This window comes from Ruegeria sp. AM2 (assembly GCF_056540685.1).
Map to the genome: position 1 here is coordinate 1 of NZ_JBQFXE010000012.1, position 103584 is coordinate 103584.

General features: G+C 58.5%; 103 protein-coding genes and 3 tRNA genes. 53 read left to right on the top strand and 53 right to left on the bottom strand.

Annotated elements, in window-relative coordinates:
* The 5 genes from ACR0CR_RS17375 to ACR0CR_RS17395 form a co-directional block, all read left to right on the top strand.
* The coding region (locus ACR0CR_RS17375; RefSeq protein WP_480601544.1) for a hypothetical protein at positions 1-196 on the top strand (196 nt) is incomplete at its 5' end.
* A gap of 262 nt (positions 197-458) precedes the next feature.
* Positions 459-1205 carry a 5-oxoprolinase subunit B family protein gene (locus tag ACR0CR_RS17380; RefSeq protein ID WP_480601546.1) on the top strand — a complete coding sequence of 249 codons (747 nt, stop codon included), beginning with the start codon at positions 459-461 and terminating at the stop codon, positions 1203-1205.
* Positions 1202-2200 carry a 5-oxoprolinase subunit C family protein gene (locus tag ACR0CR_RS17385; protein ID WP_480601548.1) on the top strand — a complete coding sequence of 333 codons (999 nt, stop codon included), beginning with the start codon at positions 1202-1204 and terminating at the stop codon, positions 2198-2200. The genes ACR0CR_RS17380 and ACR0CR_RS17385 overlap by 4 nt, the downstream gene beginning before the upstream one ends.
* Before the next feature lie 12 nt (positions 2201-2212).
* Complete coding sequence (locus ACR0CR_RS17390) at positions 2213-2974, top strand: LamB/YcsF family protein (RefSeq protein ID WP_480601550.1); 762 nt, start codon at positions 2213-2215, stop codon at positions 2972-2974.
* Between the two features lie 146 nt (positions 2975-3120).
* Positions 3121-4368, top strand: a complete 1248-nt coding sequence (locus ACR0CR_RS17395; protein ID WP_480601552.1) for a hypothetical protein — start codon at positions 3121-3123, stop codon at positions 4366-4368.
* Positions 4369-4425: 57 nt separating this feature from the next.
* Here ACR0CR_RS17395 and ACR0CR_RS17400 read toward each other — a convergent pair whose 3' ends face one another.
* Together ACR0CR_RS17400 and ACR0CR_RS17405 are read right to left on the bottom strand one after the other, a co-directional pair.
* Positions 4426-5811, bottom strand: coding sequence for a D-alanyl-D-alanine carboxypeptidase family protein (locus ACR0CR_RS17400; protein ID WP_480601554.1), 1386 nt, complete (start codon positions 5809-5811; stop codon positions 4426-4428).
* 280 nt (positions 5812-6091) lie between these two features.
* Positions 6092-6793 carry an HAD family hydrolase gene (locus ACR0CR_RS17405; RefSeq protein ID WP_480601753.1) on the bottom strand — a complete coding sequence of 234 codons (702 nt, stop codon included), beginning with the start codon at positions 6791-6793 and terminating at the stop codon, positions 6092-6094.
* 83 nt (positions 6794-6876) lie between these two features.
* On the opposite strand from ACR0CR_RS17405, the gene clpS reads away from it, so the two are divergent.
* Genes clpS through hemF form a run of 4 tightly spaced genes read left to right on the top strand, consistent with a single transcriptional unit; the run spans position 6877 to position 9945 of the window.
* Positions 6877-7227, top strand: a complete 351-nt coding sequence (gene clpS / locus ACR0CR_RS17410) for an ATP-dependent Clp protease adapter ClpS (protein ID WP_480601556.1) — start codon at positions 6877-6879, stop codon at positions 7225-7227.
* Between the two features lie 24 nt (positions 7228-7251).
* The gene (locus ACR0CR_RS17415; RefSeq protein ID WP_480601559.1) at positions 7252-8217 is read left to right on the top strand and encodes a class I SAM-dependent methyltransferase; all 966 of its coding nucleotides are present in this window, start codon (positions 7252-7254) and stop codon (positions 8215-8217) included.
* Positions 8218-8254: 37 nt separating this feature from the next.
* Complete coding sequence (locus ACR0CR_RS17420; RefSeq protein ID WP_480601561.1) at positions 8255-9055, top strand: SDR family NAD(P)-dependent oxidoreductase; 801 nt, start codon at positions 8255-8257, stop codon at positions 9053-9055.
* Between the two features lie 5 nt (positions 9056-9060).
* The gene (gene hemF / locus ACR0CR_RS17425) at positions 9061-9945 is read left to right on the top strand and encodes an oxygen-dependent coproporphyrinogen oxidase (RefSeq protein WP_480601563.1); all 885 of its coding nucleotides are present in this window, start codon (positions 9061-9063) and stop codon (positions 9943-9945) included.
* A 60-nt stretch (positions 9946-10005) separates the two neighbouring features.
* On the opposite strand, the gene ACR0CR_RS17430 is transcribed toward hemF, so the two are convergent.
* The 4 genes from ACR0CR_RS17430 to modA form a co-directional block, all read right to left on the bottom strand.
* Positions 10006-10308 carry a hypothetical protein gene (locus tag ACR0CR_RS17430; RefSeq protein ID WP_480601565.1) on the bottom strand — a complete coding sequence of 101 codons (303 nt, stop codon included), beginning with the start codon at positions 10306-10308 and terminating at the stop codon, positions 10006-10008.
* Between the two features lie 208 nt (positions 10309-10516).
* Positions 10517-11614: a molybdenum ABC transporter ATP-binding protein gene (modC, locus tag ACR0CR_RS17435; protein ID WP_480601567.1), complete on the bottom strand. Its 1098-nt coding sequence runs from the start codon at positions 11612-11614 to the stop codon at positions 10517-10519.
* Positions 11611-12303, bottom strand: a complete 693-nt coding sequence (gene modB, locus ACR0CR_RS17440; protein ID WP_480601569.1) for a molybdate ABC transporter permease subunit — start codon at positions 12301-12303, stop codon at positions 11611-11613. The genes modC and modB overlap by 4 nt, the downstream gene beginning before the upstream one ends.
* Positions 12304-12307: 4 nt before the next feature.
* A complete protein-coding gene (modA, locus tag ACR0CR_RS17445; protein ID WP_480601571.1) occupies positions 12308-13078 on the bottom strand; it encodes a molybdate ABC transporter substrate-binding protein in 771 nt (256 codons plus the stop codon).
* A gap of 180 nt (positions 13079-13258) precedes the next feature.
* On the opposite strand from modA, the gene ACR0CR_RS17450 reads away from it, so the two are divergent.
* Together ACR0CR_RS17450 and ACR0CR_RS17455 are read left to right on the top strand one after the other, a co-directional pair.
* Positions 13259-14512 (top strand): aminotransferase class V-fold PLP-dependent enzyme, encoded by a 1254-nt coding sequence (locus tag ACR0CR_RS17450; protein WP_480601573.1) that lies wholly within the window; start codon positions 13259-13261, stop codon positions 14510-14512.
* A gap of 82 nt (positions 14513-14594) precedes the next feature.
* Positions 14595-14670, top strand: a tRNA-Val gene (locus ACR0CR_RS17455).
* Between the two features lie 24 nt (positions 14671-14694).
* On the opposite strand, the gene ACR0CR_RS17460 is transcribed toward ACR0CR_RS17455, so the two are convergent.
* From ACR0CR_RS17460 to ACR0CR_RS17485, 6 genes are all read right to left on the bottom strand, one after another.
* Entirely contained in the window at positions 14695-15141 is a 447-nt protein-coding gene (locus ACR0CR_RS17460) for an excalibur calcium-binding domain-containing protein (protein WP_480601575.1), read from the bottom strand.
* 104 nt (positions 15142-15245) lie between these two features.
* Positions 15246-15653 carry a universal stress protein gene (locus ACR0CR_RS17465; protein ID WP_480601577.1) on the bottom strand — a complete coding sequence of 136 codons (408 nt, stop codon included), beginning with the start codon at positions 15651-15653 and terminating at the stop codon, positions 15246-15248.
* Between the two features lie 65 nt (positions 15654-15718).
* A complete protein-coding gene (locus ACR0CR_RS17470; protein WP_480601579.1) occupies positions 15719-16045 on the bottom strand; it encodes an antibiotic biosynthesis monooxygenase family protein in 327 nt (108 codons plus the stop codon).
* A gap of 131 nt (positions 16046-16176) precedes the next feature.
* Positions 16177-18462, bottom strand: a complete 2286-nt coding sequence (locus ACR0CR_RS17475; RefSeq protein ID WP_480601582.1) for a glycosyl hydrolase family 28-related protein — start codon at positions 18460-18462, stop codon at positions 16177-16179.
* A gap of 137 nt (positions 18463-18599) precedes the next feature.
* Positions 18600-19001, bottom strand: coding sequence for a DUF4864 domain-containing protein (locus tag ACR0CR_RS17480; RefSeq protein ID WP_480601585.1), 402 nt, complete (start codon positions 18999-19001; stop codon positions 18600-18602).
* A gap of 48 nt (positions 19002-19049) precedes the next feature.
* The gene (locus ACR0CR_RS17485; protein WP_480601588.1) at positions 19050-20624 is read right to left on the bottom strand and encodes a lysine--tRNA ligase; all 1575 of its coding nucleotides are present in this window, start codon (positions 20622-20624) and stop codon (positions 19050-19052) included.
* Between the two features lie 216 nt (positions 20625-20840).
* Here ACR0CR_RS17485 and ACR0CR_RS17490 point away from each other — a divergent pair, with 216 nt between their 5' ends.
* The gene (locus tag ACR0CR_RS17490; protein ID WP_480601590.1) at positions 20841-21263 is read left to right on the top strand and encodes a tellurite resistance TerB family protein; all 423 of its coding nucleotides are present in this window, start codon (positions 20841-20843) and stop codon (positions 21261-21263) included.
* A gap of 2 nt (positions 21264-21265) precedes the next feature.
* Here ACR0CR_RS17490 and dacB read toward each other — a convergent pair whose 3' ends face one another.
* From dacB to ACR0CR_RS17505, 3 genes are all read right to left on the bottom strand, one after another.
* A complete protein-coding gene (gene dacB / locus ACR0CR_RS17495; RefSeq protein ID WP_480601592.1) occupies positions 21266-22744 on the bottom strand; it encodes a D-alanyl-D-alanine carboxypeptidase/D-alanyl-D-alanine endopeptidase in 1479 nt (492 codons plus the stop codon).
* A 66-nt stretch (positions 22745-22810) separates the two neighbouring features.
* Positions 22811-23431: a nicotinate-nucleotide adenylyltransferase gene (locus tag ACR0CR_RS17500; protein ID WP_480601594.1), complete on the bottom strand. Its 621-nt coding sequence runs from the start codon at positions 23429-23431 to the stop codon at positions 22811-22813.
* Between the two features lie 32 nt (positions 23432-23463).
* The gene (locus ACR0CR_RS17505; protein ID WP_480601597.1) at positions 23464-23934 is read right to left on the bottom strand and encodes an MOSC domain-containing protein; all 471 of its coding nucleotides are present in this window, start codon (positions 23932-23934) and stop codon (positions 23464-23466) included.
* A 137-nt stretch (positions 23935-24071) separates the two neighbouring features.
* Between ACR0CR_RS17505 and ettA the strand changes: the two genes are divergently transcribed.
* A complete protein-coding gene (gene ettA, locus ACR0CR_RS17510; protein ID WP_480601600.1) occupies positions 24072-25739 on the top strand; it encodes an energy-dependent translational throttle protein EttA in 1668 nt (555 codons plus the stop codon).
* 163 nt (positions 25740-25902) lie between these two features.
* Here ettA and ACR0CR_RS17515 read toward each other — a convergent pair whose 3' ends face one another.
* The 4 genes from ACR0CR_RS17515 to ACR0CR_RS17530 form a co-directional block, all read right to left on the bottom strand.
* A complete protein-coding gene (locus ACR0CR_RS17515) occupies positions 25903-26376 on the bottom strand; it encodes a hypothetical protein (RefSeq protein WP_480601602.1) in 474 nt (157 codons plus the stop codon).
* A 321-nt stretch (positions 26377-26697) separates the two neighbouring features.
* Positions 26698-27519, bottom strand: a complete 822-nt coding sequence (locus tag ACR0CR_RS17520; protein ID WP_480601605.1) for a lysophospholipid acyltransferase family protein — start codon at positions 27517-27519, stop codon at positions 26698-26700.
* A 568-nt stretch (positions 27520-28087) separates the two neighbouring features.
* Positions 28088-28163 (bottom strand) — tRNA-Ala (locus ACR0CR_RS17525).
* A 142-nt stretch (positions 28164-28305) separates the two neighbouring features.
* The gene (locus ACR0CR_RS17530) at positions 28306-28629 is read right to left on the bottom strand and encodes a TIGR02300 family protein (protein WP_480601608.1); all 324 of its coding nucleotides are present in this window, start codon (positions 28627-28629) and stop codon (positions 28306-28308) included.
* Positions 28630-28663: 34 nt separating this feature from the next.
* Here ACR0CR_RS17530 and ACR0CR_RS17535 point away from each other — a divergent pair, with 34 nt between their 5' ends.
* The 3 genes from ACR0CR_RS17535 (at position 28664) to ACR0CR_RS17545 (ending at position 31330) form a co-directional block, all read left to right on the top strand.
* On the top strand, positions 28664-29419 hold the full coding sequence (locus tag ACR0CR_RS17535; protein WP_480601611.1) for a M48 family metallopeptidase: 756 nt from the start codon (positions 28664-28666) through the stop codon (positions 29417-29419).
* 20 nt (positions 29420-29439) lie between these two features.
* The gene (locus ACR0CR_RS17540) at positions 29440-30087 is read left to right on the top strand and encodes a GntR family transcriptional regulator (RefSeq protein ID WP_480601613.1); all 648 of its coding nucleotides are present in this window, start codon (positions 29440-29442) and stop codon (positions 30085-30087) included.
* A 112-nt stretch (positions 30088-30199) separates the two neighbouring features.
* A complete protein-coding gene (locus tag ACR0CR_RS17545) occupies positions 30200-31330 on the top strand; it encodes a lytic murein transglycosylase (RefSeq protein ID WP_480601754.1) in 1131 nt (376 codons plus the stop codon).
* 4 nt (positions 31331-31334) lie between these two features.
* Here the strand turns inward: ACR0CR_RS17545 and ACR0CR_RS17550 are convergent, their stop codons facing one another.
* On the bottom strand, positions 31335-32297 hold the full coding sequence (locus tag ACR0CR_RS17550) for an acetyl-CoA carboxylase carboxyltransferase subunit alpha (protein WP_480601615.1): 963 nt from the start codon (positions 32295-32297) through the stop codon (positions 31335-31337).
* Positions 32298-32418: 121 nt separating this feature from the next.
* Between ACR0CR_RS17550 and ACR0CR_RS17555 the strand changes: the two genes are divergently transcribed.
* Positions 32419-33252, top strand: a complete 834-nt coding sequence (locus tag ACR0CR_RS17555) for an AraC family transcriptional regulator (protein ID WP_480601618.1) — start codon at positions 32419-32421, stop codon at positions 33250-33252.
* Between the two features lies 1 nt (position 33253).
* Here the strand turns inward: ACR0CR_RS17555 and ACR0CR_RS17560 are convergent, their stop codons facing one another.
* On the bottom strand, positions 33254-33850 hold the full coding sequence (locus ACR0CR_RS17560) for a LysE family translocator (protein WP_480601621.1): 597 nt from the start codon (positions 33848-33850) through the stop codon (positions 33254-33256).
* A 73-nt stretch (positions 33851-33923) separates the two neighbouring features.
* Here ACR0CR_RS17560 and ACR0CR_RS17565 point away from each other — a divergent pair, with 73 nt between their 5' ends.
* Both ACR0CR_RS17565 and ACR0CR_RS17570 read left to right on the top strand, forming a co-directional pair.
* On the top strand, positions 33924-34376 hold the full coding sequence (locus ACR0CR_RS17565) for an Lrp/AsnC family transcriptional regulator (RefSeq protein WP_480601624.1): 453 nt from the start codon (positions 33924-33926) through the stop codon (positions 34374-34376).
* A gap of 118 nt (positions 34377-34494) precedes the next feature.
* On the top strand, positions 34495-35073 hold the full coding sequence (locus ACR0CR_RS17570; protein WP_480601627.1) for a PA14 domain-containing protein: 579 nt from the start codon (positions 34495-34497) through the stop codon (positions 35071-35073).
* A 29-nt stretch (positions 35074-35102) separates the two neighbouring features.
* Here ACR0CR_RS17570 and ACR0CR_RS17575 read toward each other — a convergent pair whose 3' ends face one another.
* The gene (locus tag ACR0CR_RS17575; protein WP_480601629.1) at positions 35103-36065 is read right to left on the bottom strand and encodes an L-malyl-CoA/beta-methylmalyl-CoA lyase; all 963 of its coding nucleotides are present in this window, start codon (positions 36063-36065) and stop codon (positions 35103-35105) included.
* 295 nt (positions 36066-36360) lie between these two features.
* Here ACR0CR_RS17575 and dgcN point away from each other — a divergent pair, with 295 nt between their 5' ends.
* From dgcN to ACR0CR_RS17590, 3 genes are all read left to right on the top strand, one after another.
* The gene (dgcN, locus tag ACR0CR_RS17580) at positions 36361-37362 is read left to right on the top strand and encodes an N-acetyltransferase DgcN (RefSeq protein WP_480601631.1); all 1002 of its coding nucleotides are present in this window, start codon (positions 36361-36363) and stop codon (positions 37360-37362) included.
* A 72-nt stretch (positions 37363-37434) separates the two neighbouring features.
* Positions 37435-38400 (top strand): N-acetyl-D-Glu racemase DgcA, encoded by a 966-nt coding sequence (dgcA, locus tag ACR0CR_RS17585; protein WP_480601635.1) that lies wholly within the window; start codon positions 37435-37437, stop codon positions 38398-38400.
* A 10-nt stretch (positions 38401-38410) separates the two neighbouring features.
* The gene (locus ACR0CR_RS17590) at positions 38411-39271 is read left to right on the top strand and encodes a D-amino-acid transaminase (RefSeq protein ID WP_480601637.1); all 861 of its coding nucleotides are present in this window, start codon (positions 38411-38413) and stop codon (positions 39269-39271) included.
* Between the two features lie 36 nt (positions 39272-39307).
* Here the strand turns inward: ACR0CR_RS17590 and ACR0CR_RS17595 are convergent, their stop codons facing one another.
* A complete protein-coding gene (locus ACR0CR_RS17595; RefSeq protein WP_480601639.1) occupies positions 39308-39622 on the bottom strand; it encodes a DUF1244 domain-containing protein in 315 nt (104 codons plus the stop codon).
* Between the two features lie 70 nt (positions 39623-39692).
* Positions 39693-40430 (bottom strand): N-formylglutamate amidohydrolase, encoded by a 738-nt coding sequence (locus ACR0CR_RS17600; RefSeq protein WP_480601641.1) that lies wholly within the window; start codon positions 40428-40430, stop codon positions 39693-39695.
* 131 nt (positions 40431-40561) lie between these two features.
* Here ACR0CR_RS17600 and pyk point away from each other — a divergent pair, with 131 nt between their 5' ends.
* The 5 genes from pyk (at position 40562) to rplT (ending at position 45010) form a co-directional block, all read left to right on the top strand.
* Positions 40562-42007, top strand: a complete 1446-nt coding sequence (gene pyk / locus ACR0CR_RS17605; protein WP_480601643.1) for a pyruvate kinase — start codon at positions 40562-40564, stop codon at positions 42005-42007.
* Between the two features lie 238 nt (positions 42008-42245).
* Positions 42246-42683, top strand: coding sequence for a universal stress protein (locus ACR0CR_RS17610; protein WP_480601646.1), 438 nt, complete (start codon positions 42246-42248; stop codon positions 42681-42683).
* 14 nt (positions 42684-42697) lie between these two features.
* Positions 42698-44248, top strand: a complete 1551-nt coding sequence (locus ACR0CR_RS17615) for an alanine/glycine:cation symporter family protein (RefSeq protein ID WP_480601648.1) — start codon at positions 42698-42700, stop codon at positions 44246-44248.
* A 181-nt stretch (positions 44249-44429) separates the two neighbouring features.
* A complete protein-coding gene (gene rpmI, locus ACR0CR_RS17620) occupies positions 44430-44630 on the top strand; it encodes a 50S ribosomal protein L35 (protein ID WP_010443552.1) in 201 nt (66 codons plus the stop codon).
* A gap of 14 nt (positions 44631-44644) precedes the next feature.
* On the top strand, positions 44645-45010 hold the full coding sequence (gene rplT / locus ACR0CR_RS17625; RefSeq protein WP_170658380.1) for a 50S ribosomal protein L20: 366 nt from the start codon (positions 44645-44647) through the stop codon (positions 45008-45010).
* A 92-nt stretch (positions 45011-45102) separates the two neighbouring features.
* Here the strand turns inward: rplT and ACR0CR_RS17630 are convergent, their stop codons facing one another.
* From ACR0CR_RS17630 to ACR0CR_RS17650, 5 genes are all read right to left on the bottom strand, one after another.
* Positions 45103-45915 carry a DUF2189 domain-containing protein gene (locus tag ACR0CR_RS17630; protein WP_480601651.1) on the bottom strand — a complete coding sequence of 271 codons (813 nt, stop codon included), beginning with the start codon at positions 45913-45915 and terminating at the stop codon, positions 45103-45105.
* A 212-nt stretch (positions 45916-46127) separates the two neighbouring features.
* Positions 46128-46589 (bottom strand): hypothetical protein, encoded by a 462-nt coding sequence (locus ACR0CR_RS17635; RefSeq protein WP_480601654.1) that lies wholly within the window; start codon positions 46587-46589, stop codon positions 46128-46130.
* Between the two features lie 79 nt (positions 46590-46668).
* Positions 46669-47052 carry a carboxymuconolactone decarboxylase family protein gene (locus ACR0CR_RS17640; RefSeq protein ID WP_480601656.1) on the bottom strand — a complete coding sequence of 128 codons (384 nt, stop codon included), beginning with the start codon at positions 47050-47052 and terminating at the stop codon, positions 46669-46671.
* A 12-nt stretch (positions 47053-47064) separates the two neighbouring features.
* Complete coding sequence (locus ACR0CR_RS17645) at positions 47065-48153, bottom strand: aromatic ring-hydroxylating oxygenase subunit alpha (protein WP_480601659.1); 1089 nt, start codon at positions 48151-48153, stop codon at positions 47065-47067.
* Entirely contained in the window at positions 48150-49037 is an 888-nt protein-coding gene (locus ACR0CR_RS17650; RefSeq protein WP_480601661.1) for a MurR/RpiR family transcriptional regulator, read from the bottom strand. Before ACR0CR_RS17650 ends, ACR0CR_RS17645 begins: the two co-directional genes overlap by 4 nt.
* A 65-nt stretch (positions 49038-49102) precedes the next feature.
* Here ACR0CR_RS17650 and ACR0CR_RS17655 point away from each other — a divergent pair, with 65 nt between their 5' ends.
* The 8 genes from ACR0CR_RS17655 to ACR0CR_RS17690 all read left to right on the top strand — a co-directional run bounded on the left by ACR0CR_RS17655 (position 49103) and on the right by ACR0CR_RS17690 (position 59005).
* A complete protein-coding gene (locus tag ACR0CR_RS17655; protein WP_480601663.1) occupies positions 49103-51562 on the top strand; it encodes an FAD-dependent oxidoreductase in 2460 nt (819 codons plus the stop codon).
* Positions 51559-52641, top strand: coding sequence for an alcohol dehydrogenase family protein (locus tag ACR0CR_RS17660; protein WP_480601666.1), 1083 nt, complete (start codon positions 51559-51561; stop codon positions 52639-52641). The genes ACR0CR_RS17655 and ACR0CR_RS17660 overlap by 4 nt, the downstream gene beginning before the upstream one ends.
* Positions 52638-53216 carry a dimethylsulfonioproprionate lyase family protein gene (locus ACR0CR_RS17665; RefSeq protein WP_480601668.1) on the top strand — a complete coding sequence of 193 codons (579 nt, stop codon included), beginning with the start codon at positions 52638-52640 and terminating at the stop codon, positions 53214-53216. The genes ACR0CR_RS17660 and ACR0CR_RS17665 overlap by 4 nt, the downstream gene beginning before the upstream one ends.
* Entirely contained in the window at positions 53213-54319 is a 1107-nt protein-coding gene (locus ACR0CR_RS17670; protein WP_480601670.1) for a mandelate racemase/muconate lactonizing enzyme family protein, read from the top strand. Before ACR0CR_RS17665 ends, ACR0CR_RS17670 begins: the two co-directional genes overlap by 4 nt.
* Positions 54316-55422 carry a mandelate racemase/muconate lactonizing enzyme family protein gene (locus ACR0CR_RS17675; protein ID WP_480601673.1) on the top strand — a complete coding sequence of 369 codons (1107 nt, stop codon included), beginning with the start codon at positions 54316-54318 and terminating at the stop codon, positions 55420-55422. The genes ACR0CR_RS17670 and ACR0CR_RS17675 overlap by 4 nt, the downstream gene beginning before the upstream one ends.
* On the top strand, positions 55419-56522 hold the full coding sequence (locus ACR0CR_RS17680) for a mandelate racemase/muconate lactonizing enzyme family protein (protein ID WP_480601675.1): 1104 nt from the start codon (positions 55419-55421) through the stop codon (positions 56520-56522). The genes ACR0CR_RS17675 and ACR0CR_RS17680 overlap by 4 nt, the downstream gene beginning before the upstream one ends.
* Positions 56523-56525: 3 nt before the next feature.
* Complete coding sequence (locus ACR0CR_RS17685) at positions 56526-57803, top strand: aspartate aminotransferase family protein (RefSeq protein WP_480601677.1); 1278 nt, start codon at positions 56526-56528, stop codon at positions 57801-57803.
* A gap of 83 nt (positions 57804-57886) precedes the next feature.
* Positions 57887-59005: an aminotransferase gene (locus tag ACR0CR_RS17690; protein WP_480601679.1), complete on the top strand. Its 1119-nt coding sequence runs from the start codon at positions 57887-57889 to the stop codon at positions 59003-59005.
* Positions 59006-59010: 5 nt separating this feature from the next.
* Here ACR0CR_RS17690 and ACR0CR_RS17695 read toward each other — a convergent pair whose 3' ends face one another.
* The 5 genes from ACR0CR_RS17695 to ACR0CR_RS17715 all read right to left on the bottom strand — a co-directional run bounded on the left by ACR0CR_RS17695 (position 59011) and on the right by ACR0CR_RS17715 (position 65258).
* The gene (locus tag ACR0CR_RS17695) at positions 59011-60093 is read right to left on the bottom strand and encodes an ABC transporter ATP-binding protein (protein WP_480601681.1); all 1083 of its coding nucleotides are present in this window, start codon (positions 60091-60093) and stop codon (positions 59011-59013) included.
* A gap of 3 nt (positions 60094-60096) precedes the next feature.
* The gene (locus ACR0CR_RS17700) at positions 60097-61752 is read right to left on the bottom strand and encodes an alpha-amylase family glycosyl hydrolase (protein WP_480601682.1); all 1656 of its coding nucleotides are present in this window, start codon (positions 61750-61752) and stop codon (positions 60097-60099) included.
* A 9-nt stretch (positions 61753-61761) separates the two neighbouring features.
* A complete protein-coding gene (locus ACR0CR_RS17705) occupies positions 61762-62910 on the bottom strand; it encodes a carbohydrate ABC transporter permease (RefSeq protein ID WP_480601685.1) in 1149 nt (382 codons plus the stop codon).
* Positions 62911-62914: 4 nt separating this feature from the next.
* Positions 62915-63922, bottom strand: coding sequence for a carbohydrate ABC transporter permease (locus ACR0CR_RS17710; protein WP_480601688.1), 1008 nt, complete (start codon positions 63920-63922; stop codon positions 62915-62917).
* Positions 63923-63989: 67 nt separating this feature from the next.
* Complete coding sequence (locus ACR0CR_RS17715; protein ID WP_480601691.1) at positions 63990-65258, bottom strand: ABC transporter substrate-binding protein; 1269 nt, start codon at positions 65256-65258, stop codon at positions 63990-63992.
* Positions 65259-65473: 215 nt separating this feature from the next.
* On the opposite strand from ACR0CR_RS17715, the gene ACR0CR_RS17720 reads away from it, so the two are divergent.
* Complete coding sequence (locus ACR0CR_RS17720; protein ID WP_480601694.1) at positions 65474-66505, top strand: LacI family DNA-binding transcriptional regulator; 1032 nt, start codon at positions 65474-65476, stop codon at positions 66503-66505.
* Between the two features lies 1 nt (position 66506).
* Complete coding sequence (locus ACR0CR_RS17725) at positions 66507-67814, top strand: GH1 family beta-glucosidase (protein WP_480601756.1); 1308 nt, start codon at positions 66507-66509, stop codon at positions 67812-67814.
* 1 nt (position 67815) lies between these two features.
* Here the strand turns inward: ACR0CR_RS17725 and ureG are convergent, their stop codons facing one another.
* From ureG to ACR0CR_RS17770, 9 genes are all read right to left on the bottom strand, one after another.
* Positions 67816-68463, bottom strand: a complete 648-nt coding sequence (ureG, locus tag ACR0CR_RS17730; RefSeq protein WP_480601696.1) for an urease accessory protein UreG — start codon at positions 68461-68463, stop codon at positions 67816-67818.
* On the bottom strand, positions 68460-69131 hold the full coding sequence (locus ACR0CR_RS17735) for an urease accessory protein UreF (protein WP_480601699.1): 672 nt from the start codon (positions 69129-69131) through the stop codon (positions 68460-68462). The genes ureG and ACR0CR_RS17735 overlap by 4 nt, the downstream gene beginning before the upstream one ends.
* The gene (locus tag ACR0CR_RS17740; protein ID WP_480601700.1) at positions 69097-69549 is read right to left on the bottom strand and encodes an urease accessory protein UreE; all 453 of its coding nucleotides are present in this window, start codon (positions 69547-69549) and stop codon (positions 69097-69099) included. The genes ACR0CR_RS17735 and ACR0CR_RS17740 overlap by 35 nt, the downstream gene beginning before the upstream one ends.
* 28 nt (positions 69550-69577) lie before the next feature.
* On the bottom strand, positions 69578-69802 hold the full coding sequence (locus ACR0CR_RS17745; protein WP_480601701.1) for a hypothetical protein: 225 nt from the start codon (positions 69800-69802) through the stop codon (positions 69578-69580).
* A 121-nt stretch (positions 69803-69923) separates the two neighbouring features.
* Entirely contained in the window at positions 69924-71633 is a 1710-nt protein-coding gene (ureC, locus tag ACR0CR_RS17750; protein ID WP_480601702.1) for an urease subunit alpha, read from the bottom strand.
* Positions 71633-71938: an urease subunit beta gene (locus tag ACR0CR_RS17755; RefSeq protein WP_480601705.1), complete on the bottom strand. Its 306-nt coding sequence runs from the start codon at positions 71936-71938 to the stop codon at positions 71633-71635. The genes ureC and ACR0CR_RS17755 overlap by 1 nt, the downstream gene beginning before the upstream one ends.
* Complete coding sequence (locus ACR0CR_RS17760; protein WP_480601708.1) at positions 71935-72096, bottom strand: peptidase M23; 162 nt, start codon at positions 72094-72096, stop codon at positions 71935-71937. Before ACR0CR_RS17760 ends, ACR0CR_RS17755 begins: the two co-directional genes overlap by 4 nt.
* Positions 72097-72111: 15 nt before the next feature.
* On the bottom strand, positions 72112-72414 hold the full coding sequence (locus tag ACR0CR_RS17765; RefSeq protein WP_152460019.1) for an urease subunit gamma: 303 nt from the start codon (positions 72412-72414) through the stop codon (positions 72112-72114).
* Between the two features lies 1 nt (position 72415).
* Positions 72416-73270 (bottom strand): urease accessory protein UreD, encoded by an 855-nt coding sequence (locus tag ACR0CR_RS17770; RefSeq protein WP_480601709.1) that lies wholly within the window; start codon positions 73268-73270, stop codon positions 72416-72418.
* Between the two features lie 361 nt (positions 73271-73631).
* Between ACR0CR_RS17770 and urtA the strand changes: the two genes are divergently transcribed.
* The 5 genes from urtA (at position 73632) to urtE (ending at position 79595) form a co-directional block, all read left to right on the top strand.
* Complete coding sequence (gene urtA, locus ACR0CR_RS17775) at positions 73632-74912, top strand: urea ABC transporter substrate-binding protein (protein WP_480601710.1); 1281 nt, start codon at positions 73632-73634, stop codon at positions 74910-74912.
* Between the two features lie 61 nt (positions 74913-74973).
* Positions 74974-76926 (top strand): urea ABC transporter permease subunit UrtB, encoded by a 1953-nt coding sequence (gene urtB, locus ACR0CR_RS17780; RefSeq protein ID WP_480601712.1) that lies wholly within the window; start codon positions 74974-74976, stop codon positions 76924-76926.
* A gap of 3 nt (positions 76927-76929) precedes the next feature.
* Positions 76930-78159, top strand: coding sequence for an urea ABC transporter permease subunit UrtC (urtC, locus tag ACR0CR_RS17785; protein ID WP_480601713.1), 1230 nt, complete (start codon positions 76930-76932; stop codon positions 78157-78159).
* Entirely contained in the window at positions 78156-78896 is a 741-nt protein-coding gene (gene urtD / locus ACR0CR_RS17790) for an urea ABC transporter ATP-binding protein UrtD (RefSeq protein WP_480601716.1), read from the top strand. The genes urtC and urtD overlap by 4 nt, the downstream gene beginning before the upstream one ends.
* Positions 78897-78899: 3 nt before the next feature.
* Positions 78900-79595 (top strand): urea ABC transporter ATP-binding subunit UrtE, encoded by a 696-nt coding sequence (urtE, locus tag ACR0CR_RS17795; RefSeq protein WP_480601718.1) that lies wholly within the window; start codon positions 78900-78902, stop codon positions 79593-79595.
* Positions 79596-79651: 56 nt separating this feature from the next.
* Here the strand turns inward: urtE and ACR0CR_RS17800 are convergent, their stop codons facing one another.
* The 5 genes from ACR0CR_RS17800 to ACR0CR_RS17820 all read right to left on the bottom strand — a co-directional run bounded on the left by ACR0CR_RS17800 (position 79652) and on the right by ACR0CR_RS17820 (position 88527).
* Positions 79652-81022, bottom strand: a complete 1371-nt coding sequence (locus ACR0CR_RS17800; RefSeq protein ID WP_480601720.1) for an HlyD family type I secretion periplasmic adaptor subunit — start codon at positions 81020-81022, stop codon at positions 79652-79654.
* Positions 81019-82764, bottom strand: coding sequence for a type I secretion system permease/ATPase (locus ACR0CR_RS17805; protein WP_480601722.1), 1746 nt, complete (start codon positions 82762-82764; stop codon positions 81019-81021). The genes ACR0CR_RS17800 and ACR0CR_RS17805 overlap by 4 nt, the downstream gene beginning before the upstream one ends.
* 64 nt (positions 82765-82828) lie before the next feature.
* Positions 82829-86452, bottom strand: coding sequence for a beta strand repeat-containing protein (locus ACR0CR_RS17810; protein ID WP_480601724.1), 3624 nt, complete (start codon positions 86450-86452; stop codon positions 82829-82831).
* A 313-nt stretch (positions 86453-86765) separates the two neighbouring features.
* A complete protein-coding gene (locus tag ACR0CR_RS17815; RefSeq protein ID WP_480601727.1) occupies positions 86766-87740 on the bottom strand; it encodes a LysR family transcriptional regulator in 975 nt (324 codons plus the stop codon).
* 244 nt (positions 87741-87984) lie between these two features.
* Complete coding sequence (locus ACR0CR_RS17820) at positions 87985-88527, bottom strand: ZrgA family zinc uptake protein (protein ID WP_480601729.1); 543 nt, start codon at positions 88525-88527, stop codon at positions 87985-87987.
* 230 nt (positions 88528-88757) lie between these two features.
* Between ACR0CR_RS17820 and ACR0CR_RS17825 the strand changes: the two genes are divergently transcribed.
* From ACR0CR_RS17825 to speB, 10 genes are all read left to right on the top strand, one after another.
* Positions 88758-90026: an imelysin family protein gene (locus ACR0CR_RS17825; RefSeq protein WP_480601730.1), complete on the top strand. Its 1269-nt coding sequence runs from the start codon at positions 88758-88760 to the stop codon at positions 90024-90026.
* 140 nt (positions 90027-90166) lie between these two features.
* Positions 90167-90460 carry a (2Fe-2S)-binding protein gene (locus ACR0CR_RS17830; protein ID WP_480601733.1) on the top strand — a complete coding sequence of 98 codons (294 nt, stop codon included), beginning with the start codon at positions 90167-90169 and terminating at the stop codon, positions 90458-90460.
* Positions 90408-90893 (top strand): bacterioferritin, encoded by a 486-nt coding sequence (gene bfr / locus ACR0CR_RS17835; RefSeq protein ID WP_480601734.1) that lies wholly within the window; start codon positions 90408-90410, stop codon positions 90891-90893. The genes ACR0CR_RS17830 and bfr overlap by 53 nt, the downstream gene beginning before the upstream one ends.
* Before the next feature lie 16 nt (positions 90894-90909).
* Positions 90910-92400, top strand: a complete 1491-nt coding sequence (locus tag ACR0CR_RS17840; protein ID WP_480601758.1) for a di-heme oxidoreductase family protein — start codon at positions 90910-90912, stop codon at positions 92398-92400.
* 2 nt (positions 92401-92402) lie between these two features.
* The gene (locus ACR0CR_RS17845) at positions 92403-93413 is read left to right on the top strand and encodes an imelysin family protein (protein ID WP_480601736.1); all 1011 of its coding nucleotides are present in this window, start codon (positions 92403-92405) and stop codon (positions 93411-93413) included.
* A gap of 3 nt (positions 93414-93416) precedes the next feature.
* A complete protein-coding gene (locus ACR0CR_RS17850) occupies positions 93417-94502 on the top strand; it encodes a DUF1513 domain-containing protein (RefSeq protein ID WP_480601738.1) in 1086 nt (361 codons plus the stop codon).
* A 100-nt stretch (positions 94503-94602) separates the two neighbouring features.
* Positions 94603-96492: a biosynthetic arginine decarboxylase gene (gene speA, locus ACR0CR_RS17855; protein ID WP_480601740.1), complete on the top strand. Its 1890-nt coding sequence runs from the start codon at positions 94603-94605 to the stop codon at positions 96490-96492.
* A 23-nt stretch (positions 96493-96515) separates the two neighbouring features.
* Positions 96516-97739, top strand: a complete 1224-nt coding sequence (locus ACR0CR_RS17860) for a saccharopine dehydrogenase family protein (RefSeq protein WP_480601741.1) — start codon at positions 96516-96518, stop codon at positions 97737-97739.
* Between the two features lie 82 nt (positions 97740-97821).
* Entirely contained in the window at positions 97822-98991 is a 1170-nt protein-coding gene (gene nspC / locus ACR0CR_RS17865; protein WP_480601743.1) for a carboxynorspermidine decarboxylase, read from the top strand.
* Entirely contained in the window at positions 98988-99830 is an 843-nt protein-coding gene (gene speB / locus ACR0CR_RS17870) for an agmatinase (RefSeq protein ID WP_480601744.1), read from the top strand. Before nspC ends, speB begins: the two co-directional genes overlap by 4 nt.
* Here speB and ACR0CR_RS17875 read toward each other — a convergent pair.
* The 3 genes from ACR0CR_RS17875 to ACR0CR_RS17885 form a co-directional block, all read right to left on the bottom strand.
* The gene (locus ACR0CR_RS17875; protein ID WP_480601745.1) at positions 99827-100417 is read right to left on the bottom strand and encodes an HD domain-containing protein; all 591 of its coding nucleotides are present in this window, start codon (positions 100415-100417) and stop codon (positions 99827-99829) included. The genes speB and ACR0CR_RS17875 overlap by 4 nt on opposite strands.
* A 92-nt stretch (positions 100418-100509) precedes the next feature.
* Positions 100510-101640 carry an LPS export ABC transporter permease LptF gene (gene lptF / locus ACR0CR_RS17880; protein WP_480601747.1) on the bottom strand — a complete coding sequence of 377 codons (1131 nt, stop codon included), beginning with the start codon at positions 101638-101640 and terminating at the stop codon, positions 100510-100512.
* 142 nt (positions 101641-101782) lie between these two features.
* Positions 101783-101858: transfer RNA gene (locus ACR0CR_RS17885), tRNA-Trp, on the bottom strand.
* 143 nt (positions 101859-102001) lie between these two features.
* On the opposite strand from ACR0CR_RS17885, the gene ACR0CR_RS17890 reads away from it, so the two are divergent.
* Positions 102002-102706, top strand: a complete 705-nt coding sequence (locus ACR0CR_RS17890) for a lysophospholipid acyltransferase family protein (RefSeq protein WP_480601748.1) — start codon at positions 102002-102004, stop codon at positions 102704-102706.
* Between the two features lie 19 nt (positions 102707-102725).
* Here ACR0CR_RS17890 and ACR0CR_RS17895 read toward each other — a convergent pair whose 3' ends face one another.
* Both ACR0CR_RS17895 and ACR0CR_RS17900 read right to left on the bottom strand, forming a co-directional pair.
* The gene (locus ACR0CR_RS17895; RefSeq protein WP_480601751.1) at positions 102726-102902 is read right to left on the bottom strand and encodes a hypothetical protein; all 177 of its coding nucleotides are present in this window, start codon (positions 102900-102902) and stop codon (positions 102726-102728) included.
* A 218-nt stretch (positions 102903-103120) separates the two neighbouring features.
* On the bottom strand, positions 103121-103584 hold a 464-nt coding region (locus ACR0CR_RS17900; protein WP_480601752.1), incomplete at its 5' end, for an EF-Tu C-terminal domain-related protein.

Sequence of the window (103584 nt, forward strand, 5' to 3'; positions counted from 1 at the left end):
TCCCGAGCGTCCCACCGTCTCTCCGATGCGTCCGCGCCGTTCCCAGCGCCCCAACAACAACCTCAGCTGCGCCGGTGAAGGGCGTTCTAAGCGCTACGAACACAGGCTGCAAGCAGAAAATTACATACTGCGAACTTTTTTTGCGATTTTCATTTTTTTTGTTACTTTCCAAGTATTTAAACAAAGCAACGACTGACCAAACAACACGAGACGAGCCAAAACGCAGGAATCAATATAGGACCTGGACCATGCTCGGATCTGTAAGGACGCTATATATTGCGGAGTCACGTGTTCAAACTACAAGACTCGATGGCACGGGCATCAATGATCCGACTCGATTCCGTCGCCAATTCCATTGGGAGACCTCGAAAACTGGATAACAATGGATAGCCAACCCTTGCGCTCTTGCGTGGGATGCGGTCAGGTCGCCGATTAGGAATGCCCGAGTTCACCGCACCATGATCGACAACCCTTTTCCGCGTATCAATACAGTTGGCTTTGACGGCTTTCTGATTTCCTTTTCCAGCGAAATGGCCGAACCGTCGAACCGCGCGGCCTTGGCCTTTCAGAGTGCTGTTGAGTCCGCGCACTGGGACGGGGTAATCGAGACATCGGCGTCTCTTGCATCGACATATATCCGATTTGATCCCGAACAGACGCCCCACACAGAAATTTCAGACCGGGTCCGGCAACTGCTGTCACAGCAGGACTGGTACAAGGCCCCCTTGCCCACCGGCCGTCGGTTGTGGCGCGTTCCGACAGTCTACGGCGGCAGCTTGGCACCGCAATTGGACGAAGCCGCCGAGGCCGCAGGACTGACCACGGCTGAGGCGATCCGGCGGCTCAGTGCAACTCGGGTCCGCGTTCTGACAATCGGTTTTGCGCCGGGGCAGCCCTATCTCGGGCCATTGGGGCCCGAGTTCAACATTCCTCGCCTCAAGGAACTGACACCTATGGTGCCTGAAGGCGCGTTGGTTTTGGCTATCTCGCAATTTGTACTGTTCTCGGGCCCTACACCGACCGGGTGGCGACATATCGGTCAGACGGCATTTCGCTGCTTTCGCCCGGATGCAGAGCAGAGCTTTGCCCTTAGGCCCGGAGACGAGATGCAATTTCTACCGGTCTCGCGTGATGAGTTGGAAACCATCCTCGCCGATAATGCAGATGGGACAGGTGGGGCCGTGTGTCAGGAGATCACCGTATGAGCCTGATGGTCCACCGCATTGCTCCGGCCTGTACGGTACAGGATCTGGGACGAGCCGGATATCTGGATCAGGGTCTGTCCCGTTCGGGTGCTGCAGACACGCTGGCGCTGCACGAGGGCGCTGCTTTGCTAGGCCAAAACCCATCTCTAGCCGCTCTGGAAATGGGAGGTATGGGCGGAGAGTTCGAAGCGACACAGCCTGTTCACATCGCGCTTACTGGTGCGCCCATGCAAGCAAGCGTTGATGGCAACCCCGTGGTCTGGAACGCCGCACACCTGTTGGAGGCCGGGCAGCGTCTGGTCATTGGTGCCACCGCAAAAGGAAGCTATGGGTATCTGCATCTGGGCGGCGGAATAGATGCCCCAGTATTTCTGGGCTCGCGCGCGACCCATCTGACAGCGACGATCGGACGAACAATTCAAGCCGGCGACGTGTTGCATGCGGGATCGGGGTCAGGTCGATCGGGGTGGAAACTGCAAGTGGACGACCGGTTCTCGGGCGGTGTTTTGCGCGTGGTGGCCAGTTTTCAGACCTCTTTGTTCGATCAAGGAACGCTGGATCGCTTTTCCCGGACCGAGTTCCGCCGAGGCGCTCGGGCCAATCGGATGGGTATGCAATTGGAGAGCCCTGGCGAAGGCTTCGCCGCCAAAGATCAGTTGAATATTTTGTCTGAGGTGATCACTCCCGGCGATATTCAAATGACGGGCACCGGAAACCCTTTTATCCTTTTGCCCGAATGCCAAACGACCGGCGGCTATCCCCGCATCGCAACTGTACTGCTTTGCGACATGCCGCGCGCCGCACAAACGGCGGCGGGAGCCTCCGTCCGCTTTGAATTTGTGTCGTTGGAAGAGGCGGTCGCACTGAATCGCGCGCACATGGCCGAACTGGCGCGTCTGTCAGATCGGGTCGAACCTTTGGTGCGGGACCCGCATGACATCCCCGACCTTCTGTCCTACCAATTGATCAGCGGAATGATCTCCGCCACCGAATAAGGAGTTGCACCGATGCCAAGCGTCGATCTGAATGCAGATATGGGGGAAAGCTTTGGCCCATGGAAAATGGGTGATGATGAAAGCCTGCTCAAGATCATTACCTCGGCCAATATCGCTTGCGGCTTTCACGCAGGTGATCCAGACGTTATGGCGAAAACGATGGCTCTGGCTGCCGAAAACGGCGTGGGGATCGGCGCACATCCCGGCTTTCCCGATTTGCAGGGCTTTGGGCGCCGCAATATGAAAGTGCCCCACGACAGCTTGCGCAATCTGGTGCGCTATCAACTGGGGTCGGCGATGGGCATGGCCAAGGCGGTAGGCACCACCGTTCGGCACCTGAAATTGCACGGGGCGCTGGCCAATATGTGCTCGGTCGACATTGACATGGCGCGGGCTTGCTATCAGGGGGCGCTGGACGTTGACCCCGACATCATAATCATGGTCCTGGCTGCAACCAAACAGGAAGACGCCGTGCGCGAGCTGAGGTGCAAATGGGTCGGCGAGATTTTTGCCGATCGCGCCTATAACGACGATGGAACTCTGGTTGATCGCAGCCTGCCTGGCGCTGTGATCCACGATCCGGACATCGCGGGGCCGCGCATTGTGAATATGGTCCGCGAGGGCGCAATCATCACCGAATCCGGGAAACGGCTTGAGGCATCCATCGACACGATCTGCCTGCATGGCGATGGCCCAACTGCGGTCCAGATCGCCCGGTCCGTGCGGGAAAACCTGATCGCGAGCGGGGTTGAGGTGACAAAGTTCATCCGCTGATCATATTGGCGTAAGACCATCTGCCTATATTCAGACTGTTGCCCGCAGCGGTCGCAGACCCTAGCATACACGCAAGTATATGTTCTGAATATTACAAATCCGGATGGACACATGTGCCAGCGGCGCATGAGCGAGGAGGATCGTCAATGTCATTGGACCTGATGTCATACCAACCCCGGGGTGACAAAACGAACTCGGAGTTTTTTCACGAATATCTGCCAATGATCTATGAACGACGCGCCAGCTCCGGTGTGGCGGATCAAGTCGGACCGATGCGGGCCATCGTCATTCAGGTCGAGCCGGACGCATTGTTCGACACTCTGGTCGAACTTTATGTGATGACGCCTTACCGCCACACATCCAGTTATCTGGGGCCGACACACAAATTCTCGGTGATGCATTCGCACCCGGACTATCCGGCACTGATTTTGATGGCCCCGCTCAGCCCGTCTTTCGAGGACTTCATTCCACGCATCAACCGCATGTATCCACTGGCGCGCGGGACGCCGCAGACGCGCTATGTGGGCGAGGTTTTTGCCGCCTCGGACCTTACCGCACTGAGCAAAACGCTTGAGGATCAGAATATCCGTTTCGAATATTCTGGAGACACCGAAAACCCTTTCTACACGCTCAACGGGTTCCGGTTTACCACGCCATCGGACTTCACCTGCAACCGCGTCGGATATTCGACGCTGGATTTCAACGATCCCGATAGTCTGGGCCTCGGCGACCGCGTATTGCTGAGCGATGCGGAACAGGCAAAACTGGATCAAGCCGCCGCATTCGGATCAGACAGCAAGATCGCACCGCTGATGCTGGGTATCGACCACCTCGCAACCCGCGTTCTGGCCGGTGAGCGAGAGGACGCGATCCTCGAATTTCTGACAATGGTGCCCTACTACTTTTGGGGGGCGTACAACATCTTCGACATGAACTCGTCGACCAACGTCAATCGGAACGCCAATGTGGACGATGACAAGAAGTCCCCGGCCAAGGTGTTCACGGCCAACAATACGCCATCCTTCGTCAACTCTTTCGCCAAACTGCCCATGCCGACCGAGGATTTTGTGCGCAATTTTGGCCGCCGCCTGCATCATATGGCAGTCGAAATTCAAGATGGCGATCATGGCGCGGGTGAAAAGAACGTCGATTTCGTGGTGAACACGCTCAAAGACAAGGGCGTGCCGTTTCTGGCCCATGTGGTGGGCGAGTGCAAAGACGATCCAAACCTGAAACAGATCTTCTCAAAGCACTCGAAACACACGCTGCTGATCACCGAGTATATTGAGCGTTGCCACCATTACGACGGGTTCTTCACCAAGGACAACGTGGCCGCCCTGACCGCTGCTGCCGGGCAGGATGAGCAATACGAGCACGGGCACGTTTTTGATTGAAAAAAGGGCTGCGAGTCCCCTCACAGCCCAGACCCATCCAGGAGAGTATGTCGGATCTTATGACGGCCCGATCATGAAACAGGTGACGTTGCGGGCTTGAAGCCTGCGACAAGCCAGATCGGCTTGTTCGCGTGTCATGCCCTGAAATGTCGCGTCAAAGCCCCTTGAGCTTTTGTTTACCTTGCGCAGCGTGCCTTCCAGCGTCGTCATTTCTGAAAGTGCTGTCTTCAGCAAGATTTTCTCGGCTTCGTACCGGGTGGTGTATCGACCGACATTGACGCCCCAAAGGTGACCGCCTGAAGTCGACAAACGTGTGACGACCTCGGGTTCTGGTTCGGGCAGAACCGCGGGATCAGTCGACGCCAACACCAAATCATCCGGGCGTTGCGCGGGGCGCGGTGCGCCGTTTGCATCCGTGGGCTGGATATCAGCAGCGGCGATGGCCGCAGCGATTCCGTCCTGGATACGCGCGCCGTTCTTGGCCGCCGTTGCCGCCACATTTCCAGCGACCTGAACCGCGGCACCAGCGCCTGGTCTCAACACCGGACGCAGGCTGGTGGTCGGCGCCGCAACCAGACGGGCGACCTTGGCGTTCAGACCCGCATTCCCTGCATAGACAGGTCGCGCAGGTTTACGGATCGGTGCTCGCGAGGGTGCGCGGCGGAATCCCATGTCGAGCAGCTCTGCTACTTTGGCATTGCGCGATGCACCCGACTTGCCCCCGAACACGGTCGCAATGATGCGCTCGTCCTTACGTTTGGCCGAGGCCACAAGGTTGAACCCTGCCGCGCGGGTGTATCCGGTTTTGATCCCGTCTGCGCCTTTATAGGCGGCCAGCAACCGGCGGTTGGTGTTTGGAACTGTCTTGATGCCTGCATGGGTCGATTGGCGCGAAAACAGATTGTAATACTGCGGATAGTCATACAGCAGATGACGGCCAAGCGTGGTCATGTCCCGTGCGGTGGACAAGTGCCCCGATTCCGTCAGGCCATGGGCGTTCTTGAAGGTCGTGCGGCTCATCCCCATTGCCTTGGCAGTGCGCGTCATGCGGCGCGCAAAAGCAGCTTCGGAGCCGCTGATCGCAATCCCGATGGCTGTGGCGGCATCATTGGCCGATTTCACCGCTGCCGCGCGGATCAGGTACCGAAATGCAATTCTTTGACCTGTGCGCAAACCCAGCTTGGACGGAGGCTCTGCCGCCGCCTTCTTGGTGATGCGCACTTGGGTGTCCAGTTCGATCTCGCCATTTCTGACAGCCTCGAACGCAATATAGAGCGTCATCATTTTGGTCAGCGACGCCGGATGCAACCGTGTGTCTGCGTTCCGCGAATGCAGAACTTCCCCGGTTCGGGCGTCGATGACCATCGCCGCATATGGGGCGGCGAGCGCTTGCACAGATGCAAAAGCCAGCATCCACAATGCCGCGATAAGGAATAAGCCCATTCGGGCCGGAGCTGTCCGCCGAATCTGCACGATCTTTGCCTCTGTCTGCCTCGGTCCGCCGGATTTTCCCGGTCGGTTGATTTTATTTTGATAATCTCAAGGCTAACACAGAGGTGCCTTCAAAGAAACCGAAAGCTCAGTTTTGCGGCTTCACAATTTCATTTAGTTCGACACCATATATTGTAGCACCCCGCCTGAAATGCACTACACAGGCGAAAGTGTCAGAATTCCGGCCACTGGCGACGCGGAAAATTCTGAACTGAGACCAATCGGCAACAGGTCAGGGCATCGACTGCACAAGGGATGATAACTCGCCCAAATCTGACAGCTCCCGGAATCGCGGGTTGTCAGTGGGGGCTTCGGCTTGCTCGACCTCCCAAACCAACCCATGCGGGACATACACGCCCCAGCATCCGGCCTGAATCGGGGCCACCACGTCCGAGCGCATCGAATTGCCAATCATCATCGCAGCCTCAGGTCCATCTCCATGTTGAGAGAAGATTGATTGGTAAGTGTGGGCCGTCTTTTCAGACACGATTTCGACCTCGTCAAACAGTTCACCCAGTCCCGACTGTGCCAGCTTCCGCTCTTGATCGATCAGGTCGCCTTTGGTGATCAGTATGACACGCCGCGAACGGGCCGCCTCTTCGACAGCTTCTTTGGCATGGGGCAACAACTCAATCGGATAGGCCAACATCTCTTGCCCCGCTTCGATCAGCTGCCGGATGACCCGAGCGGGCACTCGGTCGTTGGTGACTTCGATCGCCGTTTCAATCATTGAAAGCGTAAAGCCTTTGACGCCATACCCATAATGTCGAATGTTGCGTTTCTCCGCGGCCAGCAAACGGCCCATCAGATGATCGCGCTCTGCGTGGTCGGCCAGAAGATCCGCGAAATAGTCCTGCGTGATCTGGAAAAACCTCTCGTTATGCCATAGGGTGTCGTCTGCGTCGAAACCGATTGTTGTCAGTTTTTCACCCATTCCCAATACGTCCACTTACTCTTTTCTCCGGCGTATTCGACGTTATATAAACGCACAGATAAATCGAAGCCTGAATCAAACGAATGCACGCGACACTGGAAAACCAATGGACGATGTCCGATAACCCGGATGACGACGGTGACGCGTCTGTCCTGGTGCAAACGCGTCCGAAAACAAAACGCCCGCCGCTGTACAAGGTGCTACTGCTGAACGACGACTACACCCCGATGGAGTTTGTAGTGCATGTGCTCGAACGGTTCTTTGGCATGACACATGCTCAGGCGTTCGAGATTATGCTGACCGTTCACAAGAAGGGCGTTGCCGTCGTTGGTGTGTTCAGCCATGAGATCGCCGAGACCAAGGTGGGACAGGTGATGGATTTCGCGCGCAGGCATCAACACCCTCTTCAATGCACAATGGAACGCGAAGAGTAAGGCGCGCTCTGTCCGGATTTGCCCATGTCCCCTCGTTTAGACCTGGCCCTGCAAAGTGGCCTTAACCTGTCGTCTCCGCTTAGCGTTTTGGGGCCTAATCCTGAACATGATCTGTCGGCCTTGCCGCGCGATGCCCAGATCGTTCAGGCGTTCAAACCGTTTCACGATCATTTTCAAAACCTGGGGTTTGACGCGGTTCCGATCTCGGACGTGTCTTGCCAGGATGCAATCGTGTTCCTGCCCCGCGCCAAGGCGCTGGCGCGCGCGATGGTCCATCGTGCCTGCACCCGCGCCAATGGCACAATTGTCGTGGACGGGGCCAAAACTGATGGCGTTGACAGTATACTGAAAGACATTCGCAAACGGGTTGCGATTGAAGGACCCATCTCAAAAGCGCACGGCAAGATTTTCTGGTTCACATCCGATCCCCACGCGTTCTCGGACTGGGCAGAGCCGGATCAACAGGTGGTCGATGGCTTCAAAACCGCGCCGGGTGTTTTCTCCGCCGACGGTCCTGATCCGGCATCAAAACTGTTGTTGACCTCGTTGCCCACAAGCCTGGGTGCCCGTGTTGCAGATTTAGGGGCTGGCTGGGGGTATCTGTCGGCCCATTTGTTGAACGCCCAGGGACTTGAACAACTGCATCTGGTTGAAGCCGATCACATCGCTCTCGACTGTGCCAGATCCAACGTCCAGGACCCACGCGCGCAGCTTCACTGGGCCGACGCCGTCACATGGAAAGCGGCTGAGCCCTTGGACAGCGTCGTCATGAACCCGCCGTTTCACACATCTCGCAGCGCCGATCCGGCGTTGGGACAAGGGTTCATTGCCTCTGCCGCGCGCAACATGACCCGCAGCGGGAACCTATGGATGGTTGCGAACCGCCACCTGCCCTATGAGGCGACATTGGCCGAAGTTTTCGTAAAGGTCGCAGAGGTGGCCGGCGACAACCGGTTCAAGGTTTTTCACGCCTCTCGCCCTAAGCGATAAGGGCCGCTAACCTGCACCACAACTCAGGAGGATTCGCATGTCGTTTTCCATAGCGGGCAAAACCGCGATCGTTACCGGTGGAGCAAATGGCATCGGGTTGGCCATTGGTCGCCACTTCGCGGATGCAGGTGCGAATGTTGTGTTTGCGGACATGGATGAAAAGCGCTTGCTTGATGAATTGGGCGAGCAGAGGGACGACAGTAATATCCGCTATTTCGCAGGCGATTTGCGCGAAAGGCTGACGATTGCGAACCTGCTTTCGGCAACGCTGGATGCGTTCGATCAGGTTGATATTCTGATCAATGGCTCACGACAGGTCATCCCGTCCGACCCGCTGGACCCGGATGACGACTCGGTCCGAACTTTGCTGAATCAGAATCTGATGCCCGCATTGCGACTGAGCCAGCTGGTCTCGAAACGCATGATCAAACAGGCAAGTAACAACAACGACAACCCGGCAGGGTCGATCATTAACCTATCCTCCATCGCAGCCCGCCGAACGCATCCCGATCTGATGGCCTATTCAGTCTCAACCGCAGCGCTGGATCAGATGACGCGTTCCTTGGCCGTCGCACTTGCCCCGAATCGCATCCGCGTGAACTCGATCGCGCTGGGGTCGGTCATGAGCGCTTCGCTGCAATCGACCCTCAAGGAAAATCGCGATTTTCGAAATGACATCGAAAAGCATACGCCACTGGCGCGCATCGCCGCGCCGACAGAGCTGACCGAAACGGCCCAGTTTCTGGCCTCGGATGCGGCGGGGTTCATGACCGGGCAAATCCTGACGATCGATGGCGGTCGCACTCTGCTTGACCCCGTTGCTGCGCCAGCCCACTAAGCACCATGTTTGACACTGAAAAATCCACCGCCTCAGCCTGGTTCCGCCAACTGCGCGACGGCATTGTCGCCGCGTTCGAAGCACTGGAAGACAGTCACGACATCGGACCGTTTTCCGATGACCGGCCGGGCCGGTTCAAGGTCAAGGAAACCAAACGGCAGTCAGACGACGGAACAGATGCAGGCGGTGGCCTGATGTCAGTCATGCGTGGTGGCCGGGTTTTTGAGAAGGTCGGCGTAAACGTATCGACCGTCTATGGGACATTAGGCGCGCGCGCGCAGGCGGCGATGGCGGCGCGAAAAGGTATTCCCGGCATGACTGAAGACCCGCGTTTTTGGGCTTCGGGCATCAGCCTCGTGGCCCATATGCAAAACCCGCATGTCCCGGCGGTTCACATGAACACGCGGATGTTCTGGACACCGCATGCCTGGTGGTTCGGAGGTGGTTCAGATCTGAACCCATGCATCGAGTATGGCGAGGATACCGAGCACTTTCACACCACGCAAAAGGCGCACCTGGACCCACACGGACCCGCGCATTACCCCCGCCTCAAAGACTGGGCGGATAAGTATTTCTACATCCCACACCGCAAGCGCGCCCGGGGTGTTGGCGGCATCTTCATGGATGATTTTTGCACCGGCAACTGGTCTTCGGATTTTGCCCTGACACAGGACATAGGTCGCGCTTTCCTACCCGCGTTTTTGCCTTTGGTCGAAAGGCGCAGGGTTCAGGATTTCTCAGAGGCCGACAAAGAAACCCAACTGATCCATCGCGGTCTCTATGCGGAATACAATCTGGTTTATGACCGCGGGACAAAATTTGGGCTGGAGACCGGGCATGATCCCGATGCCGTTCTGATGAGCCTGCCGCCTCTGGCCAAATGGGTCTGATAGTTTGACCACGATTTGATGTGGCCGCTGTTTGCAGCGATCACCAGGTGAAGCCGTCCATCAAAAGCCGAAGTCCAGGAAATTGTCATAGCAGTAGCCTTGCGCCGTTGCTGCGGTCATGTTCTCTCCTACACGCTTCACACCGACCGAGTAGCTGGGTGAGGTATCGGCCCCTTCAGGCGGTGTCAGTGAAAACTGTACCGTCCTGACGCCGCGCTCATAGGCTTTCGAGATGTAAATCCGCTGGTTCGCCTGGGTTCTGAGCGTGCGGATGGCATAATCACCAATCCCGCACCAATAGGCCACCGGTGCCGATGTACCGGATGCCGCGACCTCATAATTGCCGTTGCTCAGGGGTGTCACTGTTGTCCGAAATGCCGGATACGAACCGACCCCAACCCCAACGGCCGGCGCCACACCTGGTGCCAAGACTGTGACCGCCAATACGGCGGTTCTGACTATGCGCATGATCACCTACCCAAATGCGAAATCACTCAACTGCATTTTCTATTGCCAGAAAACAGACAGAACCCCTGATTTTCAAGGAAATTATGTGTCCGGTTTCTTCTGGTTAGTTTGAATGAACGCGTCCGCCCACATCTTGAGGCGACAGCGCGACGGTCTTGATGACCGCGTGGCACGCGCGGCCCGGTTCAAGCCTAAGCGCGGCGACGGACCGGCGAGTCACACGGGCCAAGACCACCCCTGCTGGCGTTTTGACCGCCACAATGGCCCCAGGGCCGTCACCGGCGCGGATGGCCTCGACATGTCCGGACAGCACATTCAGGGCAGACAAACCTTCCGGAGGTTTGCTCGACAGGATAACTTCCTGTGCGGGGATACGGATGCGCAAAGCTTCTCCGACCCGGTGCGGTATGCGTGGCAGGAACAGGCGCGCGCCTCCGGCGTCCAACTCCGATAACCCATCCTGGTGATGCGCGGCCACACGAACCTGCAGCACCGCGCCCACAGCTCGCACACCAGCCGGGGCGACCGATGGGTCTGACAGAACATCCGATGCCGGGCCGTGGCGGATCACCTTGCCATCTTGCAAGGCCACAACTGACGTGGCCAATCGGGCGACCTCGGCGGCAGAGTGTGTCACGTAGAGGATCGGAACCGAGACCTCATCTCGCAGACGCTCAAAATACGGCAGGATTTCAGATTTGCGCGCATCATCCAAGGCGGCCAGAGGTTCATCCGCAAGGATCAGTCTCGGGCTGGCAAGCAAGGCACGCCCGATGGCGACGCGTTGTTTCTCGCCCCCTGACAGCATCGCCGGACGGCGGTTCAACAAGTGCCCGACGCCCAACATCTCGACCACATGATCCAGGTTTTCCCGCCTTGCATCACGCGGTGCGAACCACCGGCCATAGGCGAGGTTCTGCTTCACCGTCATATGCGGGAACAGACGCCCTTCCTGAAAAATGTAACCCAGGCGCCGCCGATGCGGCGGTAGCCAATTACCCTGATCGGTGTCAAACAGAACCCAATCATCGATCGCGACCCGACCGGCACCCGGTCGCAGCAAACCTGCAACGGCGTTCACGATCGTTGTCTTGCCCGAGCCTGAACGACCGAACAAAACGGTCACACCAGAGGGCGCATCAAAATCCAGGTCCAGCGCAATACCAGGCAACGCGTGCTTTATCCTGACGGACAGGCTCATGATCCGGCCACCCGTTGGGCCACCCGGCGGCCCACATATTCCGACAACAGCAGCGCGCCCATGGCAATCGCGACAGAAACGATCACCAACCGCATCGCCGCGCTTTCGCCTCCGGGGACCTGCAAAAAAGCATAGACGGCAGAGGGCAAGGTTTGCGTCTGACCGGGGATGTTGGACACAAAGGTAATCGTTGCGCCGAACTCTCCCATGGCTTTGGCGAAGGCCAGAATTGCGCCTGCAATGACACCCGGCAAGATCATCGGCAGGGTTACTGTTGCGAAGACAAAAACGCGCGAAGCACCCAAGGTTGCACCCGCCTGTTCCAGCTTTGGATCAACGGCTTCGATCGACAACCGAATCGCGCGCACCATCAGCGGAAACGCCATAATTCCGGCTGCCAGTGCAGCACCCGTCCAGCGAAAGGCAAAAACAATGCCCAGTTCGGCCAGCAGCTTGCCGAGCGGCCCCTGCAACCCAAACGTCAACAACAACAAGTACCCTGTTACCACCGGAGGAAGGATCAGTGGTAGATGCACCAACCCGTTCAGCACCTGTCGCCCAGGAAACCGCCAACGGGCCAGCGCGTATGCGATGAATATCCCAAATGGCAGAGTGATCAGCGTGGCCCAGAAGGACACGCGCAAGGACAGCCTCAGCGCCTCAAGCTCTGCCGGTCCGAGCCATCCCATCGGCTTACCCGCTCGGCAGGGTAAATCCCTGCCTCAAGAAAACGGCCTCGGCTGCCTTTGATTGCAGAAAGTCCAGAAAACCCGCGGCGCCCTGCCGTGCGTTTGACGTCAAAGCCGCGGGATAAATGATCTGCGGATGCAGATGGGATGGAAACTCAGCCACAACCCGCACACGATCATCAGCCACCGCATCAGAGATGTAGACAATACCCAAAGGGGCTGCACCGGTCGCAACCAACGCCAGAGCCGCCCGGACGTTGTCGGTCTGTGCAACCCGGTCCTCAACGCCCGCCCATTGCCCCAGACCCTGCAAGGCGGCCTTGCCGTAAATACCGGCGGGAACAGCCTCGACCAGTGCCATCGCCAGGTGGCGACCTTTCAATTGCTTGCGAAGATCAAGATCGTTTGGAATCGAAAGTGACGGGCTGTCAGGCGTCCCAATCAGCACCAACCGGTTGCTCAGCAAATCGACCCGTGAGGCGGTATCGATCAGCCCTTGCTGTTGCAACACGTCCATCCAGTCTGCATTGGCCGAGACAAAGATATCAGCAGGAGCCCCCAGTTGAATCTGCCGGGCCAAAACCGATGACGCCGCATAAGAAATCACAACGTCCTGTTCGGTATTCTTCGCGAATTCTTTTGAGATCTCATCCAGAGCGGTCTTGAGACTCGCCGCAGCAAAAACCAAAACTTCGTCGGACACGGCCTTAGTCGGCACCAAAAGGGCGGCACAAATGGCTGACATAGCAAACAGGTTACGCCACGCGCCGATCATCTTGTGCCTCCGGTTCAAAGGGTTGCGACTCCTTTGGGCATATCCGAGGGGACAAGCCACAAGCAAGGCCCATTGCCGGGGGCTTCGCATGTTCCAAGGGCGGCAAGTCACGTCGCAAAAGGGATTGATCTCAGCGTGAGAAACGGCTGACTGTGAGATTGAACCAGACAGGACCCAAAGATGCTGCAGCAAATCCCCGGCCTGATCGACGCGATCCGTGCAAAGTTCGCCCATGTCGAGGCGTGCCCGTTTCAGGGTCCCCGTGTTTTCTTTGAGAATGCAGGCGGCGCGTTAACGTTGAACTCGGTGGTCGAAACCTCGGCCAAATTCGCGGCAATCCCCGACAATCAGGGGCGCGACAATGTTGCCAGCCATGCGCTGGTCGACATCATCAATCAGACCAAGGCGGATTTGTCCGTGTTCATGAATGCCTCTGGCGGTCAGTTCTTTGTGGGCGAGAGCGGGACTGAACTGCTGTTTCGCATGATCCGTACGGCCTGCGTCAATGCGCCAAAAGGTGGAAAGGTTATCGGCAGTTCCATCGAACACCCCGCCAGCCGCAGCGCCGCGCGCCGTTGGGCCGGGATCGCCGGTCTGGACTATGTCAACGTCCCGCATAACGATGCGACCGGCCTTGTTACAGCCAAGGATTATCGCACCTACATGACACCGGATGTCGCGGTTGCGACGATCCTGCATGCGTCACCAGTGACGGGCATGGGAATGGATGTCGCCGCCATTTCTAAAGTAATCCGCGAGGTGGCCCCGGAGTGCTTCATCATCGTCGATGGCATCCAACATGCCGCCCACGGTCAGATGGATTTGGACAGTTATGACATCGATGGCTACGCCATCTCACCCTACAAGGTGTTTTCGCGCCACGGCTACGGCATCGCCTGGATATCAGACCGCCTGACCGCGCTGCCCCATGACCAACTTATCGACGCGCCCGCAGAAGGTTGGGAGTTCGGGACACGTGATACCGGTGCCTACGCCACAATGTCCGATGTCGTCAGCTATTTTGACTGGCTCGGCGCACAAGTATCTGATGCAAACGACCGACGCAGCCGGATCGAAGCCGCCGGTCAGGCCGTTCACGCCTATGAAACCCACCTGACAAACGCCATGATCAACGGGAGCGGAAACCTACCCGGATTGCGCGACATGGACCATATCTCAATCCTTGCCGGTGACGACAATCCGGCTCGCGAAGCCCTCGTGTCGATCACAGTGCGTGGCATTGCTTCACCCGAAGTGGTGACGCGTCTGAACGACCAAGGCATCCGGACGCACACCCGTAAAGCCGACCATTACAGCGGTAACGTCCTGACGCCTTTAGGCCTGACAGATTGCATCCGCATCTCACTGTGCCATTACAACACGGAACAAGAGGTGGCCCAGCTTCTCACCGCGCTCAACGAAATGCGGTCCTGAATAGATTTCCGCTTGGGAGAAGTAAGAATTTCTTCTAGACCCTCTTGCACCTCCGCGCGGGCTTGGCTACATGAGCCCTCACGGGTGATTAGCTCAGTTGGTAGAGCGCTTCGTTTACACCGAAGATGTCGGGAGTTCGAGTCTCTCATCACCCACCATTCCCACCTTATTATCGAGCGCATTTAGGGCTTCAGAAATTTGGCTGTTCCAAGGGTGCGTTGTTTCGGCGATGCATTTTGCGGCGGTGCTTCGATTGACGTAGATGCTTGGCCACTCAAGCCAGCTTCCGCAAACCCCGGCGGTTCGCAAGTGACGCCGTTGTTGTCCGGATCGTACCGCGTGTGGTAGCCCGGTCCACCGGAATAGAACGGTCCAATTCCCATCTTCCAAGCCACGTCGCAACCGGCCATTGCGATCAAATGAATCACGGCACCTTCGCGGTCAAATGCGCTGACTCGCACAAACACCCCGATCGAAACTAGCGCGACGCTGAGCGGCAATGCCAAAATCATCAAGAGAATACGCCACGGCGACAAAGCCTTGCGGCGCAGAACTTCGGCGCGCTGTTGACGCTTTTTCGCTCTGCGTGACTGCTTGCCATCTTGGACTGGGTCTGATTGTGCCTGCATGCGGCAAACTATGTTCCAGCTATGTGGCAATCCCGTGACCATAGCAGGACACCGCCCGCGAAAAAAACCTTTCCGCACAGCAAAGCGGATCGAGTCAGAAGTGGCTACCTTACAACATGCACGGCGCAAGCGGCGTGACGCACCACATGCGCTGCGGTTGAGCCCAAAAGAAGGTCCTGCATGCCGGGCCTGTGCGACGCCATGATGATCAGATCGGGAGCGTTCTCTTCGGCCCAATCCAGGATCGTTCGCCCCGAGTGACCCTCGATCACCAGCCCGCGTGCATTTGGCAATCCTGCCGCCAACTCGTCCAGCTCGGTCTGGATGGCCTTGCGTGCCTCTGAGAGATACTCGGTCGGCATGTACGAGATCGCATAATCCGGAATATGCTCAACCACATGAAGAAGAACGATCTCGGCGCCGGGTGTTGCCAGAAGTTGCGACAGTTTCAGCGGGCCTGAAATATCACGCTCGGCATCGAAGGAAATGGGAACAAGGATTTTGTGATACATGACATGCGCCTCCGTTAATCCGTGATCACCCTGACGGGTGTTTGCGACGGCGGCTTTGATCCATGTCAGGATTCTCCAAATGTTTCAGCCACATCGTACATGACGGGCTCGAAGCTCTTGCATAATTCATTGATGCTGCGGTTGCGGTCGCGCATCTCGGGGTCGCGCAGCATGGCCAAAAAGTCTTCGCGGCGCTCCCACTGCGAGTAGTTGGCGATCCGTGTCTGAGCATCGTTCACATGCAAACCTGCGGCGATGAAACCGGGCTGTTTTGAGATAAAGTTCGCATAGGCGTCTGTCAGCGCCTCAAGCAGATCCTGACACGTCCCAGGGGTCATTTCGAAGGTGGTGATGACGGTCTGAGTGGTGTTGTTTTTGGATATCGTTGGCATCGGGAATCTCCTATGGCTGGCCCGAGCCTAGCACAGCTTTGGAAAACGCCATCGGATTCTGCGAAAGTTTGCGGTTGATGTCCCAACGGAAAAACTGGCCGCTTGGATGAAGCGACCAGTTGCAGTTCAGATCAGCTTTCGATCCGCATAATCACCGAAGCCGCACCTCGTACCGCTTCGGACCAGCGCAACCTGACGCCGCTTTGATCAGAACCCTGATTCAGTTCGACATAGGGCGTCAAAAAACGTGTCTGGTTCAAAGCGGTTCGCAGCGGCCCCAGCACCACAACGGCGTCACAGCTGCGCGCTTTTCCACCAAAGGGCAGCCGGTCCTGAGAATCGGCGAACCAGGCCGAGGAGGCCGAATTCTGCGTAAGGCGCAGCCTCAGAGGATTCGAGCTTTTGGCCGCAATCCCGTGAAACGTGTTGTCTTCGAAATTCACGTTCAGATGCCGGTCGGAATTGAGGTCGGCAAAACTGGTGTCCACCCGCTCGGCCCTGTCGATGCTGACATTGTTCACCCGGAACTTGTTACCGGTCACGGTCAGGCCGTTGAGAAAATGACCACTGCCATAAGGACGGATCACGAAATAGCTGAACCAAGGCGCAACATCGCTGGAATAGAATATGTTGTCCGTCACGCTGAGCGCACTAAAGGAAAAACCTGTCGTATAGTCCGGATTGGCATCCCGTTCATTTGTCCACTCAATGGAACAATTGTCGACATAGTTCTCGGCAATGGATGAGCTGTTGTAGCCGCCGATCAGAACCAGACCGGCATTGCGGATACCGTTGGGAACGCTGTCGCCCTGGAAGAAATGGTTTCCGAGGACAAGGTTATTGTCGCCGCCCAGAACCGCGAAATGGTGGAACCGTGTGGCCCTGTTATGGCGCAGCTTCACGTCATTGGCGTTGCTGTTTAATGCGATCGAACTGCGGTCCGCCACGTCCAGGCTTTCTTCGGTGGACAGGAATTGGCACCCATCGATCAGCATGCCCTGACACCCAAGACCGATTGACGTGATCCCGCGATCCTTGGGGCGGCTGATGAAACAGTCCTTCAGCACAAAGGTATTGCCGCCGGGGGACAATCGAACCGCGCTGGACCGGCCATTGCACTGAAATTCGATGCCTTCCATGTTGAACTTCTGCAGCGCGCTGAAGCCGCTGAAATCCAACGCATATTTGAAAGCAGAAAACGTAAAGGTCTGCGTCCCTGCCGCATCATAAATCGGGGCATTCAAAGTTATTTCACCTGCACCCGCATCCTTGGACCGCACATAGATTTCACGCCCCACACCGCTGCCTTCTACCAAGCAACCGACCGGAATATTGGCTATGTTGGCCACGTTGGACAGTTTATAAGGATCGTTCGGCGTGTAGGTCGCGACCGAGGTGAAACTTTCGGTGTCCCAGGAACTACTGCTTTTGACATCAAACTGACCATTGCGGATGACGCGCCGTGTGGCATAGCCCGCCCGGTTCGGCACCGCGGCAGCCATGTCGATCGGGGCGCTCACTTCGATCTTTCTGCCGCCCAGGTCCAGAGACTCGTGATCCGAACCGTTCAGCAATGCCTGAAAGGCTTTTTTGAACGCCAAGGTCTCGTCCCCGAAGGCCGAGATATAGGCAGGCAGGTCAAAGTTCTTGGTCAGAAGCAGCATCTGATCGTCGGGCATTGTCACGGTGCCATCAAAGACGACCTCAGACGCCAAATTGGTGGTCTGAGCCAGATGGTAAGTGCCTCGGGGCACATAGATTTGCCTTCCGTTCGCAGCCTGATCTGCGGCTTCGAACGCCGCCGAGTCGTCTGCGACGCCATCGCCAACCGCCCCGAAATCGCGCACATCGACAATGCCGATCATGTCGCGCAGGAAAACGCTGGTTACGTCGGATATCTGAAGGTCATCGACCCGCACAACGGCCCCGTTGGCGCCTTCGATATCCAGGCCAAAATGGCCGTATAGCGCGGCTGCGCCCCAGGACATGTCCACACCCGACCGCAGGCCCGTGCCAACAATGGCGGTGATCTCGTGGACCGTCCCGTACCCCGTTAGCTGTGTGGCCGGCCCCTGCTCGACCAAGCCGGCAATATGGGCATCTCCAGCTCCGCCCGCCCATCCCGCAATGCGCACTGATGGCAGCGGTCCGCTGATGGCCTTGACCCGCGCCTTGATCTGCAAATAGCAGCCCGGCAGAAGCTGGGTCTGGCCCATATACCGCAATTGCTGCGTGGCGGCTGTCTTGTAAACCTCAAGACAGCCTGCAAAATCAGCGTCTGCCGGAACGAACACGCCGGACCCAGACCCCTCGTATGTGGGTGAGCCGGGCGTGCCATCGCCGCTGGACCATACACCCAACCCGTCGGCAAAGGCGGGAGGCATGAAAACGATTCCGTCGGTGACTGCCTTATTCATAGAGATCCCTTTCCCAAATGCGCCGTAAAAAATTTGCGGACGCCAAAACCCTCGGTCCGGGTCAGTCCCGAACGCGAAGCTCTGAGTATCGAAAAGGGATTAACCGGCGGTCTTGCGACCGTGACGGTGGTGTTGCGTCAGGCCGACGGGTCCGAGTTGCCCAGCAGTTGGACGCCATTGATTTTCCAGCCGTTTTCCAGCTGAATCATCTGATAGTCCAGGATGTGAACACGACCGTCACCGTCCACGACCATGACTTTCTGCCAAAGATTTCCTGCGATTTCGCGCAGTTCCAAAAATCGCACATCGGCAGGGCGCCAGACCATGGGATACCCGTTGCGAACCATGGCTCCGAAATTCTCGGGGGTCTGAAACAGGCGCTGGATGTTGGGGCTGGCAAAGGTAAAGGCGGTTCCAAAATCGTCCGCTCGGAACGCCTGAATCTGCGCCGCTATGTTGGCCTCGATCTCAGCGCTTTGAGCAAACGCAGTTGAGGACAGCCCGAAAATCAGGGTTACGGCAAGCAATAGACGACGCATGGGACTACCTCCTGATCCAAGAGTAGCCCCATGTTGTGTCAGGTCAAATCAGGCCAGTTCTCCTGCAAGCGCCTTGTCGATCAGAGCAACGGTTTCTGGCACCCCATAGAGCGCAATGAACCCACCAAACCGAGGTCCCTGTGAGGCCCCCAGCAGCACCTCATAGAGCGCGGTGAACCACCCTCGCAGCGGATCAAAACGATCGCGACCGACGGCGTAGACAACAGATTGCAGCGCTTCATCCTCAACCGGCCCGTCATAGGCCTGCAATGCGGTTTTCAGGGCTTCCAGAGCTTCACGTTCCTGATCCGTCGGTGCGCGGTGTTGACGCGTCGGTTTGACGAAGTCGTTGAAATAGCGAACCGCAAACCCAGCCGCTTGATCCAGATCGGGATGCGTTTGCGCGGTTGCCTCAGGGGCATAACGGCGAATAAAGCCCCACAAAGCCTCTTTGTCCTCTGCACCGGACACCGAGGCCAGGTTCAACAGCATCGCAAAGGGCACCATCAGCGTCGATGCGGGCACATCTCCACCGTGGATATGCCAAACAGGATTGTTCAACTGAGCTTTCAGGTCCTGCCCCGGATAGGCACGCAACTGCTGGTGATATTCGTCATAAGCCTTCGGAATGACGTCGAAATGCATCCGCTTTGCGGTTTTCGGCTTTTGATACATGAAATAGGCCAGCGACTCGGTCGGCGCATAGGTCAGCCACTCATCAATCGACACGCCGTTGCCCGAGGACTTGGAAATCTTCTGACCATTCTCATCCAGAAACAGCTCATACGAGAAATGTTCTGGCGCACGGCCACCCAGACCCCGGCAGATGGCGTCATAAATCTTCTCGTTTGTGGCATGTTCCTTGCCATACATTTCGAAATCAACGCCCAACGCGGCCCAGCGCGCACCAAAGTCCGGCTTCCACTGCAACTTCACATTGCCGCCGGTTACGGGCACGGTCCATTCCTTGCCGTCCTCGTCATCGAATGTAACCGTATAGGTCTCGGCGCAGACCTTTTTCATCGGCACATACAGAACGCGGCCCGTTTCGGGGTGGATCGGCAAGAAAATCGAATAGGTTTGCTGACGCTCTTCGCGCAGGCTTTTCAGCATGATCGCCATGATGTCGTCATAGCGTTCCACCGCCCGCTTCAAAATCTCATCGAATTGCCCCGAGCGATAAAAATCCCGTGCAGAATAGAATTCATACTCGAACCCAAAAGTGTCGAGGAATCGCCGCAGCATTGCATTGTTATGCGCGCCAAAGCTGTCGTATTCGCCAAACGGGTCCGGGACCGAAGTCAACGGGCATTGCAGGTACTCCTGCAAAGCTTCGGGGTTCGGCACGTTACTGGGCACTTTGCGCATACCGTCCAGATCGTCCGAAAAGCAGATCAACTTGGTCGGAATATCGGACAGCGCTTCGAACGCGCGTTTGACCATCGTTGTCCGGGCCACCTCGCCAAACGTACCGATATGCGGCAGGCCTGAAGGGCCATAGCCCGTCTCGAACAACACATACCCCTTTTCCGGAGCGCCCTGTCTGTAGCGTTTGAGCAACCGGCGCGCCTCTTCAAAAGGCCAGGCCTTTGACGTCATGGCGGTTTCACGCAGTTCAGACATGTGTTTTGATCTCCATCCGGGACACGCACCGACCGCCCAGTGCGACCAGCCCGCCTCTCCTATTGTGCCGTTGCAGCATGAGTCAACAAAGCCCGCGCAATTTCCTGCTCCTGCCGCCTGTTCCACTGGCCGGACCCGTTCGACAAACAAGGTGTTGAACCTGAGCGCGGCGGCTCATATCGTGCGCGATCAAAGGGCCCTTATCAGGACAGGTACATGACCGATCAAAACCCTCACCCGATGTCTCCGCAGGATTGCCTTGTGGCGATCATGGTCGCGGTCTCTGCATCTGACGAAACCATCCGGACGGCGGAACTGGTCAAGATCGAAGGTGCGGTGAATATGCTGCCGGTTTTTGCCGGTTACGATATCGACCGTACTCGCCGGGTTTCGCAAATCGTGTTCGATCTGTTTGAGCAGGAAGATGGCCTGGACGCCCTGTTTGGTCTGATCCGAGACAACCTTCCAGAACGGCTGAACGAGACCGCCTACGCGCTGGCCTGCGATGTGGCCGCAGCAGACGGATCGCTTGCGGAAACCGAGCTGCGGCTTTTGGAAGAAATTCGTTATGAGCTGAGTATTGACCGTCTTCACGCCGCCGGGATTGAGCGCGGAGCCAGGGCCCGTCACACCGTCTGACGTCAGCTGCCGTACAGCGCGCCCCATCTTTCGATCAACGCGCGCTGTAATTTACGCGACCTGCGGTTCCAACTGCGCGCGCCTTCAGGTCGCTCGCGCAAAGCTCTTGGAATCGTCGCGCGGTGTTCGACATCGGCAGTGAATATCGCAAAGGCAAGGTCCGACCCGTCCGCCGTTGTCAGAAACCCACCCAAACCAGAAACAAAATTCAGCGTACCAGTCTTGGCGTCCACCTTTATCGGGTGGTTCTTGACCGTCCGTCCCTGACTGTCCGTCAGCGCGAAAGGTTTCAGCAGCGGGCGCAATTCTTCCGAGTTTTGCGCGGCCACGAGTACGCCAACCATGTCGCCGGGTGCCACGCGGGACGCATCAGACAGACCTGAATGATCCGCCATGGCAATTCCACGCACACCGTAGGTCTCGGCCGCCCAACGGTTCATTTCAGCCGCAGAATCCGACAGGGAGCGTATCGCAGCACCCCGGTGCTTTGATGCGGCCATACCGACCATTTCCGCCGTCACATTGGTCGAATACTTCAGCATTCCACGCAAAATGGAATTCAGCGGATCGCTCTTGTGCGACACCAAAACCGTGCCTTTAGGTGCTTCACTCGTGATCTGCACCCGTCCAAGCAAAATCCCGTTGGCCCGCGCGAGGGTTCGAAAAACATCGCCTGCATAAAGCGCGGGTTTACGAACCGGCAGCCATCGCGCACCGCCATTGCCAAGCGCACCCTTGGCTACGGTCCAGCGATCCTGACGGGCACTGGGTTCGTAAGTGTAGATCGGCAAGCTCCGCGCTTCGACATCCATCGAGGCCATATCAACTGCAGGCGTGTACTTCGTGCTTCGCGCATCCATCGAGATTTCGTAGTTCGCCCCGGCCCGTTTCCACTCGAAATGCACTCGGTTGAAGTTCAGCGAGATACCACTGATCGCCGGGCTGTAACCCAGATGGTCCGGCTGTCCGGGGTCGATGGAGAACACATAAGGTAGCGCCCCGTCATAGACTTTGAACGCACCGCGAACCTCTGTGATCCCGGCTTTGCGAAGGTTGGCGGCCATCGTCGCCAAAGCATCCGTGTCCAGCAAAGGATCTCCGCCACCCACAAGGATCAGATCACCGTTGAGAATGCCGTTCTCAATCGTCCCATCAGCCACCAAGGTCGTTTCAAAGCGGAAATCCGGCCCTAGTACGTCGAGCGCGTACATCGCCGTCAGCGCCTTGCCGACGCTGGCCGGAGGCAAACCCTGATCCGCATCAAAGCCCTCAAGGAAGGTACCAGTTTTAACATCAGCAACAGCAAAAACAACTTCACCCTTCAAACCGGCCGAGCGAATGAGACGCTCTGCCCCGCTTGGCATTTTTCCACGCAGTTGGGGCCGCAGCGACGTCAGCGGGGCGTCAGCAATCCCCGCAACAGGGAGCATCGTGGCCCCTAAACCGGTAAGGAAAATACGTCGTGAAATACGATTAACCATGGCTCAAATAAAATCCCAGACATCGCGGGCAAACAACAGGTGATTGAAACTATGCGCCTGCAGGAGCTATTCGGGCAACACCTGATTGGCCCAATCGCCGCGGGTGCGAATGTCGGTCGAACTGACATCGACCATCGGAACATTGACAAAACACCACGCCGGGGCTTGCGCTCGGCCTAGCAGATGCCGTGCCTGACCATCGATACGGTATTTGGCATACAGCCGCGCCGCGGGCGACATCCTTGCAGAAATCCGATCTCCCGGTCGCGCAACAACTCCGACTGGTACGCCATCCATTATCCGACGCCAGTCTTTCCATTTGTGGAACTGTGCCAGATTGTCCGCACCCATCAGCCAAACGAATTTGACGTCCGGGTACAGCCGCCGCAACGCAGCCAAGGTGTCTGCCGTCGCCCGCGTCCCGGTCAGCGCTTCGATATCCGTCACGTCAACATGCGGATGTCGCATCATAGCCCGCGCGGCCGCGACGCGTTGCGCCAGAGGCGCAGGGCCCCGTTCTTTCAGCGGATTGCCCGGAGACACCAGCCACCACACCCGGTCCAGCCCAAAGGCTTTCATCGCCTCACGGGTGATGTGCACATGGCCTTTGTGCGGGGGATCAAACGATCCACCCAAAAGACCCACAACCTGTCCCGGTCGGGCAAACGGAATGCAGTTTCGCTCCATTATTCGCTGTTGCCCAAATCTAAGCCCAATTGTCAATCAACAGGTTGCACCTTGTCACCCAACCTGACCCGACCTGCCCGTACGACCTCGGCACACCAGCCCCCATGGCCGCGCACCGCCGAATAGCCACCTATTCCAAACGCTTCCTCCATCCGGCTGCACGGCGCGCAGATCACGGTAAAGCGTAAAATCGCCTCGCCCACCTGCACTTCACGCCCCTTGAGCGCCGCAAGGTTGATCCCTGATACAACCAGATTGCGCCGCAGTTGGTCAGGCCCAATCGGGGCTTTTCCCAAATACGAGCCGATCGCCGCCAGATGTTCCTGCTGGATCAAGGTCACTGCCCGCTTTCCCGCACGCGCACGGTCGCCGTCGAGCCCAGTCCCGGCAATAGACACTTCACCCAGCGCAACCATCTCAGCACGTCGCTCAGGCCTGACACCTATCCAGTCGACGCGCCCAGGCTGCGCCCAACCGGCAATCAGCTTGGACAGTTCCGGCATATCAACTCCTTCCCTTAGTTTCATAAAACGACCCAGGGCCGGTTCGAATGGAATTCACAAAACCACCAGCTTGCCCCGCCCGCCCGGCTCGGATATCCAGCGTTTCAACCCAATTTCCCCGACCCAGAGGACGCGACATGGCCGCCTATCAATATGTCTACCACATGCAGGGTGTCTCAAAGACCTATCCCGGTGGCAAGAAGTGCTTTGAAAACATCCACCTGAGCTTTCTGCCCGGTGTGAAAATCGGTGTTGTTGGCGTCAACGGCGCGGGTAAATCGACGCTGATGAAGATCATGGCGGGCCTCGATGCCGATTTCACCGGTGAGGCTTGGGCCGCCGAGGGCGCCAAGGTCGGCTATCTGCCGCAGGAACCGCAGTTGGATGAATCGCTGACGGTCCGCGAAAACGTCATGCTGGGCGTCGCCGCGAAAAAGGCCAAGGTCGACCGGTTCAACGAGATCGCCATGGAGATCGCCGAGAATTACTCGGACGAGCTGATGGAGGAGATGACAACCCTGCAGGACGCGATCGATGCCGAGAACCTCTGGGACCTCGACAGCCAGATCGACGTTTCGATGGAGGCGCTGCGCTGCCCGCCCGACGACGCCAACATCGCCAACCTCTCGGGCGGTGAGAAACGCCGCGTGGCGCTCTGCAAGCTGCTGCTCGAAGCGCCTGATATGCTGCTGCTTGATGAGCCGACCAACCACCTGGACGCCGAGACCATCGCATGGCTGCAACAGCACCTGATCGACTACAAGGGCACCATCCTGATCGTCACCCACGACCGTTACTTCCTGGATGACATCACCGGCTGGATCCTCGAACTCGACCGCGGCCGCGGCATTCCGTACGAGGGCAACTACTCCGCATGGCTGGAACAAAAGGCCAAACGTCTGGAGCAGGAAGCCCGCGAGGACAAGTCCAAGCAAAAGACCCTCCAGCGCGAATTGGAATGGATGCGTCAGGGCCAGAAGGCCCGTCAGGCCAAATCCAAGGCCCGGATCAACGCCTATAACGAATTGGCCGAACAGTCCGAACGCGAAAAGCTGACCCGCGCTCAGATCGTCATCCCCAACGGCCAGCGCCTTGGCGGCAAGGTGATCGAGGTCGAGGGCCTGTCAAAACACATGGGCGACAAGCAACTGATCGAAGGGCTGGATTTTGCCCTGCCCCCCGGCGGCATCGTCGGCGTCATCGGCCCCAACGGGGCTGGTAAATCGACGCTGTTCAAGATGCTGACCGGTCAGGAACAGCCCGACAGCGGCACCATCACGCTGGGCGACACGGTCGAGCTGTCTTATGTCGACCAATCCCGCGACGACCTGAAAGACAACGAAACCGTGTGGGAGGCGATCACCGGCGGTGCCGAGATCATCCAGCTGGGCGACGCGCAGGTCAATTCCCGCGCCTATTGCTCATCGTTCAACTTCAAAGGCGGCGACCAGCAGAAAAAAGTCTCGCTGCTATCCGGTGGTGAGCGCAACCGCGTCCACATGGCCCGCCTGTTGAAAGAGGGCGGCAACGTCCTGCTGCTCGACGAACCCACCAACGACCTCGACGTCGAAACCCTGCGCGCGCTGGAAGACGCACTGGTCGATTTCGCCGGCTGCGCCGTGGTCATCTCACACGACCGCTTCTTCCTCGACCGGATTTGCACGCATATTCTGGCTTTTGAGGGTGATGCGCATGTGGAATGGTTCGAAGGCAACTTCGAGGCCTATGAAGAGGACAAAAAACGCCGCCTGGGTCCGGACGCGCTAGAACCCAAGCGGTTGAAGCACAAGAAGTTCGCGCGCTAATTCGCGAAAAGCGTGAGGCTCCGCTAGTGGGCAAAAGCCTTCGTCCAGCCGTCAGAAATAAATCCGCCGGGCGACGTCAACTTCGCCCGGCGAAATAAATGTCTTTGAAAAACAACACGCCCATGCGCGCCGCCCAGAAAATTTTGCGTGGCCCGAAAAGCACCTATGCTGTTCGGGCCTCCCTGCTGTAAGCAAACCCAAAAAGTCCAGCCAGAACACCGATCAACAGAAATCCGCTTGGTGGGAGAGGGACAGCTGACACTTCAGGTTGACCGTCTGACTCTTTCCCCTTGCCCTCGTTGCACCACAACTCACAGTAGTCAACTACCGGTTTCGAGCCATTTTTTTCGATCAGACCCTTTTCTTTAAATTCCCGCGATATTCTAGAACGCCGATTTTCTTGTTCACGCTGATCGGACTGCCAGGCGGCCCCGGCACGTTCCCGATCACGTATATTGCGATCGCGTCTGTTTTCGTTCCTGTTTAGTGCATTCTCGCGACGATCAAAAAACAAACGCAGGCTGCCTGAGCCGCGCTCGGACGCAACCGCAAGCCCGCCATAAGCGTCAAAAGTCGTGGTCAAAGCGCTTGCAGCGCCAGCCACAGTCAGAAATGCGATGGTGAGTACGATTTTCATCCAAGCCCCCACAGCGTCAATCGACTTGCAATAGTCTACACGTTTGGACCATTTTGCGCAACTAATGGGTGAATCGAGCTCTTGATGATGAGCAAGGCAGGCTCGCAGCGACTGACTGCAAATCACGGTTAGGGGCCACCGGAAACACTAGATGCCGTGTCCGGACAGTCAGAGATACGCATGCGGCTTCATTTTGTGTCACACTGCTCTTGGCTCAGGATTTATAGCCAATAGAAGACCAAATCGGCGAGAGTAATTGCTGAGAGGAAGGCTTTAGGACACGTATCGATCTACTGGCATCACAAAAGGTCTCTTGGATGATTAAAGACGCATCCCATCTTCGAAAACGGCCATCATAGCATTTCTCAATCGAGACACATCCTCATCTACTGAATCGGACAGGTCGCATTCGAATGACGGCAGTACCTCGACCCGGATCGTCCCACTTTTAGGGAGGTGTTTGCCGCGTGGCAGCAGGCGGTCAGAATCGTGGATGACGATGGGCCGGATTGTCCGCCCCGTATTGCGCGCGGCCAATACCGCACCCGCCTTGAACGCGCCAAGGCTTTCGGAGCGGGTGCGCGTGCCTTCAGGAAACAGCACGACAGAGCAGCGTGCGGGCATTGCATGGATAGCAGCGGTAAGTGTTTCAAGCGCTACACTGCCGCTCTTGCGGTCGACTTCAACAAGCCCGGCGCCCTTGAACCCACGGCGTAAAAGGACCGCGTCGCAGAGTTCCTTCTTAGCGGCAAAAGTGATCCACTTGGCGTCCGGCAAAGCATCCATCAGGGCGAAGCCATCCAGGTGGCTGCGGTGGTTGATCACGATGATGCTGCCAGTGTCGGCGGCCAACGTTGCTACTTCTGCTTGTGTCATCTCCGTCCGGATGCTCAGAAACCACAAAAGCCGGGAACAAGCGCGTTTGACCAGCCGCCAGTACCAGCCGCGAAAGCCTCGCCGTTTGCTGCAGAGTAAGGGCACAAACGCAACGTAGAGGAAATAAAAAGGGCCAAGCGGAAACAACACTGCGCGCTTTATGATGCGCAAGCCAGTTGAGTCTATGGCCGAAGGCACGGCTCGTTTGTTCGGAGGTTGGAGTGACATGGATTCCGTTGCAAGTGTTGCTTTTCGTGTGATGGTCACAAGGGTCCTACGTTTGGCTTTCTTTGCCTGCCCTCTGGGCGCGTGGCCTGACAAGCACCCAGCGCTCTGCCTCTATGGGGCAATGGCGATGGCACATCAACAAAAAGTCGCGTATTGATGAATGGCTTGAATGGTTGGTTCGGACCTAACAAATCGGTTCCTTCGCCGCGCGCGAATGGCCAGGAGGCGCAGTTTGCGACAGTGCAACCCTGGAACGTGGACGGCGGCAAAAACCTATTTGCCGCCTTCTGATCGATTGTTCACTACGCTGCGCCGCCGCACGTCCGGTTCGAGCCCAAAATAATCGAGACTGTCCAAGCAAAGAATGTCGGCTATTTCGGCACCGCCTGACAGAGAACCCTCTCCAGCAGATTGCACAACACGTTGTCTTCGGCTTCTCTGATTGGGTTGGTCTAGCCTGCGGATCTTATTGCGTGTCGGGTATTGGCCAACGAAAGTAGTAGGTGTCGTGCCGGGACAGAGAGAGATACGCATGCAGCTTCATTTTGTGTCACATCTGTGTGTCACACCGCTCTAATGCTTGCTATCTAGTTGTGTTGTTAGGTTTTGGTGGAGCCTAGGGGAGTCGAACCCCTGACCTCTTGCATGCCATGCAAGCGCTCTCCCAACTGAGCTAAGGCCCCATACAGGTACCGCCTTGGCGGTGGACGGACGTTTATGAGACGCGGCATCCGAGTGCAAGTCCAAAAACGCAAACCGCGAAATTCTTTCCGGGCCCTAAACACCCGGGAAAGGTTGAGGCGGCTTAGGCCGCCTCTGGCCAGATCAGGACTCGTCTTCTGACGACATGTCCTTGATATCATCCAGCGAGACGTTGTCGCTGTCGTCTTCGTCGTCCAGCAGATCATCGTCCAGTTCGACGTCAACGTTATCGTCATCGTCCAGCACGATGTCCTCGTCCGAGGACGCCTCGCGCGCTTTGACCGATGCAGCATCTTCCGCGTCGGCGGCAATCATCCGGCTCTTGCCGGTTTCAAGCTCAACGATCTCGCCGGTATAGGGGCTGACGATCGGGTCTTTGTTCAGGTCGTAAAACCGCTTGCCGGTTGTCGGGCAGACACGCTTTACGCCCCATTCTTCCTTGGGCATATCAAATCCCCTTGATATCAGGTGAATCTCAATAATGATTCAGGTCACCTGCCACATGCGGCAGGCACTGTCAAAGCCTTTGCGCAAGGGAGATCGCACGATGGGGCGACATGCATTGCCCGGCACGCCTCCGGTGCCGCTCACGCTACGCAAATCGGCGCGGGCGCGGCGGATCAGCTTGCGGATTTCTCAACTGGATGGGCGGGTTACGCTGACCTACCCGCAAGGTGTTGCCGAAACCGAAGCCTTGCGTTTTGCGCATCAGAAGGAAGGGTGGATCAGACAGCATCTGGACGACCGACCAGATCCGACATCAGCGCAAATCAACCAGGTCATTCCCGTTGAGGGGCGGCCAAGGCGAATCGTTGCAGCCTCAGGCCGCAGGGTCGTTCTGAGTGCGGATGACATTGGCGTTCCCAAAGGGTCCGAAGGGCGCAGGCTGGCGCGATTTCTAAAGGAACTGGCCCGCGACCGGCTGACCGGGGCGTGCGATGATTATGCCGCCATGCTGGGTCGCCAATACTCCACCCTCACCTTGCGGGATACACGGTCGCGTTGGGGCTCGTGCAGCTCTGCGGGCGGGTTGATGTTTTCCTGGCGGCTGATCATGGCCCCGCCCGACGTTCTGCACTATGTGGCCGCACATGAGGTTGCGCATCTGGCCGAGATGAATCACTCCGCCGCATTCTGGGCCGAGGTCGAGAAAATCTATGGGCCCTACAAAGAACCACGCCGTTGGTTGCGCGACAATGGGGCCGAATTGCACCGGTATCGGTTTGACGCCGCCTGATTTTGTGATCACATAAGACCATGTTGAATCCACGACCAGCCGAGTCTCAGGCCCCGACCCATGATCAGGTTTACCGAACCCTGCGATCGCGCATCATGCATGGCGAGATCGCGCCTGGTCAGGCCTTAACGCTACGCGGGATCGGCAAGGAGTTTGGCGTCTCAATGACCCCCGCCCGCGAAGCGGTGCGCAGGTTGGCGGCTGAAGGGGCATTGTTTCTGTCTACCTCCGGGCGGGTTTCGACACCTGAACTGACCGCTGATCGGATCGAGGAACTGGCCGCCCTGCGCGCCTTGCTGGAGGTTGAACTGGCCAGCCGCGCCCTGCCCCGCGCGCACATGGCCCTGATCGACCGGCTGCAAAGCATCAATATGACCGTGGCCGAAATGGTCACAAAACGCGATGCCGTTGGGTATATCCGCGCCAATCTGGACTTTCACCGCACGCTGTACCTGCGGGCTCAGGCCCCGGCAATGTTGGCCATCGCCGAGACCGTTTGGTTGCAGTTGGGTCCAACCATGCGGGCGCTCTATGGCCGTTTGCGTCGCACCGAACCGCCGCATTACCACCGCCTGATCATCGCCGCGCTCAAAGCTGGCGATGAGCCCGGGCTACGTCTTGCGGTGCGCTCGGACGTCACGCAAGGACTGCGTCTGCTGGTCAGCTAGGCGGCTCTTTGCTCAGCACCACGGAATGCGCATTTCAGCGCAGGCAGTTCTGGCCCGGACGGCCTGTTCGCGCTATTCTGAATCCAATCAAAAACAAGAGCAGATTTCAGACATGATTACCCGACGCACGTTTTCCTTATGTCTTGGCTCCAGCCTGCTGGCGGCCTGTTCCGGCGGTGGCGCACCAACCAACGCTCCCGCTTCGCGCATGCGCGCGGTGCCGAACGCCGGTTGGGACGCCTGGGTTGCCAGTTTCAAATCCCGCGCGGCGTCTCAGGGCATTTCGCAGGCCACCTTGAACCAGGCTTTTCAGGGCGCGGGCTATCTGCCCGACGTCATCGAAAGGGACCGCAATCAGGTCGAATTCAAACGCTCGCTTGAGGATTACCTGGCCATCGCCGCCTCGGACGAGCGGATTGAGACCGGCCAGCAGATGATGGTGCGCCACGCCGGCACCCTATCGCAGATCGAGGCCAAGTATGGGGTCGACAAAGAAGTGGTCGTCGCCGTCTGGGGGTTGGAAAGCCGTTATGGCGCGCGGCGGGGCGACGTTCCGGTGATCTCGGCAACGTCCACGCTGGCCTATGACGGGCGGCGCGGTGCGTTCTTTGAAAAGCAGTTGGTCGCCGCGCTTCGCATTATCCAAGAGGGCGACACCTCACCCGCAAACATGACCGGCAGTTGGGCCGGAGCCATGGGGCACACGCAGTTCATTCCGACCTCTTACCTGGCCTATGCAGTTGACTTCACGGGCGATGGTCGACGCGATATCTGGTCCGAAGACCCAGCGGACTCGCTGGCGTCGACGGCCGCCTATCTGGCGCGCGCCGGTTGGGTTCGTGGTCAGCCCTGGGGCGGCGAAGCCGGTACGGTTTCGGGCACGCCGGTGGCTGTTCTACAGCCGCAGAAACCCGGGCCGAGCATCGCAGTTTTGCGCAATTTTCAGGTGATCAAACGCTACAACAACTCGGACAGCTATGCGATCGGCGTCGGTCATTTGTCTGACCGGATCGCCGGCGGCGCGCCATTTCAGGCGTCGTTCGGACCGGACGCCACAGGTTTGACGTTAGAAGATCGTAAAGACCTGCAACGCCGTCTGACGTCGTACGGTTACGATACACAAGGCGCGGACGGCGTGATCGGAAAGAACACGCAATCGGCCATCAGCGCGTATCAACGTGCCAATGGATTGACGGTGACCGGTGAGCCTTCGGTGGATTTGTTGCGCAGGCTGGGCGGCTAAAGGATCAGGCCGCCAACCCTTTGGAGCCGATATCCAGGAACTTTTGGCGCCGGTCTTTGATCAGCGCCGCCCCGTCCTTGCCTTCAAGATCGTTCAGCATCCCGCCAATGGCTGCACGGACCGACTCGAATGTAGCCGAGCGATCACGATGCGCGCCGCCCTTGGGTTCAGTGATGATCCGGTCGCAAATACCCAGCTTGTACAGGTCCTGGGCGGTCAGGCGCAGCGCCTCGGCGGCTTCGCGCATCTTCTCGGAATCCTTCCACAGGATCGAGGCGCAACCCTCGGGTGAGATCACCGAATAGACCGAATGCTCCAGCATCGCCACGCGGTTCGCCGTGGCAAAGGCCACCGCCCCGCCCGAGCCGCCTTCGCCGATGATAACTGACACAAGCGGCACGCCGATTTTCAGGCACATCTCGGTCGATCGGGCAATGGCCTCGGACTGGCCGCGTTCCTCGGCCCCTTTGCCGGGATAGGCGCCTGCGGTGTCGATCAGGGTGATCACCGGCAGACCAAAACGCCCCGCCATCTCCATCAGGCGCACGGCCTTGCGATAGCCTTCTGGTCGGGCCATGCCAAAATTCCGTTCGATCCGCGATTTGGTATCGCTGCCCTTTTCGTGGCCGATCACCATAACAGGCTGATCATTGAACCGCGCCAGACCACCGATCACAGCCAGATCATCGGCAAAGTTCCGGTCACCCGCCAATGGAGTGAACTCTGTAAACAGCTCTTTGACATAGTCCTGACAATGGGGTCGTTCAGGATGACGAGCCACCTGGCATTTCCGCCAAGGTGTCAGATCGGCATAAAGTTCATCCAGCAGTTTGGCAGCCTTGGCATCAAGCGCGGCAGCCTCATCGGTCACGTCCATCTCTTCGTTGGCGCGCGCCAGTGCGCGCAGCTCTTCAGCCTTGCCTTCAATCTCGGCCAGGGGTTTTTCGAAATCCAGATACTGGGTCATGACGCCTCTTCACGCGGATAATCTCTGCTATATGACCTGTGGTCGCGCCGGATGCAACTCAGCAAGATTTGTGGTCATCGAAAATGCCAGGTTGATCTGGCAAAGGAAAGGTAGGGGGCCGATGGCAACCAGCTACGAAAACCGCGTTCTACGTGTTCTGGCCTATATCCACGACCACCCCGCAGGCGATTTGTCGCTGGATGCGCTGGCGGACGTCGCTGCCATGTCCCGGTTTCACTGGCACCGCGTTTTTCGCGCCATCACTGGTGAGACATGCGCCCAGGCAGTGCGCCGGATCAGGCTGCACCGGGCGGCAAGCTGGCTGGTGCAAACTGACAGGTCTGTTGACCGTATCGCGGCTGATATCGGCTATCCCAACCTGAAATCCTTTGCGCGGGCCTTTTCCGAGGCCTACGGCAGCAGCCCTGCCACCTTTCGCAAGGCCGGGCAATTTCTGCCGGCAAATCCACATTTCAAAACCGGAGAATATCCCATGCATCCTGTCACAACCCGAACTGAACCCGCACGCCGGATTGTCGCCGTGCCCCACAAGGGCAACTACGCCGAGATTGGCAAAAGCTTTGAGACCTTTGGCGCGCTCTGCGAGTCGCGGCAGCTCTGGCCGCATCTCGGGCCAGTTCTGGGCGTCTATCTCGACAGCCCGGACGAGGTGCCACAAGATCAACTGCGCAGCTTCGCCGGGGCCGAATATTGCGGAAGCGAAACACCCGAAGGCATGGAAGTTTTGACCATCCGGGGCGGCAAAACCGCCGTATTGACCTACAAAGGACCTTACGCGGGCATCCACGCCGCCTATCACAGCCTGTTCGGCAACTGGTTGCCGGCGTCAGGTGAAGAACCAGCAGATCAGCCTTGCTATGAGGTATACCTCAACAACCCTCGCGACACAGCGCCAGAGGATCTTCTGACCGAAATCTGCCTGCCGTTGAAATAACTCAGGCAGGCCAAAGAACGGGATAGAGCGAGGTCACCAACAACAACGCCATCGTCCAGTTGAACACCAGCAATCGGCGCGGGTTTGTCAGAATCCGCGCCATTTGCTGTCCGAGTATCGTCCAGATGCTGACGGACGGCAGGTTGATCGCACCAAACACCAAGGCAACAAGAACAATCGCACCCAAAGTCTGGTTCGGCGTGTAGGCGGTGGTCACAGTCAGGGCCATGGCCCAAGCCTTTGGATTGACCCACTGAAACGCTGCCGCCTGCAGGAATGTCATTGGCTCTCCGGTGGCTGCGCCACCATTTGCGGGCGCGGCATGTGCGATCTTCCAGGCGAGAAACAGAAGATAGGCAACGGATGCGGCCTTCAACACCAAATAGCTGACCGGATAGCGATCAAAGATCTGGACCAGACCAGCCCCGACCAGAAGTACCATGAAGGTAAATCCTAGCCCGATCCCCAGCATATGCGGAACGCTACGCCGAAACCCGAAATTTGCGCCTGATGCCATCAGCATCAGATTGTTTGGCCCTGGCGTGATGGACGAGACAAAAGCGAACGCGATCAGCGCCAGAAGAATGTCGTAACTCATGACACGTATAATTGCAGTAAAAAAGGGAAAGGAAATTGCGTTTTCGTGCGCTTGATGTCAAATATCACAACAAATGATCAAACTGGACGCCACAAACCGTCATATATTGCGCGAACTGTCCCGCGATGGACGGATCAGTAATCTGGAATTGGCCGACAGGGTCGGCTTGTCTCCGTCCGCCTGCCTGCGCCGCGTGCAGGATCTGGAACGCGTTGGAGTCATTGCCGGTTACCGGGCGGTTCTGAACCCAACTGCAATGGGTGTCGGCTTTGTCGCTTATATCGGCGTTGGTCTGGGCGAACACACCAAGGCTGCCCAGGAAGGGTTCGAACGCGCCCTGCAACATGCGCCGGAAGTGGTCGAATGCCACAACATCACCGGCACCATCGAATTTCTGCTGCGCGTTGAATGCGCCGACCTGCCGACCTACAAAACCTTCCACACCGATGTGCTGGGCACCCTACCGCATGTGACCTCCATCACGACCTATGTGGTGATGGATTCCCCCAAGGATCTGCGGGCCTGACAGCGCATTTGTGAAGTTTAACCGTCTTGCAGGGCAAAAATTCACGTCCTACTGTCATCTCAATCACTCGGCCAGAACAAGGGGAAAACCCAGACATGCCGCATTCAGGGAGAACAACATGACAATTTTTAGGACAGGTGCCCTTGCCACAGCCTTTGCGTTGATCGCCAGTGTGGGCGTTTCGGCGCCGCTGAAATTGCAACCAGCCAGCCCTCAGCCCAGCCCCAAGGCCGGGCTGGATGTAAAATACGCGTGGGAGGGAAACCCGCCCCGGAAAATCCAGAACCTGTCAAAGGTGGATTTCTTGCTCAAGAAAGCCAAGCCTGGCCAACCACTGCGCGGGTTGGATTACCGCGACACCTCTGAAGGCGATCCGGTTCTGACCTATAACGAGGGCTTTAACGTCGCCGCCGACATCTCCGGCTATATCCGTTTCGATTCACCCGGCGTTTATGAGCTGGAAACCTGGTCTAACGACGGTATCGACGCCTGGGTCGGTGGTCAGCAGATCGGGTATTTCAACGGACGTCAGGGGTGCGAGGCAAACCAACGGACCGAGGTCGAGGTGCCGCAGGCCGGGTGGTATCCATTGAAGATCAAGTATTTTCAGAAATACGGCACGTCCTGCCTGATGATGAAATGGGGCAAACAGGGTGAGCGGTTTACCTGGACGCCAAACGACGTCTTCGGGCGGTAATTGAGGCGCCGTTGCGGCGCCTCTTTCAATTAGTCATTCGCCGCAATAAGTTCGGCTTGCGCCACGATCACTTCAGCCTGTTTGATCGATGCGATATCAACCAAACGTCCCTTGTAGACGGTCGCGCCTTCTCCGTTGGCCTTGGCCTGCTCCATCGCGGCAAGGATTTCGCGCGCTTCTGACACTGCTTCATCCGACGGGGTAAAGACCTGATTGGCCAGCGCGATTTGTTTGGGATGGATCGCCCATTTGCCAACCATACCCAGCGTGGCCGACCGTTTTGCCTGAGCGATGTAGCCTTCGTCGTCTGAGAAATCGCCAAACGGCCCATCGACCGGCAACACGCCATGTGTCCGGCACGCCGCAACGATGGCAGCCTGCGCCCAGTGCCACGGGTCAGACCAGTGCTTTTCACCCTCGCGCAGCATATAATAGTTTTCTTGCGTGCCACCGATGCCCGTGGTCTGCATCCCCATCGAGGCCGCAAAATCCGCCGCACCCAGGCTCATCGCCTGCATACGCGACGACGAGGCTGCGATTTCTTCAACATGCGCGATACCCGCCGCAGATTCGATGATGACTTCAAAGCTTACCGGCTTGGCGCGGCCCTTGGCGCGCTCAATCGCGGTGACCAAGGCGTCAACGGCATAGACGTCAGCCGCACATCCCACTTTCGGGATCATGATCTGATCCAGACGGCCACCGGCCTGTTCCATCAGATCGACCACATCGCGATACCAATACGGCGTGTCCAACCCGTTGATGCGCACGGACATGTATTTGCTGCCCCAATCAATGGTGTTCAGCGCTTCGATCACGTTCGCGCGCGCGACATCTTTATCGGAAGGCGCGACCGAGTCCTCAAGGTCCAGATTGATGACATCCGCTGCCGACGCGGCCATTTTCGGAAATAGCTTTGTGTTCGACCCCGGCCCGAACAGTTGGCAGCGATTGGGGCGCGCGGGGGCGGCGGGTTGAATGCGAAAGCTCATCGGGACCTCATGCAAGAAAGGAAATTGCGATTTTCTTGCCTCATGGGGTATTAAATTGCGCAATGCTTCGCAAGCACCTTTGTGCAACTGCGGCAATGCAATCGCAGCATTCACCGCAATACGTCACGTCTCGGGCGGTTAAAGTTTAATCGCTTTGCAAACTTGGAAGGTTTTTGCGTGAAACTAGGAAAACGTGCAAGAATCTCCCGACCTGCACCACCCGCTTGAGTGAAATCGAGAAACTCTCGTCAGGCTGGTCCTCTAGCCTGCGTCAGAATCAAAGGAGCGCACCGCAATGATCGAAACACCGTATCTGCTGTTTTTGGGCGATGCCCCCGACCAACTGGCCGCCAAGGTTGCCATCGGCATCCGGGATTGGCGTCCGGAAAACGCCGTGGGTCAGTACCGAATGGAAGGGTGCAAGGCCGATCTGGGCATGACCGACATGACGCTGGCCGAAGCCCAGGCCGCCGGAGCAAGGACGCTGGTCATTGGCGTGGCCAACCGGGGCGGCATAATCAGCGCCGCCTGGAAAGAGGTTCTGATCGAGGCGCTTGAGATGGGCTATGATCTGGCCTCGGGTCTGCACAACTTGCTGCGCGACGAGGGTGATCTGGTCGCCGCAGCGCAAACCCATGGCGGAACCCTGCACGACGTGCGAGTCCCAACGGTAGGCTACCCGATCGCCAACGGTCGCAAACGCAGCGGCAAGCGATGCCTGGCGGTCGGTACGGACTGCTCGGCGGGCAAGATGTACACCGCAATGTCGATGGATGCGGAAATGCGAAATCGCGGGATGAAATCCACCTTCCGCGCAACCGGGCAAACCGGGATATTGATCACGGGTCAAGGCGTTCCTTTGGACGCGGTGGTTGCAGATTTCATGGCTGGCGCAGTTGAATATCTGACGCCTGAAAATGACGCGGACCACTGGGATCACATCGAGGGTCAGGGGTCGTTGTACCACGTCTCGTACTCCGGTGTGACCATGGCCCTGATCCATGGTGGTCAGCCGGATGCGCTGATCCTGTGTCATGAGCCCACGCGTACTCATATGCGCGGCTTGCCCGAGTATTCTCTGCCGACGCTGTCTGAACTGCGCGATACCGCCCTGCCAATGGCCCGGATTGCAAATCCGGCCTGTCAAGTGGCTGGTGTTTCGATCAACACGCAGCATCTGAGCGAGGATGAGGCCAAGGCTTACATCGCTAAAGTCGAAGCCGAAATGGGCCTGCCAGCCACCGACCCGTATCGTTTTGGCGCGGGGAAACTGGTTGATGCTCTGGCGGCACTGTAAGCGATACGATCTCCGCCAAGCGAGATTTTTCGTCGAAAAATCTTGGCCGCACGGATTGGCAATGGTGAACAAATGCAGATTGAAGTCTCTCGTGATGTTTTCCGCCTAGCTCAGGTATTTACCATTTCGCGTGGTTCCCGAACCGAAGCCAAGGTGCTGACAGTCCGGGTGTCGGATGGTCAGTATCATGGATGGGGCGAATGTGTACCATATGCGCGGTATGATGAGACGTTGGAGTCCGTTGAGGCCGAAATTGCCGGTCTTCCCGAAACGTTTGATCGCGCGCGGCTGATGGACCTGCTACCCGCTGGCGCTGCGCGCAACGCGGTCGATTGCGCCCTTTGGGATCTGGAATGCAAACGTGCCGGAAAACGGGCCTGGGATCTGGCGGGACTGCCCGTTCCAGGGCCTGAGATCACCGCCTATACCCTGTCGCTGGACACGCCAGAAGCTATGGAGGCACAGGCTGCGGCAAATGCGCATCGGCCTTTGTTAAAGATCAAATTGGGTACCCCGGATGACATGCCGCGGCTTGAGGCGGTTCGCGCCGGCGCTCCCACAGCAAAAATCATCGTCGATGCCAACGAGGGTTGGTCGGCGGACGTCTATGCCGATCTTGCCCCGCATCTGGTGCGCTTGGGCGTGGCGCTGGTCGAACAGCCCTTGCCTGCGGGTGAGGATGACGCCCTGATCGGGATGGACCGCCCGGTGCCCGTTTGCGCCGACGAATCCTGCCATGATCGCGCCAGCCTGCCCAAGCTGAAGGGCAAGTATGATGTGGTGAACATCAAACTGGACAAAACCGGCGGGCTGACCGAAGCGCTGGCCCTGCGTGAACAGGCAATGGCCGAAGGGTACGACATCATGGTCGGCTGTATGGTCGGCAGCTCGCTTGCAATGGCACCGGCGACACTGTTGGCGCAGGGTGCGATGGTAACGGACCTTGACGGGCCGCTTCTTCTGGCCGAAGACCGCGACAACCCGCTGATTTTTGATGATGCCGGAGTGCACCCCCCTTCAAGCGCGCTCTGGGGCTGAGGAGAACGACATGACCCGCACCGTTTACGTGAACGGAGAGTACCTGCCCGAGACCGAGGCCAAAGTCTCGATCTTTGACCGCGGCTTCCTGATGGCCGATGCCGTCTACGAAGTGACCAGCGTGCTGGACGGCAAGCTGATCGACTTTGAGGGCCACGCGGTGCGCCTGAAACGGTCGCTGGACGAACTGCAGATGGCCGAGCCTTGCAGCAAAGACGAATTGCTGGAAATCCACCGCAAGTTGGTCGAGTTGAATGGGATCGAAGAAGGCTTGGTCTATCTGCAGGTTTCGCGCGGCAGCGACGGCGACCGGGATTTTGTTTTCCCATCCGCAGACACCCAGCCGACGCTGGTGCTGTTCACTCAGAACAAGCCGGGACTGGCCAACAGCCCTGCGGCCCAGAAGGGTGCCAAGATTATCTCGATCGACGACATCCGCTGGGGTCGCCGCGACATCAAGACCACGCAATTGCTCTATCCCTCGATGGGCAAGATGATGGCCAAGGCTGCTGGCTGCGATGATGCGTGGATGGTCGAAGATGGCTATGTCACTGAAGGCACCAGCAACAACGCCTACTTTGTCAAGAACGGCAAGATCGTCACCCGCCCACTGTCCAACGATATCCTGCACGGCATTACCCGCAAGGCCGTTTTGCGCATGGCAGCCGAGGCTCAGATGGTCGTCGAAGAACGCCTGTTCACCATCGATGAAGCGAAAGAGGCGGATGAGGCCTTTACCACCTCGGCCAGTGCCTTCGTCATGCCTGTGGTTGAGATTGACGGAGAGGCTCTGGGCGACGGCACGCCCGGTCCGATCGCCAAGCGGTTGCGCGAGATTTATCTGGACGAAAGCCGCAAAGCCGCAATCTGATCGAAACGGCCCGCCGCATTGGCGGGCCAATTTTCGTCAGTCTGTCTTTCCGACGTTTTCTTCAAAAGCGACCTCGAAAGCAGCCTGTTTCGCGGGGCTTGCCTCTGTCTGATAATTGGCTTTCCAGTCATCCATGGTCATGCCGTAGAAGATCTGACGGGCCTCGTCCTTGCCCATCTCGATGCCCTTTTCATTGGCCGCTTCCTGATACCAGCGCGACAGGCAGTTGCGACAGAACCCGGCCAGATTCATCATGTCGATATTCTGAACGTCGGTCCGGTCTTCCATCAGGTGCTTTTGCAGCCGACGGAACGCGGCGGCCTGAAGTTCAATCTCGGTTTGCTTGTCCATGGTCTGGCTCCGGGAAAATGGCGGGTCGATCCTTGAGGTAGCAATCCGGCGGCCTTGTTTCAATGAAGCTTTAGATTTCGCTGATGTCCAATGCATCCTCAAGGATCGCCGCCAGACGCTCCGCCCAGGCCCTCTGGCCCGCGTGATCAGCAATCAGGTCGTTGCGCAGTTCGATCAGTGCGTTGGGGCGACCATAGGCGGTACAGTGCTGGTCAATCGCATCGCCCGGCAGCACGCCGGTATAGGGTTCGTTCACGCCAACACAAAGATCGCCTTCGGCCCGAAGGCGTTCAATTAAGGGCCGTGAAAACCGCTCATCCGGCGTGTGCAGAACGCCGATGTGCCAAGGGCGCGGGTCACGACCGCGCAGCTGACGCGTAAAGGAATGGATCGACACGATCACAGCGTGCGGCAATGCTGCCATACGCTCAAGCGCGTCGTGATACGGGCGATAATAGGCATTCAGCCGTCGTTCCCGTTCGGCTTCGTCTGCATGTCGATTGGCGGGAATGATGGTCCCATCATAAAGCTTCATCAGCAGGGTCGGATCGTCCTCACCCCGGTTCGGGTCGATCACAAGGCGCGAGAAATTGGCGGCGATCACCGGCGCGTTCAGAACCTCTCCCAGATGCTTGGACACCTCATAGGCGCCGACGTCATAGGCGATGTGACGCTCCATATCCTCGCGCGGCAGGCCGAGGTCCCCACCGTTCACGTCTGGTGGCACAATGTTGGTCGCGTGGTCACATGTGATCAGCCAGCGGGAAGGGCGATCCGCGCCGTGGATAAAAAACGGGGAATACGTCATAAGCCTGTCATCTAGTTTGTCGCAGGTGTAGGGCAGTTGCTTTGAAAAGGGAATTGCGCAATAAGCAGCCTGACCAATGTTTGCGGTAACATTTTTACCTGCTGAAAGCCGACGTGAAGGGAGCACCACCAATGCGACGCCTGAGAAATGTGAAAATCGTGGCGACGCTGGGACCGGCGTCGAATGACTATGACACCATCCGCGCGCTGCACGAGGCAGGCGCAGATGTGTTCCGTCTGAACATGAGCCACGGCAGCCACGATGAGATTCGCGAACGCCACCGGATCATCCGGCAAGTTGAAAAGGATCTGGACAGCCCGATCGCCATTCTGGCCGACCTTCAGGGGCCGAAACTGCGTGTGGGTGTCTTTGCCAATGACGCCGAAGAACTGGAAGAAGGCGCGGCGTTTCGGCTGGACCTCGACCCCGAGGCCGGAGACATCAACCGCGTTTGCCTGCCGCATCCCGAGATTTTTGCAGCGCTCGAACCCGGGGCGCGTCTGCTGGTCAACGACGGTAAGATTCGTCTGATCGTTCAGGACTGCGGCCAGGATTTTGCGAACTGCACCGTTGAGGTCGGGGGAACGATCTCGAATCGCAAGGGTGTCAATGTGCCGGACGTCGTGCTGCCTCTGGCGGCTTTGTCCGCGAAAGATCGCGACGATCTGGAGTTTGTTTGCCAATTGGGCGTCGATTGGCTGGCCCTGAGTTTCGTTCAACGGGCCAAGGACGTGTTCGAGGCCCGGTCGCTGGCCGATGGCCGCGCTTCGATCCTGTCGAAAATTGAAAAGCCCGCCGCGGTCGAGGCGTTTGACGATATTCTCGACGCCTCCGACGGTATCATGGTTGCCCGTGGTGATCTTGGCGTTGAACTGCCGGTATCCGCTGTGCCGCCGATTCAGAAGCGTCTGGTTCGGAAGTGCCGGACGGCGGCCAAGCCGGTCATCGTGGCAACACAGATGCTGGAAAGCATGATCGAAAGCCCTATGCCAACACGCGCCGAAGTCTCGGACGTGGCTACGGCCATCTATGAAGGCACGGATGCCATCATGCTCAGCGCGGAATCGGCGGCAGGCTCGTACCCCATCGAAGCGGTTGAGACGATGAACAAGGTCGCAATCGAAGTCGAGGCGGATCCGACCTACACGCAAATCATTGCCGCATCTCGGACAGCCAAAGGAACCACAATTGCAGATGGTATCGTCGCCGCCGCCCGTGAAATTGCTGAAAAAACAGACATTAAGGCCATTTGCTGCTTTACGCAGAGCGGTACAACGGCATTGTTGACGGCCCGCGAGCGTCCCGGCGTGCCGATTATTGCCATGACCCCCGCCTCAGGTACTGCGCGACGCCTGTGCCTTAGCTGGGGATGTAACTGCGTTATGACCCCTGAACAGGAACGCTTCAAAGGGGCCGTCGTCAGCGCAGCCCGCGCTGCACGTTCCGGTGGCTTCGCCTCCGAAGCGGATCAGATTGTGGTGACCGCCGGTGTTCCGTTCAACGTGCCCGGCACCACCAACATTCTGCGCATTGCGCCTTGTGACGAGCGTTTGATCTATAACACCGACCCGGGCTAAGTCCGGGTTTTTCAAGAAACGACTGGCTAAATGTTGGGCTAATTCTTGCCAGAAAGGCGTGTATTTCCCTTTGTTTTCAAAGGGAAACCCGTTTTGCTTGAAAATTGTGCAAATAATTCTCCAAATCTCTGCAGTTTTTTCAGATACTTACCTTAGGGCAGTCATTTTTCAGTTCCAGGTTCCGGCTGCCCAGCCGGGGGCACGGGCCCCGGTACAATCACAATAATGGAGGAACATCATGACAACGAAAATTGTCATAGGGCTGGACGGGACAGAAACCGGAGAGCGCGCGATTGCTTTTGCCAAGGATTTGGCCGAGCGTATCGGAACATGCGAGTTGCTGGTGGTCTATGTCATCGAATGGTCCCCTTTCACTTTCCAGACACCGGAAGAAAACGCCTTGCGCCACAAACGGCGCGAAGAGGAAGTCGCCTTGGCGACCCAGCGGGTTGTGACGCCGGCGGTAGAGGCCTTGAGCGCCGCCGGGTTCACCGCGCACGGCATCGTGCGCCACGGCGACGTGGCCGAGACGCTGAACGCGATTACGGTCGAAAACGGCGGCACACAGATCATCGTCGGGCGCGCCTCGGCTGATGGGTTCAAGAAACGGCTCTTTGGCAGCTCGACCCAGAATCTGGTCATGCATGCCGATGTTCCGGTCACCGTAGTGAATTGAAGGGGAGCGAGAAAATGAATATCCTTCAAAAATCAGGTCTCGCCACAGCGGCTGCCCTGATCGCAAACCCAGTCGCCGCGCAAGAGGCAATGGGTTTGGACGAAAAGATCAACCAAGCCTTTGCAGATTTCACGGGTCCTTTCGTCAGCTTCATCTTTGCGCCGTTCCCGGGAACCGGGTTCCCATGGATCGTGGGTTGGCTGGTGATCGCGGCTACGGTCTTCACGCTCTACTTTGCGTTCGTACAGCTGCGGTTCTTCAGCCATGCGATCAGCCTAGTCAAAGGCGACTATTCCGACCCCAACGATGCGGGTGAGGTTAGTCACTTTCAGGCGCTGGCAACGGCACTTTCTGGCACGGTGGGCCTTGGCAACATCGCCGGTGTGGCCGTGGCCGTCGGCATCGGCGGACCGGGTGCGACTTTCTGGATGATCGTTGCGGGCCTGTTGGGCATGGCGTCGAAATTCACCGAATGTACGCTGGGCGTGAAATACCGCAATGAATACGAGGACGGGACGGTTTCCGGTGGTCCGATGTATTACATGTCCAAAGGGTTCAACGAACTTGGCCTGCCGGGCGGTAAGATACTCGCGGTTCTGTTCTCGATTTTCTGTATTCTCGGCGCGTTGGGCGGGGGCAATATGTTCCAGGCCAATCAGGCGCATCAGCAGATTGCAGGCATCACCGGCGATTACCCTGGCTGGATCACTGGTCTGGTCTTTGCAGGCATCGTCTTTGCTGTGATCGTGGGCGGCCTGAAATCCATCGCACGCGTGACCGAGAAAGTCGTGCCCTTCATGGGTGTCATGTATGTGCTGGCCGCGCTGGTCATCATCATCATGCACGCAGATCAGATCGGTTGGGCCTTTGGCCAGATCTTCGCAGGGGCCTTCACGGGTCTGGGCGTAGCTGGCGGCATGGTCGGTGCGCTGATCCAGGGCTTCCGTCGTGCGGCGTTCTCGAACGAAGCGGGCGTGGGTTCTGCGGCGATTGCACACTCGGCGGTTCGGACCAAAGAGCCGATCACCGAAGGGTTCGTCTCGTTGCTTGAGCCGTTCATCGACACGGTCGTGATCTGTACGATGACGGCGCTGGTGATCATCATCACCCAGCAGCTGATCATCGACCCGGATACCGGCAACTACCTGCTGAACGAAGCAGGCAATGCGATTGCGACCGTAGACGGCAACTCGGGCGTCAGCCTGACCTCCGCCGCCTTTGCAAGCGCCTTTGGCTGGTTCCCCTATGTGCTGGCGATTGCCGTGGTCTTGTTCGCGTTCTCAACCATGATCAGCTGGTCCTACTACGGCCTCAAGGCCTGGACCTACCTGTTCGGCGAGGGTCAGACCAAAGAACTGGTGTTCAAGGTCATCTTCTGCATCTTCGTGGTGATCGGTGCGGCGGCCAACCTTGGCCCGGTCATCGACTTCTCGGATGCGGCGATCTTTGCCATGGCGGTTGTGAACGTCTTTGCGCTCTACTTCCTGATGAAAGTGGTGCGGCAAGAGCTGGCCTCCTACGCCGAGCGGCTGAAGAGCGGTGAGATCCGCAAATTCGGCCACTAAACCAATTCTCCGGGGCGGCCTTATGCTGCCCCGGTGCCTGACCGTTGCGAATTCCGCAGATTCTGGTCCAAACCCCCTTGCCAGTATGACCGAACTTGCGTAAACGGCGCATCTGTTGCGTGACCGGCCGAGATGGCATGCCGAGTCGCGTCTGAAACCGAACCCGGAAAAGGAGACGGAAATGCCTAAGATGAAGACCAAGTCGAGCGCCAAGAAGCGCTTTAAGGTGACTGCGACCGGTAAGGTCCTTGCTGGCCAGGCCGGCAAACGTCACGGCATGATCAAGCGGACCAAGAAATTCATCCGCGATGCCCGTGGCAACACCACCCTGTCCGCCCCCGACGCCAAGATCGTCAAGGGCTACATGCCCTACGACCGCTAAGAGGAGATACCGATATGTCCCGCGTTAAAGGTGGAACCGTAACTCACGCCCGTCACAAGAAGATCATCAAAGCCGCCAAAGGCTATTATGGTCGTCGCAAGAGCAACTTCAAAGTTGCCACCCAGGCCGTTGACAAGGCCAACCAGTACGCAACCCGTGACCGTAAGAACCGCAAGCGCAACTTCCGCGCCCTGTGGATCCAGCGCATCAACGCGGCTGTGCGCAGCCATGACGAGGCTCTGACCTATTCCCGCTTTATCAACGGCCTGAACCTGGCCGGTATTGAAGTGGACCGCAAAGTTCTGGCCGACCTGGCCGTGCACGAACCGGAAGCGTTCGGCGCGATCGTCGCCAAAGCTCAGGCTGCTCTGACCGCCTGATCCTCTGAAAGAGAGACAGTGAATTTAGGCCGTCCTGTTTGGGGCGGCCTTTTTCTTGTTGGACGAGCTCATTCAACGCGATGATCGAGCGATCAGTTGTCCACCGGCGGCACCGCCCGCCGATAAAGATGCCAGGTCGTATGGCCGAGGATCGGCAAGGTGAAGATCAGGCCCAGAAATGCCGGAACCAGCGATAGCAGCATTGTAACTGAGATGATCGCCGCCCAGCCCAGCATGACCACCGGGCTTTCGGCCACGACCCGCAGAGACGTCAGCATGGCGGATACGAAATTTGTTTCCCGATCCAGTAACATTGGCATGGCAACGACGGTCACCGAGAACAAAACGGCAGATAGGAACGCGCCAATGCAGGTGCCGACGGCCAGAAAGGTCCAGCCCTGCGGAGTGAAGAACACCGTGTTCAGGAACCCGTCAAAATCCGAGAAGGATGCTTTCTGCAGGATAATCGCCAGCCAAAGCCGAACCTGGTAAACCCAGACCCAGAAAATGAACAGGGTGACAAAGGCCATCCATCCCATCTCTCGCTTACGTTGGTTCGCCATGACGGTGAAGATGTCCGTCCAGCCGAAGCTTTCGCCCTTCTGCAACCGGCGCGACATTTCGTAAAGTCCGGCGGCGGCAAAAGGTGCGACCAGCGGGAAGCCCACGATGGCAGGAATGATCATCCAAATCTTGCCCAGCCCGACCAAAAGCCAAACCATCAGGATTCCGAAGACCGCGTAGAACAGGCCGAAAAAACCGCTCAGGAACGGGCGCGACAGAAAGTCAGAAAACCCGGCCTTCAGCGAAGCAGTGATGTCGTCAGACGTCACCGTGTTGACTGTAGGTATGGCTTGCGGCGTTAGATTCTCTGGCGGCGTGGGACCTGCGGCTTTGGATGTCATCACTATTCCTCCCAATCGACCGCTTTGGCACGATTTCCATCGAACCTGCGGTGAAACGCGCATCTCCTTGTGGTTCAAGTTTGCATCGCGCACGGCTTCCGGGCAAGCCGTGGATAGCGCGGCTGTATACGTGCGCTAAGCCGTTCTTATGTTTCGCCTACTTCGCGGGTTTGGGGCTGGCGCTTCCGACACGAGCCGACTCGCATGACGGCCTAGTCGCCTTTGTCTTTCTTCACCAACTGAGCCGCAAAGGCCACGCCGGTGCCCGGCCCCGCGTAAGTCACCATCAGCACGTCATCCAAGTAAACGCCATTGAATATCCCTGACGACACGTCATCGCCTGATATCCCGGCTTCAGCCAAAACAAAGCGGGTCGGGTCGTCAAGCGCGAAGGTTCCCATCGCCTCTTCGACGATCCACTCAGTCTCACCAATCCGCCGCCAGCGGTTGGTCGCCGTAATCAGGTTGCCGTCGAGCTTGGTGATCTCAAGCTCCATTTCGGTTTTCAGGAGACCCTTTTGATGGTTCGGATTCGATTTGGCGAAAGCCACAAGGTAGGTGCCGTGCCACGTTCCCACGATCTGCGGGAAGCCACCGCCTTCGTCCGCATAGGCGGCGGGCGCAATAGCCAAGGCCAGAATGACGGCAAAACGTTGGATAAGTGCGGCAAGCATGACTGGGACTCCGATAGGGGATGCAATACACCCACGCTATCAAGGCACTGGCAATTGGCAAGCGTTTCGCGTTGCGGGATCAGCCCTGTTCTTCGATCACTTTCCGCGCCACACGGAAGCACTCCAGCGCCTGGGGCACGCCGCAATAGATGCCGACAACATGGATAATCGCGCGGATTTCTTCGGTGCTTACCCCATTGTTGATCGCCCCTCGGCAATGGATTTCCCATTCGTGCATCTTGCCCAGCGCACCGATCATTGCGAGGTTCATCATCGAGCGCGTCTTGGCGTCGATCACATCATCGCCCCAGCCAAAACCCCAGCACCAGGCCGTCATCGCCTCCTGAAACGGACGTGTAAAATCATCCGCCGCAGCAAGGTTTTTGTCGACATATTCCGCGCCCAGCGTCGCTTTGCGTTGTTCCAAACCCCGCAAGAACAGGTCTTCGTCAAATGCGCTCATCTTCAAATCCTTCTACTGGTGCTGACCATCAACAGCCTCGCGCATCCATCGTTGCAGATGCATGACCGGATGCTCGGAGTTCACGCCGCCCTTGGGGTCGATCACCAGCGGTCCCGGCCTGTAGCCGCGAGATTGCAGCCCGCGCTGCACGGACTCAACCAACCGAATATCCTCTTCAACCGTCGTGGCACGGTCTTGCGCTGCCAGTTGCCGAATTTTCTCATCATCCACGCCATCAACCGAATACCACCCACGCCAGACCACAACGTGGTCCGCGTCAACGGCGCGCCAGTGATAGGTGTTCAGCACGTTCCCCGGATAGACCTGAAACGAAAACATCGGCCACAGGAACCAGCTTGAATATTCGTCGAAATGCTGGAACCCCGAGTTTATGTCGTAGGTCATGTTCTCAAGGCTCTGACATTCGGTCGTGTGACGCAGGCACATGCCCTGCGGTTGAATGTCATAGGTTTCAGGCCGCACTACGCCATTCGCAAAGGTCGGATGGTTCAGCGAGCAGTGGTAGCATTCCGAGTAATTCTCGACCGAGACCTTCCAATTGCAGTTCTCGGGAATCTCCACCCATTCCAGGGGTCGCAATTCGGCCCAGTTGGGCACCCAGTCTTCCAATTCGGCACGGGCGTTTGGGAACCAGTCATCCATCGGCGCGGCATCCGGGTCCAGGTTGACGAACACAAAGCCCAGGAATTCTTCGGCGCGCACTTCGTTAAGGCAAACGCTGGATTTGTCGAACCCTTCAATGGCCTTCAGGTTGGGCCCGGCCCGCAGCTCTCCGGTCAGTTCATACGTCCAGGCGTGGTAAGGGCAGACAACAACGCGGGTTGTACCGGTGCCGCTGACCAGTTGATGTGCACGGTGCTGGCAGACGTTGTAAAAGACGCGGATTTTGGAATCCCGACCACGGATGGCAAACAAATCCTGCCCCGCGATTTCAAAAGCCACGTAGGAACCGGGCTCACCCAGCTCGGACGCGTGACAGCCAAATTGCCACGTTCGCGCCAACAGGCCTTCGGACTCGGCCCGGAACACAGCTGCGTCCGTGTAGTACCGTGCAGCAAGGGATTGGATGGGTGCAGTCACATATCCTCCGCATGATAAAGGCCAAGCTGATGGCGACGTTTGTGGAAAGTCTCGACCCGTTCGACGATCTCATCGCTGGCAACGGCGATCACGAAAGACAGCAGCGTTTCCAGCAAGGCAACCGTGCTGACCGAAGACGGGAAAAACTGAGGCGTGTCTGCCGAGATGACAAAGCCATGGTCAGCCGCGCGCAGGATCGGGCTGGCCGGGCTGTCGGACAGGCCGACGATCTTCAAACCCTGCTCGCGCGCGACCTGCACCGCCTCGACCACTTCGTTGCGGTAAGGCTTGCAGGTCATGGCGATCAGAACGTCACGCTTGTCCGCCCAAGCCAGATCGTCGATCGGGTTTGAACCGGGGCGCGGGATCGCGTGAAATTGCACCATCCCGGTCGAGGCCAGATAGACAAAATTCCGCGCATTCGAGTTATTCACGCCCACGCCCAGCACGAAGACGTTGCGCGAGTTCCAGATGTCTTCGGCAGCCGCTTTCAATTGCTCGGACGAGATATTGGCAAAGGTTTCCTCGACATTGCGCAGGGCGTCCTGAACCATATCGGCGTAAAGCCCGCCCATGTTGCCGGACTTGCGAATGTCCTGCAGCCAACGGGCACGATCCGGAAAGTCGGCCTGCCCGCGCCGGATCGCCTCACGGAAGGGAACCCGGAAATCCTCGTAGCCTTCAAACCCCACCTGCCGCGCCATGCGGACAATGGTGTTGGGCTTCACATTTGCCGCCTCGGCAATTTCTCGCACTGTCGAAACCCCCACATCGCGCGGGTTTTCCAGCACATAAGTGGCGGCCTTGCGCGCCTCCGGCGTCAGCTCGGATAACTCATCCGCCAACCGTTCGAGAATCGTATTTGATACATTTGTCCCATTCATGATTGACGATGGTACTTTTGTTTGCTTACGCTGTCGAGACAAAATCGACTCAGAGGAGTGATCCGATGGCATCTGATTTCCCGACCCACGCACGCGTGGTTATTGTGGGTGGCGGGGTGATGGGCGTGGGCCTTGCTTACCACCTTGGGCACGAAGGATGGGGCGCAGATACCGTGCTGCTGGAAAAGGCCGAACTGACCAGCGGCAGCACATGGCACGCGGCGGGGCAGATCACCCATTCGACCTCAAGCTTTGGTCTGGGCAAATGCGTCGATTACAATATCGGTCTGTATTCCGGCGCATTGGAAGCCGAGACCGGGCAGGCCGTAACGTGGCATGGCTGCGGCTCGTTCCGGCTGGCCTATACCGAGGACGAGATGGACTGGCTGCGCCACACCCTGTCTGTTGGCCGGTCGCTGGGTTTCAACATAGACCTGGTCGGCCCGGATCGGGTGGCCGAGTTGCATCCGTTCTACAATCTGGATGGCGTTTTGGGCGCGTTGCATACGCCGGATGACGGCCATGTGGACCCAACGAACGTGACCATGGCCATGGCGGCAGGCGCGCGTCAGAAAGGCGTTCGGATCATCCGGTATTGCCAAGCGACCAACATCATGCAGGCCGACAACGGAGAATGGGCGGTCGAGACGCCAAAGGGCACGATCACCTGCGAACACGTAGTTAACGCGGGCGGCACCTATGCCCGGCAGATGGGCGAATGGTCCGGCCTGCAACTGCCGATGACTTCAATGACGCACCATTACTTCGTGACCGAACCGGTGCCCGAGTTCGAAGCATTGGAAAAAGAGTTGCCGGTGATCCGTGACGACAAGAAGGTGTCGGGCTATATCCGGATGGAGCAAAAACGCGGACTGATCGGGATTTACGAGAAAGAGAACCCCAATTCCGTCTGGCACGATCATTGCCCGTGGGACTATGAGAACTGGCTGTTCGATGCGGATTACGACCGGGTGATGCCGTGGCTTGAGGAAAGCCTGAACCGCATGCCGATCTTTGCGGAACTGGGCATTCAGCGCGAGGTGCACGGCGCAATCAGCCATCCTCCGGATGGCAACCCGCTGATCGGTCCTGCGCCGGGCGTGCGAAACTACTGGTGTTGCTGCGGCACGCAGATCGGGATCGGATGGGGGCCGGGCCTGACGCGCGAACTGGCGCGGTGGATGGTGCACGGGGCTGCGGATATCTCGATGCGCGAGTATGATCCGCGCCGCTTTGGCAGCTACGCCGCCAAGGATTGGCAGGTCATCAAGGCCGAGGAAGATTATTGCCTACGCCACGAAATCCCCTTCCCTCATTTCAATCGGTTGGCGGGTCGTCCGATCAAACCGTCACCGCTGCATGAGGTGCTGAAATCGAAGGGCGCGGTACATGAGGAGGTCTACGGCTTCGAACGCCCCCGCTGGTTTGCACGCGGCGATGTCGAACAACGCGATCACTATTCGTTCCGTCGAACGGTCGCCGACGACATGGTTGCACACGAAGTCAAAGCCGTGCGCGAGCGGGTCGGCATCATGGATGTCACCGCCTTTACAAAGGTCGAGGTCTCGGGACCGGATGCTTATGCCCTTCTGGACCGGCTGACCGCGAACCGGATGCCGCAAAAGGATGGCTCGATCACCCTGACCCATATGCTGAACAGGCGCGGTCGGATCGAACTGGAAACAACCATCGTGCGCATGGCCGAGGATCGTTTTTACCTCGTTTGTGCCGCGTTCTTTGAACAGCGGTTGCTCGATCATTTGCACGGCGCAAGAATTTTCGACGAAAATTCTGTCAACATCGTCAGCCGGTCTGCAGATTGGTCCGCCTTGTCACTCAACGGTCCGCGCGCCCGCGACGTGCTGGGCGCGTGTACGTCCGCTGACCTAAGCAATGCGGGTTTCCGTTGGCTCTCTGCCCAGCAGATCAAGATCGCGGGCCATGAGGTGTGGGCCTTCCGGATGTCCTATGCAGGTGAGCTGGGATGGGAACTCCATATGCCCAATGCGGCCTGCCTCGATGTGTACTCCGCCCTTTGGACCGCTGGTGAGCGCTTTGGCATCGTCGACTATGGCAGCTTCGCGATGAACGTCATGCGGATGGAGAAAGGCTTTAAAGGCGCAGGAGAATTGACCAACGAAGTCACGCTAGCAGAAGCAGACGTGCTGCGTTTTGCGCGCAACGACAAGGACTATCTGGGCAAGGACAAAACCCTGAACACCGATCTGCCATGGGTTTGCACCTATCTTGAAATCGAACCGGATGGAGAATTCGACGGACATGGCGGCGAAGCCGTTTTGCACAACGACCGCGTTGTCGGCTCTACTGCGTCGGTTGCCTATGGCCACACCGTCGGAAAGATTTTGGCCTTTGCCTATATCAAGCCCGAAGCCGCCGCATCCGGCACGGACCTGCAGGTGGTCATCCACGGCACACCAAGACCAGCGCGCGTTCTGGGAGAACCGGCCTATGACCCGCAAAGCCTTTTGCCGCGTACCGACGTGCATTTGGAGTTGGCCGAATGACCCAACCCGCAACCATGAAAGCGATGGTCACCATGGGCCATGGCGATCTGGATCAGATGGTCTGGCACGAAGATTGGCCCTGCCCAACGCCGGCAGCCGATGAGGTCCTGATCCGCGTCGGCGCGTGCGGGTTAAACAATACGGATGTGAACACGCGCTCGGGCTGGTACTCAAAAACGGTTAGCGATGCGACCACCGGCGGTGCCTTTGAAGCGGTTGGAGAAGACGACCCGACCTGGGGCGGCGCGCCTTTGTCCTTCCCGCGCATTCAAGGTGCCGATGTCTGCGGTGAAATCGTTGCAGTCGGCACGGATGTGAACCCCGCGCGTATCGGAGAGAGGGTCATTACCGATTGCTGGCTGCGCGATCCAAAGGATCCGCACAACAAGGATAAAACGGGGTATTTCGGGTCCGAGCGTGACGGCGGTTTTGCTCAATACACAACGATCCCCGCCCGGAACGCGATTGCGATTCAATCCTCATTGTCTGACGCGGAGTTGGCCACGTTTTCCTGCTCCTATTCCACGGCTGAGGGCATGCTGACCCGCGCCAATGTCAGCGGCAAAGACACGGTTCTGGTCCCCGGTGCGTCGGGCGGCGTTGGTGGCGCGCTGGTTCAACTCGCCAAACGCCGCGGCGCGCGCGTCATTGCAATGGCGTCGGAGGCCAAACATGCGGATGTGGCCGCGTTGGGACCAGATCGTATGTTGCCACGCGGTCCCGAGGACTTGAAAGCCGCCTTGGGCGACGAAAAGATAACCGTGGTCGCTGACATTGTCGGCGGCCCTTACTGGCCGAAGCTCATCGATATCCTTGAGCGGGGAGGACGTTACACGTGCTCGGGTGCGATCGCCGGCCCCATTGTCGAATTCGACTTGCGCACCTTCTACCTGCGGGATCTGACCTTCACAGGCTCGACCGTCATTGACCCCGAAGTCATACAGAACCTTGTCTGCTACATCGAGGCCGGAGAGGTCAAACCCGCATTGGCCGCGACCTATCCGCTGCACGAACTGCGCGACGCTCAGGCCGCATTCATTGCGAAAAAGCACACCGGCAACATCGTGGTGATCCCATGAAGATGACCGATGTTCTAAAGGCAGCACGACAGGTGCACGCGACGCACTCGGATTTATCCGAATTCGGCGCATGGCCGAATGATCTGATCGAGGCGCGCGTAAGGCCGCAAAACCTCCCGGCGACTGCGCAGGTGCGCGACCTTGAAATGCTCGGCACGTCCAAAACGCAAGAATTGGTTTCGGCCATATCGGCGACGGCACATCTGGCCCATTGGAAACACACGTATAGTGCAGACGAAGTCGGCGCGGATTTCCTTGCGAGCTACTGTTATTATGAGCTTTTTGGTCCAACAGGGCACTTTCGCTCGACCCAGTTGCGCGGATATGTCGGCTATTGGGGGGCTGGCCTGAACTACGACTGGCACAGGCATCAGGCCGAGGAAATCTATCTGACATTGGCCGGAGGAGCCGTCTTCAGAACCGAGGGCCAAGAATCTTTCGTAGGTCCCGGGCAGACTCAAAAGCACCAGAGCTGGCAAAGCCACGCCATGACGACCACCGCAACGCCGATCCTGACTTTTGTCCTATGGCGCGGCGAAGGCATGGATGGTTTGCCCAAGATGGATGCGGCATGAAGATCACTGGCGTCCGAGTTTTCCAAACCCAGCTGCCCTATGTAGGTGGCGCCTATGTTTGGGGCGCAGGGAACGCCATTGATACGGCCATCGCCTCGGTCGTGGTCATCGACACAGACGCCGGTCTTCAAGGATGCGGAGAGTTCACGCCCTGCGGTGAAAACTACATGGTCGCGCATTCTCAGGGCGTTCCTGCGTTGGCAAAACTTGTTGCACCTGCGCTGCTGGGTGAAGACCCAAGGCAGGTTGGAAGGATCGAACAGCTCATGGATCATCTCGTGCAAGGGCATGGATACGCCAAGGCTCCGTTCGATGCGGCGTGTTGGGACATTCTGGGACAAGCCTGCGATCAACCTGTCTGGATGCTGCTTGGCGGCAAACTGACCGATGGTGCCCCGATGTATCGTGTCGCACCGCAAAAAACGACTGAGCAAACCGTGGCTGAAATGAACAGATACCGCGACCAGGGGTATCGCCAGTTTCAGATCAAGGTTGGTGGCGACTGGTCTTCCGATATCGACCGAATTCGCGCGACGGTTCCTTTGTTGAAGCCAGGTGAAACAGCGATGGCCGACGCCAATCAGGGATGGCGCGTAGACAATGCAATCCGGGTGGCGCGCGCAACCAACGATCTGGATTTCATACTCGAACAACCCTGCCGCACCTATGAGGAATGCCAGCAAGTGCGGCGTGTCGCCGATCAGCCGATGAAACTGGACGAATGTCTGACCGGCATGCACATGGCGCAGCGGATCGTCGCAGATCGCGGCGCCGAGATTTGCTGCCTGAAAATCTCGAATCTCGGCGGGCTCAGCAAAGCGCGACGTGTCCGCGACTACCTGATCGAGAACCGTATTCCGGTCGTCAGCGAGGACACATGGGGCGGCGAGATTGCCACGTCAGCCGTTGCACATTTTGCGACCTCAACGCCCGCGGATTACCTGCAGAACACCACCGACCTGATGAACTACAACACCCGTTCCACCGGAATCGGCGGACCTGTGGCGCGCGACGGGAAGTTGTTTGCGCCAGATACGCCGGGCCTGGGTGTCGTTCCTGACTTAGAAAGCCTCGGTGAGCCGGTGGCAGAGTACCGGCTATGAAGATCAGGACCATCACCGTTTATCATGTCGACCTCCCATTGGAGCACCCATACTGGCTGTCCGGCGGACGGCTGAATTTTGAGACGCTGGACGCCACGCTGGTGAAACTCGAAACCGACGCGGGGCTGATCGGATGGGGTGAGGGCACGCCTTGGGGTCACACCTACGTCCCCGCCCACGGTCCGGGCATTCGTTCCGGGATCGAGACAATGGCACCGTTTGTACTGGGCCTTGATCCTCGCCGTGTAATGGATGTCGAACGGGCGATGGACCTTGCGTTGCCGGGGCATCTTTATGCCAAAAGCCCGATCGATATGGCGTGCTGGGATATTGCCGGTCAGGCTGCTGGGATGCCGATCGCTGATCTGATGGGAATCGGTTCGCGGACACCCCGCCCCATCGCCTCGTCCGTCGGAGCCAAGAACGTGGAAGAAACACGCGAGGTCATCGACCGGTATCGTCAGCGCGGCTACATCGCACATTCGGTCAAGATCGGCGGGGATGTCGAACGGGATATCGCCCGAATTCGCGACGTCGAAGCCCTGCGCGTTCCCGGCGACATAATGCTATTTGACGTGAATCGCGGCTGGACCCGGCAGCAGGCTTTGCGGGTCATGAGCGCGGTCGAAGACCTGAACGTCATGATCGAACAACCCTGTGAAACGCTGGACGATATCGCCGCGATTTCGGGCAAGCACGCCACGCCGGTTTCGGTCGACGAGAGCCTTGTGACCCTACGGGACGCGACGCGTATTGCCAGGGATGGAATCGCCGAGGTTTTTGGGATCAAGCTCAACCGTGTTGGTGGCCTGACGAAAGCTGCGCGCATGCGAGACGTCGCTCTGGCGCATGGGATCGACATGTTCGTGATGGCCACGGGTGGCACGGTTCTGGCCGATACCGAAGCTCTGCATCTGGCTGCGACGGTCCCGGCTGCGAACTGCCATGCGGTTTGGGCCTGTCAGGACATGATCACTGTCGATATCGCGGGCGGTCGAGGTCCACGCAACGTTGACGGCCATCTGCACCTGCCTGAAACGCCGGGCCTCGGCGTTCACCCGGATGAGGACGCACTGGGCGATGCCGTGGCGGTCTACGCATGAAAATCAACCGCATAACGCTTTGGTCCGTGCCACTGACCAGCCACGAGACCTATTATATGGCCGAAGGCAAGACCTGTGCCACGGTCGAAAGCCATGTGCTGTGCCTGGAAACAGATACCGGCCTGAAAGGCTGGGGTGAGGTCTGCCCCATTCCCCAATACCTGCCCGCCTTTGCCAAAGGCGTGCCCAGCGCGGTTGCGGAAATGGCACCTGGCATACTGGGAACAACCCCCGTTGGGATCGACGCACAGATGCGCGATCTGGATGCGCTGCTCATGGGTCATGAATACGCCAAGTCTATTGTCGATATGGCGCTGTGGGACCTCTATGGGCGTGCCACCGGCTTGCCGCTTTACACCCTGCTGGGCGGACGGACTCGAAAGGACATGCCGCTCTATCATTCGATCACGTGTATCGCACCTGATGACATGGCACGGATCGCGCGCGAGGCTTACGCCACGGGAATCCGCCAGTTCCAAGTCAAGCTTGGAACCGATGCCTGCTGGCAGACCGATGCCGAACGGTTGATAAAGGTCCGCGAGGCCATCGGCGCTGGCCCTCTGGTATACGGGGACTGGAACTGCGGCGCATCGCGCCTGCACGCGACGCGGACGGGGCGGGCTGTGGCCCATCTGGACATCATGTTGGAACAGCCCTGCAAGACGCTCGAAGACTGCGCCGCCGTGCGGCAGGCGACCGGATTGCCCATGAAAATCGATGAATGCGCCTATGATGCGGCCTCGCTTTTGCGCGCGTCCGAACTTGGTTGTCTGGACGCGGTTGCGTTGAAACTGTCCAAGTTCGGAGGTCTGTCCGCCATGCGCCGAGCCCGCGATCTGACCGTGCATCTGGGCGCCGAGATTTGCGCCGAATGCACCTGGGGGTCGGATATCGTGACCGCCGCCTCGCTGCATTTCGCGGCTTCGACACCGCGCGGGTCTTTGCTGAACACCTGCGATCTGGCGTCTTACGTCTCACCGCGCCTCTGCCCGGACGCCCCGAACCGCGAGAATGGCAGGATCGCCCCGCCCGAAGGTCCGGGGTTGGGTGTCTCACCGGACCTCGATATTCTTGGATCTCCTGTTTTGGAAATGGCCTGACACATGCTGAAAACCCACACCCAAGACGAATGGATCGCCCGCGCGCAAGAGGTTCTGCCTGCCGGAGGGTTCGGCAATTTCGATCCTGGCATCATTATTGCGCGCGGCGAAGGTAGCCATGTCTGGGATGAAGATGGCAAGGAATACATCGATTATTTGATCGGGTCGGGCCCAATGCTTTTGGGTCACGGCCATCCCGAAGTCATGGAGGCCGTGCTGGAGCAATTGCCTCTTGGCATGACTTTCTTTGCCAATAACAGCAAAGGGATCGAACTGGCCGAGGCCATCATCGAAGCGGTGCCTTGCTGCGAGCAGGTGCGTTTCGTTGCTTCGGGCGGTGAGGCGGATATGTACGCCATCCGTCTGGCTCGCGCCTATACCGGACGGGACAAGATTCTGAAATTCGAAGGCGGCTATCACGGGATGAGCGCCGAGGCCCAGATGAGCCTTGCGCCCTCCAAACGGGTCAACTTCCCGCAAGCTGTTCCTGACAGCGCCGGTATTCCGCAAGGGGTAGCCGACCAGATGTTGATCGCACCGTTTAATGACCTTGAGGCTGTGGCTGCATTGTTGGATGAGCATGAAGATATCGCAGCGATCATGGTCGAACCGCTTCAGCGGATCATCCCGCCCGAACCCGGCTACCTGCAAGGGCTACGCAATCTCTGCGATAAGCACGATGTTCTTTTGATCTTCGACGAGATCGTCACCGGGTTCCGGCTGGCCTATGGCGGTGCGCAGGAACGATACGGCGTAGTGCCGGACATTTGCACTCTGGGCAAAATCATTGGCGGCGGGTTTCCCCTTGCCGCGACCGGCGCAAGCGCTGAGATCATGAAGCATTTCGACAAGGAGAAGGTCGGGGCGGACAAGTGGCTGATGCAGCTTGGAACGCTTTCGGGCAATCCGGTTGCGGCAGCGGCGGGTTTGAAGACGATGGAGGTGCTGGCGCGCGACGGTACCTATGACCGCTTGCGTGACATTGGCCGCAGCCTGCAGGACATGCAGTCGCAGGCGCTGAACGCCGCAGGGATTGCGCATCAAATCTGCGGGGATGAGACCCTGTTCGACATCTATTTCACGTCGAGCAGCTGCCGTGATTATCGCAGCGCAAATCACGACGACCCGTCAATGAATGCCCAATACAATGCCAGCCTGCGCGGCAATGGCATTTTCAAAGCGCCGGGTAAGCTTTACCCTTCTCTGGCAATCACGCAGGCCGATCTGGATTGGACACACACGGCCGTTCTGGACGCCGTCGAAGTGCTGCAAGCCAGCTAGCAGCTTGTTGGTTGACCTTGTGCGCAACGCGTGGGATCGATGAACCCGAGCCGCTTTGGCGTTTCAGCAAATGGGATAGTGCGATGAAGATCGAGCCGTTCGGTGTCGAAATCTGGATGAACGAGTGGGAAACCAAATGCGCGTTCAATCTGGCCGAAACCTGCGTCGAAAGCCTGACCATCGCCGAATTGTTGCAGATCACCGGGCGGAATTCGGAGGATTTGTCCGAGTTGCTTGGCATGAAGATGACGTATGGGGCCATCGAAGGCTCGGACCGGCTGCGGGATGCGATCTGCGGCCTGTACGAAAAGCAGAAGCGCGAGAACGTCGTCGTCACCCATGGAACCATCGGTGCCAATATGTTGGTGCACAAAACGCTGGTCGAAAGTGGCGATCATGTGGTGGCCGTTGTGCCAACTTACCAGCAGCACTATTCGATTCCTGCCAGCATTGGTGCGGAGGTCACGCAGGTCCATCTGCGGGTCGAGAACGGGTATCTGCCCGATCTGGACGAGCTGCGCGCCGCTGCAAAACCCGGCACCAAGCTGATTGCCATCAATAATCCGAATAATCCCACAGGCTCGGTGATGGACCGGGATTTTCTGCTCCAGATCGTTGAGATCGCGCGTGAGGCCGGTGCCTGGCTTCTTTGCGATGAGGTCTATCGCGGCACGGCGCAAGAAGGTTCGGGCATGACCGACGCGATTGCCGACCTTTATGAAAAAGGCGTCTCAACGGCAGGTATGTCCAAGGCGTTTTCTCTGGCCGGACTCCGGTTGGGCTGGATTGCGGGGCCTGCCCAGCTGATCGAAGCCGTCTCAATCCACCGCGACTACGATACAATTTCGGTGGGCATGATCGACGACCATTTCGCGGCCCTCGCGCTGGAAAACAACGAGAAAATTCTGGCTCGCAGCCATGCGATCACACGCGGAAACCTGGAGATGCTGGCAGATTGGGTCGAGAATGAGCCGCGCATTTCATGGGTCAAACCCAAGGCCGGCACCACAGCTTTGTTGCACTATGATCTTCCGATCCCGTCCCGTGAGTTTTGTGTGCGTTTGCTGCAGGACACCGGTGTGATGTTCACGCCCGGCTCGGCCTTGGGTCTGGAAGGATGCGTGCGCATCGGCTATGCGAACACGCCATCCATTCTTCGTGAGGGGCTGGCGAAGGTGTCGGACTTCCTGGCTCGCCATTAACCGTTTTACTTTCGTAAAGATTTCCCCTCGTGGAACAAATGCACCTTTTCGGGCGCAGCGGTTACGGCCACGGTTTGCCCGCGCATATTGCGCTGAACACCCGGCAGTTTTGCGATTACAGCGTCCGCGCCTTCGGGTGCCGCGAAGTAGAGCAACGTGACCTCGCCCAGCGCTTCGGTGAAATCCACGACGCCTGAATAGATCGGAGTGTCTTCGGTCACGACGCAATCCTCGGGCCTGACGCCGACATTCACCTTCTTGCCTTCGTCAGAAGCATCGGTCGGAATGGACGATATGGCGACGCCGCCGTCATCCAGCGTCACCGTTGTCGTCTCGCCCGTTCCGGTGATCGTGCCCGGCAACAGGTTCATCGCCGGTGAGCCGATGAACTGCGCAACGAACTCATTGTCCGGCGTCTCATACAACTCCAGCGGAGTACCGACTTGCGCGATCCCTTTGTTGGCCAGAACCACGATCCGGCTGGCAAGTGTCATCGCCTCGACCTGATCGTGGGTCACGTAGATCATCGTGCTGTCGGGCATCGCCTCTTTCAGGCGCGCAATCTCGATCCGGGTCGCGACACGCAGCGCAGCGTCGAGGTTCGAAAGCGGTTCGTCAAACAAATAGACCTTTGGGTCGCGCACAATGGCCCGTCCGATGGCAACGCGCTGACGCTGCCCACCGGACAACGCTTTAGGCAAGCGGTCCAAAAACGGCTCCAGCTGCAAAATCTTGGCTGCGCGTTCGACGGACGCATCGACTTCAGAAGCGGGCATCTTGGCGATCTTAAGCGCAAAGGCCATGTTTTCGCGCACGGTCATGTGCGGGTATAACGCGTAGCTCTGGAACACCATGGCGATGCCACGTTGTGCCGGGGGCACGTCGTTCATTACCTGCCCTTCGATCTCAAGCGTCCCGCCCGAGATTTTCTCCAAACCAGCGATCATCCGCAGCAAGGTGGACTTGCCGCAGCCTGACGGGCCGACAAAGACGATCAATTCGCCTGTCTCGATGTCCAGATTGATGTTCTTCAAAACATCGATGCTGCCATAGGTTTTGGCCACATCCGTGAGATTGAGTTCCGACATGGCTTATCCCTTCTCTCTGGCCATCAAACAGAATTGGGCAGCATCCAGAGACACGGTCCCCGTCCCCATGACGCTGCCCAACCCCTCCCCGATCATGTGCCAGTTGCCGCTCGGCAAACTGACGTCAGACGTTTCTGTGCCCAGGTTGAAGGCGCAGAATACCTGTTCGCGATCATCCTCGCGTAGGAATGTCAAAACTGACTCGGTCTGGGTCATATCCGTTTGCGCACCCGCCATCAGTGCGGAGTGCGCATGGCGCAAAGCGATGGCGGCACGATAATGGTGGAGCATGGAATTGGGGTCCTGCTCTAACCGGTCCACGGCGCGCTCGGCCTGAGGCGAGCTGACCGGCAACCAGGGCCGCCCGGTGCTGAATCCCGATTGTTCATCCTGTGCTGCCCAAACCATCGGCGTGCGGCATCCATCGCGGCCCTTGAATTCGGGCCAGAATTCGATGCCATACGGGTCCTGCAGGTCTTCGAATGCGACATCGGCTTCGGGCAGGCCAAGTTCTTCACCTTGATACAGGCAAGCCGAACCGCGCAGACACATCATCAGTACGGCAAGCTGTCGGACGGCTGCATCGTCCAAGCCCCAACGCGAGGCGTGCCGCTGCACGTCGTGGTTCGAGAACGCCCAACACGGCCAAGCATCGCCCGCTTTGGCCTCAAGCTGATCAAACACCTGTTTTGCATAGGCGGCTGTCAGGGGGCGTTTTTCCAAGAACTCGAAAGCGTAGCACATATGCATCCGCTTATCGCCGGTCGTATACTCGCCCATGATCTCGAGCCCGCGCTGCGCATCGCCGACCTCCCCCAGGCAGGCGCGACCTTCGTATTCGTCGGTCAGGGCGCGTAGGCGTTCGAGGAAGGCGATATTCTCAGGCTGACTTTTGGAATAGAGGTGATCCTGATGGTTATAGGGGTTCACCATTGGCGCGATCGAGGCGTTGCGCGCCTCCATCGGCAGGGCGGGATTGTCGCGCAGTTGCGCGTCGTGGAAGTAGAAGTTGATCGTGTCCAGACGGAACCCATCAACACCCAGTTCCAGCCAGAACCGGGCCACATCCAACAAGGCATCCTGAACGTCCACACAATGGAAATTCAGGTCCGGCTGCGATGTCAGGAAGTTGTGCAGATAGTACTGCAAACGTCGTGAGTCCCACTGCCAGGCCGAGCCGCCGAAGATCGACAACCAATTGTTGGGCGGTGTTCCGTCGGGTTTGGGGTCGGCCCAGACATACCAATCCGACTTTGGATTATCCCGGCTGGCACGGCTTTCCGTGAACCACGGGTGCTGGTCCGATGTGTGCGATAACACCAGGTCGATCATCACTTTCAGTCCAAGACCATGGGCTTGGTCCAGCAGGTCCTTGAAATCCTCCATCGTGCCGAACATCGGATCGACGTCGCGATAGTCACTGACATCATACCCAAAATCTTTCATCGGAGATTTGAAGAACGGCGAAATCCAGATTGCGTCGACACCCAGCGAGGCTATGTAGCCCAGCCTCTGCGTGATTCCCTTCAGATCGCCAATTCCGTCGCCAGTGCTGTCCTGAAAGCTGCGCGGATAGATCTGATAGATCACCCCACCGCGCCACCAGTCAGCGGTCGCCTTGGTTGCTTTGGAGAGTTCCATTGTGTTCTGCACGTTCATCAGACGCCTCTACTTGACGGACCCGGCCAACAGACCGCGGACCAGGTATTTTTGCATTGCGAAGAAGACAGCCAGCGGCACGGCAATCGAAACGAAGGCCGCCGTGGCAAGGATTTCCCAATTGCCGCCGCGTGTGCCCAATAGCTCGACAATCCGGTTGGTCATGACGGTGGTCTGACCGGACGCGTCGATCAGGAACACTTTGGCGACCAGCAGGTCGTTCCATGTCCAAAGGAACTGGAAGATCGCGAAGGACGCCAGCGCAGGAAAGCTGAGCGGTAGGATCAGTTTGGTGAAGATCTGGAACTCGGTCGCGCCATCGACCCGCGCGTTCTCGATCAGGTCCCGGGGCAATCCAGCCATGTAGTTCCGCAGCAGGTAAATCGCCAGCGGCATCCCGAACCCGGTATGGGCCATCCAGACGCCCAGATACCCTTTGCCGATCCCGATGTTCAGGTGGAATTTCAGCAGCGGTATCAGTGCCAGTTGCAGCGGTACGACCAGAAGGCCGACGACCGCAGCGATTAAAAGGGCACGTCCAGGGAAGTCCATCCACGCCAGCGCATAAGCCGCAAACGCCGCAACCAAAATGGGGATAATCGTCGCCGGGATAGTCACCGTCAGCGTGTTGAAAAACGCCCGCCCCATACTGTCGGTGCTGTCCTCGGCCAGCAGGACTTTGTGGTAATTGTCCAACGTGAATTCGGGCGGCAGTTCAGCCGTCACAAAAACTCGCGCTCCGCGGCTGCCGGTGAATTCTTCGGAATTCTCCATCCGGTAATTGCCCTGCGCATCGACAGTAATCGTGCCTCCCCGACGCAGTTCTGCCGTGTCACCCGGCACATACTCATCCACGGCACGCGAACTGACGCCCCATTGCGAAATCGTGGCCTGGGTGCCCGCGTCAAAGAGGTTACCCTCAATCACGTACATCCCGTTTTCCTGCACCTGAGTGTCAGGCGCTGCGGACCGCAAGGTCAGGTTCTGCTCGGACGGGAACAAAGACTTCCACCACCCGCTCGTGGCGATCTGATCGGCCGTCCGGAAAGAAGAGATCAAAAGCCCCAATGTCGGGACAACCCACAACACCACCAGGAAGAGGACCGAGGCATGCACGACCCAGCGTAGGGCCGGTTTGGTTCCTGCAATATCGCTCATGGCCTCACTCCATCTCTTTGCGCGCGTTGCGCACGTTCCAGACCAGAATTGGCGTAACCAGCAACATGATCACCATGGCCGAGGCGGACCCCACGCCCCAGTCATTGGCGCGGAACAGTTTGTCGTACATGTAGTTGGCCAGAACCTGCGTCTCCCACTGGCCGTTGGTCATGGCGAAGACGATGTCAAAGACCTTGAGCACGGTGATGGTGATCGTGGTCCAGACAACCAGAATGGTGGTTTTGATTTGCGGCACCTTGATGCGGAAGAAAATCTGGAATGGGTTGGCGCCGTCCAGAATGGCTGCCTCGATGGTTTCCTCGGGGATGCCGCGTAACGCGGCGGACAGGATCACCATGGCGAACCCGGTCTGAATCCAGATCAGGACGACCATCAGGAAGAAACTGTTCCAGAACGGGATGGTCAGCCATGTCTGTGCGTCCGTCCCGCCAAAGAAGATATACAGCGCGTTCAGCATGCCGATCTGATCCTGCTCGGCAGGGCGGGTGTCATAGACCAATTTCCAGATCACCGAGGCACCCACAAAGGAAATCGCCATCGGCATGAAGATCAGGGACTTGGCGACATTGCCCCAGCGGATGCGATCGGTCAGTTGCGCCACCAGCAACCCCAGAGCGGTGGACATCGCAGGTACAATGATCAGCCAGAACATGTTGTTGCGCATGGCTTCCCAGAACTTGGGCTCGTTGGCCATCTGGATGTAGTTCTCCAGTCCGGCCCATTCATAACCACCGCCCGGAATGCGGTTCGTCAGCGACAGGCGCAGCGTTTCAACGACCGGATAGGCCAGATACAGACCCAGGGCGGCCAGCGCTGGAAACAGGAACAGCCAAGGCCGGATCATATTGGCGCGGTTGATATTGCGTCCAGCGTTCGGGCCCTTTGCCGGGAACAGGACGCGGTCCAGAAACTGGTTGGAAAGGTAGAAATAGCCCACACAACCTGACACGCCGATGGCGATGGTCAGCAGGCCCTGCAATGCCGGATGCATGCCGCGTCTCCCTTGCGACGATGGGGTGGGGCAACCCGGCTTTGCGGGTTGCCCGGGTCAGGGGCGCTTAGTCCAGCGCGTCCCAGGAGGATTGGATTTCGTCGGCAACTTCTTCAGCCGAAGTTCCTCCGGTATAGTCGACCATTCCGGTCCAGAACGTACCTGCTCCGACACCACCCGGCATCAGGTCAGACCCGTCAAACCGGAACGTGGTCGCGCCCAGAAGAATGTCGTTCATCTTCTTCAAGGTCGGGTCAGAGAACAGCGAGGTATCTACGCCCTTATGCGGGGTCAGGAAGCCGGTCAGCTGCATCCAGGTCTCATGCGCCTCGGGCGTTTGAAGATACTCGATCAGAGCATGCGCGCCGGGGCTGTCATTGGTGATCGCCCAGAGCGTTCCTGCACCCAGCACCGGGCTACCCAGATCCTTGCTTTCATATGCCGGGAAGTAGAAAAAATCTGCGTCTTCACCAACGACAGTGCCTTCCGGGAAGAAAGCCGGAATGAACGAGGCTTGACGGTGCAGATAGCACTGCGGTGGTGAGCTGAACATGCCCTTGGGGCTATCGCGGAAATCGGTTGTGGCGACCGCGCCCGCGCCACCGGCAACGTAGTCATCATTGCGGGCGAACGCTCCGAATTCTTCGATGGCCGCAATGACTTTGGGGTCGTTGAACTTCATCTCATTGGCGACCCATGCATCATAATCCTCGGGCGATTGCGTGCGCAGCATCATGTCTTCGACCCAGTCGGTCGCGGGCCAGCCAGTTGCGCCACCGGAACCCAGACCGATGCACCATGGCGTTTCGCCATCCGCCACGATCTGATCTGTCAGCGCCTTGAGTTCTTCCATGGTGGTTGGCACTTCGTAACCGGCATCCTCGAAGTTTTCCGGCACATACCAAACCAGCGACTTCACATCGACTTTGTAGAAAAATCCATAAAGGTGATCTGCACCGTCCGCGCCGGGGTACGTCCCCAGATCGACCCATGACTGACCGGCAGCATAGTTGTCCCGAATCCAATCCGCTGTGCCATCCCCCAAAGGCGTCAGGAACCCGGACTTGGCCATGTCAGCGGCCAGACCTGGCTGTGGGAAGACCGCAACGTTCGGAGCCGAGCCCGCCTCGGCGTCGATGCGGATCTGTTGTTCGAAACTGTCCGAGCCGACATAGGCGTACTCATGTCCGGTTGCGGCAGCAAAGCCATCCAGCACCTTTTCGACATTTTCCTGATCCGGCCCCAGCCACGGACCGAACACGGTGACCTTGTCGGCCTGCGCCGCGCCCGCCATCAGGGCGAACGTGGCCGCACCTGCGTAAAGCGAGTGTTTCATGAAGTATCCTCCCAAAGTTTTCACGCGCATGAGACTCAATTTTCAAAGCGCTTTGAATGACCGACTTTATCCGCTAACATTCAAGTTCTGTCAATAAAGAGTTTCCAAACCCCAATATTATTAATATACCAGCAGTAAGCGCCCATGAAATTTACGGAGACGAAATATGCCCTCATTCCTTAGCAAGGTGAATTTTTGAAGGCGCTTTGAAAGACATGAATCTCAAGCAACTCTCAGAAATTCTTGGGCTCTCGCAGACCACGGTCAGCCGTGCGCTGAACGGGTATCCCGAGGTGAATGAGAAGACGCGGCTACGGGTTCAGGCGGCCGCGGATCAGCACGGCTACCGCCCCAACAGCCGCGCCAAAGGGCTGGCCACAGGGCGCTCGATGGTCATCGGACATGTGATTCCCAGCTCATCGACTCATGAGATGGTGAATCCGATCTTTGGGGATTTCGTTGCCGGCGCGGTGCAGAAGTACGGCGAGAACAATTATGACATGATGTTCACCCATGCCGCCGATACATCCATCGAAGAGGCGTATCGCAGCCTGTTCAGTCGCGGCGCCGTAGACGGAGTCGTCCTGCAGGGTCCTAAGGTTAATGAACCTCGAATTTCGGTCCTTTCGCGTATGGGCGTTCCCTTTATCGTTCATGGCCGCTCAACGGGCGTCGAGGAGCCCTATGACTGGATCGACGTCAACAATCAGCGGTCCTTTGAACGTGCCACGCAGTTCCTGATTGATCTCGGCCACCGCCGCATTGCACTGATCAACGGGCTGGAAGACATGGATTTCGCCCAGCGCCGCCGCAACGGGTATGTCACCGCGCTGGAGCAAGCGGGACTGCCGGTTGATCCTCAGCTGCTGCGCAGCGCGGAAATGACCGAGATATACGGCCACCGGACCACCAGTGAAATGCTTGATCTGGATGATCCCCCCACGGCTATTCTGGCGTCGTCCATCATCGCGGCTGTCGGTGTGCGGCGCGCGATTGACGAGCGCGGTCTGCGGATGGGGCGCGATGTTTCGGTTATCGCCCACGACGATGAGCTGTCTTATATGCGCAACGGCATGGATGTGCCGATTTTCACCGCCACGCGATCCTCGGTCAGACATGCCGGAGAGCTGGCTGCGGAAATGCTGATTGAGCGGATCAATAACCCCAATGACCCGCCCAAAACCCTCCTTCTCGAAGCTGAACTGGTCGTCGGAAGTTCCACCGGCCCTGCCCCACAAAGGTCCTGACATGAAATACAAACGCAGTGATTTTCCAGACGGTTTTCTGTTCGGCGTCGCAACCTCGGCCTATCAAATCGAAGGACATGCGCAGGGTGGCGCGGGGCGGACTCATTGGGACAGTTTCGCCGCCACTCCGGGCAATGTGGTCAATGCCGAAAATGGTGATCTGGCCTGCGACCACTATCACCGGTTCGAACAGGATTTTGACCTGATCCGGGATGCTGGGCTGGATTGCTACCGCTTTTCAACAAGTTGGGCGCGGATACTGCCTGAGGGGCGCGGTGCCGTCAATCAGGACGGTCTGGACTATTACGACCGGCTGACTGACGCGCTGTTGGAGCGCGGCATCAAGCCCTGCGCGACGCTTTACCATTGGGAATTGCCGTCGCCGCTGGCCGATCTGGGGGGCTGGCGCAATCGCGACATCGCTGGATGGTTTGCGGATTTCACCGAAGTGATCATGGGGCGCATCGGCGACCGCATGTACAGCGTCGCCCCGATCAACGAGCCGTGGTGTGTCAGTTGGCTGAGCCATTTCGACGGCCACCACGCCCCCGGCCTGCGCGACATTCGCGCCACCGCGCGGGCGATGCATCACGTTCTGCTGGCCCATGGCCGAGCGATCGAAACCATGCGCGGGTTGGGGATGGGCAACCTTGGCGCGGTGTTCAATCTGGAATGGGCCGAACCCGCCGATGACAGCGACGAGGCGCAGAGAACGGCGGCGCTGTATGACGGCGTCTACAACCGCTTTTTCCTGGGCGGTGTGTTCAACAAAGCCTATCCAGCGAATGTGTTGGAGGGGTTGGAGCCCCATCTTCCAACCGGCTGGCAGGGCGATTTTGACACCATTGGAACTCCGGTCGACTGGTGCGGCCTGAACTATTACACCCGCAAACTTATTGCGCCCGCTGATACGCCGTGGCCCAGCTACAAAGAGGTCCCCGGCCCGCTGCCAAAAACCCAGATGGGGTGGGAGATCGAACCCGCCGCACTGTCTCGATTTCTAATCCGTGCCAAGCAGGAATACACCGGAGACTTGCCGATCTTTGTCACGGAAAACGGCATGGCCAGCCCCGAGCGGCAGCAGGATGATGACCGCATCGATTACCTCAACCAGCACCTGACCGAGGTCCAGCACGCGCTGGATCAGGGCGTGCCAGTCAAAGGCTATTTCATCTGGTCGCTGCTCGACAATTACGAGTGGGCGTTGGGGTATGAAAAACGGTTTGGCCTGGTGGACGTGGATTTCGACACCCTGGAGCGGACCCCCAAAGCGTCGTACCACGCCCTGAAATCAGCATTGGCGTCCTGATTTATTCACCCGCCAGCGCTGCCGGGTCCGGCGCGACGTTCAATCCGCCAATCTGAGCCAACAGGTCTACGATCTCGGCCACACCCTGCCGATGACGTAGCGAGGTGAACACAAACGGGCGTCCACTTCGCATTTTGGTGGCGTCACGCTGCATAACTTCAAGCGACGCGCCGACATGCGGGGCCAGATCGGTTTTGTTGATGATCAGCACGTCCGATTTGGTGATGGCCGGGCCACCCTTGCGCGGGATTTCCTCTCCGGCCGCGACGTCGATCACATAGAGCGTCACATCCGCCAGTTCCGGGCTGAACGTGGCCGACAGGTTATCGCCACCGCTTTCGATCAGCACCACATCCAGATCGGGATGACGCGCCTGCATCTCGGCCACCGCAGCCAGGTTGATCGAGGCGTCCTCGCGGATCGCTGTGTGTGGGCAACCCCCTGTTTCCACGCCAATAATCCGATCCTGCGGCAGAATCTGCATCCGCATCAAGGCCTCGGCGTCTTCGCGCGTGTAGATATCGTTGGTGATCACGCCGACCGAAACCTTGTCACGCAGAGCTTCGGACAATGCTGCGGTCAGTGTGGTTTTACCTGCGCCAACGGGGCCGCCAATGCCCACGCGCAGAGGGCCGTTCATGCTGCTCATGTTCGGAACATCCTTGAATATTGAGTTTCATGTTTCATCGACGCGATGTCGGACAGAAACGCGGTCGATCCTAGGTCATTCAAGTCTTCGCCCAGCGCCTCGGACGCCACGCGTTGGCACCGAGACGTCATGTCTCGGATCAGCCGCTGACCTTCCGTCTGGCCCAAAGGCACCAGGCGGGTCGCGCAGGCGACTAGGTTGGACATAAACGCCTGCAGGAACATCTGCGCCGTAAGGGGCAAAGGCAAGCCGCGCAGTTTCGCGGCATAGCCCACTGCGACCGGGTAAGTCAGGGTTTGATTGTCCAATGCCCAGACTTCGGCGGTCACGCCACTGAACGCCTCGCCCAGCAGCCGTGTTTCCATCAGCCGCTCGGAAGACGCGCAGAACGCGCGCGCGGTTTGATCTATTGCGAACAGCCTTTCGGGGGTTTCGGCCGCATACGCCGCAGCCAGAAAGATACAATCATTGCGCCCCGAGCCGTGCGCGACAACATCCGCAATCCACTCACCTGTCTGCACCGCATTTGTGACACCGCCGCTTTCAATCGCCCATTCCAAACCGTGCGAATACGCGAACCCACCCACCGGGTAAGCGGGCGAAAACCACTGCGTAAGTGTCAGAATATCTGTGTCAGTGGGCGTGACCATGGGTCCTGCCGTGGCCATAGGCTCCGCCTTCTGGCGTGAATGGCTCGCATACGTCCCGAACCGTCGCACCGAGCTTCAGCAACATGTCGCGGATGACGTGATCGATTTGGATCAGCAGGCGGTCAGCTTCGACCTGACACGGCGTATGGCGATTTCCGATATGCCAGGCGATGCGTGTCAGATCCGGGGCGGTGACTTCCAGCAGAGCCTCAGGCGCGGCCTGAATAACGACTTCGCGCCCATCATCCAGCACCAGCGCCCCGCCATGATCAAGCGAAGTTGTCTGTGTCAGATCGACCAGAATCTGTTCACCGCTGTCACAGGTCAGGACTTTGCGGCGCAAGAACCGATCTTCGTAGGTCAACGACAGTTGATCTGCGGGATCACCATGTGTGTGGTCTGAATACTGACGTGCTGTCGACAAGAGGACGGTCATTGGCCTGCCCTCTTTGTGCGAGATGGCGTCAGAGCCAGATGGAATCCGCGAAGACGCGATGCACGATGCGGTCGCGCGTCAATCCGCGTTTTTGCAGTTCTTCGTCGCTGAGCGCGTGCAGATATTCGACCTGCTGAACCCGCGATTGTGCCTCGGCCATTTTGATCAGGAACGCATAGATCGACGACCCGATGGATGAGATCAAGCCGGGCAGCGAAAAGCCCGCTTGTGCGTGATGTACTGAATGTGCCATTTGGACCCTCGTGAACGTTGGTCCTCCCATGGCAATCATATGGTGTCATATCATCCTCACTGAGTAGTGGGTTTTTGGTCATGGCCGCGTTGCATATGCCGCAACGCAGCGCAAATTTTGGTCAGAACATAAAGTACCGCTGCGCCATCGGCAGAACCTCGGCCGGTTGACAGGTCAGCAATTCACCATCGGCGCGCACTTCATAGGTTTCGGGGTCAACTTCGACCTCGGGTGTAGCGTTGTTGAGCAGCAAGTCCCGCTTGCCGATATTGCGGGTGTTCTGCACCGCAACTGTTTGTTTCGCCAGCCCCAGTGAATCACCAATCCCTGCAGCCTGCGCCGCGCCCGAGACAAAGGTGATCGCCGAGTGTTCCACTGACCGCCCATAAGCCCCGAACATCGGTCGGCTATAGACCGGCTGCGGTGTCGGGATCGAGGCATTGGGGTCGCCCATCTGCGCACATGCAATGGTGCCGCCCAGCAGAACCATCTCGGGCTTCACCCCAAAGAACGCCGGATTCCACAGAACAAGGTCAGCGCGTTTGCCTTCCTCGATACTGCCAATCTGATGGCTCAGGCCATGCGCAATCGCCGGGTTGATCGTGTATTTTGCGATATAGCGGCGCACGCGCATATTGTCGTTCTCGCCGGTTTCCTCGGGCAGGCGGCCGCGTTGTTTCTTCATCTTGTCGGCGGTTTGCCAGGTGCGGATCAGAACCTCTCCGACCCGGCCCATGGCCTGACTGTCCGAGGCGATGATCGAGAATGCGCCCATATCATGCAGGATGTCTTCTGCCGCGATGGTTTCGCGCCGGATACGGCTTTCGGCAAAGGCCACGTCCTCGGGAATGGATTTGTCGAGGTGGTGGCACACCATCAGCATATCCAGATGCTCTTCGACCGTGTTCACGGTGAAGGGGCGCGTGGGGTTGGTCGAAGACGGCAGAACGTGGTTTTCACCACAGATCTTGATGATGTCCGGGGCATGGCCGCCGCCCGCGCCTTCGGTATGGAAAGCGTGGATGGTGCGGCCTTTCATGGAAGCAACGGTGTTTTCCACAAAGCCGGATTCGTTCAACGTGTCGGTGTGGATCATGACCTGCACATCCATCGCATCGGCCACCGAGAGGCAGCAGTCGATGGCGGCGGGGGTCGTCCCCCAATCCTCGTGCAGTTTCAGGGCGCAGGCCCCCGCGTTGACCTGTTCTTCCAGCGCGGCGGGCAGCGAGGCGTTGCCCTTACCCGCAAATGCCAGATTCATCGGGAACGCATCCGCTGCCTGCAACATCCGCCCGATATGCCAAGGCCCGGGCGTGCAGGTGGTGGCCAGAGTGCCATGCGCAGGGCCCGTCCCGCCGCCCAACATGGTGGTCAGGCCGGAATGCAAAGCATCCTCGATCTGTTGCGGGCAGATAAAGTGGATATGGCTGTCGAAGCCTCCTGCGGTAAGGATGCGCCCCTCGCCCGCGATGGCCTCAGTGCCGGGGCCGATGATGATATCGACGCCGGGTTGGGTATCGGGGTTCCCGGCCTTGCCGATCTTGGCGATGCGTCCGTCTTTCAGACCGACATCGGCCTTGTAGATGCCCGAGTGATCCACGATCAGCGCATTGGTTATGACCGTATCCACGGCCCCCTCGGCCCGCGTGGCCTGAGACTGCCCCATCCCGTCACGGATCACCTTGCCGCCGCCGAATTTGACCTCTTCACCATAGGTGGTCAGGTCACGTTCAACCTCGATGACCAGATCGGTATCGGCCAGCCGCAGCTTGTCGCCCTTGGTGGGACCGAACATGGCGGCATAGTCAGAACGTTTGATTGTTGCTGGCATCAGAGCGACCCCATGACCTTTTGATTGAACCCATAAACCTTGCGCGCGCCTCCGATCGGGATCAGCAAGACCTCACGCGCCTGACCGGGTTCGAACCGAACGGCAGTGCCCGGCGCGATGTCCAGACGCAGCCCGTGCGCGGCGGCGCGGTCGAAATCCAGCGCCGGGTTGGTTTCGGCAAAATGATAGTGCGAGCCGACCTGAACCGGGCGGTCGCCGGTATTGGCGACCATCAGGGTGATCGCCTCGGCACTTGCGTTCAGGGTGATCTTGCCCTCGGCGGGGAACAGCTCGCCGGGGATCATTTGTTCAGCTTTACCATCAATGCGATGGCGGCCAGTGCGACAACGGCAAGACCAACCCCCAAAGTGGCATAATCCGAGCCATGCGCGTGGATATGGGTGCCGTTGTGGGCCGCTGCGGGACCGGCGAGGATCAGGGCGGGGAAAAGCATACGGGTCATCTCAGTGTTCCTTTGTTAGCGAATAGGATTGTGGACGGTCACCAGCTTGGTGCCATCGGGGAAGGTGGCTTCGACCTGAACCTCGTGGATCATCTCGGGCACGCCCTCCATGCATTGGGCGCGGGTGATCACCTCGGCCCCGGCTTGCATCATGTCAGCCACCGAGCGGCCGTCGCGCGCGCCTTCGACCACGGCGTCGGTGATCAGCGCGATCGCCTCGGGGTGGTTCAGCTTGACGCCGCGCGCCAGCCGCTTGCGGGCAACCTCGGCGGCCATGGCGACCAGCAGTTTGTCTTTTTCTCGGGGGGTCAGGTTCATGTCAGATCATCCAGCATCGGGGAAGCGTGTCATTGTTCAGCCGCTGCAGCACCGGCATCAGCGTGCGGCGGAGGGTATAGCTGTTCTCGGCCAGCACCCGGATCACCAGCAGATCGTCCTGGATCAGCGAGGCTGCGGCGGTTATGGGCAACATATCGCGGACAGGGCCAAGCTGGCCTTCGGCAGTGGGCGAGACAAAAGCGACCAGCGCCATCGCCCCTGCACCGCCTGCAATATGCGGATTGGCGAGATGGGCATGCAGATCACCGGTGAACTGCATCGCATCGAGAAACAAAGGGATACCATCGCGGACAATCTCAATCCGGTCGCGCAGGCGGATATCGGTCAGGGTCTCGCCCATCGCCATGCGGCCAAAAACCAACGGTTCAACCATCAGCGCAGTGGCATCCGGGGCGAGGTCGATTTGCAACCGGCGATCCAGCGCGCTGCCATCGAACAGAATGGTTTCCTGCGGCAGCCAGTTCAGCCGCGCGCCCGGCGCGACGCTCAGATGGTTCACGATATGACCCGAGGGGCCGGGCTTGGCCTTGTACGCGCGCTCACAGGCCTGGGTGGTCAGCGTCAGGGTGGTGTCTTCGCCCGCGTGGCCGGCAAGGCGGAAACTATCGCCTCCGGTGATCCCACCTGCAGTGTTCAATAGCACCGCGTCCAGCGCGTTGCCATCGGTGCGCGGGAACAGGCACTTGAACGAGCCCGACTGCCGAAACCCATCCAGAACCGAGGCTTTGCCCAATCGTTTGGCACTCAGCCGAATCGCACCCTGTGCGCGCGGCGGTGTCGCGGCCTGCGTGGGCAATATCGAGGCATGATGTGTAATGGCGCACCTGCGGATCACTTGGTTGTGCCGCCTGTTTCACCGTTTGGGGGTCGGAACTCTATTCTTCGGCATCCGATTTGGGTGGCTTTCCGGTGGATTGGATTAATTTTTAAGCGAATGCGTTAACGACTGCCTGAAAATTAAACAAATCACACCAATCGTAGGAAATGATCTGCCAACCAATTGCCAAATTCTCTGCGATGCAGAAACCGTGTGGATGCCCGCCACGGGGACGACCCCCGAGGGTGTGTGACGGCTGCGCGAATTGGACCTCGGACACAACCGCCACACGATAACGCAACAACAGTTGCGGGGATCAGGTAGAAGGAGACGGCGTTGCAACGCAAGACTTCTGTGCCGACCTCGCCAGGAGGATTACATGAAATCTCTCAAGTCCACGCTCGCAGGTTCTGCGGTCTTCGCAGCCATGGCCACGGCTGCTCTGTCAGCCGAAGACACCATCAAGGTCGGCGTCCTGCACTCGCTGTCCGGCACCATGGCGATCTCGGAAACCACACTGAAAGACACCATGCTGATGCTGATCGACCAGCAAAACGCCAAGGGCGGCCTACTGGGCAAGCAGCTTGAGGCGGTTGTGGTCGACCCCGCATCCGACTGGCCGCTGTTTGCGGAAAAAGCGCGCGAGCTGCTGACCGTGCACGAGGTGGATGTGATCTTCGGCAACTGGACGTCCGTAAGCCGTAAATCGGTTCTGCCAGTCATCGAAGAACTGAACGGGCTGCTGTTCTATCCGGTTCAATACGAAGGTGAAGAATCCTCGAAGAACGTGTTCTACACCGGCGCCGCGCCGAACCAGCAAGCAATCCCTGCGACTGACTATTTCCTTGATGAACTCGGCGTCGAAAAGTTCGCTCTGCTCGGTACTGACTATGTCTACCCGCGGACCACCAACAACATTCTGGAAAGCTACCTGAAGGGCAAAGGTATCTCGGACGAGGATATCTTCGTCAACTACACCCCCTTTGGTCATTCCGACTGGTCCAAGATCGTGGCCGACGTGGTTGCGCTGGGTGCGGATGGCAAGAAGGTCGGCGTGATCTCGACCATCAACGGTGACGCCAACATTGGCTTCTACAAGGAACTGGCCGCTGCTGGCGTTTCGGCAGACGACATTCCGGTCGTGGCCTTCTCGGTCGGAGAAGAAGAGCTGTCGGGTCTGGACACCGCGAACCTCGTGGGTCATCTGGCCGCGTGGAACTATTTCCAGTCGGCAGATACCGATGCGAATGCTGAATTCGTCGAAACATGGAAAGCCACCATGGGCGACGAGCGCGTGACCAATGACCCGATGGAGGCGCATTACATCGGCTTCAACATGTGGGTGAACGCCGCAACCGAGGCGGGCTCGACCGAAGTCGACGATGTGCGCGCGGCGATGTACGGGCAGGAATTCCCGAACCTGACCGGTGGCACTGCCGTGATGCTGCCGAACCACCACCTGGCCAAACCGGTTCTGATTGGTGAGATTCAGGAAGACGGCCAGTTCGATATCATCAGCGAAACCGAGGTTGTGCCGGGCGACGCCTGGACCGATTTCCTGCCGGAATCGGCGGTTCTGATCTCGGATTGGAAAGAACTGGGCTGCGGTATGTACAACACCGAGACCAAGACCTGCGTTCAGACGCTGTCGAATTACTAAACGACACGCAAGGCGGGTGTGATCGCCCGCCTTGCCCTCAAAGACACTCGGGTTTCACCACATGTTACGACTATTCCTTGCGGGCCTCGCAATTCTGTGCGCCTGCCTGACCGCCAACGCGCAAGAGGCCGGTCTGCAGCCGATCCTGCAAGAGCATCAGGAGATCATCGCCAAAAGCTCGCGCAAGACGATCGGGCCTGCGATTGACGCGATTGCCAGCAGCGGGTTGCCGCAGGCGCAGGTGATGCTTGAGACTTGGGCCGCCAAAAACGTGTGGATGCGCAAGTCCGACGGCCTGTTCTTCGCCGGCAAGAAGGGCGAAGGGCGGTCCTATGAGTTGACCGATTTCGATACCGGAGAGGTGGTCGGCACATTTGAGAAGTCCGACCTGAAGCAACTGAAACCCAATAGCGGCATCCGTGCAATGATCGGCACGGCGCTGGTGCAATTCCAGTTGTCTGACCCGGATCGTGCAAAACGTCTGGCCGCGTTGCAGTCTATCGAACGCGATCCCGAAGGCGCTCTGCTTGAGCCGCTGCGCGCGTCGATCGAAGACGAACCCGACGCGGATTTGAAGGCGCAGAAACAGCGGTTGGAACGGTTGCTGACCATTGGCTATGACACCGATACCGCCGCGCGCGTGGCCGCGATTGAGGAAATGTCTGATGATCTGGGGGTGGACGTCCGCGCGGCACTGAACCCTCTGGTCGTGACCAAGCTGCAGACGGCGACAGACCTGCCTTCGGATGTGAATATCGCCGGTGTTCTGCAACCGGGCTCGGATGACCTGTCGCGTGACGCAGCCTATGACCTGCTGGTTGCCAGCGATCTGGCCGCGCCGCGTGTTTCACCCGATGATATCCGCGCGGCATTGGCCGCCAATATCGACGGAGGCCGCGTGGGTGGTGTTCCGGTCGCGCAATTGAACTCCGACGCTGCTCGCGCGCAGGCTTATGCGGCGCTGGCCGAGACCGGAGCCGTCCCGGCCTTGAACACGCAGGCTGACATCGACGCGGCGCTGGGTTCACATGTGTTCTTTGAAACCTATGCCGAGCTTTCGCCCGAAGTGACCACTGCTGCCGCAAAAGCACTGGATCAGATCGAGTTGAAGGTCGGCCTGAACCAAACGCTCGATCTAACGTTGGACGCGATCTCACTGGCCTCGATCTATTTCCTCGCCGCAATCGGTCTGGCGATCACCTTTGGTGTGATGGGCGTGATCAACATGGCCCATGGCGAATTCATCATGATGGGGGCCTATACCGGCTATGTGGTGCAGCAGTTCATCCCCGACCATACGCTGTCGATCATCGTCGCCATCCCGATGGCCTTTGCGGTCACCTTCGCCATGGGCGTCGCGATGGAGCGGTTAGTGATCCGTTGGCTGTATGCGCGTCCGTTGGAGACTCTGTTGGCGACGTTCGGCATCTCGATTGCGCTCCAACAGCTGGCCAAGAACATCTTCGGCACGCAGGCCCGCCCGCTAACCGCACCCGGCTGGCTGGACGGAGCATGGGTGCTGAACGATGTGGTCTCGATCAGCTATATCCGCATCGCGATCTTCGCGCTGGCGATGGTCTTTCTTGGGCTGTTTCTTTACATCATGAAACGCACGCGGTTGGGGCTTGAGATGCGCGCGGTGACGCAGAACCCGCGCATGGCCGGGTCGATGGGCATCAATCCGGGGCGTGTGAACATGCTGACCTTTGGGCTGGGCTCTGGCATTGCGGGGATCGCCGGGGTTGCGATTGGTCTGTTCGCCAAGGTGACGTCCGATCTGGGCAGCGACTATATCGTGCAAAGCTTCATGACCGTGGTTGTCGGCGGTGTCGGCAATATCTGGGGCGCGCTGGCAGGGGCAGGCATGATCGGCTTTCTGCAAAAGGGGATCGAGTGGATGAACCCGTCGAACACCCTCGCGGCGCAGACCTACATGATCATCTTCATCATTATCTTCATCCAGTTCCGGCCAAGGGGCATTATCGCCCTCAAAGGCCGCGCGGCGGGGGATTGAACCATGGAACGCAGCTTTGTTGCCAAAAACCCATCGGTGCTGGTTTTTCTGGCCATCCTGTCCCTGTTCACACTGGGTGTGACCGTCCTGTCCGAAGGGTTCGGAATTGGCGTGATCTCAACCAGTTTCGTCAAGACGTTGGGCAAGACCCTGTGCCTGTGCCTGATCGCGGTGGCGATGGATCTGGTCTGGGGCTTCACCGGCATCCTTTCGCTGGGGCATTTCGCCTTCTTCGGGCTGGGCGGCTACATGATCGGCATGTGGTTGATGTACGAACGCACCCGCCTGATCGTGGTCGAGTCACTGTCGCAAGCCGATGTCCCGCCAACCCCGTCCGAGGTCGTGGACGCCATCGGAACACAGATCTTCGGCGTGGTCGGATCATCGGACTTCCCGCCGATCTGGGCCTTTTCCCATAGCCTGACCTTGCAACTGATACTGGTCGTTTTGGTGCCCGGACTTCTGGCGCTGATCTTCGGGTGGCTGGCCTTCCGCAGCCGGGTCACGGGCGTCTACCTGTCGATCCTGACCCAAGCCATGACCTTGGCGCTGGCTTTGTACCTGTTCCAGAACGACAGCGGTTTGCGCGGCAACAATGGCCTGTCGGGATTGCAGAACCTGCCCGGCGTCACCGCCTCACAGGACGTAGTGTCGATCTGGTTCCTTTGGGCCTCGGCGCTGGCACTTGGCTTGGGATACATGCTGGCGGCGTGGGTGGTGTCAGGCAAATTCGGCTCGGTCATCCGCGGCATCCGCGATAACGAGGCGCGGGTGCGGTTCCTTGGTTACTCGGTTGAGGTTTACAAGCTGGCCGTTTTCACCCTTACCGCCTGTATCGCAGCCATCGCGGGCGCGCTGTATTACCCGCAGGCGGGCATCATCAACCCCGAGGAGATGGCCCCGATCGCTTCGATCTATCTGGCCGTCTGGGTCGCCATCGGCGGGCGCGGCCGCCTTTACGGAGCGGTCATCGGCGCGGCGTTCGTCAGTCTGCTGAGCACATGGTTCACCGGCGGGCAAGCCCCGGATATCCCGCTTGGGTTTTACACAATCAAATGGGTCGACTGGTGGCAGGTGCTGCTGGGCGTGTCCTTCGTGTTGGTCACACTGTTCGCTCCGCAAGGGATCGGCGGGCTGTTCGACCTCTGGTCCAACCGCCGCGCGCCACAGCGCCACGGCGCGGCCCTCGGGCCCGATGAAAGCGCGTTGCGGGAAAAGGAAGCCACGGAATGAGCACTCTGCTAGAGGTCAGCGGCGTTTCGGTCACCTTCGACGGGTTCCGCGCCATCAACAACCTGTCCTTCCAGATCGGCAATGCGGAATTGCGTGCAGTGATCGGGCCGAACGGGGCGGGCAAGACCACTTTCATGGATATCGTCACCGGCAAGACTCGACCCGACGAAGGGCGCGTGATCTGGGGTGAAAAATCCATATCCCTGCTGCGCATGAGCGAGGCCAAGATCGCGCAGGCCGGCATCGGGCGGAAGTTCCAGAAACCCACCGTGTTCGAGGACCAGACCGTGCAGGAAAACCTGCTGATGGCGCTGAAGAACAAACGGGGCTGGCTGGGTGTCCTGTTCTATCGCCCTTCAAAGGGTGATCTGGAGAAAGTCGAAGACCTGGCCGCCGAGATCGGCCTCAAGGACGAGTTGACCCGAAAGTCGGGAGAACTCAGCCATGGGCAAAAGCAATGGCTTGAGATCGGTATGTTGCTGGCGCAGGAACCGCGCCTTTTGCTGGTCGATGAACCCGCCGCCGGGATGACGCCGCAGGAACGCGAACACACCACCGATCTGCTGGTGCAGGCCGCCAAGACCCGCGCCGTGGTGGTGGTGGAACACGATATGGAGTTCGTTCGCCGCCTGAACTGCAAGGTCACGGTGCTGCACGAAGGTTCGGTTCTGGCCGAGGGAACTCTGGACCATGTGACATCAAATCAGGACGTCATCGACGTCTATCTGGGGCGCTAGTCGATGCTGAAACTGAACGATCTGACCCTGCATTACGGGCATTCGCAAATCCTCTATGGTATCTCGATGGAGGCGGCGCAGGGCGAGGTGACCTGTGTCATGGGCACCAACGGCGTCGGGAAAACCAGCCTGATCAAGGCAATCTCGGGCACGCATCCCCGGTCGGGCGGCGAGGTGCAACTGAACGGCGAAGATCTGCCTCCGCTGCCCGCTCACAAGATGGCGTGGAAGGGCGTGGCTTATGTTCCGCAAGGGCGTGAGATTTTTCCGCTGCTGACCGTGCGCGAAAACCTTGAGACGGGGTTCGCTTGCCTGCCTGCCAGCGAACACTTCATCCCCGACGAGATATTCGAACTTTTCCCGGTGCTCAAGCAAATGCAGAACCGACGCGGAGGCGACCTGTCCGGTGGCCAGCAACAGCAATTGGCCATTGCCCGCGCGCTGATCACCAAGCCCCGGCTGTTGTTGTTGGACGAACCCACCGAGGGCATACAGCCCAACATCATCCAGCAGATCGGAGAGGTTATTCGTCATCTCAGAACCAAGGGTAAAATGGCGATTGTGCTGGTCGAGCAGTACTTCGACTTTGCCTATGATCTGGCCGATCAATTTGTTGTGCTACGACGCGGCGAGATTCTGATGCAGGGCACCAAATCTGACCTGTCCCGCGATCAGGTACTGCAAGGCGTTACCGTGTAACGCGAAAGGACCGCCGGTTCGCAGCACCGACGGTCCTTCCTGCTCGACCGCAGCGTTCACTCGATGAACGTGCGCGCCAAACGGTCCCGCAAGGGCTGCGCCAGATAGCTAAGCGCGGTGCGTTCACCGGTGTTGACGAACAGATCGGCGGGCATGCCGGGTACCAGTTCCAACGAAGCGACTTGTTGAGGTTGGGCCTGATCCAACCGAACCTGCGCCAGATAATAGGGCTGGCCGGTGCGGGCGTCCTCAAGACTGTCGGCCGAGATATCGGTGATCTTGCCGGTCGCTTCGGGCACCTCGCCCTGATCGAAGGCGGACAGGCGCACGCGGGTCGACTGACCGACATAGAGCTTTTCGATATCCGCCGTGTTCACCTTGGCCTCTACGATCAGCGGTTGGTCGGCCGGCACGATGTCAAGAATGGCCTCACCGGGGCGCACAACGCCGCCTGCGGTGAACACCGTCATCCCAACGACACGACCGCTGACCGGAGCCGTCACGGCCACCCGCTTGCGGCGCTCGGCAGCACCGACATATTGCGGCTCAAGCGTGGCCAAGAGCGCCTCGACCTGCGCCAGTTCGGTTGACGCAGCCTGAGCGCGGCGCGTCTCTTCACCGATGCTGGCCAGCTTCAACTCGCTGATTTGGTTGCGGGCCTGCGCCTCTTGCGTGGTCAGTGAAGCATCGACACCAATCAGACGTTCGATCTCAACCCGGCGGCCGTTGACACGGTTAGCAGCAACCAGCCCCTTGTCCTGTAAGGTTTCAAGATTGCGCAGTTCTTCGCGCGTGATATCCATCTGACGCGCGTTGGCCTGACGCTGGGATGCCAGCCCAGTCAACTGGTCCTGTAGGTTGGCGATTTGCTGATCCAAAAGATTCTTTTCAGCAGCCCGCGTGCGAATTTCCGCATCAAACAACAGCTTTTGGGTCAGGAACGCGTCAACCCAATCCTGGCTGTCCATGCGCACACGCATCATGTCCGCGACATCGACCCTTTCAAAACGGTCCTCGCCACGAATTTGCGAGACCAGCCGCGCACGACGCACAGTCAGCTCTCCCAACTGGCTTTTGATCACATCCAGGTTTACGTCCAGATCGGTGCTGTCGAGTTCAACCAGCGTCTGCCCGGCCTCAACCAGATCACCATCGGCGACCATGATCGTGCGCACGATGCCGCCGTCCAGATGCTCAACCGTTTTGCGGTTTCCTTCGACCACAAACGAAGCAGGGGCGACCACGGCTCCATCCAGTTTGGAGGACGCGGCCCAGTAGACAGTACCGCCCAAGAAACCGGCGACGACCAACAGGCCAAGGATCACGAAGCCTTTGATGCCCGAACCGGACGCCAACTCATCAGCCCGGTCGAGATCTTCCAGGCGCATAACGCTGTTGGCGGGCTTGTTGTAAACTGCGGGTGTCATTGGGCTGCTCCTTTCTGTGCGGGTTGTTGCGCATTTTGCGCGCCGATCTGAGGCTGTTTCTGCGGCGGCAATCCGGTCTGGCGCGGGCGCAAGATGTCCTCTTTGGTGCCGAACCCGGTCTGCATGCCTTTGCTCAGAGTCAGAACCTTGTTCACAGCCTCCAGCGTGCTGGGGCGATGGGTCATGACAAAGGTGATGGCCCCCCGCGCGCTGGCCGCACGGATCGCATTGCGCAGCGCCAGTTCACCCTGGGCGTCGAGGTCCGAGTTCGGCTCGTCCAGCACCAGTATGAACGGATCGTCATACAGCGCCCTAGCCAGTGCGATGCGCTGTCGTTGCCCACCGGACAGGTGGAATCCGTTCCCCATCTGGGTGTCATAGCCGTCAGGCAGGTTGCTGATCAGGCCGTGCACATCAGCAGCCACCGCGGCCTCAAACACCTTGGCGTCATCGACCGAGGTTGAGAACCGCGCGATGTTTTCGCGGATGGTGCCGTCGAACAGCTGTACGTCCTGCGGCAGGTAACCAACCATCCGGCCAAGATCCTGCGGGTCCCATTTGGCCATCGGTGTGCCGTCCAGCCGGATCGCACCACGCTGAGGCATCCAGATTCCGGCCAGCATTTTGGCCAGCGTCGTCTTGCCCGATCCGCTGTGCCCGATCACCGCGACAACGTCGCCCGCCGTCACCGCAAACTCGATATTCCCGATGGTCGCATTTTGCGCCAGCGGTGGACCGGCTTGGGCGATCACGGTGTTGATCGAAAACTGCGGACGCGGCAGCGCCAGACGCTTGGGTTGCGCCGGGAAAGCCTCGTCCAAAGCGCGCAGGTTCTTGTAAGACCCGCGGGCCGCCAAAAAGCTGCGCCACTGGCCAATCAACTGATCGATCGGGGCCAGCGCACGGGCCAGCACGATGGTGGCGGCGATCATCACACCTGCCGTGGCTTGCCCGGTAATGGCCAGCGCGGCACCCAGACCCAGCATGCCCGACTGCAGCGCCATGCGGATCGTCTTGGACAGAACCGAGAAACTGGCAATGCGATCGGCCACGCGGGTCTTGAGCGCATGGGCATCCAGTTGCAGAGCTGTCCAGCGACGGGCGAGATCACCATTCATCCCCATGGCATGGACAAGCTCTGCATTCTGCTCACTTGTAGTGAACAAAGCGTCGGACCTGCTGCGCGCACGGGATGCGTCCTGCATCACATCGGCCGAGCGCGAATTGTTGATCAGGGCCAAAACTGTGAGGGTCAGCGCTCCGGCAAGGCCCAGCGCGCCCAGATAGGGGTGCAGCATGTAAAGCACTGCCAGATATATCGGAATCCACGGCGCATCAAAGAATGCGATCAACGTGGGCCCCGAGATGAAATCACGCAAACCGGTGATATCTGCGGCCGGATTATCCCCGGCACCCGATTTGCCTTGCAGACGACGGCGGATCGAGGCCTGAAGCAGCGGCGCGCCGATCTTTAGCTCGAACCGCGCGCCCAGCCGGTTCAGGATTCGCACCCGCATCAGGTCCAGCAGACCGGTGACGATGAACACGCCGCCCAGCAGCAGGGTCAGGGCGATTAGGGTGTCCATGTTCTGGCTAGTCAGGACACGGTCATAGACCTGCAGCATGTAAAGGGGACCGGCGAGCATGAGAAGGTTAAGAACAAGGCTAAAAAAGCCGATTGCGAAAAAGCCGCCTCGTAGCGAGGCCCAGGCTGTTTTGACGGATGATTTTTTCTGAAACATGACGGTGATCTCTTTTCAGGGTGAAAGGGTGGCGACCTGCGCCGCCACCCCGTTGGTCTGTGGATCAGGCGATGAAGTCGTCGTCTGTCAGGTCGCCGGCATTGACGCCTTCCAACCGGACCGAGTTGTCGGAGGCGAAGGACAGCAGCACATCGTCGCCGTCTTGCGCCACGTTCAGCGGACCTTCGAAGTCGCCAAAGTCCAACCGGTCGAACCCGGCCTGGAAGTCCTGGATGACGTCGTTGCCAAAGTCGCCCTCGAACACGAAGGTGTCGTTGCCAGCGCCACCGATCAGGATGTCATCGCCACCCTCACCGTTCAGCACATCGTCACCTGCCTGACCGTTCAGGGTGTTCGACCCCGAGTTGCCGGACAGAATGTCGTTGCCGCCATTCGGGCTGCCAGCGTTGTTCGAACCGTTGATGTTCTCGAACCCGAACACTTGATCCAGCGTGGCCCCTTCCGGCGCGTTGACCTGTGCAACACCGTTGCCGTCCTCATCGAGGTCCAGAACAACGCCCGGCCCTGCCGTGAACAGCGCGGTATCGATGCCTTCGCCACCGATGATGACATCCGCACCACCGAAGGAATGGATCGCATCGTTGCCGGCACCGCCGTCGAGGATGTTGAACTCGTTGTTGCCAAGGATCAGGTCATCGCCGCTGGTGCCGATGACGTTTTCAAAGTCATCGATTTCGGCCACGATTTCGCCGTTCTGGATGATGGCACCGTCCTGCGGTCCTTCATCACCATTGCCAGCCGGGTTCGGAGCCGGACCGCTGAGGTCCAGATCAACGGTGACACCGCTGAAGCCCGATACGTCGATGGTGTCGCTGTCGTCCGAGCCAACAACCCGCTCGATCGAGCTGAGGACATCCGTCTCGACCTGGTTGTCGATGACGTCTGCTCCGATCACACCGGTTCCGCCAGTGGCATCGGTGTCCAGCGTTGCACCGGCATCAACCAGCGTGTCCTGAACCACCGGGCCGTTCTGACCGGCAGGTGCATTGTGCAGGTGGATCGCGGAAACAACACCCGGGATCGGGGTCTGCAGGTCAGCTTCGTTCAGACCGGTGACGCTCAGCTCGCTGGAATAGGTGACTTCGCCGGTTTCCAGGTTCTGAACGACCGTTGCCGTTGCGAAACCAGTGGCTTCACTGTCGGACAAGGGTCCCGGTTCCTGCGCCGCATCCAGCGGACCGCTCAGCGTGATGGTGCGGATACCGTCCACCGTGACATCACTGTCAACCAGCAGCTGGCCGCGGATTTCACCACCCGGGAAATCTGCGGTGTGGATGTTGTAGTACAGGTTGTTGGCTGCAGCCTGTTCCACAAACGCCGCACCATCAGCGATGGCCGAGCCGAACTGGCCAGGGTTCGAGACGGACGAGTTGACAACGCTGACGTTGAAGCCAGTGTCGCGCACCGCCGTGCCGTTCCCATTCGCGTCCAGGCTAACTTTGACCGACACATCGAGATCCGAGAAATCTGCGGTGTCAAAGCCTTCACCACCTTCGATGAAGTCGTTTCCAAGGCCGCCAACGATCACGTTGTCACCGTCACCAGCGATCAGAACGTCATCCCCAGCACCGCCGTCGATGACACCGTTGATCTGACCGAGGTCTACAACGATGTCATCTCCGGCACCCAGCAACACGTTACCATTTACCACACCTTCGTCATCGTTAACGAATGTCACTGAGCCTGCCTCGGTCGCGTCAATTGCGTTGGCCTGACCCGAGATTTCACCTTCGTTGATGATTGCGCCCAGAATGTTCAGGCCACCATCAATGCGGATACCCGCCGCTGCGTCGCTGTCTTCCGACCCTGCAATCACACCGCTGTTCTGCACCAGACCGGCAAAGCTCGCGTCTTCAACATTGCTGAACAGACGCAGGCCATCGCCTACCTGATTGCCTTCAGTCGCGTCGCCACGACCCTGGAACGTGCCTTCGTTGAAGATCGCGGCTGACACCACGTCTCCGTCCACGTCACCGGTTTGCAGCGAGACAGCCGAGCCATTGTTGCCGAAACCTGCGTCCACCAGACCGGTGTTGGTGAAGGTATAGTTGTCAGCGGTGCTGTCGGCGTAAACCGTACCGTTGCGCTGATCGCCGGTGCCGAGAATGTCGCCTTCGTTCACGACCTCCAACCCGTCACCGTCGATGTTCAGCGCGCGGCTGTCCGAGGTCACGGTCCCGGTGTTCAGGAACGAACCACCCGCGTGATCACCCGTGCCGAAATAGACACCGTTCTGCACACCCGCGATCAGGCCCGAGTTGGTCAGCGTGCCCTGGAAGTTCACGTTGTTGACCACGCGCACACCGGCAACGGTGCCATTTGCGCCTTCGGACAGGATGGTGCCGGTGTTGGTGATGGTCGCATCGGTTGTACCAGAGTTGCCGACATTGCCGACCCGCACACCATCACCTGCAAGACCGATATTGGCAGCGGCATTGCCACGACCGATGATGATCCCGTCATTTTCCAGCGTGAAGGTGTTTGCACCGTCCTCGGCACCGCCGATTTCAGCACCAAAACCCGAGCCCTGATTGTGCTCGCCCGCATCGATCAGACCATTGGCCAGGTTGCGGACCGAGAAATCATCCGCCGTACCATCGGCGTAAACCGTACCGTTGCGCTGATCGTCGGTGCCCAGAATGGTGCCACCGTTGGTCAGGTCAACTCCGGTGCCGTCAATGTTCACCGCACGGCTGCCCGATTGGATGGTGCCAAAGTTCAGCACGTCCAGATCATGTTCGGCCTCACCGATATACAGGCCATTGCGGACCCCTTCGATCACACCGGTCGAGGTGTTCAGGATTCGACCCTCAGCCGCTGCGCCATCAGCGATGCGAATACCGCCTGCGGTGCCCTGATTGCTTTCGGACGAAATCAGACCGCTGTTGACGATATCGGTTTCCGAAATGGTGCCTTCCGCACCGTTGTTGATCCGAATACCATCTCCGGCGCCTGGCGTGTTCGATGCGTCTTGGCCGCGACCCTGAATGGTCGCACCAAAGCCGTTGAACAGGGTGTTGGACACACGGTCACCGACCTCATCTCCCACCTGGAACGACACACCGGCCCCATTGTTGCCGTCGCCCGCGTCGATCGTGCCGCCCGAGAAGTTGCTGATGCTGACATCTTCGGCGGTCGAGTTGGTATAGATCGTGCCGTTGCGCTGATCGCCGGTGCCGATGATGTCGCCAAAGTTGCGAACGCTGACGCCTTCGCCCTGAATATCAACCGCGCGGCTGTCGGACGAAATGACACCGCCCCGGAAATTGTCCAGGCTGCCCGAACTGCCCGCGCCTGCAAACTGAACGCCGTTGAACTCGCCTGCAATCTCACCAAAGTTGCGAATGTCGGCGCTGCCCGTAACCTGAACACCTGTTGCCAATGCGTCAGGGCCCGAGTTCGCCTCGATGCTGCCCGAACGGAAGTTGAAGACCTGCGCGTTCTCACCTTCGACGGAAACAGCCGCCACCGCGTTGTTGGTGGTGATCTGCCCAAAGTTCAGAAGACGCGCAAAGTCATTGTCCAGCAGAAACGCCGGCGTGTTGTCGACAACGGTGTTCTGGAAAAAGCCGTTGCTGAGGGTCTGCCCGTCACGGACAGTCTCTTGGGCCAGTGACGAGGTCGTCAGCAATCTGGCGCGCAAGGAAGCGAGGAAGTCGGAAAGCATTGGGATCTCCTTGGTTGCATGTGTCACGCGGAGGTCCAACCGGTGGGCCGTCTGTCCGCTGTCTCAACAAGTGCGGAGGGGTCCCGGTTTTTGAAATTCTTCCTTTGAATGGGGCGTATAACCAACGCAAATAATCACGCGGATCGCGAGGATGCGTCATAATTTTAGTTATATTTTTCATATTATTACGCAGTATTCACGCAAGGGCAAAATCTATTCACTGACAGCGGATCACTAAAAAGTGGGAGCAGGTGACCCCTAATGTCCGTCTGAATCCAAAGATATCGGACGCGTTATCCCACCGGACGAAATCTCAGTTGTCTGATGTGACGGCTTTCTTGCCCAGAGTCGCATTGCGCGATGCAACCGTGCCTTGAGGTGGCGTATGGAAGATGTGCTGGCGCATTGTCTCGATGATTTCCGGGTCCGGATATTGCGGACGGGTCAACGCCCCCAATTCCCGCATGTTGCCCTTGTCGTCGAAGGGCAGAAAGGACAAGCCAAAGCCGTCCCGCTTGAATTGCTCGGCGGCAATTGCGTTCACCATTGTGCAGGCGTCACTTTGGGCCACATATCTGCAGACGGTCTCGAACCGTGCGGTCGTGACATCGATGCCGGTTTCTTCCGCCACGGCGTCCGAGGGATCGGGCAGATCGCGTTCCAGATCATAGCCAAAAGAAATCGGAAACCGGATCAGCTGATCCGCAGGCACTTCGTGCGCCCAAATGCTGGACTTGCGGCTGAGCGGATGGCCTGAGCGAACACCCAGATAGAGCGGCTCTAACCACAGCGACGTGAAATCCATTGGTCTTTGCGACCCGCGATATATCTGATCAAAGCTCTTGCGCGCAATGAAACCCATATCGACGGACCGGTCCTCGACCATCTTGGCCAGAGCGACGGGGTATTCCTCGACGATGATGATTTTTCGGTCCGGAACGGCCTGCGCAAAAAGGTCCCGGAAATACAACGAAAGATAGGCCGCCAGAGTAGGGGTCATGCCCAACCGAATGGGGGTTCGTTCCGTTGTCCGGTGGCGGCGGGCGATATCGCCGATGGTATCGACGATATCGGTTATTTTCCGGATTTGATCGATAAGGTCTTGTCCAAAAGCCGTCAGATGGACGCCGTCCTTGGTCCGTTCAAAAATCTCAACACCCAGTTCGGCTTCAAGCTTTTTGATCTGGTTCGACAATGCCGGCTGACTAACGGCCGTAGCCTGAGCGGCCCGGGTGAAATTCTGATGTTCGGCAACGGCAAGAACATATTGAAGATCACGAAGATTCATCTGTCTTGGCTCAATAATCGGGCCGGGCAGTCGGTTTGCCCGGTGGAAAATGATGCGCGGCAAGGGCATCGCACTTGTGCCCAACACGCGCTGCCTGGACCCTGCACGCCGATCAGGCGGCAGGCAACAAGCTTTCGCCAAAGTCTCGAAATCGTGAGGTTATGTGTGCGTCTCCGCCGCAAAGTCCGGCATCAGATCTTGAACTGGTCTTACAATCGCGTCACAGGGCAAACACAGAAGCCAATCAACGCGACAGCGACAACCCGAGAACCGGCGACGTCCGGTCAACCTCATGCACCTGGGTTACATCATTCGAATCCACTTGGACAGTCAGACGCTGTGCGTTTTCGAAACGCTGGAAATAGGCAAAACTGATGCTGTTCAAATCCTGGATACTCTGACATTGCACCATGTATTCCGCGTGAAAGCTGGTGCGACTGCGCCGCGCGGTCGATCCGGTGGTGCCTTGGGCAAACGCTTCACCGCTTAGTGTGACATTCGCCGAACTTGTCATGCACCCCGCCTCGGGCGGGGGCGAGAAAATCTCGAGCGGGTCCGACAATTGCGACATTGCCGTGGCGACCTGCGCGCGATCCTCGTCGTTTTCGGCTGCGTCTTCAAATCCTACGATCTCGGCACTGGGCACATGCAGAACTAGGCTCAGTTCCGCTCCCATCACCGACAATGTCAAATGTCCCGTGACCTGCCCATTGACGTCATCACCCGACCCTTCCTGAGCCGAAAGCGCAGCAGGCAGGAGCATGAGGGCAATTGCTGCGCTTTTCATGATACTCACCAAATTCACACAAATCCTTACAATCATTTTAGTAAATCTGCGGTTTTGCGCAATGATGAACAGGTTGTAGTGACCCCCCAGATTTGGTGGGGCAAATATGGCGCGCCATAACCCGAGTAAAAAACTCAGATTGACATTTCTGACTGATTAACTCAGAAAACGGCGAGCCGCTCCTGGCGACATCGGAACCAAAATCGAAATTCATCAGAAAGATCAAACAAATGACCAGATTGTTGACCGCATCCGGCGCCCTGACGTTATGCCTTGCAAGCACTGCTCTTGCCGACGCGCCCTCGAAAAGCGATGTGTTGGGCAATTATGCCGACATTGCCGCAGCTAAATACGAAGACTGTCTGATTGCTGCAAAATCTTTGGCGGCGGCGATTGACGCTTTGGTGGCCAACCCCTCTGACGCAACCCTGAACGCGGCCCGTACCGCCTGGGTGGCGGCTCGGGTGCCGTATCAACAGACCGAGGTTTACCGGTTTGGCAACGCGATCGTTGACGACTGGGAGGGCAAGGTGAACGCCTGGCCACTGGACGAAGGGCTGATTGACTACGTCGATGCCGCCTATGGTGGTCCATCGGACGAAAACGAATTTGCGGTATTGAACGTGATCGCGAACCCAAGCTTTGAACTATCCGGCGAAACCATCGACGCCGCCCAAATTACACCGCAACTTCTGGCGGACACGTTGCACGAGGCAGACGGGATCGAAGCGAATGTGGCCACTGGTTATCACGCGATCGAGTTTCTGCTGTGGGGTCAGGACCTGAACGGTCATGGTCCCGGAGCAGGAAACCGCCCCTGGACGGACTATGCGCAGGGTGATGCCTGCACCGGTGGCAATTGTGATCGCCGCGCGCAATACCTGCAGGCGGCAACGAACCTTTTGATCAGCGATCTGGAGTGGATGACTGCCCAGTGGGAAGACGGCGGCGCGGCGCGTGTCGCCCTAACTGAAAGCGAGGATGCGGGCGTCAGCGCCATCCTGACCGGCATGGGTTCATTGTCCTACGGTGAGCAGGCAGGGGAGCGGATGCGTCTTGGCCTAATGCTGAACGATCCCGAAGAAGAGCATGATTGCTTTGCCGACAATACTCATAACAGCCACTATTATGACGGGCTGGGCGTGCAGAACGTGTATCTTGGCAGCTATACGCGCATCGACGGGACTCCGGTCAGTGGGGCGTCGCTGTCCGATCTGGTGATCGCAACTGACCCGACGCTGGACGCCGAGATGAAAGCCAAGCTGGCCAATACCATGCTGGCGCTGGGAAGGATCAAGTCAACAGCCGAGGCCGGGTTCGCCTATGACCAGATGCTGGAACAGGGCAATGCGGGCGGTGAGGCGCTGATCATGGGTGGCGTGAACGGCTTGATTGATCAAACCAAGACCATCGAACGGATCGTGGGGGCGCTTGAACTGGGCCAGATCGAGTTTGAAGGCTCGGACAGCCTGGATAATCCCGGTGCAGTCTTTGAATAAGCGGTCGCGTTCGTAATCCGGTGACCGTGCCTGAAAGCGCCCCGGTAGCGCTTTCGGGCACGGGTGCGCTGAATCGCGCATGGACCCGGATTGAATAACTGACTATTTGACTAAGAAAACAAAACCGGGCCTGAGTCGCCATGATTGTATGCCACTGCACCAACATCTCTGACCATGACATCCGCGCCGCGATCGATTGGATGCGGGCGTCCGATCCACAAACGCTGATCACGCCCGGAAAAATCTATCATGCCCTTGGGAAGTCCGCGGACTGTGGCGGATGCATGCCGCTTTTTCTGGACTCGATGCGCGCCAGCGATAAGCTGGAGGTTCCCATGCAGCTTCGAGCCTTGCGGCGCGATGCAATACAGGAGAGTGCAGATGAAGGGCGATCCCAAGGTAATCGAATATCTCAACAAATCCCTGCGGCATGAACTGACGGCTGTCAGCCAGTACTGGTTGCACTACCGTTTGCAGGAAGACTGGGGCTTGGGCCACATGGCCAAGAAAAGCCGCGAGGAAAGCATCGAAGAGATGGGCCACGCGGACAAGTTAATCGAACGGATCATCTTTTTGGAAGGTCACCCGAACCTTCAAAAGCTTGACCCGCTGAGGATCGGCCAGAACCCCAAGGAAACTCTGGAGTGTGATCTGGCTGCCGAAAATGACGCGCGTGCCTTGTACGTCGAAGCCCGCGAATACTGCCGTGAGGCTGGGGACTATGTCTCGATGTCCCTGTTTGAGGAATTGATCAGCGACGAAGAAGGTCACATCGACTTTCTGGAAACACAGCTTGATCTGTATGAAAGGATTGGCGAAGCCAACTATGCGCAACTCAACGCATCGAAGATGGACGAAGAAGAGTAACCTTGCCCTCTTGCTGGTGGTCGCCCTGGCGGCCACCCCTTCCCTGTCAGCCGAACTGCAGGATACCCACCTCAGCACCCTTCCCCGCACAGCCGAAGAACGCACCCGAATCGAGGCTGCGACAGCTGCGCCGACCGATTTCAGCGTCCCACAGAGGTTCGAAGACCTGAGCGCAGGCGCGGCCACCGTCCGTGCCCGCACCGATGCCGACGCATTTTCGCAGCCATCCGGGAATCTCAGCTTTGAACAGGAATTGGATTTCAAAGTCGGCAACGGGCTGTTCAAGAAGGTCTGGGTGTCAGCCCCCTCATCCACTTTGGCGTCGGACGGACTGGGCCCGCTGTTCAACGCCCGGTCCTGTCAACGGTGCCACATCAAGGACGGCCGGGGGCATACGCCGAACGGTCCCGATGACAACGCGATTTCCATGTTCCTGCGGGTCTCCATACCCGGTACGCCAGATGATACGCCATCCGAGATCCAGGACTATATCGCGACGATACCGGAACCCAACTATGGCGGCCAATTGCAGGATTTCGCGCTGCCAGGGCATCCCGCCGAATACAGGCTGGACATCACCTACGAGGAAATACCAGTGACCTTGTCGGACGGGGAAACCGCATCCTTGCGCAAGCCGACCTACAAGGCGGCCGATCTTGGGTATGGTCCGATGCATCCCGACGCGATGCTCAGCCCCCGCGTCGCGCCTCAGATGATTGGTTTGGGATTGCTCGAAGCCATTCCGGTCGACGATATTCTGGCCAATGCGGATCCCGAGGATAGCGATGGTGACGGCATTTCAGGCCGAGCTAATATCGTCTGGTCGACCGAATTTGGTGAACCCATGCTGGGTCGGTTCGGGCACAAGGCCGGTATGCCGACGATCATGGAACAATCGGCGGCAGCCTTTGCCGGTGACATTGGGATTTCAAGCCCGCTCTATCCCTTGCCGCACGGCGATTGCACAGACGCGCAGGCGAAATGCGTAGACGCCCCGCACGGTGATCAGGACATACGCGTGCACGAGATTGACGATACGGGGATGGACCTGGTTGCGTTTTACAGCCGCAACCTGGGCGTTCCCGCGCGGCGCGACACAACCGACGCCGAAGTGCTGCGCGGCAAAGAGGTTTTTTACAACGCAGGTTGCGCGTCGTGCCATACACCGGCTTTTGTGACCCACCGCATGCCGGACCGACCCGAGCATAGTTTTCAGCTGATCTGGCCCTATAGCGACCTGCTGTTGCACGATATGGGCGAAGGTCTGGCCGACAACCGGCCAGAAGCTCGCGCAACCGGCCGAGAATGGCGCACTGCACCGCTTTGGGGCATTGGAATGACCGAGCGTGTATCTGGTCACGCGCAATTCCTGCACGACGGCCGCGCCCGGTCGCTGTTGGAGGCGATCCTGTGGCATGGCGGCGAGGCCGAGGCAGCCCGCGATCAGGTGGTCTCTATGCCGAAGCCAGACCGCGATGCGCTGATCCGTTTTCTGGAAAGCTTGTAAACGTGCGCCTCGTGTCCGTCATCGCCGCACTGCTCTTGCCGCTGACCGCGCAGGCGCAGGACCGCACCCCACTCCTGAGAGACGTAACCGACGCGCACATTCTGCCACGGTTTGCAGATCTTTCTGGGGCAACATCCCAATTGTCGTCAACGGCACAGACCGATTGTGTCCCCACTTCTGAGGAACTGCGAACCGCCTACGGCGTCGCCTTCGACGCATGGATTTCCGCCAGCCACCTGCGCTTTGGCCCGTCCGAGGTCGATGACCGCGGCTTTGCAATGGCCTTCTGGCCAGACACCAAGGGATTCACGCCCAAGTCGCTCTCGAAGTTAATCGCAGCCGAGGACGACGTTGTCGAAGACCCGGGTACTTTCGCAGAAACCTCAATCGCTGCGCGGGGCTTCTTTGCGCTCGAGCGGATGCTCTACGATCCGGTATTGGCCGAACAAGGCAGCGATGCCTATCGTTGTGCCCTGATCCTTGCCATTGCCACGGACATCAACCGAAACGCAGGGGCGATGAACACGGGTTGGCAGGACTATGCGTCCAGCCTGACGCAGCCTGGTGGTGACAGCCCCTATCGGTCCGAAGATGAAGCGCTGCAAGAGCTGTTCAAAGCCCTTTCAACGGGGCTGCAATTCACCGCCGAGACACGACTGGGCCGTCCTTTGGGAACGTTTGACCGACCGCGGCCCAACAGGGCCGAAGCGCGCCGATCCGAACGCTCCCTCCGTCACATCGAATTGTCCTTGGTTGCACTACGGGACCTTGCAGCGCGTCTGTCTACGGACCATCCCGATATCGCTGCCGAGTTGGACGCTGCGTTTGTCCAAGCCATTGGCCGTTCTCAGTCGATCGACGATCCCGCTCTGTCCGGTGTCGCCGATCCACAGGGCCGGTTTAGGGTCGAGGCGCTGCAACAGACAATCAATGACATCCGCACGATTGTAACGACAGAGTTGGGCCCGACCTTGGGTATCAGCGCCGGGTTCAATTCACTGGACGGGGATTGAACCATGCCGACACGCCGCAAGTTTCTGGCCGGATTTACAGCCGCTGGCCTTGCCCCACGGACCGGCTGGTCTCAGGTTGGCTCACCAGCGTTTTTAGCCGCCGCACTATTTCCCGATGGCACCTACAGGCTGGCCGGATTGGACCGGCATGGCGCAGTCTTGTTCTCGTTGCCTTTGCCTGATCGCGGGCACGCTGCGGCGGCCCATCCCAACAAACCTCTGGCCGTTGCCTTCGCGCGCCGTCCCGGCACATTCGCGCTTGTGATCGATTGCGCCAGCGGCCAGGAATTGGCGCGATTGCAAGCGCCGAACGGGCGTCATTTCTACGGCCACGGCACTTTCACATCCGATGGGCAACGGTTTCTGACAACCGAGAATGACTACGAGGCCGCAGAAGGCGTCGTCGGCGTTTGGGACGCAACAAGCTTTGAACGTCTCGCAGAGTTCCCATCGGGCGGAACTGGCCCGCATGACATCCGCTTGATGCCCGACGGCAAAACTCTGGTCATCGCCAATGGCGGCATCGAAACACATCCCGACTCAGGCCGTGCAGAGCTGAACCTGCCATGGATGCAACCCAACCTGACTTACTGCGACCTGTCCGGAACGATGTTGGATCAAGTTCATATGCCCGACGGGCTTCACAAAAATTCAATCCGACACCTTGCTGTGCGCAAGGACGGGCTGGTCGCATTTGCGATGCAGTGGCAGGGCGATCTGTCCGAAGCTCCACCCTTGTTGGGACTTCACAGACTTGGGCGCGCGCCCACGCCGCTCTCTGCTCCAAATGATCTTCATGGCACAGTGCAAGGCTACGCAGGCAGCGTCGCCTTTTCCTTGGATGGCAAAACCGTCGCGATCACCTGCCCGCGCGGCAATGCGCTGCATCAATTTGACGCCGAAACTGGCCAGTTCATAGGCGCTTTACCTTTGGAAGATGTCTGCGGTCTGAGTGCCGGACCAAATGGCCTGACCTTTACCACCGGTACCGGAGCCTTCGGCTCAATCGGCGACACCACGGCCTGGGTTGAGACCAGTGTCGAATGCAAATGGGACAACCATCTGGTCCCAATCCGGGCGTCGGCATAAATTCGGCAATTCGCGTCACATAGATTACACTTGGACGAATCAAAATGCTGCCGTATTGGCGGGCGCGACACCGGCACCCTCTCGTTAAGGACTGACTTGATTGAAACAGACGCCCGACGCACCGCATTCCATCTACGGGGTTGAGAAATGGGGCCGAGGCCTCATCGAGGTGACGGAGCAGGGAGAGATCGGTTTGCGCAATCCGCTGTCTCCGGACACGGCGGCGATCAGCCTGCCCGGTATCCTCAGCGATCTGGATGACCGAGGGATCAAAGCGCCGATGCTGCTGCGGGTTTCGTCCTATCTGGAACATGAGATCGCGCATCTGAACGAAAGCTTTGCCGACGCCATCGCGCGGGTGGGCTACAAAGGCTCCTATCGCGGTGTTTTCCCGATCAAGGTGAACCAACAGGCACAGGTCGTGGACCGGATTGTCGAGTTCGGTAAGAAATACAACTATGGGCTTGAGGCCGGCTCCAAGCCCGAACTGGTCGTTGCGCTAGCCCATCGTCTGGCCCCTGAGGCGCTGATCGTCTGCAACGGTGTCAAGGATGCCGAATTCATCCAACTGGCTATCCTGTCCCGCAAGATCGGCTTCAATACGGTCATCGTGCTTGAAAGCCCGAAGGAGGCGGATACGGTGATCGAGGTCTACAAGGAACTTGGCATCGAGCCTCTGATCGGCGTGCGCGTCAAACTGACCAACCAAATCAGCGGTAAGTGGGAGGAAAGCTCGGGCGACCGATCCGCCTTTGGCATGAACACCGACCAGCTTGTCGCCACGGTGGACAAGCTGAAAGCAGCGGGCCTTTTACACTGCCTCAAGCTGCAGCACTCGCATCTGGGAAGCCAGGTGCAGGACGTGAACGACGTCCGCCGCGCCGTTGGTGAAGCCTGTCGCTACTACACCGAACTCACGCGCGAAGGTGTGCCGCTGACCCATCTGGACCTCGGCGGCGGCATGGGCGTGGACTATACGGGCGAAAAGAAAGCCGCTGAGAACTCGATCAACTATACGGTCGAGGAATACTGCGCCAACGTAGTCGAAACCGTGGCCTATGCGATGGATGAGGCCGAGATCGACCATCCCACACTGGTCACCGAAAGCGGCCGCGCCGTGGTGGCGACATCCTCGATGCTGGTGTTCAACGTGCTGGAAAGCACGCTTTACGACGCGCCCACCGGCCCCAAGGTGGAACCGGACGATCACCACATGGTCTCGGATTTGGCCGCCGTGCACGGTTATCTGTCCAGCGACCGCCTGCAGGAATGCTGGAACGACGCCAGCTTCTATCGCAACGAGCTGCGCGCGCTGTTCCGTCGTGGATACGTCGATCTGCGCCAGATGGCCCGGGCCGAGCGTATCTACCTGTCGCTGATGGCGCGCCTCAAGGCTCTGGCCGCCAGTGATGATCTGGCAACGGATGTGGATGATCAGCTTGAGAAAGTGGCCGATATCTACCACTGCAACTTCTCGCTGTTCCAATCCCTGCCTGATGTCTGGGCCATTGACCAGCTGCACCCGATCGTGCCGCTGCAGGGGCTGAACGAAACCCCCGATCGCCGCGCCGTGCTATCTGACATCACCTGCGACAGTGACGGCAAGATCGACCGGTTCATTCTGGCCGATGGCGTCTCACCCAGCCTGCCGGTGCATTCCCTGCCCGAGGATGACGAGTATTTCATGGGCGTCTTCTTCGTCGGCGCTTATCAGGAAACACTGGGCGACCTGCACAACCTGTTCGGTGACACCAACGTCGTCACCATCGACCTACGCGCCGATGGCGGGTTCGACCTGCTCCATGAACAAGAGGGCGACACGATCAGTCAGGTCCTGTCTTACGTCGAATTCGACCCGCAAGACTGCGTCGCCGCCTTCCGCAAAATGGTGGACGAAGCGATCTCGACGGGTACTCTGCAAGCCAAGGACCGCAAAACCCTGTTGAGCGCCTATCGCGACTCGATCAACGGCTACACCTATTACGAATAACCCCCTGAGAGGAGACGACCCCCATGGGAACTTTGAGTGGAAAAACACTGGTTGTCGGCGCGGGCGGCGTATCCCACGCAGCCGTGCACAAGATGGCGATGAATTCGGACATCTTCACCGAGATCACTCTGGCCAGCCGCACGAAATCGAAATGCGATGCTATTGCCGCAGCTGTTAAGGATCGCGTCGGTGTGGACGTTAAGACCGCCGAGCTGGACGCCTACAAGGTCGAAGACACGGTCAAGCTGATCAAGGAAACCGGCGCCGAGATCCTCGTAAACCTCGCCCTGCCCTATCAGGATCTGGTATTGATGGACGCCTGCCTTGAGGCCGGTATCCACTATCTCGACACCGCGAATTACGAGCCCGAGGATGAGGCCAAGTTCGAATACCACTGGCAGTGGGCCTATCAGGAACGGTTCAAAGCGGCGGGCCTGACCGCAATCCTCGGCTCGGGCTTCGATCCGGGCGTGACCAGCGTGTTTGCCAAATGGCTCAAGAAACACAAGCTGGACAAAATCCGCCAGATCGACGTTCTGGATGCCAATGGCGGCAGCAACGATCAGGAATTCGCCACCAACTTCAACCCCGAGATCAACCTGCGCGAAGTGCTGGCCGAAGTTCGTCACTGGGAAGGCGGCGAGTGGAAACACTCCCCCGCCATGACCCACAAGGTCGAGTTCGACTTCCCCGCCATCGGCCCCAAAAACATGTACCTGATGTATCACGAGGAACTGGAGTCGCTCAGCACTCACTTCCCCGAAATCGAACGCGCCCGCTTCTGGATGACCTTCGGCGACGCTTACATCACCCACGCCAAAGTGCTGGAAAATGTCGGCATGACCCGCATCGACCCGGTGATGCATGACGGCAAGGAGATCATCCCGATCCAGTTCCTGAAAACTCTGCTGCCCGACCCCGGCGATCTGGGTGCCGAAACCAAGGGCAAAGCCTGCATCGGTGACATCGCTACGGGTCAGGCCAAGGACGGCTCGGGCGAGAAAACCTACTACATCTACAACATCTGCGACCATGAAGAATGCTACGCAGAGGTCGGCTCCCAAGCCGTCAGCTACACCACCGGCGTCCCCGCCATGATCGGCGCGGCACAGGTGCTGAAAGGCAACTGGACCGAGCCCGGCGTCTGGAACATGGAACAACTAGACCCAGACGACTTCATGGACATGCTGAACACTCACGGCCTGCCCTGGCAAGTCCACGAACTCGACGGCCCCGTAGAATTCTAGATCCAGAACTTCATCTGGCCATAAATATCCCGGGGGTCCGGGGGCAGAGCCCCCGGCCTCTCCACAATCGGAGACGCCGGACATGTCCGACATGATGACGACCCAAGCCGGTGACGCCGGCGCCTTCCGCAATTTCGACCTCAGCCGCGTCCCCACCCCCTGCTTTGTGGTCGACGAAAAAGCGGTGGAGCGGAACTTGGTCATCCTCTCCGAGATCGGCACCCGCTCCGGCGCGCACGTCCTCAGCGCGCTCAAGGCGTTTTCAATGTTCTCACTTGCCCCACTGGTGCGCCAACACCTCGGCGGCACCTGCGCGTCCGGCATCTACGAGGCCCGACTGGGCCGCGAGGAATACGGTGGTGAAGTCGCAACCTTCTGCGCCGGGTACAAGGATGCGGATATCGATGAAATCCTGTCGCTATCCGACCACATCATCTTCAACTCGCCAGCTCAAAAAGACCGGTTTCTCTCCAAAGCCCAAACCGCGAATGTGCAGGTTGGCTTGCGCATCAATCCGGAACACTCCGAAGGCGAGATTCCCAAATATGATCCCTGCGCACCCTGCTCGCGCCTCGGGACACCCGTCAGCCAACTGTCCGAAGACACTCTGATCGGAGTAGACGGGTTGCACATGCACACGCTCTGCGAACAGGGGTTCGAACCGTTGCAACGCACTTGGGCTGCCGTTGAGCCGAAACTCAAACCCATCCTCGGTCATCTCAAATGGTTGAATTTCGGCGGCGGCCACCACATCACCCGCGACGACTACGACCGTGACGGGCTGGTGGCTTTCATCAAATCCATCCGCGCGAAATACGATGTCGCCATCTACCTCGAACCCGGCGAGGCCGTCGCACTGGACGCGGGAATTTTGGTCGGAGAAATCCTCGACCTGCCGACCAATGGCATGAACCTTGCCATCACCGATATCTCGGCCACCTGCCACATGCCCGACGTGATCGAGGCCCCCTATCGCCCCGCTCTGATGGATGAGGCCGAGACAGGCCATACTTACCGCCTTGGCGGGCCGTCATGCCTCGCGGGCGATGTGATCGGCGACTATACGTGGGACAAGCCGCTGGAGATCGGGCAACGCTTTGCCTTCCTCGATCAGGCGCATTATTCGATGGTCAAGACCAACACGTTCAACGGTGTTCCCCTGCCGACCATCGCCCTATGGAACAGCGAAACGGACAAACTGAAGATCATCAAACAGTTCGGCTATGACGACTTTAAGGACCGCCTCTCATGAGCATTTTCCTCGACAGTGAACTGACCGAAGCTGAGCGTTCGGATGACGCGCGCTTTCGCGTGATCCCGGTGCCGCTGGAACGCACGGTTTCTTATGGGTCCGGAACCGTCAAAGGCCCCGAGGCGATCATCGAGGCCAGCAATGAGCTGGAGCGCATCACCGGCCATGCAGAACCCTGCGTCGAGGGTATCTTTACCGAAACCCCACTGGATTGTGACGGCCCCTTGCCCGAGGTTATGGAACGCCTCGCCCAACGGACAGAAGCCGCCATTCGCGCGGGCAAGGTGCCCGTGACCCTGGGCGGAGAACACTCGCTCAGCTACGGCGCGGTGATGGGCGTGGCGCGGGCGCTGAACCAGCCCGTTGGGATCGTGCAGATCGACGCCCATGCCGATTTGCGCAAGGCCTATCAGGGCGAGAAACATTCGCACGCGTCAGTCATGCATCTGCTGGCCGAAGAGGGCGTCCGTCTGGCGCAATTCGGCGTGCGTGCATTCTCAACCGAAGAGGCCAAAAGCCGTCTGAAAAACCATGTCTTCCACGTCGACGCCGAGGAACTGGTCACCGGCAACATCCACGCCGTCGACCTGCCCGAAGACTTCCCCGAACTGGTCTATGTCAGCTTTGACGTGGACGGTCTGGACCCGTCCCAAATGCCCGCCACCGGAACACCGGTGCCGGGGGGGTTGGGATACTATCAGGCGTTGCGACTGGTCGAACACGCCCTGAAAGGCCGCAAATGCGTGGGCTTTGATGTAGTCGAACTTGCCCCTGATGGCAATGCGGCGTGGGATTTTACCGCCGCCCAAATCGTCTATCGCCTGATGGCGGCCTGTTAACTTTCAGAGGTTTCGTTCAACTCCATATGCCCCTCGCCCTTACTCAAAACACGGCGCAGCATGGGCTCGAAAAACTCCAGCGGTTTGGTCGGGTAATCCGGGTCAAACGCCTTCTGATCGTATTCATGGCAGAAATAGCGGCAGTCCTCCCAATAAGGGCTGTCGCAGTATTTGTCGCGCGCGTTGCGGTCTCCGCCAAGGTGGTGGTTGTAGTAATAGCCCTGAAACACGCAGTGATGTTTCAGAATCCAATGCGTCCGCGCACTGACATAAGGCTTCATCATCGCCGCTGAAAGCTCACCATGGTTGTAAGGCGACAGGATATCGCCCGTGTCATGGATCAGCGCGGCGACCACCAACTCCTCATCCGCACCATCCTCATAAGCGCGCGTGGCGGCTTGCAAGCTGTGCTGATAACGGTTGACCGGGTATGGCGTCCACTCTTCGTCCAGTGAACGGATCGCGTCCAAAATGCGATCGGGCAAAGCGGCATTATACGCCTCTTCATACTCCATCACGGCGTCCCAATCGGCCTTGGTCGCCTCTTCAAAACTGGTCCAGGTCGGTTTGTGGCTTTTGTCCAGCATGGCCCATCCTCTCGGCTTATTGGCAGAAGAACGGTACTGTGTTCCTGAATCCATGCAAAAGAAAATGATCGCCCGGCATCAACAAAATTTCTTCAGGCCGTGGATGCCAACCGCTGGCTTGCGCCTCTTCTGAATGGTCGACCCGCGAGTGCCAGAAACACCAGCGAAAGGCCGACGCCAGTGATCGCGGGGGTATATAATAGCCCCCATAGCCCCGGGTTCTGAATCACCAATGGCGAAACAAATCCCCGTACACCTTCAAGGATGACCAGTATCGTGAAGGCTCCCAAAATCTGTGGCCACAAGCCAAAGCGGGAAAAACTGCCGAGCATGAGCGACGAATACCCGACCAGAGCCACAGCAATGCAGATCGCGACCCAGGAAAAGCGCTGATGCAACTCATCAATCATCTGCCCTTCGGTGTATGCATCCGCCTCGGCAATCGATTTTCGATACAGAAGAAGCTCGGCAGTGGGAATGGATTCCAGGCTTCGCTGACCCATTTCCGTACCGTTGGTGACTTCGGAAATGTCATACGAGGCATCCTCGAACAATGTCGAGGAAAGCGTCTGTTCAGCTTCGTTGAGCCGCAGGGCCACACCATCCAACATCACCAGGTGCAGACCCGAGTTGTCGTTCACTAAATAGGCCGTTGCACTGGAATAGCTGGCCGGGTTTGCCTGATCCCGCAGGTCCGAAACAAACACCTCGTGCAGGGTGCCATCCAGATCGACGCGCCCGATATAGACCGTCACGCCACGCGCCGGATGCAGGAACTCTCCTTCGTTCAAGAGCTGCGCAGTCAGATCCCCCGCGACCTCTGCCTGCCGTAGCTCCAGCTGCTCCAGCGAGGCGGGACGCAGAAACACACTGATGATTGCCATCATCAGACCTGCGGTTAGACCAAACAAAAGCACTGGCCGCGCCAAACGCCAGGGGCTGGAGCCGGTTGCCAGCATGACAGTCAACTCGCTTTCCCGGCTCAGCCGATTGGTGGCGTAGACAGCAGCTGCGAACACAGCCATGGGCATCACGGTTCGGATCAACGTCGGAAGGGTAAGCGCTGTAAATTCAAGAAAGACGGTGGCTGATTGCCCGCCGCTGATCACCCTTTCAAACAGGCTGACAGAGCGGGTGATCCAAAAAACGCCGACCAGAACCAGAGTGAAAAATCCGAACAGGACAAGCAATTGCCGCAGGAAATATCCATCAAAGCGCGACATGAAACCCCATCCGCTGATCCGCCTTGCGTGGACAATATGACATTCGAAGACAAGAGGAAACCGGATACGCGCCTGCAGCGCAGTCCAAACCTCGGTTGCTGTCGCGCGACAACTTGAATTGGTTCTTTGAGTTTGTCTGAAATGGCAGGGGCAGCAGGGTTCGAACCCGCGACCTACGGTTTTGGAGACCGTCGCTCTACCAACTGAGCTATACCCCTGTGGTGCGCCATCAGATATGCCAGCATAGCGGCGGACTCAAGAGGCTTTTTCAGTTTTGTAGCGGGATGTCTAACCGACAAACACGTTGCACGCGGCGTCAGGTTGGTTAAGACGGCTAACACAGTGGGAAAGGTTGGCTGCCGTGAGCATCCGTAGAAGAATTGCAGACAGCGAAGCGGTCCTGAACTGGGCTGCCCGGCGGATTGCCGGGTATATCCGCATGGTCAACCGAAACACCCGCTGGCAACGGATTGGCTATGAAGAACTTGATCAGCTGGCAGAACAAGGCGAGCCGGTCATCGTTGTTCTCTGGCACCAGAGACTCGCGCAGTCGCCCTATTTCTTTCCGTTGGACAAGGGGCGTATTTGTTCGATCACGTCTGCAGCTCGGGCAGGCAGCATGGTCGGACGGGTCCAGAAGCTGTTCGGCATGGACACCATCGCCATGTCCAGCCGAAAACGCCACGTGGCTTTGTCACGAGAGGTTCTGGGCAAAATGAAACAGGGCATTTCGATCGGGATCGCCGCAGACGGCCCGCGCGGGCCAGAGCGTGTGTCCTCCACAGTGCCTCTGGTCTGGGCCCGTACGTCCGGCAAACGCGTGTTCGGCATCACATTTTCAGCGCGACATGGGCGCGAGGCCGGTACATGGGACCGGCTGTTGATGCCGCGCCCGTGGCGAAACGAAGGCGTTTTTCTGTGCCGAGAGTGGACAGACCACGTACCGCGCAAGGCCAGCGTAGAGCAGATCGAAGCGCTTCGTCTCAGCCTTGAGCAGCACATGAATGACATCACGGCCGAGGCGGACAGGCTGGTCGGGCGTGAGCCTTGGGTGCCGCGCGACTAACCCTTCTCACCTGACCTTATTAGATCTGTTCAGGCACTTCGTTGTGGCGAAACTCGTGATGCTCTCGCTCGCGCCGAAATTCACTGACATTGCAGTCAATCTCCTGATCATCACAGAGAATGGCATCACGCATGTCTTCCAGATCCTTGTTGTGCAGGATTTGCGTGCCGTAGTTCAGAAATTCAAAACCAAACATGTCATTCCCCTTTGTTGATTGACCATGTGCCAGGCGTTTGTCCGGCATTCATTGCTTCAACGATCAGGTGGGGTTTCAGGCTGTGTTTGGTGTGGAGGTCAGATTAAGAAATCTGCATCTAGTCCTAAATATGCAAAGGCCGCCCCATGGGAGCGGCCTCCTTTCGTTCAACCGATGGTCCGAGATTATTCGACGAATAATCTCAGCACCGTCACCGGTTATTCTACGATTTTCGACACAACGCCGGCGCCGACGGTGCGGCCGCCTTCGCGGATCGCGAAGCGCAGGCCGTTTTCCATCGCGATCGGTGCGATCAGCTCAACCTCGAACGACACGTTGTCGCCCGGCATAACCATCTCGGTGCCAGATGCCAGAGTAACCGTGCCGGTCACGTCTGTGGTCCGGAAGTAGAACTGCGGACGGTAGTTCGCGAAGAACGGAGTGTGACGACCGCCTTCTTCCTTGGTCAGGATGTAGGCTTCGGCTTCGAACTTGGTGTGCGGGGTCACCGAGCCGGGCTTACACAGAACCTGGCCACGCTCAACGCCGTCACGATCCACACCACGCAGCAGGGCGCCGATGTTGTCGCCTGCTTCACCGCGGTCCAGCAGCTTGCGGAACATCTCAACGCCGGTGCAGGTGGTTTTCGAAGTGTCGCGGATGCCGACGATTTCGATTTCGT

Excerpts from the sequence above, each read along its gene's own strand:
- ACR0CR_RS17380 (WP_480601546.1), top strand. The coding sequence starts at position 459 with ATGATCGACAACCCTTTTCCGCGTATCAATACAGTTGGCTTTGACGGC.
- ACR0CR_RS17385 (WP_480601548.1), top strand. The coding sequence starts at position 1,202 with ATGAGCCTGATGGTCCACCGCATTGCTCCGGCCTGTACGGTACAGGAT.
- ACR0CR_RS17390 (WP_480601550.1), top strand. The coding sequence starts at position 2,213 with ATGCCAAGCGTCGATCTGAATGCAGATATGGGGGAAAGCTTTGGCCCA.
- ACR0CR_RS17395 (WP_480601552.1), top strand. The coding sequence starts at position 3,121 with ATGTCATTGGACCTGATGTCATACCAACCCCGGGGTGACAAAACGAAC.
- ACR0CR_RS17400 (WP_480601554.1), bottom strand. The coding sequence starts at position 5,811 with ATGGGCTTATTCCTTATCGCGGCATTGTGGATGCTGGCTTTTGCATCT.
- ACR0CR_RS17405 (WP_480601753.1), bottom strand. The coding sequence starts at position 6,793 with ATGGGTGAAAAACTGACAACAATCGGTTTCGACGCAGACGACACCCTA.
- clpS (WP_480601556.1), top strand. The coding sequence starts at position 6,877 with ATGCACGCGACACTGGAAAACCAATGGACGATGTCCGATAACCCGGAT.
- ACR0CR_RS17415 (WP_480601559.1), top strand. The coding sequence starts at position 7,252 with ATGTCCCCTCGTTTAGACCTGGCCCTGCAAAGTGGCCTTAACCTGTCG.
- ACR0CR_RS17420 (WP_480601561.1), top strand. The coding sequence starts at position 8,255 with ATGTCGTTTTCCATAGCGGGCAAAACCGCGATCGTTACCGGTGGAGCA.
- hemF (WP_480601563.1), top strand. The coding sequence starts at position 9,061 with ATGTTTGACACTGAAAAATCCACCGCCTCAGCCTGGTTCCGCCAACTG.
- modC (WP_480601567.1), bottom strand. The coding sequence starts at position 11,614 with ATGAGCCTGTCCGTCAGGATAAAGCACGCGTTGCCTGGTATTGCGCTG.
- modB (WP_480601569.1), bottom strand. The coding sequence starts at position 12,303 with ATGGGATGGCTCGGACCGGCAGAGCTTGAGGCGCTGAGGCTGTCCTTG.
- modA (WP_480601571.1), bottom strand. The coding sequence starts at position 13,078 with ATGATCGGCGCGTGGCGTAACCTGTTTGCTATGTCAGCCATTTGTGCC.
- ACR0CR_RS17450 (WP_480601573.1), top strand. The coding sequence starts at position 13,259 with ATGCTGCAGCAAATCCCCGGCCTGATCGACGCGATCCGTGCAAAGTTC.
- ACR0CR_RS17460 (WP_480601575.1), bottom strand. The coding sequence starts at position 15,141 with ATGCAGGCACAATCAGACCCAGTCCAAGATGGCAAGCAGTCACGCAGA.
- ACR0CR_RS17465 (WP_480601577.1), bottom strand. The coding sequence starts at position 15,653 with ATGTATCACAAAATCCTTGTTCCCATTTCCTTCGATGCCGAGCGTGAT.
- ACR0CR_RS17470 (WP_480601579.1), bottom strand. The coding sequence starts at position 16,045 with ATGCCAACGATATCCAAAAACAACACCACTCAGACCGTCATCACCACC.
- ACR0CR_RS17475 (WP_480601582.1), bottom strand. The coding sequence starts at position 18,462 with ATGAATAAGGCAGTCACCGACGGAATCGTTTTCATGCCTCCCGCCTTT.
- ACR0CR_RS17480 (WP_480601585.1), bottom strand. The coding sequence starts at position 19,001 with ATGCGTCGTCTATTGCTTGCCGTAACCCTGATTTTCGGGCTGTCCTCA.
- ACR0CR_RS17485 (WP_480601588.1), bottom strand. The coding sequence starts at position 20,624 with ATGTCTGAACTGCGTGAAACCGCCATGACGTCAAAGGCCTGGCCTTTT.
- ACR0CR_RS17490 (WP_480601590.1), top strand. The coding sequence starts at position 20,841 with ATGACCGATCAAAACCCTCACCCGATGTCTCCGCAGGATTGCCTTGTG.
- dacB (WP_480601592.1), bottom strand. The coding sequence starts at position 22,744 with ATGGTTAATCGTATTTCACGACGTATTTTCCTTACCGGTTTAGGGGCC.
- ACR0CR_RS17500 (WP_480601594.1), bottom strand. The coding sequence starts at position 23,431 with ATGGAGCGAAACTGCATTCCGTTTGCCCGACCGGGACAGGTTGTGGGT.
- ACR0CR_RS17505 (WP_480601597.1), bottom strand. The coding sequence starts at position 23,934 with ATGCCGGAACTGTCCAAGCTGATTGCCGGTTGGGCGCAGCCTGGGCGC.
- ettA (WP_480601600.1), top strand. The coding sequence starts at position 24,072 with ATGGCCGCCTATCAATATGTCTACCACATGCAGGGTGTCTCAAAGACC.
- ACR0CR_RS17515 (WP_480601602.1), bottom strand. The coding sequence starts at position 26,376 with ATGAAAATCGTACTCACCATCGCATTTCTGACTGTGGCTGGCGCTGCA.
- ACR0CR_RS17530 (WP_480601608.1), bottom strand. The coding sequence starts at position 28,629 with ATGCCCAAGGAAGAATGGGGCGTAAAGCGTGTCTGCCCGACAACCGGC.
- ACR0CR_RS17535 (WP_480601611.1), top strand. The coding sequence starts at position 28,664 with ATGATTCAGGTCACCTGCCACATGCGGCAGGCACTGTCAAAGCCTTTG.
- ACR0CR_RS17540 (WP_480601613.1), top strand. The coding sequence starts at position 29,440 with ATGTTGAATCCACGACCAGCCGAGTCTCAGGCCCCGACCCATGATCAG.
- ACR0CR_RS17545 (WP_480601754.1), top strand. The coding sequence starts at position 30,200 with ATGATTACCCGACGCACGTTTTCCTTATGTCTTGGCTCCAGCCTGCTG.
- ACR0CR_RS17550 (WP_480601615.1), bottom strand. The coding sequence starts at position 32,297 with ATGACCCAGTATCTGGATTTCGAAAAACCCCTGGCCGAGATTGAAGGC.
- ACR0CR_RS17555 (WP_480601618.1), top strand. The coding sequence starts at position 32,419 with ATGGCAACCAGCTACGAAAACCGCGTTCTACGTGTTCTGGCCTATATC.
- ACR0CR_RS17560 (WP_480601621.1), bottom strand. The coding sequence starts at position 33,850 with ATGAGTTACGACATTCTTCTGGCGCTGATCGCGTTCGCTTTTGTCTCG.
- ACR0CR_RS17565 (WP_480601624.1), top strand. The coding sequence starts at position 33,924 with ATGATCAAACTGGACGCCACAAACCGTCATATATTGCGCGAACTGTCC.
- ACR0CR_RS17570 (WP_480601627.1), top strand. The coding sequence starts at position 34,495 with ATGACAATTTTTAGGACAGGTGCCCTTGCCACAGCCTTTGCGTTGATC.
- ACR0CR_RS17575 (WP_480601629.1), bottom strand. The coding sequence starts at position 36,065 with ATGAGCTTTCGCATTCAACCCGCCGCCCCCGCGCGCCCCAATCGCTGC.
- dgcN (WP_480601631.1), top strand. The coding sequence starts at position 36,361 with ATGATCGAAACACCGTATCTGCTGTTTTTGGGCGATGCCCCCGACCAA.
- dgcA (WP_480601635.1), top strand. The coding sequence starts at position 37,435 with ATGCAGATTGAAGTCTCTCGTGATGTTTTCCGCCTAGCTCAGGTATTT.
- ACR0CR_RS17590 (WP_480601637.1), top strand. The coding sequence starts at position 38,411 with ATGACCCGCACCGTTTACGTGAACGGAGAGTACCTGCCCGAGACCGAG.
- ACR0CR_RS17595 (WP_480601639.1), bottom strand. The coding sequence starts at position 39,622 with ATGGACAAGCAAACCGAGATTGAACTTCAGGCCGCCGCGTTCCGTCGG.
- ACR0CR_RS17600 (WP_480601641.1), bottom strand. The coding sequence starts at position 40,430 with ATGACGTATTCCCCGTTTTTTATCCACGGCGCGGATCGCCCTTCCCGC.
- pyk (WP_480601643.1), top strand. The coding sequence starts at position 40,562 with ATGCGACGCCTGAGAAATGTGAAAATCGTGGCGACGCTGGGACCGGCG.
- ACR0CR_RS17610 (WP_480601646.1), top strand. The coding sequence starts at position 42,246 with ATGACAACGAAAATTGTCATAGGGCTGGACGGGACAGAAACCGGAGAG.
- ACR0CR_RS17615 (WP_480601648.1), top strand. The coding sequence starts at position 42,698 with ATGAATATCCTTCAAAAATCAGGTCTCGCCACAGCGGCTGCCCTGATC.
- rpmI (WP_010443552.1), top strand. The coding sequence starts at position 44,430 with ATGCCTAAGATGAAGACCAAGTCGAGCGCCAAGAAGCGCTTTAAGGTG.
- rplT (WP_170658380.1), top strand. The coding sequence starts at position 44,645 with ATGTCCCGCGTTAAAGGTGGAACCGTAACTCACGCCCGTCACAAGAAG.
- ACR0CR_RS17630 (WP_480601651.1), bottom strand. The coding sequence starts at position 45,915 with ATGACATCCAAAGCCGCAGGTCCCACGCCGCCAGAGAATCTAACGCCG.
- ACR0CR_RS17635 (WP_480601654.1), bottom strand. The coding sequence starts at position 46,589 with ATGCTTGCCGCACTTATCCAACGTTTTGCCGTCATTCTGGCCTTGGCT.
- ACR0CR_RS17640 (WP_480601656.1), bottom strand. The coding sequence starts at position 47,052 with ATGAGCGCATTTGACGAAGACCTGTTCTTGCGGGGTTTGGAACAACGC.
- ACR0CR_RS17650 (WP_480601661.1), bottom strand. The coding sequence starts at position 49,037 with ATGAATGGGACAAATGTATCAAATACGATTCTCGAACGGTTGGCGGAT.
- ACR0CR_RS17655 (WP_480601663.1), top strand. The coding sequence starts at position 49,103 with ATGGCATCTGATTTCCCGACCCACGCACGCGTGGTTATTGTGGGTGGC.
- ACR0CR_RS17660 (WP_480601666.1), top strand. The coding sequence starts at position 51,559 with ATGACCCAACCCGCAACCATGAAAGCGATGGTCACCATGGGCCATGGC.
- ACR0CR_RS17665 (WP_480601668.1), top strand. The coding sequence starts at position 52,638 with ATGAAGATGACCGATGTTCTAAAGGCAGCACGACAGGTGCACGCGACG.
- ACR0CR_RS17670 (WP_480601670.1), top strand. The coding sequence starts at position 53,213 with ATGAAGATCACTGGCGTCCGAGTTTTCCAAACCCAGCTGCCCTATGTA.
- ACR0CR_RS17675 (WP_480601673.1), top strand. The coding sequence starts at position 54,316 with ATGAAGATCAGGACCATCACCGTTTATCATGTCGACCTCCCATTGGAG.
- ACR0CR_RS17680 (WP_480601675.1), top strand. The coding sequence starts at position 55,419 with ATGAAAATCAACCGCATAACGCTTTGGTCCGTGCCACTGACCAGCCAC.
- ACR0CR_RS17685 (WP_480601677.1), top strand. The coding sequence starts at position 56,526 with ATGCTGAAAACCCACACCCAAGACGAATGGATCGCCCGCGCGCAAGAG.
- ACR0CR_RS17690 (WP_480601679.1), top strand. The coding sequence starts at position 57,887 with ATGAAGATCGAGCCGTTCGGTGTCGAAATCTGGATGAACGAGTGGGAA.
- ACR0CR_RS17695 (WP_480601681.1), bottom strand. The coding sequence starts at position 60,093 with ATGTCGGAACTCAATCTCACGGATGTGGCCAAAACCTATGGCAGCATC.
- ACR0CR_RS17700 (WP_480601682.1), bottom strand. The coding sequence starts at position 61,752 with ATGAACGTGCAGAACACAATGGAACTCTCCAAAGCAACCAAGGCGACC.
- ACR0CR_RS17705 (WP_480601685.1), bottom strand. The coding sequence starts at position 62,910 with ATGAGCGATATTGCAGGAACCAAACCGGCCCTACGCTGGGTCGTGCAT.
- ACR0CR_RS17710 (WP_480601688.1), bottom strand. The coding sequence starts at position 63,922 with ATGCATCCGGCATTGCAGGGCCTGCTGACCATCGCCATCGGCGTGTCA.
- ACR0CR_RS17715 (WP_480601691.1), bottom strand. The coding sequence starts at position 65,258 with ATGAAACACTCGCTTTACGCAGGTGCGGCCACGTTCGCCCTGATGGCG.
- ACR0CR_RS17720 (WP_480601694.1), top strand. The coding sequence starts at position 65,474 with ATGAATCTCAAGCAACTCTCAGAAATTCTTGGGCTCTCGCAGACCACG.
- ACR0CR_RS17725 (WP_480601756.1), top strand. The coding sequence starts at position 66,507 with ATGAAATACAAACGCAGTGATTTTCCAGACGGTTTTCTGTTCGGCGTC.
- ureG (WP_480601696.1), bottom strand. The coding sequence starts at position 68,463 with ATGAGCAGCATGAACGGCCCTCTGCGCGTGGGCATTGGCGGCCCCGTT.
- ACR0CR_RS17735 (WP_480601699.1), bottom strand. The coding sequence starts at position 69,131 with ATGGCCACGGCAGGACCCATGGTCACGCCCACTGACACAGATATTCTG.
- ACR0CR_RS17740 (WP_480601700.1), bottom strand. The coding sequence starts at position 69,549 with ATGACCGTCCTCTTGTCGACAGCACGTCAGTATTCAGACCACACACAT.
- ACR0CR_RS17745 (WP_480601701.1), bottom strand. The coding sequence starts at position 69,802 with ATGGCACATTCAGTACATCACGCACAAGCGGGCTTTTCGCTGCCCGGC.
- ureC (WP_480601702.1), bottom strand. The coding sequence starts at position 71,633 with ATGCCAGCAACAATCAAACGTTCTGACTATGCCGCCATGTTCGGTCCC.
- ACR0CR_RS17755 (WP_480601705.1), bottom strand. The coding sequence starts at position 71,938 with ATGATCCCCGGCGAGCTGTTCCCCGCCGAGGGCAAGATCACCCTGAAC.
- ACR0CR_RS17760 (WP_480601708.1), bottom strand. The coding sequence starts at position 72,096 with ATGACCCGTATGCTTTTCCCCGCCCTGATCCTCGCCGGTCCCGCAGCG.
- ACR0CR_RS17765 (WP_152460019.1), bottom strand. The coding sequence starts at position 72,414 with ATGAACCTGACCCCCCGAGAAAAAGACAAACTGCTGGTCGCCATGGCC.
- urtA (WP_480601710.1), top strand. The coding sequence starts at position 73,632 with ATGAAATCTCTCAAGTCCACGCTCGCAGGTTCTGCGGTCTTCGCAGCC.
- urtB (WP_480601712.1), top strand. The coding sequence starts at position 74,974 with ATGTTACGACTATTCCTTGCGGGCCTCGCAATTCTGTGCGCCTGCCTG.
- urtC (WP_480601713.1), top strand. The coding sequence starts at position 76,930 with ATGGAACGCAGCTTTGTTGCCAAAAACCCATCGGTGCTGGTTTTTCTG.
- urtD (WP_480601716.1), top strand. The coding sequence starts at position 78,156 with ATGAGCACTCTGCTAGAGGTCAGCGGCGTTTCGGTCACCTTCGACGGG.
- urtE (WP_480601718.1), top strand. The coding sequence starts at position 78,900 with ATGCTGAAACTGAACGATCTGACCCTGCATTACGGGCATTCGCAAATC.
- ACR0CR_RS17800 (WP_480601720.1), bottom strand. The coding sequence starts at position 81,022 with ATGACACCCGCAGTTTACAACAAGCCCGCCAACAGCGTTATGCGCCTG.
- ACR0CR_RS17805 (WP_480601722.1), bottom strand. The coding sequence starts at position 82,764 with ATGTTTCAGAAAAAATCATCCGTCAAAACAGCCTGGGCCTCGCTACGA.
- ACR0CR_RS17810 (WP_480601724.1), bottom strand. The coding sequence starts at position 86,452 with ATGCTTTCCGACTTCCTCGCTTCCTTGCGCGCCAGATTGCTGACGACC.
- ACR0CR_RS17815 (WP_480601727.1), bottom strand. The coding sequence starts at position 87,740 with ATGAATCTTCGTGATCTTCAATATGTTCTTGCCGTTGCCGAACATCAG.
- ACR0CR_RS17820 (WP_480601729.1), bottom strand. The coding sequence starts at position 88,527 with ATGAAAAGCGCAGCAATTGCCCTCATGCTCCTGCCTGCTGCGCTTTCG.
- ACR0CR_RS17825 (WP_480601730.1), top strand. The coding sequence starts at position 88,758 with ATGACCAGATTGTTGACCGCATCCGGCGCCCTGACGTTATGCCTTGCA.
- ACR0CR_RS17830 (WP_480601733.1), top strand. The coding sequence starts at position 90,167 with ATGATTGTATGCCACTGCACCAACATCTCTGACCATGACATCCGCGCC.
- bfr (WP_480601734.1), top strand. The coding sequence starts at position 90,408 with ATGAAGGGCGATCCCAAGGTAATCGAATATCTCAACAAATCCCTGCGG.
- ACR0CR_RS17850 (WP_480601738.1), top strand. The coding sequence starts at position 93,417 with ATGCCGACACGCCGCAAGTTTCTGGCCGGATTTACAGCCGCTGGCCTT.
- ACR0CR_RS17860 (WP_480601741.1), top strand. The coding sequence starts at position 96,516 with ATGGGAACTTTGAGTGGAAAAACACTGGTTGTCGGCGCGGGCGGCGTA.
- nspC (WP_480601743.1), top strand. The coding sequence starts at position 97,822 with ATGTCCGACATGATGACGACCCAAGCCGGTGACGCCGGCGCCTTCCGC.
- speB (WP_480601744.1), top strand. The coding sequence starts at position 98,988 with ATGAGCATTTTCCTCGACAGTGAACTGACCGAAGCTGAGCGTTCGGAT.
- ACR0CR_RS17875 (WP_480601745.1), bottom strand. The coding sequence starts at position 100,417 with ATGCTGGACAAAAGCCACAAACCGACCTGGACCAGTTTTGAAGAGGCG.
- lptF (WP_480601747.1), bottom strand. The coding sequence starts at position 101,640 with ATGTCGCGCTTTGATGGATATTTCCTGCGGCAATTGCTTGTCCTGTTC.
- ACR0CR_RS17895 (WP_480601751.1), bottom strand. The coding sequence starts at position 102,902 with ATGTTTGGTTTTGAATTTCTGAACTACGGCACGCAAATCCTGCACAAC.